Annotated in this window: 100 protein-coding genes and 1 tRNA gene (1 of these 101 cut by a window edge); 31 read left to right on the top strand and 70 right to left on the bottom strand. The window is 72.7% G+C overall.

Features of this window, described 5'->3' with window-relative positions; all coding sequences use genetic code 11:
* Positions 1-78: 78 nt before the first annotated feature.
* A complete protein-coding gene (gene polA, locus PUR56_RS36290) occupies positions 79-2,763 on the bottom strand; it encodes a DNA polymerase I (protein ID WP_329952164.1) in 2,685 nt (894 codons plus the stop codon).
* Between the two features lie 269 nt (positions 2,764-3,032).
* On the opposite strand from polA, the gene PUR56_RS36285 reads away from it, so the two are divergent.
* The 6 genes from PUR56_RS36285 (at position 3,033) to PUR56_RS36260 (ending at position 9,892) form a co-directional block, all read left to right on the top strand.
* Positions 3,033-3,506: a PaaI family thioesterase gene (locus PUR56_RS36285; RefSeq protein WP_329879199.1), complete on the top strand. Its 474-nt coding sequence runs from the start codon at positions 3,033-3,035 to the stop codon at positions 3,504-3,506.
* A gap of 589 nt (positions 3,507-4,095) precedes the next feature.
* Complete coding sequence (locus PUR56_RS36280) at positions 4,096-5,328, top strand: branched-chain amino acid ABC transporter substrate-binding protein (RefSeq protein ID WP_329879200.1); 1,233 nt, start codon at positions 4,096-4,098, stop codon at positions 5,326-5,328.
* Positions 5,329-5,465: 137 nt separating this feature from the next.
* Positions 5,466-6,395 carry a branched-chain amino acid ABC transporter permease gene (locus PUR56_RS36275; protein ID WP_329879201.1) on the top strand — a complete coding sequence of 310 codons (930 nt, stop codon included), beginning with the start codon at positions 5,466-5,468 and terminating at the stop codon, positions 6,393-6,395.
* A 5-nt stretch (positions 6,396-6,400) separates the two neighbouring features.
* The gene (locus PUR56_RS36270; protein WP_329952080.1) at positions 6,401-8,329 is read left to right on the top strand and encodes a branched-chain amino acid ABC transporter permease; all 1,929 of its coding nucleotides are present in this window, start codon (positions 6,401-6,403) and stop codon (positions 8,327-8,329) included.
* A 7-nt stretch (positions 8,330-8,336) separates the two neighbouring features.
* Entirely contained in the window at positions 8,337-9,179 is an 843-nt protein-coding gene (locus PUR56_RS36265; RefSeq protein ID WP_329952079.1) for an ABC transporter ATP-binding protein, read from the top strand.
* Positions 9,176-9,892 carry an ABC transporter ATP-binding protein gene (locus PUR56_RS36260; RefSeq protein WP_329879203.1) on the top strand — a complete coding sequence of 239 codons (717 nt, stop codon included), beginning with the start codon at positions 9,176-9,178 and terminating at the stop codon, positions 9,890-9,892. Before PUR56_RS36265 ends, PUR56_RS36260 begins: the two co-directional genes overlap by 4 nt.
* A 70-nt stretch (positions 9,893-9,962) precedes the next feature.
* On the opposite strand, the gene PUR56_RS36255 is transcribed toward PUR56_RS36260, so the two are convergent.
* Positions 9,963-10,619: an ANTAR domain-containing response regulator gene (locus tag PUR56_RS36255; protein WP_329879204.1), complete on the bottom strand. Its 657-nt coding sequence runs from the start codon at positions 10,617-10,619 to the stop codon at positions 9,963-9,965.
* A gap of 92 nt (positions 10,620-10,711) precedes the next feature.
* Between PUR56_RS36255 and PUR56_RS36250 the strand changes: the two genes are divergently transcribed.
* Positions 10,712-10,794: transfer RNA gene (locus tag PUR56_RS36250), tRNA-Leu, on the top strand.
* A 104-nt stretch (positions 10,795-10,898) separates the two neighbouring features.
* Positions 10,899-11,687, top strand: a complete 789-nt coding sequence (locus tag PUR56_RS36245) for a helix-turn-helix domain-containing protein (protein WP_329952078.1) — start codon at positions 10,899-10,901, stop codon at positions 11,685-11,687.
* A 41-nt stretch (positions 11,688-11,728) separates the two neighbouring features.
* Here PUR56_RS36245 and pyk read toward each other — a convergent pair whose 3' ends face one another.
* Entirely contained in the window at positions 11,729-13,159 is a 1,431-nt protein-coding gene (gene pyk, locus PUR56_RS36240; protein WP_329879206.1) for a pyruvate kinase, read from the bottom strand.
* 287 nt (positions 13,160-13,446) lie between these two features.
* On the opposite strand from pyk, the gene PUR56_RS36235 reads away from it, so the two are divergent.
* From PUR56_RS36235 to PUR56_RS36225, 3 genes are read left to right on the top strand one after another with little or no spacing between them, the layout of a single operon-like run.
* Complete coding sequence (locus PUR56_RS36235) at positions 13,447-14,535, top strand: hypothetical protein (protein ID WP_329952077.1); 1,089 nt, start codon at positions 13,447-13,449, stop codon at positions 14,533-14,535.
* Positions 14,536-14,544: 9 nt separating this feature from the next.
* Positions 14,545-16,206 carry a VWA domain-containing protein gene (locus tag PUR56_RS36230; RefSeq protein ID WP_329952076.1) on the top strand — a complete coding sequence of 554 codons (1,662 nt, stop codon included), beginning with the start codon at positions 14,545-14,547 and terminating at the stop codon, positions 16,204-16,206.
* Complete coding sequence (locus tag PUR56_RS36225) at positions 16,193-16,915, top strand: hypothetical protein (protein WP_329952075.1); 723 nt, start codon at positions 16,193-16,195, stop codon at positions 16,913-16,915. Before PUR56_RS36230 ends, PUR56_RS36225 begins: the two co-directional genes overlap by 14 nt.
* Positions 16,916-17,012: 97 nt before the next feature.
* Here the strand turns inward: PUR56_RS36225 and PUR56_RS36220 are convergent, their stop codons facing one another.
* The gene (locus PUR56_RS36220) at positions 17,013-20,597 is read right to left on the bottom strand and encodes a helix-turn-helix transcriptional regulator (RefSeq protein WP_329952074.1); all 3,585 of its coding nucleotides are present in this window, start codon (positions 20,595-20,597) and stop codon (positions 17,013-17,015) included.
* 735 nt (positions 20,598-21,332) lie between these two features.
* Here PUR56_RS36220 and PUR56_RS36215 point away from each other — a divergent pair.
* The 3 genes from PUR56_RS36215 to PUR56_RS36205 all read left to right on the top strand — a co-directional run bounded on the left by PUR56_RS36215 (position 21,333) and on the right by PUR56_RS36205 (position 24,626).
* Positions 21,333-21,977, top strand: a complete 645-nt coding sequence (locus PUR56_RS36215; RefSeq protein WP_329879211.1) for a helix-turn-helix transcriptional regulator — start codon at positions 21,333-21,335, stop codon at positions 21,975-21,977.
* Between the two features lie 246 nt (positions 21,978-22,223).
* Positions 22,224-24,050 (top strand): bifunctional metallophosphatase/5'-nucleotidase, encoded by a 1,827-nt coding sequence (locus PUR56_RS36210; protein ID WP_329952073.1) that lies wholly within the window; start codon positions 22,224-22,226, stop codon positions 24,048-24,050.
* A 147-nt stretch (positions 24,051-24,197) separates the two neighbouring features.
* On the top strand, positions 24,198-24,626 hold the full coding sequence (locus PUR56_RS36205) for a hypothetical protein (protein WP_329882073.1): 429 nt from the start codon (positions 24,198-24,200) through the stop codon (positions 24,624-24,626).
* A gap of 7 nt (positions 24,627-24,633) precedes the next feature.
* Here PUR56_RS36205 and PUR56_RS36200 read toward each other — a convergent pair whose 3' ends face one another.
* On the bottom strand, positions 24,634-25,656 hold the full coding sequence (locus PUR56_RS36200) for a BtrH N-terminal domain-containing protein (RefSeq protein ID WP_329952072.1): 1,023 nt from the start codon (positions 25,654-25,656) through the stop codon (positions 24,634-24,636).
* The gene (locus tag PUR56_RS36195; protein WP_329952071.1) at positions 25,653-26,555 is read right to left on the bottom strand and encodes a MerR family transcriptional regulator; all 903 of its coding nucleotides are present in this window, start codon (positions 26,553-26,555) and stop codon (positions 25,653-25,655) included. Before PUR56_RS36195 ends, PUR56_RS36200 begins: the two co-directional genes overlap by 4 nt.
* Positions 26,556-26,766: 211 nt before the next feature.
* Between PUR56_RS36195 and PUR56_RS36190 the strand changes: the two genes are divergently transcribed.
* A complete protein-coding gene (locus PUR56_RS36190) occupies positions 26,767-27,693 on the top strand; it encodes an NADP-dependent oxidoreductase (protein ID WP_329952070.1) in 927 nt (308 codons plus the stop codon).
* Positions 27,694-27,742: 49 nt separating this feature from the next.
* Positions 27,743-28,678, top strand: a complete 936-nt coding sequence (locus tag PUR56_RS36185; RefSeq protein WP_329952069.1) for an AraC family transcriptional regulator — start codon at positions 27,743-27,745, stop codon at positions 28,676-28,678.
* A 128-nt stretch (positions 28,679-28,806) separates the two neighbouring features.
* Here PUR56_RS36185 and PUR56_RS36180 read toward each other — a convergent pair whose 3' ends face one another.
* From PUR56_RS36180 to PUR56_RS36155, 6 genes are all read right to left on the bottom strand, one after another.
* Positions 28,807-29,898 (bottom strand): NAD(P)/FAD-dependent oxidoreductase, encoded by a 1,092-nt coding sequence (locus PUR56_RS36180; RefSeq protein WP_329952068.1) that lies wholly within the window; start codon positions 29,896-29,898, stop codon positions 28,807-28,809.
* 96 nt (positions 29,899-29,994) lie between these two features.
* Positions 29,995-30,483 carry a MarR family winged helix-turn-helix transcriptional regulator gene (locus PUR56_RS36175; RefSeq protein WP_380361001.1) on the bottom strand — a complete coding sequence of 163 codons (489 nt, stop codon included), beginning with the start codon at positions 30,481-30,483 and terminating at the stop codon, positions 29,995-29,997.
* Positions 30,484-30,924: 441 nt separating this feature from the next.
* Positions 30,925-31,779 (bottom strand): SAM-dependent methyltransferase, encoded by an 855-nt coding sequence (locus PUR56_RS36170; RefSeq protein WP_329952067.1) that lies wholly within the window; start codon positions 31,777-31,779, stop codon positions 30,925-30,927.
* Between the two features lie 148 nt (positions 31,780-31,927).
* Positions 31,928-33,385 carry an aldehyde dehydrogenase family protein gene (locus PUR56_RS36165; RefSeq protein WP_329882081.1) on the bottom strand — a complete coding sequence of 486 codons (1,458 nt, stop codon included), beginning with the start codon at positions 33,383-33,385 and terminating at the stop codon, positions 31,928-31,930.
* 81 nt (positions 33,386-33,466) lie between these two features.
* Positions 33,467-34,333 (bottom strand): helix-turn-helix domain-containing protein, encoded by an 867-nt coding sequence (locus PUR56_RS36160; protein WP_329882082.1) that lies wholly within the window; start codon positions 34,331-34,333, stop codon positions 33,467-33,469.
* Positions 34,334-34,581: 248 nt separating this feature from the next.
* Positions 34,582-35,847 (bottom strand): MFS transporter, encoded by a 1,266-nt coding sequence (locus PUR56_RS36155; RefSeq protein ID WP_329952066.1) that lies wholly within the window; start codon positions 35,845-35,847, stop codon positions 34,582-34,584.
* 94 nt (positions 35,848-35,941) lie between these two features.
* On the opposite strand from PUR56_RS36155, the gene PUR56_RS36150 reads away from it, so the two are divergent.
* On the top strand, positions 35,942-36,919 hold the full coding sequence (locus tag PUR56_RS36150) for a winged helix-turn-helix domain-containing protein (RefSeq protein ID WP_329952065.1): 978 nt from the start codon (positions 35,942-35,944) through the stop codon (positions 36,917-36,919).
* Positions 36,920-37,107: 188 nt separating this feature from the next.
* Here PUR56_RS36150 and PUR56_RS36145 read toward each other — a convergent pair whose 3' ends face one another.
* The 17 genes from PUR56_RS36145 to hisI all read right to left on the bottom strand — a co-directional run bounded on the left by PUR56_RS36145 (position 37,108) and on the right by hisI (position 55,099).
* Positions 37,108-38,568 (bottom strand): glutamate synthase subunit beta, encoded by a 1,461-nt coding sequence (locus PUR56_RS36145; protein ID WP_329952064.1) that lies wholly within the window; start codon positions 38,566-38,568, stop codon positions 37,108-37,110.
* Positions 38,561-43,147 (bottom strand): glutamate synthase large subunit, encoded by a 4,587-nt coding sequence (gene gltB / locus PUR56_RS36140; protein WP_329952162.1) that lies wholly within the window; start codon positions 43,145-43,147, stop codon positions 38,561-38,563. The genes PUR56_RS36145 and gltB overlap by 8 nt, the downstream gene beginning before the upstream one ends.
* Before the next feature lie 487 nt (positions 43,148-43,634).
* Positions 43,635-44,327 (bottom strand): VIT1/CCC1 transporter family protein, encoded by a 693-nt coding sequence (locus PUR56_RS36135; RefSeq protein ID WP_329952161.1) that lies wholly within the window; start codon positions 44,325-44,327, stop codon positions 43,635-43,637.
* 209 nt (positions 44,328-44,536) lie between these two features.
* The gene (gene lgt, locus PUR56_RS36130; protein WP_329952063.1) at positions 44,537-45,592 is read right to left on the bottom strand and encodes a prolipoprotein diacylglyceryl transferase; all 1,056 of its coding nucleotides are present in this window, start codon (positions 45,590-45,592) and stop codon (positions 44,537-44,539) included.
* 124 nt (positions 45,593-45,716) lie between these two features.
* Positions 45,717-46,556, bottom strand: a complete 840-nt coding sequence (locus PUR56_RS36125) for a DsbA family protein (protein ID WP_329882087.1) — start codon at positions 46,554-46,556, stop codon at positions 45,717-45,719.
* Positions 46,557-46,620: 64 nt separating this feature from the next.
* Positions 46,621-47,112, bottom strand: coding sequence for a MauE/DoxX family redox-associated membrane protein (locus PUR56_RS36120; protein ID WP_329882088.1), 492 nt, complete (start codon positions 47,110-47,112; stop codon positions 46,621-46,623).
* Positions 47,113-47,206: 94 nt separating this feature from the next.
* Positions 47,207-47,476: a hypothetical protein gene (locus tag PUR56_RS36115; RefSeq protein ID WP_329882089.1), complete on the bottom strand. Its 270-nt coding sequence runs from the start codon at positions 47,474-47,476 to the stop codon at positions 47,207-47,209.
* Between the two features lie 197 nt (positions 47,477-47,673).
* On the bottom strand, positions 47,674-48,483 hold the full coding sequence (gene trpA, locus PUR56_RS36110) for a tryptophan synthase subunit alpha (RefSeq protein WP_329882090.1): 810 nt from the start codon (positions 48,481-48,483) through the stop codon (positions 47,674-47,676).
* Positions 48,484-48,485: 2 nt separating this feature from the next.
* Positions 48,486-49,745 (bottom strand): tryptophan synthase subunit beta, encoded by a 1,260-nt coding sequence (trpB, locus tag PUR56_RS36105; RefSeq protein ID WP_329952062.1) that lies wholly within the window; start codon positions 49,743-49,745, stop codon positions 48,486-48,488.
* A 61-nt stretch (positions 49,746-49,806) separates the two neighbouring features.
* Positions 49,807-49,956 carry a tryptophan biosynthesis modulator TrpM gene (gene trpM / locus PUR56_RS36100; RefSeq protein ID WP_167352964.1) on the bottom strand — a complete coding sequence of 50 codons (150 nt, stop codon included), beginning with the start codon at positions 49,954-49,956 and terminating at the stop codon, positions 49,807-49,809.
* A 10-nt stretch (positions 49,957-49,966) separates the two neighbouring features.
* Positions 49,967-50,773 (bottom strand): indole-3-glycerol phosphate synthase TrpC, encoded by an 807-nt coding sequence (gene trpC, locus PUR56_RS36095; RefSeq protein WP_329882092.1) that lies wholly within the window; start codon positions 50,771-50,773, stop codon positions 49,967-49,969.
* 232 nt (positions 50,774-51,005) lie between these two features.
* Positions 51,006-51,455 (bottom strand): DUF2752 domain-containing protein, encoded by a 450-nt coding sequence (locus tag PUR56_RS36090; protein WP_329882093.1) that lies wholly within the window; start codon positions 51,453-51,455, stop codon positions 51,006-51,008.
* An 85-nt stretch (positions 51,456-51,540) separates the two neighbouring features.
* On the bottom strand, positions 51,541-51,783 hold the full coding sequence (locus tag PUR56_RS36085) for an HGxxPAAW family protein (protein WP_329882094.1): 243 nt from the start codon (positions 51,781-51,783) through the stop codon (positions 51,541-51,543).
* 145 nt (positions 51,784-51,928) lie between these two features.
* Entirely contained in the window at positions 51,929-52,555 is a 627-nt protein-coding gene (locus tag PUR56_RS36080; protein WP_329882096.1) for a TIGR02234 family membrane protein, read from the bottom strand.
* 32 nt (positions 52,556-52,587) lie between these two features.
* Positions 52,588-53,151: a Uma2 family endonuclease gene (locus tag PUR56_RS36075; protein ID WP_329882097.1), complete on the bottom strand. Its 564-nt coding sequence runs from the start codon at positions 53,149-53,151 to the stop codon at positions 52,588-52,590.
* 19 nt (positions 53,152-53,170) lie between these two features.
* A complete protein-coding gene (locus PUR56_RS36070; protein ID WP_329882098.1) occupies positions 53,171-54,691 on the bottom strand; it encodes an anthranilate synthase component I in 1,521 nt (506 codons plus the stop codon).
* Positions 54,692-54,727: 36 nt separating this feature from the next.
* Positions 54,728-55,099 (bottom strand): phosphoribosyl-AMP cyclohydrolase, encoded by a 372-nt coding sequence (gene hisI / locus PUR56_RS36065; protein WP_329952061.1) that lies wholly within the window; start codon positions 55,097-55,099, stop codon positions 54,728-54,730.
* A 223-nt stretch (positions 55,100-55,322) separates the two neighbouring features.
* Here hisI and PUR56_RS36060 point away from each other — a divergent pair, with 223 nt between their 5' ends.
* The 6 genes from PUR56_RS36060 to PUR56_RS36035 all read left to right on the top strand — a co-directional run bounded on the left by PUR56_RS36060 (position 55,323) and on the right by PUR56_RS36035 (position 60,838).
* The gene (locus PUR56_RS36060) at positions 55,323-56,006 is read left to right on the top strand and encodes a hypothetical protein (protein ID WP_329952060.1); all 684 of its coding nucleotides are present in this window, start codon (positions 55,323-55,325) and stop codon (positions 56,004-56,006) included.
* A 49-nt stretch (positions 56,007-56,055) separates the two neighbouring features.
* Positions 56,056-56,694 carry a TIGR03085 family metal-binding protein gene (locus PUR56_RS36055; protein ID WP_329952059.1) on the top strand — a complete coding sequence of 213 codons (639 nt, stop codon included), beginning with the start codon at positions 56,056-56,058 and terminating at the stop codon, positions 56,692-56,694.
* Between the two features lie 153 nt (positions 56,695-56,847).
* Positions 56,848-57,633, top strand: a complete 786-nt coding sequence (locus PUR56_RS36050; protein ID WP_329952058.1) for a VOC family protein — start codon at positions 56,848-56,850, stop codon at positions 57,631-57,633.
* 215 nt (positions 57,634-57,848) lie between these two features.
* Entirely contained in the window at positions 57,849-58,700 is an 852-nt protein-coding gene (locus PUR56_RS36045) for a Crp/Fnr family transcriptional regulator (protein WP_329952057.1), read from the top strand.
* 162 nt (positions 58,701-58,862) lie between these two features.
* Positions 58,863-60,023, top strand: coding sequence for a hypothetical protein (locus PUR56_RS36040; RefSeq protein ID WP_329952056.1), 1,161 nt, complete (start codon positions 58,863-58,865; stop codon positions 60,021-60,023).
* Positions 60,020-60,838 carry a hypothetical protein gene (locus PUR56_RS36035; RefSeq protein WP_329952055.1) on the top strand — a complete coding sequence of 273 codons (819 nt, stop codon included), beginning with the start codon at positions 60,020-60,022 and terminating at the stop codon, positions 60,836-60,838. Before PUR56_RS36040 ends, PUR56_RS36035 begins: the two co-directional genes overlap by 4 nt.
* Before the next feature lie 51 nt (positions 60,839-60,889).
* On the opposite strand, the gene hisF is transcribed toward PUR56_RS36035, so the two are convergent.
* Genes hisF through hisD form a run of 8 tightly spaced genes read right to left on the bottom strand, consistent with a single transcriptional unit; the run spans position 60,890 to position 66,665 of the window.
* Positions 60,890-61,660 (bottom strand): imidazole glycerol phosphate synthase subunit HisF, encoded by a 771-nt coding sequence (gene hisF / locus PUR56_RS36030; RefSeq protein ID WP_329882106.1) that lies wholly within the window; start codon positions 61,658-61,660, stop codon positions 60,890-60,892.
* Positions 61,657-62,097: a Rid family hydrolase gene (locus PUR56_RS36025; protein WP_329882107.1), complete on the bottom strand. Its 441-nt coding sequence runs from the start codon at positions 62,095-62,097 to the stop codon at positions 61,657-61,659. Before PUR56_RS36025 ends, hisF begins: the two co-directional genes overlap by 4 nt.
* Entirely contained in the window at positions 62,094-62,819 is a 726-nt protein-coding gene (priA, locus tag PUR56_RS36020) for a bifunctional 1-(5-phosphoribosyl)-5-((5-phosphoribosylamino)methylideneamino)imidazole-4-carboxamide isomerase/phosphoribosylanthranilate isomerase PriA (RefSeq protein WP_329952054.1), read from the bottom strand. Before priA ends, PUR56_RS36025 begins: the two co-directional genes overlap by 4 nt.
* Before the next feature lie 22 nt (positions 62,820-62,841).
* Entirely contained in the window at positions 62,842-63,477 is a 636-nt protein-coding gene (gene hisH / locus PUR56_RS36015; RefSeq protein ID WP_329882109.1) for an imidazole glycerol phosphate synthase subunit HisH, read from the bottom strand.
* Between the two features lie 34 nt (positions 63,478-63,511).
* Positions 63,512-63,664, bottom strand: a complete 153-nt coding sequence (locus PUR56_RS36010) for a hypothetical protein (protein ID WP_329882110.1) — start codon at positions 63,662-63,664, stop codon at positions 63,512-63,514.
* Entirely contained in the window at positions 63,661-64,254 is a 594-nt protein-coding gene (gene hisB / locus PUR56_RS36005; protein ID WP_329882111.1) for an imidazoleglycerol-phosphate dehydratase HisB, read from the bottom strand. Before hisB ends, PUR56_RS36010 begins: the two co-directional genes overlap by 4 nt.
* A 6-nt stretch (positions 64,255-64,260) precedes the next feature.
* On the bottom strand, positions 64,261-65,361 hold the full coding sequence (locus tag PUR56_RS36000) for a histidinol-phosphate transaminase (protein ID WP_329952053.1): 1,101 nt from the start codon (positions 65,359-65,361) through the stop codon (positions 64,261-64,263).
* The gene (gene hisD / locus PUR56_RS35995; protein ID WP_329882113.1) at positions 65,358-66,665 is read right to left on the bottom strand and encodes a histidinol dehydrogenase; all 1,308 of its coding nucleotides are present in this window, start codon (positions 66,663-66,665) and stop codon (positions 65,358-65,360) included. Before hisD ends, PUR56_RS36000 begins: the two co-directional genes overlap by 4 nt.
* Before the next feature lie 93 nt (positions 66,666-66,758).
* Between hisD and PUR56_RS35990 the strand changes: the two genes are divergently transcribed.
* From PUR56_RS35990 to ybaK, 3 genes are all read left to right on the top strand, one after another.
* A complete protein-coding gene (locus PUR56_RS35990) occupies positions 66,759-68,339 on the top strand; it encodes an oxidoreductase (RefSeq protein WP_329882114.1) in 1,581 nt (526 codons plus the stop codon).
* Between the two features lie 107 nt (positions 68,340-68,446).
* The gene (locus PUR56_RS35985; RefSeq protein WP_329882115.1) at positions 68,447-69,175 is read left to right on the top strand and encodes an LON peptidase substrate-binding domain-containing protein; all 729 of its coding nucleotides are present in this window, start codon (positions 68,447-68,449) and stop codon (positions 69,173-69,175) included.
* 66 nt (positions 69,176-69,241) lie between these two features.
* A complete protein-coding gene (gene ybaK / locus PUR56_RS35980; RefSeq protein WP_329882116.1) occupies positions 69,242-69,736 on the top strand; it encodes a Cys-tRNA(Pro) deacylase in 495 nt (164 codons plus the stop codon).
* Between the two features lie 42 nt (positions 69,737-69,778).
* On the opposite strand, the gene PUR56_RS35975 is transcribed toward ybaK, so the two are convergent.
* The 6 genes from PUR56_RS35975 to PUR56_RS35950 form a co-directional block, all read right to left on the bottom strand.
* On the bottom strand, positions 69,779-70,621 hold the full coding sequence (locus PUR56_RS35975) for a proline-rich domain-containing protein (protein WP_329952052.1): 843 nt from the start codon (positions 70,619-70,621) through the stop codon (positions 69,779-69,781).
* 76 nt (positions 70,622-70,697) lie between these two features.
* A complete protein-coding gene (locus PUR56_RS35970; protein ID WP_329882119.1) occupies positions 70,698-71,510 on the bottom strand; it encodes an ABC transporter permease in 813 nt (270 codons plus the stop codon).
* Positions 71,507-72,505, bottom strand: coding sequence for an ABC transporter ATP-binding protein (locus PUR56_RS35965; protein WP_329882120.1), 999 nt, complete (start codon positions 72,503-72,505; stop codon positions 71,507-71,509). The genes PUR56_RS35970 and PUR56_RS35965 overlap by 4 nt, the downstream gene beginning before the upstream one ends.
* A gap of 86 nt (positions 72,506-72,591) precedes the next feature.
* Entirely contained in the window at positions 72,592-73,863 is a 1,272-nt protein-coding gene (locus PUR56_RS35960) for an NYN domain-containing protein (RefSeq protein ID WP_329882121.1), read from the bottom strand.
* Positions 73,864-74,119: 256 nt separating this feature from the next.
* Complete coding sequence (locus PUR56_RS35955; RefSeq protein ID WP_329952051.1) at positions 74,120-75,148, bottom strand: aspartate-semialdehyde dehydrogenase; 1,029 nt, start codon at positions 75,146-75,148, stop codon at positions 74,120-74,122.
* Positions 75,149-75,260: 112 nt separating this feature from the next.
* Positions 75,261-76,163: a dihydrodipicolinate synthase family protein gene (locus PUR56_RS35950; protein WP_329952050.1), complete on the bottom strand. Its 903-nt coding sequence runs from the start codon at positions 76,161-76,163 to the stop codon at positions 75,261-75,263.
* A gap of 72 nt (positions 76,164-76,235) precedes the next feature.
* On the opposite strand from PUR56_RS35950, the gene PUR56_RS35945 reads away from it, so the two are divergent.
* Positions 76,236-77,123 (top strand): LysR family transcriptional regulator, encoded by an 888-nt coding sequence (locus PUR56_RS35945; RefSeq protein ID WP_329882125.1) that lies wholly within the window; start codon positions 76,236-76,238, stop codon positions 77,121-77,123.
* A gap of 122 nt (positions 77,124-77,245) precedes the next feature.
* On the opposite strand, the gene dnaE is transcribed toward PUR56_RS35945, so the two are convergent.
* Positions 77,246-80,779: a DNA polymerase III subunit alpha gene (gene dnaE, locus PUR56_RS35940; RefSeq protein WP_329952049.1), complete on the bottom strand. Its 3,534-nt coding sequence runs from the start codon at positions 80,777-80,779 to the stop codon at positions 77,246-77,248.
* Between the two features lie 189 nt (positions 80,780-80,968).
* Here dnaE and PUR56_RS35935 point away from each other — a divergent pair, with 189 nt between their 5' ends.
* On the top strand, positions 80,969-82,297 hold the full coding sequence (locus PUR56_RS35935) for a DUF2252 domain-containing protein (protein WP_329952048.1): 1,329 nt from the start codon (positions 80,969-80,971) through the stop codon (positions 82,295-82,297).
* Here PUR56_RS35935 and PUR56_RS35930 read toward each other — a convergent pair whose 3' ends face one another.
* The gene (locus PUR56_RS35930; RefSeq protein WP_329952047.1) at positions 82,298-83,515 is read right to left on the bottom strand and encodes a hypothetical protein; all 1,218 of its coding nucleotides are present in this window, start codon (positions 83,513-83,515) and stop codon (positions 82,298-82,300) included. It abuts the gene before it with no gap.
* Positions 83,516-83,750: 235 nt separating this feature from the next.
* On the opposite strand from PUR56_RS35930, the gene PUR56_RS35925 reads away from it, so the two are divergent.
* Positions 83,751-83,978 (top strand): DUF397 domain-containing protein, encoded by a 228-nt coding sequence (locus PUR56_RS35925; RefSeq protein ID WP_329952046.1) that lies wholly within the window; start codon positions 83,751-83,753, stop codon positions 83,976-83,978.
* Positions 83,979-84,552: 574 nt separating this feature from the next.
* On the opposite strand, the gene PUR56_RS35920 is transcribed toward PUR56_RS35925, so the two are convergent.
* From PUR56_RS35920 to PUR56_RS35900, 5 genes are all read right to left on the bottom strand, one after another.
* Positions 84,553-84,795: a DUF397 domain-containing protein gene (locus tag PUR56_RS35920; protein WP_329952045.1), complete on the bottom strand. Its 243-nt coding sequence runs from the start codon at positions 84,793-84,795 to the stop codon at positions 84,553-84,555.
* A 104-nt stretch (positions 84,796-84,899) separates the two neighbouring features.
* On the bottom strand, positions 84,900-85,418 hold the full coding sequence (locus PUR56_RS35915; RefSeq protein WP_329952044.1) for a DUF5753 domain-containing protein: 519 nt from the start codon (positions 85,416-85,418) through the stop codon (positions 84,900-84,902).
* Between the two features lie 268 nt (positions 85,419-85,686).
* A complete protein-coding gene (locus PUR56_RS35910) occupies positions 85,687-86,199 on the bottom strand; it encodes a DUF6879 family protein (protein WP_329952043.1) in 513 nt (170 codons plus the stop codon).
* On the bottom strand, positions 86,183-86,392 hold the full coding sequence (locus PUR56_RS35905; RefSeq protein ID WP_329952042.1) for a hypothetical protein: 210 nt from the start codon (positions 86,390-86,392) through the stop codon (positions 86,183-86,185). The genes PUR56_RS35910 and PUR56_RS35905 overlap by 17 nt, the downstream gene beginning before the upstream one ends.
* A gap of 322 nt (positions 86,393-86,714) precedes the next feature.
* Positions 86,715-87,305: a dienelactone hydrolase family protein gene (locus PUR56_RS35900; protein WP_329952041.1), complete on the bottom strand. Its 591-nt coding sequence runs from the start codon at positions 87,303-87,305 to the stop codon at positions 86,715-86,717.
* A 194-nt stretch (positions 87,306-87,499) separates the two neighbouring features.
* On the opposite strand from PUR56_RS35900, the gene PUR56_RS35895 reads away from it, so the two are divergent.
* Positions 87,500-89,134, top strand: coding sequence for an alkaline phosphatase D family protein (locus tag PUR56_RS35895; protein WP_329952160.1), 1,635 nt, complete (start codon positions 87,500-87,502; stop codon positions 89,132-89,134).
* Between the two features lie 99 nt (positions 89,135-89,233).
* On the opposite strand, the gene PUR56_RS35890 is transcribed toward PUR56_RS35895, so the two are convergent.
* The 6 genes from PUR56_RS35890 to PUR56_RS35865 all read right to left on the bottom strand — a co-directional run bounded on the left by PUR56_RS35890 (position 89,234) and on the right by PUR56_RS35865 (position 96,119).
* Positions 89,234-90,148: an ABC transporter permease gene (locus tag PUR56_RS35890; protein ID WP_443034613.1), complete on the bottom strand. Its 915-nt coding sequence runs from the start codon at positions 90,146-90,148 to the stop codon at positions 89,234-89,236.
* A gap of 5 nt (positions 90,149-90,153) precedes the next feature.
* A complete protein-coding gene (locus tag PUR56_RS35885; protein WP_329952040.1) occupies positions 90,154-93,018 on the bottom strand; it encodes an alpha/beta fold hydrolase in 2,865 nt (954 codons plus the stop codon).
* A 164-nt stretch (positions 93,019-93,182) separates the two neighbouring features.
* On the bottom strand, positions 93,183-93,653 hold the full coding sequence (locus PUR56_RS35880) for a GNAT family N-acetyltransferase (protein ID WP_329882133.1): 471 nt from the start codon (positions 93,651-93,653) through the stop codon (positions 93,183-93,185).
* A 10-nt stretch (positions 93,654-93,663) separates the two neighbouring features.
* Complete coding sequence (locus tag PUR56_RS35875) at positions 93,664-94,602, bottom strand: RluA family pseudouridine synthase (RefSeq protein ID WP_329882134.1); 939 nt, start codon at positions 94,600-94,602, stop codon at positions 93,664-93,666.
* Positions 94,603-94,656: 54 nt separating this feature from the next.
* Positions 94,657-95,418 carry a signal peptidase II gene (gene lspA, locus PUR56_RS35870; protein WP_329952039.1) on the bottom strand — a complete coding sequence of 254 codons (762 nt, stop codon included), beginning with the start codon at positions 95,416-95,418 and terminating at the stop codon, positions 94,657-94,659.
* 185 nt (positions 95,419-95,603) lie between these two features.
* The gene (locus PUR56_RS35865) at positions 95,604-96,119 is read right to left on the bottom strand and encodes a TraR/DksA family transcriptional regulator (RefSeq protein WP_329952038.1); all 516 of its coding nucleotides are present in this window, start codon (positions 96,117-96,119) and stop codon (positions 95,604-95,606) included.
* A 715-nt stretch (positions 96,120-96,834) separates the two neighbouring features.
* Between PUR56_RS35865 and ileS the strand changes: the two genes are divergently transcribed.
* Positions 96,835-99,981: an isoleucine--tRNA ligase gene (gene ileS, locus PUR56_RS35860; RefSeq protein WP_329952037.1), complete on the top strand. Its 3,147-nt coding sequence runs from the start codon at positions 96,835-96,837 to the stop codon at positions 99,979-99,981.
* Positions 99,982-100,183: 202 nt separating this feature from the next.
* Here ileS and PUR56_RS35855 read toward each other — a convergent pair whose 3' ends face one another.
* From PUR56_RS35855 to PUR56_RS35790, 14 genes are all read right to left on the bottom strand, one after another.
* Entirely contained in the window at positions 100,184-101,554 is a 1,371-nt protein-coding gene (locus PUR56_RS35855; protein WP_329882138.1) for a DivIVA domain-containing protein, read from the bottom strand.
* Positions 101,555-101,613: 59 nt separating this feature from the next.
* The gene (locus tag PUR56_RS35850) at positions 101,614-101,895 is read right to left on the bottom strand and encodes a YggT family protein (RefSeq protein WP_030301231.1); all 282 of its coding nucleotides are present in this window, start codon (positions 101,893-101,895) and stop codon (positions 101,614-101,616) included.
* Between the two features lie 93 nt (positions 101,896-101,988).
* A complete protein-coding gene (locus tag PUR56_RS35845) occupies positions 101,989-102,591 on the bottom strand; it encodes a cell division protein SepF (protein ID WP_327676357.1) in 603 nt (200 codons plus the stop codon).
* A gap of 227 nt (positions 102,592-102,818) precedes the next feature.
* Positions 102,819-103,625: a YggS family pyridoxal phosphate-dependent enzyme gene (locus tag PUR56_RS35840; protein WP_329952036.1), complete on the bottom strand. Its 807-nt coding sequence runs from the start codon at positions 103,623-103,625 to the stop codon at positions 102,819-102,821.
* Positions 103,625-104,356 carry a peptidoglycan editing factor PgeF gene (pgeF, locus tag PUR56_RS35835; protein ID WP_329882141.1) on the bottom strand — a complete coding sequence of 244 codons (732 nt, stop codon included), beginning with the start codon at positions 104,354-104,356 and terminating at the stop codon, positions 103,625-103,627. The genes PUR56_RS35840 and pgeF overlap by 1 nt, the downstream gene beginning before the upstream one ends.
* Complete coding sequence (gene ftsZ / locus PUR56_RS35830) at positions 104,353-105,579, bottom strand: cell division protein FtsZ (protein WP_329882142.1); 1,227 nt, start codon at positions 105,577-105,579, stop codon at positions 104,353-104,355. Before ftsZ ends, pgeF begins: the two co-directional genes overlap by 4 nt.
* Before the next feature lie 407 nt (positions 105,580-105,986).
* A complete protein-coding gene (locus PUR56_RS35825; RefSeq protein WP_329882143.1) occupies positions 105,987-106,790 on the bottom strand; it encodes a cell division protein FtsQ/DivIB in 804 nt (267 codons plus the stop codon).
* On the bottom strand, positions 106,783-107,889 hold the full coding sequence (murG, locus tag PUR56_RS35820) for an undecaprenyldiphospho-muramoylpentapeptide beta-N-acetylglucosaminyltransferase (protein WP_329952035.1): 1,107 nt from the start codon (positions 107,887-107,889) through the stop codon (positions 106,783-106,785). Before murG ends, PUR56_RS35825 begins: the two co-directional genes overlap by 8 nt.
* A gap of 6 nt (positions 107,890-107,895) precedes the next feature.
* On the bottom strand, positions 107,896-109,203 hold the full coding sequence (gene ftsW, locus PUR56_RS35815; RefSeq protein WP_380520418.1) for a putative lipid II flippase FtsW: 1,308 nt from the start codon (positions 109,201-109,203) through the stop codon (positions 107,896-107,898).
* Between the two features lie 180 nt (positions 109,204-109,383).
* Complete coding sequence (gene murD, locus PUR56_RS35810; protein ID WP_329952034.1) at positions 109,384-110,817, bottom strand: UDP-N-acetylmuramoyl-L-alanine--D-glutamate ligase; 1,434 nt, start codon at positions 110,815-110,817, stop codon at positions 109,384-109,386.
* Positions 110,814-111,875 carry a phospho-N-acetylmuramoyl-pentapeptide-transferase gene (gene mraY, locus PUR56_RS35805; RefSeq protein WP_329882146.1) on the bottom strand — a complete coding sequence of 354 codons (1,062 nt, stop codon included), beginning with the start codon at positions 111,873-111,875 and terminating at the stop codon, positions 110,814-110,816. The genes murD and mraY overlap by 4 nt, the downstream gene beginning before the upstream one ends.
* The gene (locus tag PUR56_RS35800) at positions 111,875-113,275 is read right to left on the bottom strand and encodes a UDP-N-acetylmuramoyl-tripeptide--D-alanyl-D-alanine ligase (RefSeq protein ID WP_329952033.1); all 1,401 of its coding nucleotides are present in this window, start codon (positions 113,273-113,275) and stop codon (positions 111,875-111,877) included. Before PUR56_RS35800 ends, mraY begins: the two co-directional genes overlap by 1 nt.
* Positions 113,272-114,939: a UDP-N-acetylmuramoyl-L-alanyl-D-glutamate--2,6-diaminopimelate ligase gene (locus PUR56_RS35795; protein WP_329952032.1), complete on the bottom strand. Its 1,668-nt coding sequence runs from the start codon at positions 114,937-114,939 to the stop codon at positions 113,272-113,274. The genes PUR56_RS35800 and PUR56_RS35795 overlap by 4 nt, the downstream gene beginning before the upstream one ends.
* A 6-nt stretch (positions 114,940-114,945) precedes the next feature.
* Positions 114,946-115,343, bottom strand: the end of a protein-coding gene (locus PUR56_RS35790) for a peptidoglycan D,D-transpeptidase FtsI family protein (RefSeq protein WP_329952031.1). Its footprint extends 1,897 nt past the window's final position; the window shows 398 of its 2,295 coding nt (coding positions 1,898-2,295); the start codon falls outside the window, past its right edge; its stop codon occupies positions 114,946-114,948.

Below are 115,343 nucleotides of genomic sequence, written 5' to 3'. Positions count from 1 at the left end.
AGGGCGGCGGCGCGGGCCGCAGAAGGCCCCCGGGCGGCGGTCCGTCGGCCGCCGCCCGGGAGGGGCTCCCGTCGGGCGTCAGTGCGCGGCGGCCTCCCAGTCGGCACCGACGCCGACCGAGACGTCGAGCGGCGCGCGGAGCGGGTAGGCGCCCGCCATCTGCTCGCGGACGATCGCCTCGACCTGCTCGCGCTCGCCGGGGGCGAGCTCCAGCACGATTTCGTCGTGCACCTGGAGCAGCATCCGGGAGTCGAGGGCGGCGGCGGTCAGCGCCTCGTCGACCCGCAGCATGGCGATCTTGACGATGTCGGCGGCCGAGCCCTGGATCGGGGCGTTGAGGGCCATCCGCTCGGCCATCTCGCGGCGCTGGCGGTTGTCGCTGTTGAGGTCCGGCAGGTAGCGGCGACGGCCGAGCAGGGTCTCGGTGTAGCCGGTGGCGCGGGCCTCGTCGACGACCCGGCGCAGGTAGTCCCGCACGCCGCCGAAGCGCTCGAAGTAGGTGTCCATCAGGCCCTGCGCCTCGGCGGGCTTGATGCCGAGCTGCTGGGAGAGCCCGTACGCGGAGAGGCCGTAGGCGAGGCCGTAGGACATCGCCTTGATCTTGCGGCGCATCTCGGCGTCGACGGCGGTGCCCGGCACCTCGAAGACCTGGGAGGCGACGGTGGTGTGGAGGTCCTCGCCGGTCGCGAAGGCCTCGATCAGGGCGTCGTCCTCCGAGAGGTGGGCCATGATCCGCAGTTCGATCTGCGAGTAGTCGGCGGTGAGCAGCGCCTCGTAGCCCTCGCCGACGACGAAGGCGCGGCGGATCATCCGGCCCTCCTCGGTGCGGACCGGGATGTTCTGCAGGTTCGGGTCCTGCGAGGACAGCCGGCCGGTGGCGGCGACCATCTGGTTGAAGGTGGTGTGGATGCGGCCGGCCGGGGAGACCGTCTTGAGCAGGCCCTCGACGGTGGTGCGCAGCTTGGCCTGGTCGCGGTGGCGCAGCAGGATGACCGGCAGCTCGTTGTCGGTCTGGGTGGCGAGCCAGGTGAGCGCGTCGGCGTCGGTGGTGTAGCCGGTCTTGATCTTCTTGGTCTTGGGGAGGGCGAGCTCGCCGAAGAGGATCTCCTGGAGCTGCTTGGGCGAGCCGAGGTTGAACTCGCGGCCGGCGGCGGCGTGGGCCTCCTCGACGACGCGCTGGATCTCGGCGGCGAACTGCGACTCCAGGCCGGTGAGCCAGGGGCGGTCGGCGGCGATGCCGGTGCGCTCCATCCGGGCCAGCAGGGCGGCGATCGGCAGCTCCATGTCGCGCAGCAGCCCGGTGGCGCCGACCTCGGTGAGGCGGGTGTCGAAGAGCGCGGCGAGGTCGAGCACGGCGCGGGCCTGGAGCATCAGCGCCTGGGCGCCAGCGGTCGGGTCCTCCTCGGGGGCGTCGAAGGCGAGCTGGCCGGACTCCGCGGCGGGGGCCGGGGCGAGCGAGCGGGCCAGGTACTCCTCGGCGAGCACGTCGAGGGTGAAGGTGCGGCGGCCGGGCTTCTCCAGGTAGGCGGCGAGGGCGGTGTCGGCGTGGACCCCCTCGATCCGCCAGCCGCGCTCGGCGAAGGCCCGCATGACCTGCTTGGCGATGTGCAGCGCCTTGGGGGCGGCCGGGTCGGCCAGCCAGGCGGCGAAGGCGCGCTCGTCCTCCTCGGCGAGCAGCGCCGGGTCGAACCAGGCGGCCGTCTCGCCGACGGCGAGCGCGATCTCGGTGACCTCGCCGCTGCCGAGCGCCCACTGGTAGACGGCGGCGAGCGCGACCGGCGTCTTGCCCGCGGCGTGCTCCCCGAGCCAGGCGGCGAGCGTGCCGGGGTCGGTGAGGAGTTCGCCGTCGACCTCGACGCCGGGGGCGAGTTCGGTCTCGGCCTCCGCCTCGGCGCCGGACGGGTCGATGCCGAGGACGCGGTCGCGGAAGTTGGCGTTGCGGAACTCCAGCGACTCCATCAGGGTCGTGACGGCCGCCTTGTCGAACGGCGTGCGCTCCAGGTCGGTGACGCCGAGGGGGAGTTCGACGTCGCGGACCAGCTCGGTGAGGACCCGGTTGCGCTTGACCGAGTCGAGGTGCTCGCGCAGCTTCTCGCCGATCTTGCCCTTCACCTCGTCGGCACGGGAGACCAGTTCGTCGAAGGAGCCGAACTGGTTGACCCACTTGGCGGCGGTCTTCTCGCCGACGCCGGGGATGCCGGGCAGGTTGTCGGACGGGTCGCCGCGCAGGGCGGCGAGGTCCGGGTACTGGCGGGGGGTGACGCCGTACTTCTCGGCGACCTTCTCCGGGGTGTAGCGGGTGAGTTCGGAGACGCCCTTGGTCGGGTAGAGGACGGTGACGTGCTCGGTGACCAGCTGGAGGGAGTCGCGGTCGCCGGTGACGATGTCGACGTCGAAGCCGGCCGCCTCGGCGGCGGTGGCCAGGGTGGCGATGATGTCGTCGGCCTCGAAGCCCTCGACGGTCATCCGCGGGACGTGCATCGCGTCGAGCAGTTCGCCGATCAGGCCGATCTGGCTGCGGAACTCGTCCGGGGTCTTGGCCCGGTTGGCCTTGTAGTCGGGGAACGCCTCCGAGCGGAAGGTCTGGCGGGAGAGGTCGAAGGCCACCGCGAGGTGGGTCGGCCGCTCGTCACGGACGGTGTTGGCGAGCATCGAGGCGAAGCCGTACACCGCGTTGGTCGGCTGGCCGGTGGAGGTGTTGAAGTTCTCCACGGGCAGTGCGTAGAACGCCCGGTAGGCCATGGAGTGCCCGTCGAGCAGCATCAGGCGGGGCCGCGACCCGGCTCCGCCACCCGCCGCGCCCTTGTCCGTACTCTGCGTAGCCACGTCAACGTCCGTTCCTGCCGATTCCACTACCGGCCACCGATCCTATGGCCCGGCACCGACAAAAGGGGCACGCCCGAGGGGGGCGGCCCCTCCCGCCGCGCCCGCCACGCACGCCGCCTCCGCCACCGCCACTACCGCCGAGTAGGACGGTCGTACGATCACAGGCAGCACGACGACGCGACCCCCCGAGCGGCAGGAGCTCCCCCATGACCGACGCGGCCCCCGAAGCCACCGACGCGGCCCCCGTCCTCCACATCCCGCAGGAGGTGCTGGACCACTTCGCGAAGCTCGGCGTGGACCCGGCGACCTTCTCCGGCGGGAGCCTCGGCGAGAAGCTGGGCCTCCGGATCGTCGAGGCCTCGGGCGACCGGGTCGTCGGCACCATGCCGGTCGAGGGCAACCAGCAGCCCTACGGCCTGCTGCACGGCGGGGCCTCGGCGGCGCTCGCCGAGACCCTGGGCTCGGTCGGCGCGATGCTGCACGCCGGCCCCGGCCGGTACGCGGTGGGCGTGGACCTGAACGCCACCCACCACCGCTCCGCCACCTCCGGGCTGGTCACCGGGGTGGCGACGGCGGTCTTCAAGGGCCGCACCGCCGCCACCTACGAGATCGCGATCACCGACGACACCGGCAAGCGGATCACCAGCTGCCGCCTGACCTGCATGCTCCGCGATCTCTGACCCGAGTTCGCCCTGCCGACCCCTCCGACGAGGGGCCGGCAGGGCCGACTGATCATCAAATCCCTTGCCCGCCCCCTTGTTTGACCTTCGACAGCCCTGGGAAGTCGTTGGTCCAGACAAGGGGGCGGTGACGTGTTCACGAACTTTCAAAGATGTAACACTGCGTAACAGGTAGGAAATCCTACTATTTGGCGGACTCCGGGGGGCGGATCCACTCGAAATCACCTCGCCACCCCGCACACCGTCCGTTATTCGGACGTGCACGCCCGACCCCAACACCGCGAACACTCATGTCCGATTATCGGAGAGTCCAGGAGTCACCTGCACTTCTGCGCCTTACATGAGGGAAGTTGGGAGCGGAGCCCCCGGGACGGCCGGGCCGGTCGAGCCGAAACGACCACATGCTGAGACGGCTTCTCCGTGTGCTCATAACAAGAGAATCACAGCCTGGCCGCACCACTGCCCGAGCCGCCCAAGGGCATCTAGAGTCACGGCCAGTCACCGCGCCACCGGATTGGGCCAGGCCCACCGCGCATCCAGGCTCCCGCCACACAGGCGCGGCGCCCTCCTGAACCGAAGGGGACCCCCCGTGCGTCATCGTTCAGCAGTTGTCGTGAGCATTGCCGTGATCGGCGCCCTGAGCCTCACCGCGTGCGGCTCCCGCGACGACAAGAAGTCCGGCGACAGCGGCAGCGCCGGGGGCGGCACCACCGTCACCATCGGCATCGACGCCCCGCTCACCGGCGACCTCTCCGCCCTCGGCCTCGGCATCCGCAACTCCGTCGAGCTCGCGGTCAAGCAGGCCAACGAGAAGAACGAGGTCCCCGGCGTCAAGTTCCAGATCAAGGCCCTGGACGACACCGGCAAGCCCGCCCCCGGCCAGCAGAACGCCACCCAGCTGGTCGCCGACAAGGACGTCCTCGGCGTCGTCGGCCCGCTCAACTCCAGCGTCGCCCAGTCGATGCAGCAGATCTTCAACGACGCCAACCTCGTCCAGATCTCCCCCGCCAACACCGGCGTCGCCCTCAGCCAGGGCGAGAAGTGGGCGAGCGGCGTCAAGGCACGCCCCTTCAAGTCCTACTTCCGCACCGCCACCACCGACGCCGTCCAGGGGCCCTTCGCCGCCGACTACCTGGCCAAGGACGCCAAGAAGACCAAGGTCTTCCTCATCGACGACCAGAAGACCTACGGCGCCGGCCTCGCCGCCACCTTCAAGGCCCAGTTCATCAAGAACGGCGGCACCATCGTCAACGAGGAGCACGTCAACCCCGACGACCGCGACTTCGCCGCCGTCGTCACCAAGGTCAAGTCCTCCGGCGCCGAAGCCGTCTACTACGGCGGCGAGTACCCCGCCGCAGGCCCGCTCTCCCTCCAGCTCAAGGACGCCGGCGTCAACATCCCGCTCATGGGCGGCGACGGCATCCAGAGCGGCGACTTCATCAAGCTCAACCCCAAGAGCCAGAGCGACCTCGCCACCGCCGTCGGCCTGCCCGTCGAGTCGCTCCCCACCGCCGCCAAGTTCATCGCGGACTACAAGAGCGCCGGCTACAAGGACGCCTACGAGACCTACGGCGGCTACTCCTACGACAGCGCCTGGGCCATCATCCAGGGCGTCAAGGCCGTCGCCGCCGCCAACAACGGCAAGCTCCCCGACGGCGCCCGGGCCAAGGTCGTCGAAGCCGTCCAGAAGGTCTCCTTCGAAGGCGTCACCGGCAAGGTGTCCTTCGACGAGTACGGCGACACCACCAACAAGCAGCTCACCGTCTACACCGTCAAGGACGGCAAGTGGGCCGTGGAGAAGACCGGCACCTTCAGCGGCTGAGCACCTCACGCTGACCTGACGTCAGCACCAGCACAGCACGTCGGAGTTACCCCGCGCGGGGGCGCCACCAGTGCCCCCGCGCGCACCCACATCCACCACCCACGCGGACACCCCACACGCACAACGGAGGCCCAGCGGTGCACGACCTACCGCAGCAGCTGGCCAACGGCCTGATCCTCGGCGCCCTCTACGGACTCGTCGCGATCGGCTACACGATGGTCTACGGCATCGTCCAGCTCATCAACTTCGCCCACGGCGAGATCGTCATGGTCGGCGGCTTCGGCGCCCTGACCGCCTACCTCGCCCTCCCCGGCGGCACCACCCTGTGGCTGGCCCTACCGCTGATGCTGATCGCCGGCATCCTGGTCTCCACCCTCACCGCCGTCGCCGCCGAGCGCTTCGCCTACCGGCCGCTGCGCACCGCGCCCAGGCTCGCCCCGCTCATCACGGCGATCGGCCTCTCCATCCTGCTCCAGCAGCTGGTCTTCTCGTTCTACCCCGACGCCAAGAAGGCCCGCGTCTTCCCGAAGATCCCCGGCGACCCCTTCGAGATCGGCTCCGTCGCGATCCAGCGCAGTGACCTCTTCCTGCTCATCGCCGCGCCGCTCTGCATGCTCGCCCTCGGCTGGTTCGTGACCCGGACCCGCTCCGGCCGCGCCATGCAGGCCACCAGCCAGGACCCCGACACCGCCAAGCTCATGGGCATCGACACCGACCGGATCATCGTCCTCGCCTTCGCCATCGGCGCCGCCTTCGCCGCCGTCGCCGCCGTCGCCTACGGCCTGCGCAGCGGCCAGGTCGACTTCCGGATGGGCTTCATCCTCGGCCTCAAGGCCTTCACCGCCGCCGTCCTCGGCGGCATCGGCAACATCTACGGCGCCATGCTCGGCGGCGTCGCCCTCGGCCTCGCCGAAGCCCTCGCCACCGGCTACATCCAGCACCTGCCCGGCATGGACCTCTTCGGAGGCGGCGCCTGGAAGGACGTCTGGGCCTTCGTACTCCTCATCGTCGTCCTGCTCGTCCGGCCCCAGGGTCTGCTCGGCGAGCGCGTCGCGGACAGGGCGTGAGCACCATGACCACCAGCACCGAGACCACGCCGGTCATCAGCCTCCCCGGCCGCACCGCAGCCCTCCTCACCGGCATCGGCGCCACCGCCACCGTCGCGTCCGCCCTGATGTCCTGGACCTGGACCTCCGACTTCCCCGGCGACCTCACCTACTACGGCTCCCCCGCCGGCCTCCAGTGGCTCGCCCTCATCGGCGGCCTGCTGACCCTCGTCCTGCTGCTCGCCACCCACGGCACCCCCGGCCTGCGCTGGGCCGCCCCCACCGGCAGCCACAACGCCGTCCTGCTCGCAGCCACCGGCGCGCTCGCCGTCAGCTGGTTCTCGGTCATCGCGATCGCCACCGACCTCGGCGGCCTCGCCAACCTCGAACCCGGCGCCTGGACCGCCGCCCTCGGCTCGCTGCTCGCCCTCGCCGGCACCCTCGGCCTGCCCCTCGACCGGCGCACCCGGGTCCCGCTGCGCGTCCTCGACCGGCGGCTCTTCCTGCTCCTCCCCGTCGCCCCGGTCCTCTGGTTCGCCACCCACGCCGTCCCCGAGGACAAGCCCGTCGCGCCGGTCCTCACCGCCCTGGCCGGCGCCGTCGTCATCGCCACCGGCGCCGCCCTCCTCGTCCAGGTCGGGCACCTCGCCAACTCCTGGCTGCGGATCGGCACCGTCCAGCGCCCCCTCCCCAAGGCCCGCACCCTCCCCTCCTGGGTCGAGGTCGCGCTGATCGTCGTCGCCTTCGCGGTCGGCCTCTTCGCCATCACCTTCGGCATCGACACCGAGTACGGCGAACTCTTCACCGCCTACCTGCTGCTCGCGGCCTCCGTCGCCGCCGCACTCGGCAAGGCCGGTCTGCTGATCCGCGTACGCGCCCTCACCGTCAAGTACCGGACCGTCACCACCGGCGCCGCGTTCGCCGCCGCCGCCAGCTTCCCGTTCACCCAGACCAGCGACCAGTACACCTCGGTCGCCACCAACATCCTGATCTTCGCCACCGTCGCCCTCGGCCTCAACATCGTCGTCGGCCTCGCCGGCCTGCTCGACCTCGGGTACGTCGCCTTCCTCGGCGTCGGCGCCTACGCCGCCGCCCTGGTCTCCGGCTCCCCCGCCTCGCCGATCCAGGTCCAGTTCCCCTTCTGGGCCGCGATGCTCACCGGCGCCGTCGTGTCGATGATCTTCGGCGTCATCATCGGCGCCCCCACCCTGCGACTGCGCGGCGACTACCTCGCCATCGTGACGCTCGGCTTCGGCGAGATCTTCCGCATCACCATGCTCAACCTGAACGGCACCACCGGCCCCAAGGTCACCAACGGCTCCAACGGCATCCCGCGGATCCCCGACCTGGAGATCTTCGGCTGGAACCTCGGCAAGCCCACCACCGTCTTCGGCGTCGAACTCGGCCGGTTCTCCAACTACTACCTGCTGATGCTCGTCGTCACCGCCGTGGTCGTCCTCGTCTTCGCCCGCGTCGGCAACTCCCGCATCGGCCGCGCCTGGGTCGCCATCCGCGAGGACGAGACCGCCGCCGAGGCCATGGGCATCAACGGCTTCCGCCTCAAGCTCCTCGCCTTCGCCCTCGGCGCCTGCCTCGCCGGCCTCGCCGGCACCGTCCAGGCCCACGTCAGCTACACCGTCACCCCCGACCAGTACACCTTCGCCGAGGCCCTGCCGCCCAACTCCGCCTTCCTGCTCGCCGCCGTCATCCTCGGCGGCATGGGCACCATCAGCGGACCCCTCGCCGGCGCCACCCTCCTCTTCCTGATCCCCAAGAAGCTCGAATTCCTCGCGGACTACCAGCTGCTCGCCTTCGGTATCGCCCTCATCGTCCTGATGCGCGTCCGCCCCGAAGGCCTCATCCCCAACCGGCGCAGCCAGCTGGAGTTCCACGAGGCCGCCATCCCGGCGCAGCCCACCGGCGACAGCGTCGCCCTCACCAAGGCAGGGGCGTGACCCCCAGATGACCACCACCGACGCCCTCGCACCGGCCGGCCCCGCACCCTCGCCGGCCCAGCCCCTGCTCGAAGTCACCGGCGTCACCATGCGCTTCGGCGGCCTCACCGCCGTCAACGACGTCTCCCTCACCGTCGGCCGCGGCGAGATCATCGGCCTCATCGGCCCCAACGGCGCCGGCAAGACCACCTTCTTCAACTGCCTCACCGGCCTCTACGTGCCCACCGAGGGCCGCGTCGCCTACCAGGGCACCGTCCTGCCGCCCAAGCCCCACCTCGTCACCCAGGCCGGCATCGCCCGCACGTTCCAGAACATCCGGCTCTTCGCCAACATGACCGTCCTGGAGAACGTCCAGGTCGGCCGGCACAGCCGCATGCACCAGGGCCTCTTCTCCGCCATCCTCCGCGGCCCCGGCTACCGGCGCTCCGAAGCCGAGAGCCGCGACAAGGCCATGGAGCTCCTGGCCTTCACCGGCCTCGCCGAGAAGGCCGACCACCTGGCCCGCAACCTCCCCTACGGCGAGCAGCGGAAGCTGGAGATCGCCCGCGCCCTGGCCTCCGACCCCGGTCTCCTGCTCCTCGACGAGCCCACCGCCGGCATGAACCCCCAGGAGACCCGCGCCGCCGAGGAACTCGTCTTCGCCATCCGTGACCGGGGCGTCTCCGTCCTCGTCATCGAGCACGACATGCGGTTCATCTTCAACCTCTGCGACCGCACCGCCGTGCTCGTCCAGGGCCAGAAGATCGTCGAGGGCAACCGCGAAACCGTCCAGAACGACGAACGCGTCATCACCGCCTACCTCGGCGCCCCGCTCGAAGGCACCGCCCCCGTTACGGAGACCGACCAGTGACCCCACTCCTCCAGGTCAACGACCTCCGCGTCGCCTACGGCAAGATCGAGGCCGTCAAAGGCATCAGCTTCACCGTCAACCAGGGCGAGGTCACCACCCTGATCGGCACCAACGGCGCCGGCAAGACCACCACCCTGCGCACCCTCTCCGGCCTCCTCAAGCCGCTCTCCGGCACCATCACCTTCGACGGGCAGGCGCTCGACACCGTCCCCGCCCACAAGATCGTCGCCCTCGGTCTCGCCCACTCCCCCGAAGGCCGGCACATCTTCCCCCGGATGACCATCGAGGAGAACCTCCTCCTCGGCGCCTTCCTCCGCAGCGACACCGACGGCATCACGGCGGACGTCGAGCGCGCCTACGGCCTGTTCCCGATCCTCGGCGAACGCCGCAAGCAGGCCGCCGGCACCCTCTCCGGCGGCGAACAGCAGATGCTCGCCATGGGCCGCGCCCTGATGTCCCGGCCCAAGCTGCTCATGCTCGACGAGCCCTCCATGGGCCTCTCTCCGCTGATGATGCAGAAGATCATGGCCACCATCGTCGAGCTCAAGGCCGACGGCACCACGATCCTGCTCGTCGAACAGAACGCCCAGGCCGCGCTCTCCCTCTCCGACCGCGGCTACGTCATGGAGACCGGCCGCATCGTCCTCCAGGGCACCGGCGCGGACCTCCTGCACGACGAGTCCGTCCGCAAGGCCTACCTCGGCGAGGACTGACCCCGCACCGGCGTACGACGGAGGGCCCGGCAGCGCTGCCGGGCCCTCCGTCGTGCCGTCCACCGACCGCCTACTCGGGCTTCGGCTCCTCGGCCTTCTTCTTGTCCTGGGCCTCGCCCTCTTCGATCACGGCCTCCGCGACCGCGGCCATCGTCATCCGACGGTCCATCGAGGTCTTCTGGATCCACCGGAACGCGGCCGGCTCGTTCAGCCCGAACTTCGTCTGCAGCACGCTCTTCGCCCGGTCCACCAGCTTCCGGGTCTCCAGCCGCTGGGTGAGGTCGGCGATCTCCTCCTCCAGCGTCCGCATCTCCGTGTACCGGGACACGGCCATCTCGATCGCGGGCACCAGGTCGCTCTTCGAGAACGGCTTCACGATGTACGCCATCGCGCCCGCGTCACGGGCCCGGTCCACCAGCTCGCGCTGCGAGAACGCCGTCAGCATCAGCACCGGCGCCAGGTGCGCCTCGTGGATCTGCTCGGCGGCGGACAGCCCGTCCAGCACCGGCATCTTCACGTCGAGGATCGCCAGATCCGGCTTCAGCTCCTGGACCAGCCGGACCGCCGTCTCGCCGTCCCCGGCCTCGCCGACGACGGTGTACCCCTCCTCTTCCAGCATCTCTTTGAGGTCGAGGCGGATCAACGCCTCGTCCTCGGCGATCACAATGCGGGTGATCTGGGGCGAATCGGTCTCAAGCGGCTCTGCCTGCTCGTCGGCGGTGCTCACGGGGCTCCTCGTTCCGGCGGGGTACTGCATGCACGAGGGTACCTAGCTGCGCCGGACAACGCGCGCAGGGTATCCTTCACGGGCGCGAACTTGCCGGGTTGGTGGAAGGGCAGACACGATCGCCTCAAAAGCGATTGCCTGAAAGGGCGTGTGGGTTCGAATCCCACACTCGGCACCGAGATTTACCTTAAATTCCCAGGCCGCGGGAAGTTCATCACATCGAGTGGCGTCCAGCGAAAGGCCACTCCGCACCACCTGCCGCGGCCGATGCTGTCGCCCATGACGAACATCTCCGTACGCGAACAGGCCGTTCACCTCCTGCGCCGTGGTGCCGCCAACACCGAGGTCGGCCGCCGTCTGGGCGTCCCGCCCGGCACGGTTTCCTGGTGGAAGCACGAGGACCTCGCCAGGCACGGAACACTCCCCGGCCGCAAGCACTCCACCTGCCCGCACTGCCACGGCAGCGAGCTCAACCGGCCCGCGTACTCCTACCTTCTCGGCCTCTACCTCGGCGACGGCCACATCCTGCTGCCCAACGAGTACCGCCGCACCATGAGCCTCCAGATCACGTGCGACGACAAGTGGCCGGGAATCATGGACTCGGTCGAACACGCCATGCGCCAGGTGCTGACGAACAACACACCCTGCCGCGTCCGGAAAGCCGGTTGCCACGACGTCAAGATCTACTCCAACCACCTGACCTGCTACTTCCCCCAACACGGCCCGGGGAAGAAGCACGACCGCCTCATAGCACTCGAACCCTGGCAGCAGGAGATCGTCGACGCCCACCCCTGGGAGTTCCTCCGCGGCCTGATCCACTCCGACGGCTGCCGCATCACCAACTGGGCCACCAGGACGGTCAAGGGCGTCGTCCGCCGCCACGAGTACCCGCGCTACTTCTTCACCAACACCTCGACGGACATCATCCGCCTCTTCACGGAAACGCTCGACGCCGTCGAGGTCCGGTGGAGGGCCTCGATCCCCCGCCCGACCGGCCAGGTCAACGTCTCCGTCGCCCGCAAGGAGTCCGTCGCCCTGATGGACGCGCACATCGGGCCGAAGCACTGACTCCGGTGCGGCTCCGCCGGGGCGGAGCCGCACCGGACCGGTCAGTTGTCGAGCGTGCCCACGTGGTGGACGCGGACGAGGTTGGTGGAGCCGGCGAGACCGGGCGGGGAGCCGGCGGTGATGACGACGATGTCGCCCTTCTGACAGCGCCCGAGGGAGAGCAGCGCCGCGTCGACCTGCTCGACCATCTCGTCGGTGGTGGGGGCGAACGGGCCGAGGAAGGTCTCCAGGCCCCAGGTGAGGGCCAGTTGGCTGCGGACGGCGGGTTCGTAGGTGAAGGCGAGGACGGGGATGGGCGAGCGGTAGCGGGCCAGGCGGCGGGCGGTGTCGCCGGACTGGGTGAAGGCGACCAGGTACTTGGCGTGCAGGAAGTCGCCGATCTCGGCGGCCGCCCGGGCGACCGCGCCGCCCTGGGTGCGGGGCTTGCTGCCGGCGGTGAGCGGGGGGAGTCCGGCGGCGAGGACGTCCTCCTCCGCGGCCTGGATGATGCGGCCCATGGTGCGGACCGTCTCGACCGGGTACTTGCCGACCGAGGTCTCGCCGGAGAGCATCACCGCGTCGGTGCCGTCGAGGACGGCGTTGGCGACGTCGGAGGCCTCGGCGCGGGTGGGCCGGGAGGTGTTGATCATCGAGTCGAGCATCTGGGTGGCGACGATGACCGGCTTGGCGTTGCGCTTGGCGAGCTTGACGGCGCGCTTCTGGACCATCGGGACCTGTTCGAGGGGCATCTCCACGCCCAGGTCGCCGCGGGCGACCATGATCCCGTCGAAGCGGTCGACGATCGAGTCGAGGTTCTGCACCGCCTGCGGCTTCTCGATCTTGGCGATGACCGGGACGTACCGGCCCTCCTCCGCCATCACCCGGTGGACGTCCTCGACGTCCCGGCCGCTGCGGACGAAGGAGAGCGCGATGAGGTCGGCGCCGGTCCGCAGGGCCCAGCGCAGGTCGTCGATGTCCTTCTCGCTGAGCGCGGGCACGGACACGGCGACGCCGGGGAGGTTGAGGCCCTTGTGGTCGGAGACCAGGCCGCCCTCGATGACGAGGCAGCGGACCCGGGGCCCGTCGACCTCGACGACCTCCAGGGTGACGCGCCCGTCGTCGACGAGGATCCGCTCACCGCGGGCGACGTCCCCGGCGAGGCCGGGGTAGGTGGTGCCGCAACCGTTCTGGTCTCCCTCGACGCCGTTGTCGGTGGAGATGGTGAACTCGTCGCCGCGTTCGAGAAGTACGGGGCCTTCGGTGAAGGTGCCCAGGCGGATCTTCGGGCCTTGAAGGTCGGCGAGCACGCCGACGCTCCGGCCGGTCTCGTCCGCCGCCTTGCGGACCCGGCGGTAGCGCTCCTCGTGCTCGATGTGGGAGCCGTGGCTCAGGTTGAAGCGGGCGATGTCCATCCCGGCGTCGACCAGGGACTTGATCTGGTCGTACGAGTCGGTGGCGGGCCCGAGGGTACAGACGATTTTTGCTCGGCGCATACAGCTGAGAGTAGGCATTACCGGCGCGTAACGTCGACGCGGGTCCGGACCTCGGGATGACCGTTGCCGTAAGGAGAGTTGAACATATCTGACACGATGTCGGACCGGTGTGCGAGAGGTCCCCGGCCGCGGCGGCAGGTCGACCGCCGATGCGATTCCGTGAAGGGGTGTTCACCCCCGGTTCACCGTGACTTCGGCCGTCGCTCGCGGTCCGGCGGGACGCTCGTCACCCGGGTAGGGATTGCCCGGGTGCCCGTGAGGGATCCGACGAGGGGGAAGCGTCCGGCATGAAGCGTGCGTTCGGGGTGCTTGCAGCACTGCTGCTGCTCGGCGGGGTGGCGTTCGCGCTCCTGAAAGAGCCACGGGGCGACGACAAGGAGCCCGAGACCGTCACGGTCAACGGGCTCATCGGCTCGGAGAAGCGCGAGTTCTTCGAGGACGGCGACGTCAAGGCGGAACTGGCCCGGCAGGGCCTCGCGGTGAAGGTGGTGAGCGCCGGCTCCTGGCAGATGGGCGACAACCTGGACAACATGGACTTCGCCTTCCCCGCCAGCCAGCCACCGGCCGACGCGATCCGCGCCAACAAGAAGATCACCGAGACGGCGATCCGCCCGTTCTACTCGCCCCTGGTGATCATGGCGCACGCCCAGACGGCCCGGGTGCTGGCCGACAACGGGCTGGCGAGCCAGGACCAGGCCTCGGGGGTCTGGACGTTCACGATGGACGAGTACCTCAACGCCGTCCGGACGGGCCGGAAGTGGGACCAGCTCAAGGGTGACAAGCCCGGCGACCTGGCCGGGGACGTCTACCTCACCACCACCGACCCCACCACGTCCTCCTCGGGTGCGATGTACGTCGCGCTGCTCTCCTTCCTGGAGAACGGCCACCAGCCGGTCGCGGACGCCGCGGGGGTGGAGAGGACCAAGGGCCTCCTGCACACCGCGATCACCAAGCAGGGCGCCCTGAAGAAGTCCACCGACGAGCCGTTCGCGGACTTCCTCTCGAACGGCGGCGGCGCCCTGGTGCTCGCGTACGAGTCCCAGGCGGCCGAGCTGGTCGTCAAGCAGAAGGCGCCCGAGGACCTGGTGGTGCTCTACCCGGACACCACCGTCTACTCCGACCACACCGTCGTCGGACTCACCGGGAACGGCCGGAAGCTGGCCGGCCAGCTGAACGGCAACGAGAAGCTCCGGCAGCTGGCGGCCAAGTACGGCTTCCGCCCGCAGGGGGACACCAACGCGTTCGGGCAGCAGCTCAAGAGCGCGAGCGGTTCGTTCAAGCTCGCCCCCAACCTGGGTGCGGCGAAGGTGAAGCAGGCTCCGATTCCGGTGCCCGACATCCTGCAGAAACTGATCGACGGCGCGACGAAGGGCTGACCGGGGGACATGACGAGCAGGACGGCGATGATGCGGAAGAGCGGTGCGCGGGGCCTGGCGGTCGGGCTGGCCGTGCTGGTGGCGACGGTGACGGCGTGCACGTCCTCGCCCAAGGCCGATCCACCGCCCAAGCAGAGCGACGCCCCGGCGCCGACCGCGCAGGCGGGAGTGCTGCGGGTGCTCGCGGGCAGCGAGCTGCAGGACATGGCGCCGGTGCTGGAGGAGGCGCAGAAGGCGACCGGGGTGACCGTGCAGTTCGCCTGGACGGGGTCGCTGGACGGGGCGGACGCGGTCTCCTCGGGCAAGACGGACGGCAAGTACGACGCGATCTGGTTCCCGTCGAACCAGTACCTGCACCTGGACGACGGGAGCAGGTCGAAGCTGCTGTCCGAGACACCGGTGATGACCTCGCCGGTGGCGTTCGGCGTCCGTTCCTCGGTACTCGCCGACCTCGCCTGGGGCGACGGTTCGAAGGTGACGTGGGGGAACCTGGCGGAGGCCGCGGCCTCCGGCAAGCTGCGCTACGGGATGGCGGACCCGTCCCGGTCGAACTCGGGCTTCTCGGCGCTGGTGGCGGTGGCCTCGGCCTTCTCGGGGGCGAGCGCGGCACTGACCGGGGCGGACGTGCAGAAGGCGACGCCGTCGCTGAAGCAGTTCTTCACCGGGCAGAAGCTGACGTCCGGTTCGTCCGGCTGGCTGACGCAGGCGTACTCCCGGGCCGAGCAGGGCTCGGTGGGGGCGCTGGTGAACTACGAGTCGGTGCTGCTGTCGCTGAACAAGACGCTGCCCGCCGACCAGCAGCTCACCGTGGTCCGCCCGACGGACGGCGTGGTGACGGCCAACTATCCTCTGACGCTGCTGAGTTCCTCGTCGGAGCGGGAGCGGGAGGCGTTCGGGCGACTGACCGCGTACCTGCTCAAGGACGACGTGCAGAAGCGGATCTCGGAGCTGACGCTGCGCCGCCCGATCGGGGCGGGGGTCGGGCCGGCCGCCGGCCTGCCGACGGACCGGCGGCACGAGCTGCCGTTCCCGGGGACGCGCGCGGTGGCGGACGGGTTGCTGTCCTCGTACCAGAACGAGCTGCGGCGCCCGTCGCGGACGGTGTACGTGCTGGACACCTCCGGGTCGATGGCGGGGCCGCGGCTGGCGTCGTTGAAGTCGGCGATGGGCCGGCTGACGGGGGCGGACGACACCCGGGGGGTGCGGCGGTTCCGGGACCGGGAGGAGGTCACGCTGATCTCCTTCGCGTCGAAGGTGAAGTCGACGAAGACGCACGCGGTGCCGTCGGGGGCCGCGGCGCAGCAGGAGCTGGCGTCGATCAACGCGGACGTGCAGGCGTTGTCGTCGGACGGCGGGACGGCGGTGTACTCGTCGTTGCAGGAGGCGTACCGGGTGATCCAGCGGCAGCAGGCCGCGGCGGGGGACGACCGGTTCACGTCGATCGTGCTGATGTCGGACGGGGAGAGCAACGAGGGGGCGACCGACAAGGACTTCAGGTCGTTCCACGGGGGGTTGCCGGCGGCGCAGAAGTCGGTGCCGGTGTTCCCGATCCTGTTCGGTGACGCGGCGAAGGGGCAGTTGCAGGGGATCGCGGACCTGACGGGCGGCAAGCTGTTCGACGGGACGGGCTCGCTGGACGGGGCGTTCGAGGAGATCCGTGGCTACCAGTAACGGTGGCGGCGAGGGCGGCGGGCGGGTCCTGCGGTACCTGGGGTCCGTCCGCAACATCGCGGCCTGCGTGGCCGGTGCGGGCGGGCTGGGGCTGCACTTCGCGGGGTACGGCGGGGACTGGTGGCCGGGGATCGTGGTCGGGCTGTACGGCGCGGTGGCGTTGTTGGTGCCGGGTGGCGGGCCGAAGGAGCCGGCGGGGTCGCGGGGGGCGGTGCCGGCGGGGGGTTCGGCGGGGTCCGGGGCGTCGGAGGAGACGTCGTCGTCGTTGCCGGTGCCGCAGGTGTCGGTGTCGTCGATGTCGCTGCCGTCGGTGGTCTCGTCCCCGCCGGCCGTCCCGGTCGCGCCGGTGTCACCGCCGTCGTCGCCGGTGCCGCCGCGGGTGCCGCCGGTCGTGCGGCAGTCGCCGTCGTCGCCGGTCGTGCCGGTCTCGGCCCAGCCTCCGCCGTACTGGCCGGAGCTGGACGCGCTGGCGGCGTTCGTCCGGTCGGCGCCGCTGCCCGCGTCGGCGCGGGTGCCGGTGTTGCTGGAGCGGTTGCGCAGTGCGGGTCCGGGGCCGACGACGGAGCCGATCGTGGTGCGTCGGCTGCCGCTGGCGGTGGACGGCTATCTGCGGGCGCGGACCTGGCAGCCGTGGACGCCGAACGGGGCCGATCCGGCGGCCGAACTGGCCCGCGTGGTGGACGAGATGGCGGCGATGGTCCCGGCGTAGCGGCGCCGCGCCGGGCGCACGGGCACGGCTCGGCGCGGCCCGGCGCGGCCCGGGGGACGTACGGGAGGAGGGGTGGGCGGGGAGGGGACTCCTCCGCTCACCCCTCCAGCACGCCTGCCAGTTCCAGGCGCCGCCGCACCCCGAGTTTCCGGAAGCTGTTGGTCAGGTGGGTCTCGACCGTCCGGACGGCGAGGTGCAGCATGGCCGCGATCTCGGCGTTGGAGTGCCCGGCCGCGGCGAGCCGGCAGATGCGCAGTTCGCTGTCGGTGAGGGCCTCGGCGCCGGCCTGTTCGCCGCGGCCGGTCCGGGCGCCGGAGGCGCGGAGCGATTCCAGTGCGGCGGCGCGCTGCCGGACGGCGCCGAGGCGTTCGGCCCGGCCGGCGGCCTCGCGCAGGGCGCGGCGGGCGGCGCCGCGGCGCCCGCCCTCGGCGAGGAGGCGGCCGTAGGTGATCAGGGCGGGGATGAGTTCGGTGTCCAGTTCGGCGCCGCGCAGCAGGTGGACGGCCTCGGCGGCGAGGTCGAGGCCGTGGCGTCCGCCGGTGGCGGCGGCGAGGGTGCGCAGGGCGCGGCCGACGGTGCGCGGGGTGCCCCAGACGCGGGCCAGGCGCAGTTCCTCCTCGGCGAGGGCGACGGCGGGGCCCGGTTCGCCGAGTTGGAGGTGGCATTCGGCGGCGGCGGAGCGCCAGGGGGTGACGATGGGGCTGCGGACCTGGCGTTCGCCCTGGCGGCGTCCGCATTCGAGGAGGTCGGCGAGGGCTTCGGCGGGTTCGCCGGAGGCGAGCCGGAGCAGGCCGCGGGCGTAGAGGTACTCGTTCCATTCCCAGGAGTCCTGGGCGCGGTCGGCGGCGACGGCGCGGGCGAGTCCGTGGGCCTGCCAGAGCCGGCCGGTCTCGACGAGGGCGAGGACGGCCTGGGCGACGAGGTGGGCGTTCTGCTGGCCGAGGAGTTCGGCGTAGCGGCCGGGTGCGGTGTCGTCGCCGCCCCGCGTGGTCGTCGCGGCCCGGGTGGCGCGCGGGGCCGTGCCCGGCTCCGCGCCCGGCTCCGCGCCCGTTCCGGTGGCCGTCTCCGTGCCTGCGACTGCCGTGCCCGTGCCCGTGCCTGCGGGCGCCGCGTCGGGGCCCGTCCCGGTGTCCGCCTCCGGGGTCCCGCCGGGGACCGTGCCGCCGCCCTGTTCGGCGCAGGCGCCGCTCCACCAGGAGCGGTCGCCCGTGTCGGCGCCGCCCCAGGTGTGCAGCCGGGGCAGTCCGGGCGGGCCCCACGGGGTGGACCGGAGGACCGACTGGGCGGTCGGGCGGGCGGCGGGCGGTACGGGGGGACCGGACGACGCGCGGGACCCGGGGGCCGTGAGCGCGTAGTCGTCGAGCAGCGCCTGGTACTCGCCCCGCATGATCCTGGTCTCGGCCCTGACGGAGAGCAGGCACTGGTAGCCGGGGTCGAGCGGGCCGCCGCGGTAGGCGGCGAGGCCGCGGGTGACGAATTCGTCGGTCTGGTCGAGCTGGTCGCTCCACTGGGCGAGCGTGGCGAGTGAGACGAGCAGGTAGGAGCGGCAGAGCGGGTCGACGGGGGAGCCGTCGAGTTCGCGGACCCGTTCGGTGACCTCGGCGGCGGAGAGCAGGCCGCTGGTGGCGTCGAACTCGGTGAGCAGCGCGTAGGCGGGCGGCGCGAGCCGGTGCGGGGTGCGGGCGGCGAAGCGCTGGACGCCTTCGACGACCTGGAGCCAGCTGCGGCCGTCGTGGGCGGCGATCTGTGCGGTGGCGGCCTGGACGGCGTGGACGAGGTCCTCCCGGTCGGCGAAGCGGTCGGCGAGGTCCTCCATGAGTTCGAGTGCGGCGGCGGTGTCGCCGCGGGTGGCGAGGACGGCGCCGAGGGTGCCGGCGGCGCGGAAGACGCCTTCGTCGGACTGCTGGAGGTGGACGGCCTCGGCGAGGTGGCGCAGGCCGACGGTGCGTTCGGCCGGTCCGAGGGTGACTTCGAGGCCGCCGAGCTCGGTGAGCAGCAGGCCGCGCTGACGGTCGCTGAGGGGTTCGGCGAGGACGCGGCGCAGCAGGGTGGCGGCGTCGGCGGGGCGGTCGGCGTCGGCGGCCTTGCGGGCGGCGCGGCGGAGGGTCTCGGTGGCCCAGTGGGGGGTGGGGGCGGAGGTGAGCAGGAGGTGGCCGGCTATCCGTTCGTCGGGGGCGCCGCTGCAGTGGAGGTGTTCGGCGGCGGCGCGGTGGACCTCGGCCCGGTGGCCGGGGCCGTGGCCGGCGAGGACGGCGTCGGCGAGCAGGGGGTGGGCGAACCGGGGCCAGCGGCCGGGGGCGGGTGCGGCGAGGTGTCCGTGGGCGGTGAGGTCGGCGAGCCAGCCGGTGAGGCGGCCGGGGTCGGCGTCGGTGAGGTCGGCGAGCAGGGGGACGAGGTCGGCGTGGGCGGTGCCGGGGGCGGTGGTGGCCGCGGCGGGGTGTTCGCGCATCCGGGCGAGGACGCGGGCGGCGGTGACGGCCTGGTCGCCGCCGCCGTGCAGCCAGGTGTCGACGGCTTCGGCGAAGGCGCCGCCGGGCAGGGCGGCGCATGTGTCGGGGAGGGCGCCGTCGTCGTCGGGGAGGGTCGCCGGGTCGTCGGGGAGGGCGACCGCGGCGGCGGTGCGGGGGTGGGCCCCTTCGGCGGCGGACGCGCCGGCGCCGGGACCCGGGCCGGGGCCGGGGCCGAGGTCGAGCCCGAGGTCCCGGCCGAGGCCGAGGTCGAGACCCAGGTCGAGCCCGAGGTCCGGTCCGAGGTCCGGTCCGGCACCGACGGCGTACAGGGCGGCCGTGCCCGCGTACGGCCGCGCGCCGGCGGTGAACGGCCCCGCACCGGCGGCGTAGGGCCCCGGGACGGGCTCCAGCTCGCGGTGTGCCGGTCCCAGCGCGCGCCGCCCGTACCCCGGCTCGTGGCGGCTGGGTCCCGGCTCGTACCGCCCCGGCCCGAGGTCGGAGAGGAGGGCGGTGAGCAGCAGCGGGTTGCCGCCGGTGGCGCGGGCGCAGTCGGCGGCGAGGGTGGGGGGTGTGCCGGGGCCGAGGTGTTCCTCGGCGAGGCGGACGGCGGTGGGGGTGCTGAGCGGGCCGAGGCGGAGGGTGGCGGCGAGCTCGGCGGGCAGGTCGCGGCCGAACCGGTCGGGCGGGGTGGCGAGGGTGTTCTGGCGGCGTTCGGTGACGAGCAGCAGGACGGGCAGCCGGTCGATCCGGCGGGCGACCTGGCGCAGCCAGCGGCGGGAGGGTTCGTCGGCGAGGTGGATGTCGTCGACGGCGAGCAGGACGGGGTGGTGGTTGGCGTGCAGGCGGAGCAGGGACCAGAGGGTGGCCTCGGCGGTGTCCGGATCGGTGGCGGTGCCGGTGCCGTAGGGGTTCGGCGGGTTGCCGTACGGGAAGTGGCCGTAGGGGACGTGGCCGTACGGGCCGACCGGGGCGGGGCCGGTGTCGAAGAGCTGGCGGGCGGCGGCGTAGGGGGTGGCCCGCTCGTCGGCCGAGCAGCGGGAGCGGAGCACGGTGGTGCCGGCCGCGCCGGCCTGGCGGGCGGCCTCGGCGAGGAGGGCGCTGCGGCCGGTGCCGGCGGCGCCGGTGATCATCAGGACGCTGCCGGTGCCGGCGCGGGCGGCCTCGGTGTGGTCGGTGATCCGCCGCAGGTGCGGTTCGCGTTCCGCGAGGCGGGTGGACGTGGCGGTCCTCATCCGTGCTCCCCTTCTCCCCTCTGCCCTCTCCGGGCACCCGTCGCTGTCCGAACGGGCAGTGTCTGCCGTTGTATCGGGTAAACAGCTTGACCTCCTATTCACGCGTTCGCCCCATGGTCCGGTTCGCGCCTCGGCAAAATGTCGTGCGCGTGTTGCGTACGACCGCTCCGCGGGGCGTCGAGGGGCCCGGGCGGAGGAGGGGCGGGGCGGGGAACCGGCACCTGGTCGGGTCCGTCGCGGTGGCTGTGACCGGGGTCCCGGGGGCGGCGGTGGCCGTGGGCCCGGTCGCGGCCGCGGGGGTGACCCGGGGCCCGGTTCCGGATGGGACCGTGGTCCCGGCCCGTGGCCAGATCTCGTGGTGGACCACGATGGCCGGGAGCGGTCCCCGACGGGAAGCATGGAGCCTGGGTCCGGGGCACGGGCAGCGCTCCCGGATCGCCGTTGAACGGTTCACCACCCCCGGGGCACGCGGCGCCCGTACGGTTCGGCGTCCGCCGCCGGGGTGGCCGGGCCTGTTTTCCCAGGAGGGGGCCAGATTTGACTGTCCTGCACACCGAGTACGACCGCCGGGTTCCGGCGGGGCGGGCGTCGGCGCCGGTCGCGCGCACCGTTCCACCGCAACGGCCGGTGGCGTCCCGTTCCGTCGCCGCGAACCCTCTTGTGACTCCCGGTGCCGCTCCGGCCGTCCACCCCCAGGTGACCGCGCCGGCTCCGGCCCGTCCTTCGGGTGGCACCGTGGGTGCCACGGCCCGTTCGGCGACCGTTCCGGTGGCCGTCCAGGCTGCCGATCCGCTGTCCCGGGCGGGCGCGGAGGCGCAGCTGCGCCGGTTCCCGGGGGTGGCGGTGGTGGATCCGACCGGCACGTCCGCGCCGGGCACGGTCACCGTGCTGGTCACCGAGTCCGCCGACGCCGCTGCCACGGCCGCCCTGCGCCGGCTGGTGCGCGGTGCCGGGCAGCGGGTGGTGCTGGTGGTCGAGCGGATGCGTGAGACCGAGCTGTTGGAGGCCGTGGAGTGCGGGGTGGCCGCGATCCTGTGGCGCCGGGAGGCCACGCCGGAGCGGCTCGGCCGTGCGGTGCTGGCCGCCGCCCGGGGCGACGGCGATCTGCCGGCCGATCTCCAGGGCCGGCTGATCGCCCAGGTGGGCCGGTTGCAACGGTCCGTCCAGGGGATGCCGGGCCATGCGCCGGCGGGCCTGTCGGAGCGCGAGTCGGACGTGCTGCGGCTGGTTGCGGAGGGGTGGGACACCGGGGAGATCGCGGCCCGGCTGTCGTACTCCGAGCGGACCGTCAAGAACGTGCTGCACGGTCTGACCACGCGTCTGCAGCTGCGCAACCGGGCGCACGCGGTGGCCCACGCGGTCCGCGAGGGCTACATCTAGGCACGCGCGGCGGTCGCCGTTCGTGACGCGGGCGGGCGGGTACAGCACCCGCCCGCCCGCGTCACGAACGAGTCGCCAAGATCTCACCTGCCGGACAGCTCGGGGGGCTACCCATCGCCGGGGGCGCACGGCACACTTCTACGCGCGTACCTCTACGCGCGTCACAGAGCCTGTGGGCCGCTACCGTCGGCCGTCGTCGGCCCTTGTTGACGATCCGTTTCGCAGTCCCCACCGGGAGAGTCGTCCATGCCCCTGAACCGCCGTGACTTCGTCGCCCGGTCCGCCGCCACCGCCGCGGGCGCCGCGCTGGCCGGCAGCGCCACCCTGGCCGCCGCCTCCCCGGCCGCGGCCGCCGGTCCGGAGGACGCCCGCGCCAAGGGCCGGAACAAGCGGCAGGCCTTCACCGTCATGGGCACCACCGACCTGCACGGCCGGGTGCTCAACTGGGACTACTTCACCGACGCGGTCTACGCGGACAAGGCGCACAACGAGGTCGGCCTCGCCAAGATCTCCACGCTGGCCAAGCAGGTCCGCGAGGAGAAGGGCTGGGACCGCACCCTGCTGATCGACGCCGGCGACACCATCCAGGGCACCCAGCTGACCTACTACTACGCCCGGGTCGAGCCGATCGCCACCGAGGCCGACACCGCGCCCGAGCACCCGATGGCGCTCGCCATGAACACCATGGAGTACACCGCCGCCGCGCTCGGCAACCACGAGTTCAACTACGGCATCGACACCCTGCGCGCCTTCGAGGAGCAGCTCGACTTCCCGCTGCTCGGCGCCAACGCGCTGAACGCCCGCAACGACAAGCCGGCCTTCCCGCCGTACGTGATCCGCAAGCTGAAGCTGGGCAACGGCCCGGCCCTCAAGGTCGGTATCCTCGGCCTCACCAACCCGGGCATCGCGATCTGGGACAAGGCGAACGTCGCCGGAAAGATGACCTTCCCGGGCATCGTCGAGACCGCCAAGGTCTGGGTGCCCCGGCTGAAGGCGGCCGGTGCGGACGTCGTCGTCGTCGCCTGCCACTCCGGCATCGACGAGGCCACCTCGTACGGCGACCAGCTGCCGTGGGCGGAGAACGCCTCCGGCGCGCTCGCCGAGCAGGTGCCCGGCATCGACGCGATCCTGGTCGGCCACGCCCACAAGGAGATCCCGCAGCGGCTGATCGCCAACAAGGAGACCGGCAAGGCCGTCGTGCTCTCCGAGCCGCTCTGCTGGGGCCAGCGGCTGACCTGCTTCGACTTCGAGGTCGAGCTGGACAAGGGCGCCTGGAAGGTCGTCTCGCTCTCGGCCCGGGTGCTGAACTCCAACACCGTCCCGGAGGACCCGGAGATCGTCGACCTGATGACCGACCAGCACAGGAAGGTCGTCGAGTACGTCAACCAGGTCATCGGCACCGCCGCGATCGAGCTCTCGATCGCCGAGGCCCCGTTCCGGGACACGCCGATCATCGACCTCATCGGCCGGGTCCAGGCCGACGTGGTCCGTGCCGCACTGGCCGGCGGCCAGTACGCCGAGCTGCCGGTCCTCGCCCAGGCTGCGCCGTTCAACCGCACCGCCGTCATCCCGGCCGGCCAGGTCAAGCTGCGCGACGCCGCCGGCCTGTACATCTACGAGAACACCCTGGAGGCCCGCGTCCTGACGGGGGCTCAGATCAAGGACTACCTGGAGTACTCGGCGAAGTACTACGCCCAGGTCGCCCCCGGCGCGCCGATCGACCGGGCCGCCCTGACCAACGCGCAGAACACCCCGGACTACAACTACGACGCGGTGTACGGCGTCTCGTACGACATCGACATCGCCCAGCCGGTCGGCTCCCGGATCGTCGGCCTCAGCTTCGAGGGCAAACCGATCGACCCGCAGGCGCAGTTCGTCCTCGCGGTCAACAACTACCGCGCCAACGGCGGCGGCAACTTCCCGCACGTCGCGGCCGCCCAGAAGCTGTGGGCCAACTCCGACGAGATCCGCAACGCGATGATCGGGTGGGTGAAGGAGAAGGGCGTCATCGACCCGGCGGACTTCCACACCGCGTCGTGGCGCCTGGTCCGCGCCGGCCAGCCGGTCTTCTAGGCCGGACTCCTGCGGACCCTTTCGCGGACCCTCCCACGGGAGGACCGGCGAACCGCCGCGTCCGCCGTACGCATCGAAGGAACAGCCCCCGGGGCCCTCGCCCCGGGGCCTGTTCCCGTCCGTGCCGCCCGCCGTTAGCCTGTCGGCATGCGCATCATCGCCAGCTGGCCGCTGGACGGCGAGCCCCCGGCCACCGTGCCGGCCGAGTTCCGCGAGCCCTGCACCCTGGTGGGGCGGGACCTGCTGCGCACGCTCGCCGACCGCGAGCTGCCACCGGGCGTCCGCTGGGAGCTCGCGGAGGAGCACTACTCCGGCTTCCTGCTGGGGCTGGGCGCACAGCACCCGCTGTTCACCCACGACACGGACCCCTACCTCCCGCCCGGCCCGCTCACCGCGTACGTGGCGGAGCAGGTCCAGGACCACCTGGCCGGTTACGAGTTCGTCCAGTGGCCGCCCTGCCCGGGGCACACCCACCTGCTGGAACCGGCCGCCGGCGGACCGGACGGGACGGCCTGGTGGCACTGCCGGACATCCCGGGCCGCCGTCACCCGGGTCGGCGAACTGCCCCCCGGCTAGCGGGCGTTCACTCGCCCAGCCGGCTCAACTCCCCCAGCCGGGTCAACTCCCCCATCGCCGAACGTTCCAGGGCCGCCAGCTCCCGCAGCAGCGCGCCCGCCTCGACCAGCTGCGCCGCCTCACCGGAGGTGCCGGCGGCGGCCACCAGCCGGGCCACCTCCGTCCAACCCCGCGCCGCCTCCGCGTACTTCGCGTGGGCGAGCCGGAGGCGCGGGTCGTCCAGGAGTTCCACGCACTCGCCGAGGAAGTCCCGGTAGAGGTTGCGGAACAGCGCGCCACCGGTACCGGCCAGCTCCATCATCCGGGCGGCCTGCGGCAGTCGGATCTCCGGCCGGTCGGCGCGCGCCTGCCAGCCCGGCACCAGCGCCGCCGCCTTGTCGACACCCCGGTGGCCGAGGTTGGCGATCGGTGGGTGGAGGAACGCGTCGGCGCAGGCGGTGAGCGCGGGCACCATCGCCTCCCGCACCAGCCTCTCCCGCGCCAACGGCCCCTGGAACGCGGCCGGTTCGCCCCGCAGGGCGAGCGTGAACGAGCGGTTCCGCGCCGTCATCGGCCCGCGCTCGGCGCGCGCCGCGGCCAGCGAGGCGAGGCTGGTGGTGACAGCGCCGCCCTGCTGCTCGGTGTCGACCAGCTGCGCGTCCCGGCCGTCATGGCCGTACATCGCGACGACGTGCCCGCCGAAGTGGACCTTCGAGGTGAAGTACTCCAGGTGGTAGCTGTCCACCTGGAGCCCGACCGGCCGGCCGGCGTCGAGTTCGGCGGCCACGTTCTCCCAGGCCCGGCGCGCGGATCCGGTCTCCTTGACCACGAGCTCCAGCCCGAGGCGCCCGGCCAGGTTCCGGGTCAGTTCGAACGGCCTGACCCGGCCGCCGAGGAACGGGAAGTCCAGGCCCTTGCCGTCCCAGTAGACGAACGACAGCCCGGCCCCGAGCCCGAACAGCATCGGTTCGGACAGGTCCAGGCCCTCGTGGCGCAGCAGCACCCCCAGGGCGGTCGTCTCGCAGTGCTTCGCCCCGCGCGGCTCCGTCATGTCGCGTCCTCCTCGACCCGTACGACCAACCTGGTCATCCATTCCTCGTCCGGCGCCTCACCGGGGCCGACCAGGTACGCCTCCCGGACCGGGGGCACCGGGCGCAGCCCGCGCTCGTGCACGGCGGAGAGCAGCGCGTGGTAGGCGAGCGGCAGTCGGGAGTACGGGCCGTGGTGCACGGTCTCGACGACCGGCCCGCCGGGCAGCACCTCGTACGCGAGGCCCCGCTCCACCCGTCCCCCCTCCGGTGACCCCTCCGGCGCCCCGGCCTGCGTCCCGACCGGCGTCCCGACGCCTTCCGTCGCCGGTAGCGCCGCCTCCACTTCCGCCCCGACGGCGATCCGCATCCCGTCCCCCAGGTCCAGCGGGAACAGGCCCCAGAGCGGGGGGCTCCACCGCGGGTCACCCGGTCCGCCCGGACCGGCGAGACCGGCCAGCAGCAGCCCGACGCACGCGCCGACCCGTTCCCCCAGCTCCGCGGGCCCGGCGGTCGCCCGGACCACCGCGAGCCGCCGGTCCGGCTCCCGGCCGCGGACGACCTCGTAGCCGGGCAGACCGCCGCCGTCGGCGAGACGTTCCAGCAGGTCCAGCCGGGCCCGGTCGCGGGTGATCCGTTCGGCGACGCGGTCGCGTTCGGCGCGCAGCAGGCGCGCGCGGTCGGGAGGCTCGGCGCAGAGGGTGGCGGCGATCACCGCCAGCGGGAGGTCGAGTTCGCGCAGCAGCACGATGGTGAGGGCGTCACGGGCCTGCCCGGGCGCGTAGTAGCGGTAGCCGGTGGCGGCGTCGACCCGGGCGGGGGCCAGCAGGCCGGTCTCGTCGTAGTGGCGGAGCTGTTTGACGCTCAGACGGCAGAGCCGGGCGAAGCGCCCGATGGTGAGGAGTTCGTCGTGGTCTGGCACCCCGCCATCGTGGACCCTCCCTCCGGGGGAGAGTCCACTTCGGCGGGGCCGCCCGAGCGGACGGCCTGGGCCGTCCGGACGGGCCCAGGCGGCCGGCCGGCGAGACGCCGGGACATCTTCCGGAGACAGCAGGATATTCATGCGCGCTCACGGCCTTCCTACTGTTGGAGACGTCACCAGCGGATCACCCCGGCAGAGAAGGAACAGTCCCATGCGCGCAGTCATCCAGAAGTCCGTCGGCGGCCCGGAGGTCCTGGAGGTCGTCGAGATCGACCGTCCCTCCCCGCTCGGCGCCGAGGTCCTCGTCCGGGTCCACGCCAGCGGCGTCAACCCGGTGGACGCGGCGGTCCGTTCGGGCAACTACCCGCTGCTCGGCGAGCCGCCGTTCGGGGTCGGCTGGGACATCTCGGGCGTGGTCGAGGCGGTCGGCCCGGGCGCCCGTTTCAAGCCGGGCGACGAGGTGTTCGGGCTGCCGTTCTTCCCGCGGGCCGCCACCGGCTACGCCGAGTACGTGGCGGTCCCGTCCCGCCAGGTGGCCCGCAAGCCCGCCTCGCTGGACCACGTGCAGGCGGCGGCCCTGCCGCTGGCGGGGCTGACCGCCTGGCAGGGTCTGGTGGACGCGGCGCGGCTCTCCGAGGGCGAGCGGGTGCTGATCCACCGTGCGGCGGGCGGCGTCGGCCACCTCGCCGTCCAGATCGCCAAGGCCCGGGGCGCCCACGTGATCGCGCTGGCGAGCGAGCCGAAGCACGCGTTCGTGCGCGGACTCGGCGCCGACGAGGTGATCGACTACCGGGCCGACGGCTACCTGGAGGCGGTCGGCGAGGTCGACGTGGTCTTCGACTCCTCCTCGCAGGGCACCGCCTCACTGCGGGTGCTGCGGCCGGGCGGCGTGCTCGTCTCGATCATGGAGCACTGGAACACCGCGCTCGCCGCCGAGGTGGAGGCCGCCGGGCGCCGGTTCGCGGGCATCTCGGTGGAGCCGGACTACGCCTCGCTGGAGGCGATCGCCAAGCTGGTCGACGAGGGCCGGATCCGGCCGCACATCGCCGACACCTTCCCGCTGGAGGAGGCGGGCAAGGCCCACGAGCTGATCGCCTCGGGGCGGACCCAGGGCAAGATCGTCCTCACCGTCGCCTGAGCCCGGGCTTCTAGGCTGCGGACATGCGTCACCTGACCGGGGAGAACACGTGGACATCCTGACCGAGGCGTTGAGCTCGATGCGGACGGGGCAGCCCACCTCCGTCCGCACCGAGGGGCGGGCGCCCTGGGGGCTGCGTCTTCCCCCGGTCGCGGGCGCCGGGTTCCACGTGGTGCTGTACGGAACGTGCTGGCTGGTCCCGCTGGACGACGCCCCCGGGCTGGCGCCGGTCGCGCTCAGCCCGGGGGACGTGGTCTTCCTGCGGGACGGTCGCGGCCACATCCTCGCCGACCACCCGGACACCCCGGCCGTCCCGGAACGGCCGGACCAGTTCCGGCCGAGCCTGCCGATCGGCACGGTCTCCATCGGCGGCGACGGGCCGCGCACCAGCCTGCTGTGCGGCAACTACCACCTGGACCAGGGGCGCCCACACCCCTTGGTGCGCCAGCTGCCGGAGATCATCCACCTGCCGACCCGGCACGGCCGGCACCCCGAACTCAGCGCGGCCGTGCAGCTGTTGGGCGCCGAGCTGGAGAACCCCAGGATCGGCTCGACCGGCATCGTCCCGGCCCTGATCGACTCGTTGCTCCTCTACATCCTGCGGGCGTGGTTCGAGGACCGGCCTGCGGCGACGGCCGCCGGCTGGGCGGCGGCCCTCGGCGACGCGGCCGTCGCCCCGGCGCTCACCGCCATCCACGAGGCGCCGTCCACCGCGTGGACGGTGGAGTCCCTGGCGGGCCGCGTGGGCCTCTCCCGGGCGGCCTTCGCCCGCCGCTTCACCAACCTCGTCGGCGAGCCGCCCATGGCCTACCTCACCCGGTGGCGGATGACCACGGCCGCCCGGCTGCTGCGCGAGTCCGAGGCCCCGCTCACCACCGTCGCCGCCCAGACCGGCTACGGCTCGGAGTACGCCTTCGCCAAGGCGTTCAAGCGCGAGTACGGGCAGGCCCCCGGCGGCTACCGCCGCGAGGCCCGCACGGCGTAGGGCCTGCCCGCCGCCGCCCCCGCCGGGCGCGCCGGAGCGGGGGCGGCGGAGCGGGGGAGGCGGCCTCCCGCCCTGGCGCCGCAGTCCCCCCGCGCGCCCGGACGGTGCGGCTCGGCGGACGGTGCGGCTCAGACCCTGCCGAACAGCTCGATGTACTGCGCGGTGAACAGGTCGCCGCCCTTGTACTGGGCGACCGTGGCCGCCGGGGCGAAGAACGGCCCGTCGGGTCCGGGCAGCTGGCCGACTCCGCCCCGCGGGCCGAGCGGCACCAGCATCGCCGCGTGGGACAGCGGCTGGTAGACCGCCTCGGCCGGCTCGCCCTTCAGCTGGGCGAGGATGTTCCGCGCCACCACCTCGGCGTGCCGGCCCGCGTTGCCCGCCATCTTGGGCTCGGCGACGTCGGTGAGGTCGCCGACCGCGTACACGTGCGGGTGGCCTTCGACGGCGAGGGTCTCGCCGACCCGGACCTGGCCCAGCTCGGTGCGCTCCAGCAGCAGGCCGTCGGCGAGGTAGTCGCTGTTGACCCGCACGCCGTACGCGCGGAACCAGATGTCGGCGGTGATCTCCGCGCCGTCCGTGGTGGCGACGGTGAACTCCCCGGCCCGGCCCGGTTCGGTGGCGGGCTGCCCGGCGAGGCCGGTGCCCAGGCGGAGCCGCACGCCCAGCTCGTCCAGCTGCCGGTGCAGGTCCTCGCGCACCTCGGGCAGGAAGGCCGGGAGCAACCGGTCGGCCGGGTCGAGGACGGTGACGTCCTTCGTCGGCCAGACCTCCTTGATCTCGCCGGCGAGCTCCAGCCCGACCGGTCCGGCGCCGACGATCAGGACCCGGGCGGCGGCGGCCAGTTCCTTGTGGGTCCCGCGGAGGTGCTCCAGCGCCTCGCCGGCGGAGTCGGCGGTGGGCTTGGCCGGGTAGGCGTAGGTCGAGCCGGTGGCGAGCACCAGGTAGTCGGCCTCGACGCGTCGGCCGGAGGCCAGGGTGACGCCGCCGGGGTCCACCGAGGCGGCGCGGTCGCGGATCACCTCGCCCCGGGCGAGCAGCGTGTCGTACGGGAAGAAGATGTTGCCCGCCCAGTCGGGCCGGACGAGCGCCCGCAGCGACCCGACGGCGTTGACGAAGGCGTCGCGCGGGTCGATCAGGACGACGTCGGCCTCGGCGTCGAGCGCCTTGGCCACCGCGGTTCCCCCGTACCCTCCGCCGACCACTACAACGGTACGACTCATGTCCCTTGCCCCCAAGCAGAAAAGAGTTGCAGTTCGCTCCACGAACATATTAGTTCGTTTCGCGAACTGCAACCCCTTCCGGCGAAAAGCCGGGCCTCAGCACGTGTGGCCGGCGCACCCCCCGACGCCTACGCCCGACTCCCCGAAGACCGCGGGCACCTTGTTGTCCAGCACCACCCGGCCGAGCAGGTCGGTGAGCACCTCCCGCTCGCCGGGGGCCAGACCGTCCGGCAGCGCCTCGATCCGGCGGCAGGTCTCGGTGTGGAACTCCTCGGCCAGCGCGGCACCCTCGGGCGTCAGCGCGACCCGCACCGCGCGCGCGTCCTCCGCGCAGCTCTCCCGTCGCACCAGACCGTTGCGCTCGGTGCGGTCGACCAGGCCGGTGAGGCTCGACTTGGCCAGCCGCAGGACCGACCCGAGCTCACCCATCACGAACGACCGCGCCATCAGCACGCAGAGCAGCTGACCCTGCTGCGGCGTGATCCCGTGGTCCCGCGCGGACTCCGTGTACACCGTGTCCACCAGGAACGCCGTCCGCACCAGCGCCCCCACGATCCCGATCCGGTCGTCATCACTCTTGTCCACCCGCCCAGACTAGCAGTCGGGCACCTTACAATTCGCGGTACGAACTATCCGTGACGCAGCCTGCCGCGGTGCGAGAATGACCGCACGGCCGGAGTCCACGCCGCCGAACGGCACGCCCGGTTGCCGGCCTGCGCGCAGAGCCTCACCCCTCCGTCGGGGTGGAGGATCGAGGTCTCCGGCGACGAGATCATCATGACGGCCGGCCGTCCGTGATCCACCAGCGGAACCTGCTGCTCGTCCGCCGCCGGTCCGACGCCTGCCGCCCCGCCGATCCGACGCCCCGCGAGAACACCGACCTCGCCTCGCCCCGCACCGGCAAGCTCCGCAGTCCCGACCTCACCTACGTCCCGATCGCCACCGTCGAGCCGGGCGGCAAGCAGGTGCCCGCCGAACCGCTCCGCCACCCGTCGGCCCGACGGCCGCGAGGCCCGGCCCGCCGCCCTACCGCTTCTCGCCGACGCCCGCCCAGATGCCCACCTGGGAGTCGGTGGACTGCTCGGGCCCGTCGGGGCGCCAGAGCGGCGCGGTGACCAGGCCGGGCTCGGCCAGGTCCAGGCCGTCGAAGAAGCGCAGCACCTGCGCGCGGCTGCGCATGGTCAGCTGTGCGGTGGCGCTGCGGTAGACGGCCGGACCGCGGGAGGCGTCGACGTCGGGGGTGAAGTCGAGAGTGCCGTGCGAGAGGACGAGGCGGCTGCCGGCCGGCAGCGCGTCCACGAGGGTGCGCACGATGCCGTACGGGTCGCGCTCCTCGTCGACGAAGTGCAGCACCGCGACGAGCAGCAGGCCGACCGGCTCGCCGGAGTCGAGCGCCCTGCGCACCTCGGGGGTCGCCAGGATCGCCGCGGGGTCACGCAGGTCGGCCTGGACCACGGAGGTGCTCCCGGCGGCGGTTCCGCTCAGCAGGGCGCGCCCGTGGACCAGCACGATCGGATCGTTGTCCAGGTAGACCACCCGCGCGTCGGGGTTCACCGCCTGGGCGATCTCGTGCGTGTTGCCTGCGCTCGGGATCCCGGTGCCGACGTCGACGAACTGCCGGATGCCCTCGGTGGCGAGCTGTCGCACGGCGCGGCCGAGGAAGGCCCGGTTGGCGACGGCGCTGATCCGCACCAGCGGGCTGATCGCGAGGACCTTCTCCGCGGCCGCGCGGTCGGCGGGGAAGTTGTCCTTGCCCCCGAGGTAGTAGTCGTACATCCGGGCGGGGTGCGGGATCTCCGGACGGAGGTCGGTGGGCGGGCGGGCCTCGTCGCCCTCACCGCCGACGAGCCAGTCCCGGCCGATCTCCTGATAGTCGGTCATCCCCGATACCCCCTGGGTCCGTTCCGGTCATATGCCGGGCAGCATAGGGCATCTGCCGTACACCTACGGAAACAAGGTGGAACCCGGCCGTCCGCCCGCCACGGCGGGGGGACGGCCGGACCCGTACGGCCGCACCGGCCGCGGCGCCTCAGAACGGGAAGCGGCTGCGTCCGTGCTGGATCGAGATCCACTTCACCGTGGTGAACGCGTCGACCGTGGACTCGCCGTTCAGCCGGCCGACGCCCGAGTTCTTCTCCCCGCCGAAGGGCACGATCGCCTCGTCCGCGATCGTGCCGTCGTTGACGTGGATCATGCCGGTCTCGATCCGCTGCGCCACCCGCACGCCGCGCTCGACGTCGGCGGTGTGCACCGCGCCGCTGAGCCCGAACGGGGTGTCGTTGGCGATCCGCACCGCCTCGTCCTCGCCGTCGAACGGCACCACCAGCACCACCGGCCCGAACAGTTCGCGGCGCAGGATCGGCGCGTCGGCCGGCAGGTCGCCGAGGACGACCGGGTCCATCAGGCTGCCGTTGGTCTCGCCGCGCAGCAGCGCCGTGGCGCCGGCGGCGAGCGCCTGGTCGACCTCGGCCCCGATGGCGGCGGCCTGGACGGGGTTGATCAGCGGGCCGATCTGGGTGGCCGGGTCCTTGGGGTCGCCGACCTTCAGGCCGGCGACCTTGGCGACGAACCTGGCGGTGAACTCCTCCGCCACGCTGCGGTCGACGAGGATCCGGTTGGCGGCCATGCAGACCTGGCCCTGGTGGGCGAAGCGGCTGAACACGGCGGCGGCGACCGCGTAGTCGAGGTCGGCGTCGTCCAGCACGATCAGCGCGCTGTTGCCGCCCAGCTCCAGCACGGTCCGCTTGAAGTGCGAGGCGGCGACGGTGGCGACGTGCCGGCCGACCTTGTCGGAGCCGGTGAAGGAGATCACCTTCGGCACCGGGTGCTCGATGAACGCGTCGCCGATCTCGGCGATGTCCGTGACCACGACGTTGAACAGGCCGGCCGGCAGGCCCGCCTCCTCGAAGATCTTGGCGAGCAGGGTGCCGCCGACCACCGGGGTCTCCTGGTGCGGCTTGAGCACCACGCCGTTGCCGAGCGCCAGCGCGGGCGCCACGGCCTTGATCGAGAGGAACAGCGGGAAGTTGAACGGGCTGATCACGCCGACCACGCCGACCGGCAGGCGGTAGAGCCGGTTCTCCTTGCCGTCGACCGGCGAGGGCAGCAGCCGGCCCTCGGCGCGCAGCGCCAGCTGCATCGCCTCGCGCAGCATGTCCTTGGTGAGGGCGAGTTCGAACCCGGCCTTGAGCGCGGTGCCGCCGAGCTCGACCATGATGGCCTCGGTGATCTCCTGCTCGCGCTCCTCGACGATCCGCAGCGCGCGCTCGAAGACCAGCCGGCGGGCGTACGGGTTGGTGGCCGCCCACTCCTTCTGCGCCCGTTCGGCGGCCCGGTACGCCTGGTCGACCTCGTCGACGGTGGCGACCGTGACGGTGGCGATCTTGTCACCGGTGAACGGGTCGACGTCGACGATGTCCCAGGAGCCGCTGCCATTGCGCCACTCGCCGTCGATGTACTGCAGCGCCAACTCGGAAAGGTACGACATCTAAGTCCCTCTCGTGCCGATTCGTGAACGCCCGCGAGCAGTTCGCGATCAGATCTGATCGAGGCTCATCGTACTGAGCGTCTACAGCTCTTGGCGTACGGAGCGAAGAAGTTCCCGTGTCCGGTCGAGGGAGAGACTGTCGGCCAGCAGGCCGTCCATCGCACCGGCGTACTCGGCCACCTCGGCCGGCTTGTCCAGGTAGAGCGCGGTGGTGAACTGCTCCAGGTAGACGATGTCGGGGAGGTCCTGGTCGTCGAAGGTCAGCACGGAGAACGCGCCGCCCTCCGCCCGCAGGCCGCCGAACCCCAGCGGCATCACCTGGAGCACCACGTTGGGCAGTTCGGTCAGCTCCAGCAGCCGGTCGACCTGGGCCCGCATCAGCTCCGGCCCGCCCCAGGGGCGGCGCAGCACGGCCTCGTCCAGCACCGCGAGCAGCCGGGGCGACTGCTCGGCGGTCAGCACCGCCTGCCGCTTGAGCCGCACCTCCACCCGGCGCTCGATCTCCTCCGCCTCGGTGACGTGCCCACCGTGGGTGATCACCGCCCGCGCGTAGTCGGCGGTCTGCAGCAGCCCGTGCACGAACTGGACCTCGTAGCTGCGGATCAGGGTGGCCGCCTCCTCCAGCCCCAGGTAGTTCTGGAACCAGCCCGGCAGGACGTCCCCGTACCCCTGCCACCAGGAGGTGGCGTTGGCGGCGCGGACCAGCCCCAGTACCGAGGCCCGTTCCTGCTCCGCCTCGACGCCGTACAGCGTCAGCAGGTCGGCGACGTCGCGCTCCTTGAAGCCGACCCGGCCGAGCTCCATCCGGCTGATCTTCGACTCGGAGGCCCGGATCGAGTACCCGGCCTCCTCGCGGCTGACTCCCCTCGCCTCCCGGAGCCGGCGCAGCTGTGACCCCAGCAGCAGACGCCGCACCGTGGCACCGCCGCCCGCCTGAGTCGCACTCATCGCCTCAACCTCCGCACCTCGCGCAGCCCCCCGGCCGTCGGCCGCAGTCTTCCATCAGGGACCGACAAACAACAGTCCTCGGTACGCCCCCGCGAACAGCCCGCCCGACGCGGTCCCCGGTGACCCGGCCGCCGTCGGCTTCGTGCCCGGGGCCGACCTGCCGCCCGGACACGCGCGGTAGTTGTCCCGTAGCTGCTCGGATTGCACTCTAGCCGTCGGACGGCCCTCTGGACATCCCCGGATCCCGGTCACCGCAAGCGTTCCAGCCGCATCAGGGCGGGAACGGCGGCCAGGCTCAGGACGAGCAGGAAGATCCAGGGCAGCGCGGTGCCGTGGCCGAGGAGGAGGGTGAGGAGTCCGGGGGCGACGGCCTGGCCGAGGTTCCAGGAGAGCTGGTAGACGGCGAGGTAGCGGCCGCGGCGGGCCGGGTCGGCGAGCGAGACGGAGAGTTCCTCGGCGTAGGGGGTGGAGACGGTCTCGGCGAGGTTGTAGACGGCCATCGCCAGGTAGAGGCCGGCCAGGACGGCCCAGCCGGGGGCGGCGGCCACGGCGGCGAAGAGTCCGAAGGCGACGGCGTTGAGCAGCGCGCCGGCCGCCACCACCCGGGTCGGCCGGAACCGTTCCAGCCGGCGGGCGACGGCGCTCTGGGTGAGCACCACCTGGACGCCGTTGAGGACGAGCAGCGAGCCGGCCACCCAGGCCTCCCGGTGCAGGCCCTCGACCAGGTAGACGGCGAGCAGCATGCTGATGATCATCGAGCCGAAGACGAAGGTGAGGTTGACGGCCACCAGCAGCAGGTACCGCCGGTCCCGGAGCACCGCCCGGTAGCCGCCGCGCTCGCGGGCGGCGGGCGCCACGCCCCGGGCCGCCCCCGCGGCCCCGTCCGGGCCCCTCCCCGGGGCCGCATCGGCCGCCGGGCGCCAGGAGGCCAGCATGACCGAGGCCAGGGCGAAGCTGACCGCGTTGAGCACCACCAGCGCCCGCAGCCCGCCCGTGCCGCCCCCGGCCACCAGGACGGCGCCCAGGGCCCCGCCGAGCCCCATCCCGGTGTTGCGCAGGGTCTGGACGAGCGCGAACCAGCGGGTCCGCTCGCCGTCGGCCGAGGCGAGCACCACCAGCCCGCTGCTGGACGTCCAGTAGCCGACGTGCCCGATCTGGGCCAGCAGGCAGACCAGCACGATCTGCCACAGCTGCCCGGCGACCAGGTAGCCCGCGAAGGCGACGGCGGAGAGCGCGTTGCCGCAGACGGCCGTGGTCCGGGCGCCGTAACGGTCGATCAGCGGGCCGACGACGATCGCGGTGGGCAGCGCCAGCAACCGGGCGGCGGAGACGGCGGCGCCGATCGCCGCCACGGTGAGGGAGGTGGTGCGGGCGAAGTAGACGAGGGTGAAGGCGAGGATCAGACCGGTGCCGAGGCTGTCCACGAGGTGGGCGGCGATCAGCCGGTGGCGGCCGGTGGTGACGGGGAGTCCGAGGCGGTCCCGGAGTGCGACAGGCACAACGGTGGTGGTCATGGGCCGAGCCTTTCGGCGATGATCGACCGCGCCCAGAGATTCGACCCTGTTCGAATCCTCACCGCTCGCTCCCCGCTCCCCGCCGGAGGACCTCGTGCTCACCCTGGACTTCTCCGCCCAGGACGTCGCCGCCACCCGGTTCGCGTGCTCGCGCCTCCTGGAGGTGGTGACCAGCGTCCAGGTCCTCAAGGACCCGGGTGCCAAGGCCGTCCACCTGCCGTGGGTGCGCCGCACCCGCGAGCGGCTGGCCGCGGCCGGCGTCCGCTACGACCTGCTCTCCCAGCTCGTCCCGATGCCGGCCTGGCACCTGCCCGGCTTCCTCATCCCGATGCCGTCCGCCACCGCGCCCGACCTGGAGACCGAGCTGGCCCTCCTGGCCTCCACCACGCCCGCCGCCGTCCGCACCGGCCTCGCCCCGCTGGCCGAACCGCTGCCCCCGCTGGTCGCCGCGCTGCGGGCCGACCCCGGGGCCGGCATCGCCCGGCTGGTGGCCGAGGTCCGGGCGTACTGGGCGGTGGCCGTCGCGCCGTACTGGCCCCGCATCGAGCGACTGGCGGAGGGCGAGATCCTGTACCGGGCGCGGCGGATGGCGGCGGCGGGGCCGGCGGCGCTGTTCGAGGGGCTGCACCACAAGGTGAGCTGGCGGGACGGCCGGCTGACGCTGGCCCAGCGGCGCTACGACATCGAGGAGCGGCTGGACGCGGGCCGGGGGCTGGTGCTGGTGCCGTGCGCGTTCATCTGGCCCGGCATGGTCTGGCAGAGCGGGAACGCCGGCCAGCCCGGCCTGGTCTACCCGCCCCGGGGCGTGGCCACGCTCTGGGAGACCACCGGCCCCGCCGTCCCCGAGGGGCTGGCCCGGGTCATCGGCCGCACCCGCGCCCGGCTGCTCGCCGAACTCGCCGCGCCCGCCTCCACCACCGAGCTGGCCGCCCGGACCGGCCTCTCCCCCGCCAACGTCTCCCACCACCTCACGGCCCTGCGCGGGGCCGGCCTCACCGCCCGGCACCGCACCGGCCGCACGGTGCTGTACGCCCGCACCGAGGCGTCCGAACTCCTGCTGGACGGCCGGTAGCCGGTGCGACCACGGCGACGGCCGAACCGCCGTGCGGGGGGCACCGCCGCGCGGGAACGCACAGCGGCGCCTGCCCTCTGACTGGTCGGGGAGAGGGCAGGCGCCAGGGACCGCGGTGGCCCGGCGACTCTGGCGGGATGCGGCTCGGTGCAACCCGGCGATGCGGCGCCGGGCGGTTCAGGGGTGCGTCAGACCACCAGCGGGCGGTCGGTCGGCCGGATCGGGGCGGGCAGCGGGGTCTTGCCGCCCAGGTACGCGTCCACGGCCGCGGCGGCCGAACGGCCCTCCGCGATGGCCCAGACGATCAGGGACTGGCCACGCCCGGCGTCGCCGCAGACGTACACGCCATCGACGTTGGTGGCGAAACGACCGTCACGGGCAACATTACCCCGTGCGTCGAGGTCCACGCCCAGCTGCTCGACCAGGCCGTTCTTCACGTCGGTGCCGGTGAAGCCCATGGCCAGGGTGACCAGCTGCGCCGGGAGGGCCCGCGCGCTGCCGGGAACCTGCTCGAACTTCCCGTTCCTGAACTCCACCTCGACGAGGTGCAGCTCCTGCACGTTGCCGTCCTCGTCGCCGCTGAAGTGGGTGGTGGAGACGGAGTAGATCCGCTCGCCGCCCTCCTCGTGCGCGGAGGTGACCTTGTAGGTCATCGGCATGGTCGGCCAGGGCTGGTTGCCGGGGCGGTCCTCGCCGGGCCGCGGCATGATCTCCAGCTGGGTGACGGAGGCCGCGCCCTGCCGGTGGGCGGTGCCGACGCAGTCGGCGCCGGTGTCGCCGCCGCCGATGACGACGACGTGCTTGCCCTTGGCGCTGATCGGGGCCTCGACGAAGTCGCCCTCCTGCACCTTGTTGGCCAGCGGCAGGTACTCCATGGCCTGGTGGACGCCCTTGAGCTCGCGCCCGGGCACCGGCAGGTCACGGGCGGTGGTCGCACCGGCGGCGACGACGACGGCGTCGAAGCGCTCGCGCAGCTGCTGCCCGGTGATGTCCTCGCCCACGTGCACGCCGGTGCGGAACCGGGTGCCCTCCGCCCGCATCTGCTCGACGCGGCGGTTGATGTGGCGCTTCTCCATCTTGAACTCGGGGATGCCGTAGCGCAGCAGGCCGCCGATCCGGTCGGCCCGCTCGTACACCACGACGGTGTGCCCGGCCCGGGTGAGCTGCTGGGCGGCGGCCAGGCCGGCCGGCCCGGAGCCGACCACGGCGACCGTCTTGCCGGAGAGCCGCTCCGGGATCTGGGCGGTGACGCCGCCCCGGTCCCAGGCCTTGTCGATGATGGTGACCTCGACGTTCTTGATGGTCACCGCGTCCTGGTTGATGCCGAGGACGCACGCCGACTCGCACGGCGCCGGGCAGAGGCGACCGGTGAACTCCGGGAAGTTGTTGGTCGCGTGCAGACGCTCGATGGCACCGGACCACTCGTCCCGGTAGGCGAGGTCGTTCCACTCGGGGATGAGGTTCCCGAGCGGGCAGCCGTTGTGGCAGAACGGGATGCCGCAGTCCATGCAGCGGCCGGCCTGCTTGGTGATGATCGGCAGGAGGCTGCGTTCGACGTAGACCTCGTTCCAGTCCCGCAGACGGACGTCCACGGGACGGCGCTCGGCCAGCTGCTTGGGCGTGGTCAGGAAGCCCTTGGGGTCAGCCATGTGCCGCCTCCATCATCTTGCGAGTGGTCTCGGCCTCGGAGAGGCCATCGCGCTCAGCGGCGTCCTTGGCGGCGAGCACTGCCTTGTAGTCGGTCGGCATGATCGTGGAGAAGCGGGAGACACCGCTGCCCCAGTCCGCCAGGAGCTCGGCGGCGACGGTGGAGCCGGTCTCCTCGTAGTGCTGCTGCACGGTCTCGCGCAGCCAGTCCCGGTCGGCGGCGGTGGGGGCCTCGATGCCCACCATGCCGTCGTTGACGTTGGCCGGCCGCAGGTCGAGCACGTAGGCGATGCCGCCGGACATGCCGGCCGCCAGGTTGCGCCCGGTCTCACCGAGGACGACGACCCGCCCGCCGGTCATGTACTCCAGGCCGTGGTCGCCCACGCCCTCGACGACCAGGGTGGCGCCCGAGTTGCGGACGGCGAACCGCTCACCGGCCTTGCCGCGCAGGTGGATCCGGCCGCTGGTGGCGCCGTAGCCGATGGTGTTGCCGGCGATGACGTGGTTCTGCGCGTCGTTGCCGATGGCGGCGGCGTCGCGGGCAGGGCGGACCACGATCACACCGCCCGACAGGCCCTTGCCGACGTAGTCGTTGGCGTCGCCCTCCAGCCGGAGCGTGATGCCGCGGGGCACGAAGGCGCCGAAGGACTGGCCGGCCGAGCCGGTGAAGGTGACGTCGATGGTCCCCTCCGGCAGGCCCTCACCGCGGTACCGCTTGGTCACGTGGTGGCCGAGCATGGTGCCGACGGTCCGGTTGACGTTGCGGATCGGCAGCTGGATGCGGACGGCGTCGCCGTTCTCCAGGGCGTCCTGCGCCAGGTCGATCAGCTGGTTGTCGAGCGCCTTGTCGAGCGCGTGGTCCTGCGTGGTGGTGCGGTGGAGCGAGGCGCCCTCGGGCAGCGCGGGGACGTGGAAGAGCGGGGCCAGGTCGAGCCCGGCGGCCTTCCAGTGGTCGACCGCGGCCTGCGCGTTGATGTGCTCGGCGTGGCCGACGGCCTCCTCGATCGTGCGGAAGCCCAGCTCGGCCAGGATCTCCCGGACCTCCTCGGCGATGAACTCGAAGAAGTTGACCACGAACTCGGGCTTGCCGGAGAACCGCTCGCGGAGCACCGGGTTCTGGGTGGCGACGCCGACCGGGCAGGTGTCCAGGTGGCAGACGCGCATCATGATGCAGCCGGAGACGACCAGCGGGGCGGTCGCGAACCCGAACTCCTCCGCGCCGAGCAGCGCGGCGATGACGACGTCGCGGCCGGTCTTCAGCTGGCCGTCGGTCTGGACGACGATGCGGTCGCGCAGACCGTTGAGCAGCAGGGTCTGCTGGGTCTCGGCGAGGCCGAGCTCCCAGGGACCACCGGCGTGCTTCAGCGAGGTGAGCGGCGAGGCGCCGGTGCCGCCGTCGTGGCCGGAGACCAGGACCACGTCCGCGTGCGCCTTGGAGACGCCGGCCGCGACCGTGCCGACGCCGACCTCGGAGACCAGCTTCACGTGGATGCGGGCCGCCGGGTTGGCGTTCTTGAGGTCGTGGATCAGCTGCGCCAGGTCCTCGATCGAGTAGATGTCGTGGTGCGGCGGCGGCGAGATCAGACCGACACCCGGAGTGGAGTGCCGGGTCTTGGCGACCCACGGGTAGACCTTGTGGCCGGGCAGCTGGCCGCCCTCGCCGGGCTTGGCGCCCTGGGCCATCTTGATCTGGATGTCGTCCGCGTTGACCAGGTACTCGGAGGTGACGCCGAACCGGCCGGAGGCGACCTGCTTGATCGCCGAACGGCGCTCCGGGTCGTACAGGCGGTCCGGGTCCTCGCCGCCCTCACCGGTGTTGGACTTGGCGCCGAGGCGGTTCATCGCGATCGCCAGGGTCTCGTGCGCCTCCAGGGAGATCGAGCCGTACGACATGGCGCCGGTGGAGAACCGCTTGACGATCTCGGAGACCGGCTCGACCTCGTCGACGGAGATCGGGGTGCGGCCGAGGCCGTCCAGCCGGAACAGGCCGCGCAGCGTCATCAGCCGCTCGGACTGCTCGTTCACCCGGTCCGTGTACTGCTTGAAGATGTCGTACCGGCGGTTGCGGGTGGAGTGCTGGAGCCGGAACACGGTGTCCGGGTCGAACAGGTGCGGCTCGCCCTCGCGGCGCCACTGGTACTCGCCGCCGATGTCCAGCGCGCGGTGCGCGGCGGGGATGCCGGAGGCCGGGTACGCCTTGGCGTGCCGGGCGGCGGTCTCGCGGGCGATCTCGTCCAGGCCGATGCCGCCGAGCTTGGTGGTGGTGCCGGCGAAGTAGCCGTTCACCAGCTCCTGGGAGAGGCCGATCGCCTCGAAGACCTGGGCGCCGCGGTAGGAGGCGACGGTGGAGATGCCCATCTTGGACATCACCTTCAGCACGCCCTTGCCGAGCGCCTTGATCAGGTTCTTGATCGCCTTCTCGGGCTCGACGCCCTCGATGAAGACGCCCTGGGCGACGAGGTCCTCGACCGACTCCATGGCCAGGTACGGGTTGACCGCGCCGGCGCCGTAGCCGATCAGCAGGGCGACGTGGTGCACCTCGCGGACGTCACCGGCCTCGACCAGCAGCGACACCTGGGTGCGCTGCTTGGTGCGGATCAGGTGGTGGTGGATGGCCGAGGTGAGCAGCAGCGAGGGGATCGGGGCGTGCTCGGCGTCCGAGTGCCGGTCGGAGAGCACGATGATCCGGGCGCCGTCGGCGATCGCGGCGTCGGCCTCGGCGGCGATCGCGGCGAGCCGGGCGGCCAGGCCCTCGCCGGCGCTGGAGACCTTGTACAGGCCGGACAGCGTGACGGCCTTGAGGCCGGGCTGGTCGCCGTCGGCGTTGATGTGGACCAGCTTGGCCAGCTCGTCGTTGTCGATCACCGGGAAGGTGATGCCGACGGAGCGGCAGGCGGCGGCCTCGGCGGCCAGCAGGTTGCCCTCGGGGCCGAGGTTGGAGAGCAGGGAGGTGACCAGCTCCTCGCGGATGGCGTCCAGCGGCGGGTTGGTGACCTGCGCGAAGAGCTGCACGAAGTAGTCGAACAGCAGGCGGGGCTTCTCGCTCAGCGCGGCGATCGGCGAGTCGGTGCCCATCGAGCCGAGCGCCTCGCCGCCGGTCCTGGCCATCGGCGCGAGGATGACGCGCAGCTCCTCCTCGGTGTAGCCGAAGGTCTGCTGGCGGCGGGTGACCGAGGCGTGGGTGTGCGCGATGTGCTCGCGCTCGGGGAGCTTGGCGAGCTGGATCTGGCCGGCCTCGACCCACTCCGCGTAGGGGTGCTCGGAGGCCAGCGCCGACTTGATCTCCTCGTCGTCGACGATGCGGTGCTCGGCGGTGTCGACGAGGAACATCTTGCCGGGCTGCAGCCGGCCCTTCCGGACGACCTTCTCCTGGTCGATGTCGAGCACGCCGACCTCGGAGGAGAGGACGACCAGGCCGTCCTCGGTGATCCAGTACCGGGCCGGGCGCAGACCGTTGCGGTCCAGCACGGCGCCGATCTGGGTGCCGTCGGTGAAGGTGACGCAGGCCGGGCCGTCCCAGGGCTCCATCAGGTTGGAGTGGTACCGGTAGAACGCACGGCGGGCCGGCTCCATGGTGGCGTGGTTCTCCCACGCCTCCGGGATCATCATCAGCACCGAGTGCGGCAGCGACCGGCCGCCGAGGTGGAGCAGCTCCAGGACCTCGTCGAAGGAGGCCGAGTCGGAGTGGTCCGGGGTGCAGATCGGGAAGATCCGCCCGAGGTCGCCGGGGATCAGGTCGGTGGCGAGCTGGGACTCCCGGGCGGTCATCCAGTTCCGGTTGCCCTTGACCGTGTTGATCTCGCCGTTGTGCGCGACGAAGCGGTACGGGTGGGCGAGCGGCCAGCTCGGGAAGGTGTTGGTGGAGAAGCGCGAGTGCACCAGACCGAGCGCGGAGGCGTAGAGCCGGTCCGACAGGTCGGGGAAGAAGGGCTCCAGCTGGCCGGTGGTCAGCATGCCCTTGTAGACGACGGTGCGGGCGGAGAGCGACGGGAAGTAGACACCGGCCTCACGCTCGGAGCGCTTGCGGACGACGAAGGCGATCCGGTCGAGGACGATGCCCTCGACGCCGTCCTTGCTCAGGAAGATCTGCCGGAAGCGCGGCATCACGCTGCGGGCGGTGGCGCCCAGCAGGTCCGGGGTGACCGGGACGTCGCGCCAGCCGAGGACGGTCAGGCCCTCCTCGGCGGCGATGGTCTCGATCTGCGCGACGGCGGCCGCGTCGGCGGCGTCCTCGTCGGGCAGGAAGGCGATGCCGACCGCGTAGGCGCCGGCCGCCGGGAGCTCGAAGGAGGTCCTGGCGCGCAGGAAGGCGTCCGGGACCTGGGTGAGGATGCCCGCACCGTCGCCGGAGTCCGGCTCGGCGCCGGTCGCACCGCGGTGCTCCAGGTTGCGCAGGACGGTCAGCGCCTGCTCGACGACGGTGTGGTCGGCGATGCCGGTCAGCGTGGCGACGAAACCGACGCCACAGGCGTCGTGCTCGTTTCGCGGGTCGTACAGGCCCTGAGCAGCAGGTCGCGCATCCGGAACGAGCGCGTACGGCGGGCGCGCGGCGCCGACCTGGGGCTCGTTGGCGGAGTGCATGGATGCAGACAGCATCGGCTCTCCCGTCGTCGTCTTTCGAAGCTGGTGCAGTAGGGACGACGTTGGCCCTGATGCGATTTCATGCAAGTTACATGATGCCCAAGAACCCGGGAAGCGGAATATCGCGTCCACATCGCGGACTGATCCGCAGGTCAAGGGTGCAATGAGAGGACGTGCAGCAGCGCACGTACCGACGATTGTGCCCGGCGTTCGGCGGCCCGAAACAGGGGCGAAACCCGCACGCCACAGAGGCCGATCATGGCCGCCTGCGAATCCATCCCCAGAGTCGACCGCAGGATGCGAATCATCGGACCCCGAGCCCGAATGGTGAGACTAGGCAAGGTCGCATCCGGACTTCATGTGCGGAACGTCACGCAGTCGGCCGCATAATCATGCACACTTCCGTACCATGCTACGGCGCCGCCCGCACACCCGCCCAGCCCTCGGGCCGGCCCGCCGGGCCGGCCGAGCGGCCCCGGCGGGCCCGTCAGCCGACCTGCCCGCCGATCAGCCACCCGAGCAGGTACGTCACCCCGGCCGCCGCCCCGCCCAGCACCAGCTGCCGCAGCCCGCTGAACCACCAGCTGCGCGCCGTCACCCGGGCCACCACCGCCCCGCAGGCGAACAGCCCGGCCGCCGACAGCAGCAGGGCCGGCAGCAGCGAGGTCGCACCGAGCAGGTAGGGCAGCAGCGGCAGCAGCGCACCGGCCGCGAAGCAGACGAACGAGGACCCGGCCGCCACCCACGGCGAGGGCAGGTCGTTGGGGTCGACGCCCAGCTCCTCCCGGGCGTGTGTCTCCAGCGTCCGGTCCGGGTCGGCCGAGAGCTGCCGGGCCACCTCGCGGGCCAGCGCCGGATCGACCCCGCGCTCGACGTACAGCTGCGCCAGCTCGGCCAGCTCGCCGTGCGGGTTGCGGCGCAGCTCCCGCCGCTCAGCCTCGATCTCGGCCTGGACCAGCTCGCGCTGGGAGGCGACCGAGGTGTACTCCCCCGCCGCCATCGAGCAGGCACCGGCCGCCAGGCCCGCCAGACCGGTGAGCACCACGGTGCCGCCGGAGACGGCGCCGCCGACGATGCCGGTCATCAGGGCGACGTTGGAGACCAGCCCGTCCATCGCGCCGAACACGGCCGGTCGCAGCCAGCCGCCGTTCACGTCGCGGTGGTGCCCGGCGGCGGGGATCCGGGGGTGGTGCCCGGCCTCGGGGTCGAGGGTGGTCGCGCTCACGGTACTCCGGCCTCCATACGGTCGAATGATCGTCAGTTCGGCTGACGAATCGACCGTAGCCCTCCTGAGCTGGGCATTTCCAGCAAAGCAAGGCTGTCCGAACAAAGCTCCGGCCGCCCTCGCACAGGGTGCGGAGGGCGGCCGGAGTCGATGAACGTCGCAGGTCAGGCGGGGTTCCTGGCGCCCTTCTCCAACCTGTCGAGCTTCTCGGCGAGCGTGTCGGCCGATCCCGCGCCGGGCCTGTCCTCCGACTTGGCGTCGGACGTCGAGCCGGACGTCGAGCCGGGCTTCGAGCCGGTCCTCCCGTCCGACGGCTCGCCGGACGCGCCCTCCGACTCCTCGTCCACGGCCGGGTCCGGGTCCGTCACGGCCGCCGCGGACGCCGAGTCGGGCGCCGTCGGGTCGATGCTCGCGGGGTCCTCGCGGCCGGGCCGCTTCTTCCCCACGATCACGAAGTAGGCGACGGCCCCCACGAAGACCACGACCGCGACCCAGCCGTTGAGCCGCAGGCCGAGCACGTGGTGCGCGTCGTCGATCCGCAGGTACTCGGTCCAGAACCGGCCCACCGTGTACCCGGCCACGTACAGCGCGAAGGCCCGGCCGTGGCCCAGGGTGAACCGGCGGTCCGCCCAGATCACCAGCGCCGCGACACCGACGCACCAGAGCGACTCGTAGAGGAAGGTCGGGTGGTAGATCCCGGTGACCGTCTCGCCGCCGGGCAGCGTCTTCTGGATCTCCAGGCCCCACGGCAGCGTGGTCTCCCGGCCGTACAGCTCCTGGTTGAACCAGTTGCCCCAGCGGCCGAGCGCCTGGGCCAGCGCGATGCCCGGTGCGATCGCGTCGGCGTAGGCGGGCAGCGGAACGCCCCGGCGGCGGGCGCCGATCCAGGCACCGACCGCGCCGAGCGCGATCGCGCCCCAGATCCCGAGGCCGCCCTCCCAGATCTTGAGGGCGTTCCAGGGGTTCTTCCCCTCGCCGAAGTACAGCTGGTGATCGGTGATCACGTGGTAGAGCCGGCCGCCGACCAGGCCGAACGGCACAGCCCAGACGGCGATGTCGCCGACCGTGTGCTTGCCACCGCCGCGGGCGACCCAGCGCCTGCTGCCGAGCCAGACGGCCACGACGACACCGAGGATGATGCAGAAGGCGTACGCGCGCAGCGGGACCGGTCCGATGTACAGGACGCCCCGCGACGGGCTGGGAATGTAGGCGATATCCATGGCAGCTCCGACGCTACAGGGTCCACGGCCTCCGCCGGGCACCCCCAGGGTCACAGATCGGCGCACAGCGCACCGCCGCCCCCTCCGGACGGGGAGGAGACGGCGGTATCCGCACGGGTACGGGTCAGCCGGCGGTCGGGGTGGCGGCCGGGCCGGAGGGGGCGGCCGACGCGCTCGCGGTACCCGGCTGCTTGCCCTGGTTGGCCGCGTCCACCCACTTGGTGAGGTTGGCCGGGGTGATCTCCTCGTTGTTGTACTTGGGGTAGATCGGCTGCCCGTTGAGCAGCACCGTCGGCGTGGACTTGTAGCTGGACTTGTCGAAGTCCTGCTGCACCGCCGACACCCATCCGCTGTACTTGTTGTCGTTGACGCACGCCTCGAACTCCGGAGTGTTCAGCCCCGGCACCTGCTTGGCCAGCTCGATCAGGGTCGAGGTCTTGCCGAAGGCGTCGTCGGTCTCCTGCGGCTGGTTGCGGTAGAGGACGTCGTGGTAGGCGCGGAACTTCCCGGCGTCCTGGGCGCAGCCCAGCGCGTTGGCCCCGTACTTGGAGCCCTTGCCGCCCACCGCCCGGTCGATGAACGAGACGATGTGGTAGTTCCCGACGATCTTGCCCTCGTCCTGCAGCCGGTCGATGGTCTCGGCGAACTCCTTCTCGAAGATCGCGCAGGCCGGGCAGCGCGGGTCCTCGTAGACGGTGAGCGTGGCCGGGGCGTCGGCCGCGCCGACCGGGATGACCAGGTTCTTGTCACCGATGGTGCCGGCGGGGGCGGCGGCGGGGGTCTCGGGCTTGGACCGTTCGTTCTGCACCACCACGCCGGTGACCACCGCGGCGGCGATCACGGCCAGTGCCACCCCGCCGATGATCAGCTTCTTCTTGCGCCGGCCGCGGGCCTCGTCCTCGGCCCGTTCCGCCAGCATCCGCTCGCGGGCGGTGCGCTTGCCTTCTCGGTTCTTCTCGCTCATCAGCCTTGGACATTCCAGGTTCGGGGGTGGGGATGCGGTGCGACGGGGCGGCCCGACGTGCTGTTCAGCTCGCCAGCCAGCCGTCCACCGAGAACTTGGTGCGGGGCCGCCAGATCAGCCACCCGGCCAGCAGCAGGAACCCGGTGTCGCGCAGGATCTCCTGCAGGTACTCGGTCTGCGAGGCGTCCACCGCCCCGCCGCCGCCGAAGCAGCCGCAGTCGATCGAGATGCCGCGCGCCCACGCGGAGGCGATCCCGCCGATGAAGGCGAGCAGCAGCACCGCGGAGACCACGGCGACCAGCCGCACGCCGAGGCCGATCACCAGGAGCAGCGCGAGCGCCAGCTCCAGGAAGGGCAGCGCGTGGCCGACCGGTTTGACCAGGCCCTCCGGCAGGATCTCGTACGCCCGCACCGCCTGCGCGGCCTCGGCCGGGTCGGCGATCTTGGCCAGCCCGGCCCAGCCCCACACCACGGCGAGGCCCAGTCGGGCGGCCGTGCCGATCCACTCCGTCACCGGCCCGGCCATCCGGACAACCCCCTCGGGAAACACCGTCACGTCCTGATGAACCGTAACCAGTGACGCCGGGTTCCTCCATATTCAGGAGTTAAGCCGAAAGAGTGACGTTTATGACGCCCTGTCCGATTGCGCCCTAGCGCGTGTTCGGATCGCAGCCCGGTGGCCGGCCGAGGTCGTAGCGGCCCGCGTCGAGGTCCCGTCGCCCCTCCCGGACCGAGCGGCCGGCCCGTACCACCGCGTCCACCCGGGCCGCCTCCGCACAGACGTGGGCGTCCCGCTCGGCGCGCTCCACACCCCGTTTGGCCAGCGCCGGACCGACCACGCCCTGGGCGCCGAGGGCGGCCCCCAGCACCAGGGCGGCCGCGGCCGCCCGCAGCAGCACGGCTCGCTGGAGACCTGGCACCGGCCGACCCCTTCCGCTCGCTCCGCACCACCGGGGCACGTCGTTCGTGCACTCGTCCCTCCACTCAACGCCGGTCAACCCCCGTTGATGCGTGCACCCGCCGCTGTTCACCCGTTCGGGTCGTCCCCGCCGGGACCGGGAACGCCGACGGCCCGCCGCCCCCGGAATGCGGGGCGGCGGGCCGTCGGTCCTGCGGGTCAGCGCCGGCGGACGCCCTCCGCCAGCTCACCGGCGAGGGCGCGCACGGCGGCCAGGCCGGCCCGCTCGTCCCCGTCCGCGTCCAGGATCCGCTGCACGAACGCCGATCCGACGATCACACCGTCCGCGAACCCGGCCACCTGCGCGGCCTGCTCACGGGTCGACACCCCGAGGCCGACGCAGACCGGCAGCTCGGTGGTGGCCCTGGTCCGGGCGACCAGGTCCTCGGCCAGGTCGCCGACCTGGGCCCGGCTGCCGGTCACGCCCATCACCGCGGCCGCGTACACGAAGCCGCTGCCGGCCGCCGTGACCTCGGCCAGCCGCTTGTCCCTGCTGCTCGGCGCGACCACGAACACGGTGTCCAGACCGTGCTCGTCCGCCGCCTTGCGCCACTCCTCGGACTCCTCCACCGGGAGGTCCGGCAGGATGCAGCCCACCCCGCCGGCCGCGGCCAGGTCGGCGGCGAACCGCGCGGTCCCGTACCGCTCCACCGGGTTCCAGTAGGTCATGACCAGCACCGCCGCCCCGGGGTGCGCGGCCGCGACCTCCTGCACCGTCCGCAGCACGTCCTTGATCCGGACGCCGCCGCGCAGCGCGATGTCGTCGGCCGTCTGGATGGTCGGACCGTCCAGGACCGGGTCGGAGTGCGGCAGGCCGATCTCGACGACGTCGCAGCCGCCCTCGATCAGCGCGTTGACCGCGCGCACCCCGCCGTCCACGCTCGGGAAACCGGCCGGCAGGTAGCCGATCAGCGCCGCGCGGTTCTCCGCCTTGGCCGCGGCCAGGATGCCACTGAGCTTCGAAGCCATGATCACTTACCCCCGTGGGCGGAGCCGGCGCCCGGCTCGTCGTACAGGCCGAAGTACTCGGCCGCGGTGTGCATGTCCTTGTCGCCGCGCCCGGAGAGCGAGACCAGGATCGTGGCCTCGGGCCCGAGCTCGCGGCCCAGCTCCAGGGCGCCGGCCAACGCGTGCGCGCTCTCGATGGCCGGGATGATGCCCTCGGTGCGGGACAGCAGCCGCAGCGCCTGCATGGCGGCGTCGTCGGTGACCGGCCGGTACTCGGCCCGGCCGGTGTCCTTCAGCCAGGCGTGCTCCGGGCCGACGCCCGGGTAGTCGAGGCCGGCCGAGATCGAGTGCGACTCGATGGTCTGGCCGTCCTCGTCCTGGAGGACGTAGGTGCGGGAGCCGTGCAGCACGCCCGGGTCGCCCTTGGTGAGGGTGGCGGCGTGCTTCGGGGTCTCGGCGCCCTCGCCGGCCGCCTCGCAGCCGATCAGGCGCACGCCCGCGTCCGGGATGAACTCGTGGAAGATGCCCATCGCGTTGGAGCCGCCGCCGACGCAGGCGACGACGGCGTCGGGCAGCCGTCCGGTCCGGTCCAGGACCTGCTGCCGCGCCTCGATGCCGATCACCCGGTGGAAGTCCCGGACCATCATCGGGAAGGGGTGCGGCCCGGCGACGGTACCGAACAGGTAGTGGGTGGAGTCGACGTTGGCGACCCAGTCGCGGAACGCCTCGTTGATGGCGTCCTTGAGGGTGCGGCTGCCGGAGGTGACGGACACCACCTCGGCACCGAGCATCCGCATCCGGGCGACGTTGAGCGCCTGGCGCCGGGTGTCCACCTCGCCCATGTAGATGGTGCAGTCGAAGCCGAACAGCGCGCAGGCGGTGGCGGTGGCCACGCCGTGCTGCCCGGCGCCGGTCTCGGCGATGATCCGGGTCTTGCCCATCCGGCGGGTGAGCAGCGCCTGGCCCAGCACGTTGTTGATCTTGTGCGAGCCGGTGTGGTTGAGGTCCTCGCGCTTCAGCAGGACGCGCGCGCCCCCCGCCTCGGCGGAGAAGCGGTGGACGTCGGTCAGCGGGCTCGGCCGGCCGGTGTAGTCCTTGAGCAGCGCGTCGAGCTCGGCGGTGAAGGCCGGATCGGCCTTCGCCTTCTCGTACTCCTCGGCGACCTGCTCCACGGCGGCGACGAGGGCCTCCGGGATGAAGCGGCCCCCGTACGCGCCGAAGTAGCCGCGTGCGTCCGGCACCTCGGCGCCGGGCAGGTAGTCCTTGGCGGACTTGTCGGACATGGTGAAGTCCTTCGGGAACTCGGGAAGATGACGATGGCGAGAGGGACGTCGGAACGGCTGGTCAGCCGTGCGTCCCGCGCCATCGCCGTCCCGGCACCTGCCCGGGCTCGCAGCCGATGACGTACCGCACCCGCCTGCCCAGCACCCGGCGTGCGGGCGCGCGGCAGCCGCGCGGGCGGCAGCCGGGGGCGAGACGGGTGGCGATCTTCATGGCGGCGGGATCAGTCCTTGTGGCGGATCGCGGGGTGGGCACCGGCCGCGACCAGGTCGGCCACGGCGGCGCGCGGGTCCTTGCCCGTCACCAGGGACTCGCCGACCAGCACCGCGTCGGCGCCCAGGTTGGCGTAGGAGATCACGTCCAGCGGGCCGCGCACGCCGGACTCGGCGATCTTGACGACGTTGTCCGGGATGGCGTGGACGACGTTGCCGAAGGTGTTCCGGTCCACTTCGAGGGTCTTCAGGTTGCGGGCGTTGACGCCGATGATCCGTGCGCCGGCGTCCACCGCGCGCGCGATCTCCTCCTCGTCGTGCACCTCGACCAGCGGGGTGAGGCCGATCGACTCGGCACGCTCGATCAGCGACACCAGGGCCGGCTGGTCGAGGGCCGCGACGATCAGCAGCGCGAGGTCGGCGCCGTGCGCGCGGGCCTCCCACAGCTGGTAGGCGGTGACGATGAAGTCCTTGCGGAGCAGCGGGGTGTCCACCGCGGCGCGGACGGCGTCCAGGTCGGCCAGCGACCCGCCGAAGCGGCGCTGCTCGGTCAGCACGCTGATCGCGGCGGCGCCGCCGGCCGCGTAGTCGGCGGCCAGGGCGGCCGGGTCCGCGATCGCGGCCAGGGCGCCCTTGGACGGGCTGGAGCGCTTGACCTCGCAGATCACCCGTACGCCGTCGCCCTTGAGCGCGGCCACGCCGTCCTTGGCGTCCGGGGCCTTGGCGGCGAGCTCCTTGAGCTCGTCCAGCGACACTCGGGCCTGCCGCTCGGCGAGGTCCTCACGGACCCCTTCGATGATCGAGTCGAGCACACTCACGCCAAGCGCCCCCATCATGTCTGCTAGTTCTGCTAGCGAGGAGCCGGACGGCCAGTGGGCCTCCGGCCCTTCGATGGTATCGGCAAGGGGGGGCGCCCAGCGCATCCGCCCAGCGCGCGTCTCGCGGAGCGGACGCCCCCGGGCCCCCTCCGAACTGCGGTTTCACGGCTCCTCCACCCCCGCTCTCCGTGCCCCGGACGGGCCGGACCGGCTCGGGACCGGCGCGGGGTCCTCAGACCAGCGGCGGGGCCAGCCCTGCGCCGATCGGCAGGTTGCGCACCACCGTGAAGACCAGCACCAGCAGCCCCACCAGCACCCAGCGCCGCGCCCCGAGCGCGAGCCGGGGCACCGGCACACCGCGCGCCGCCGACCAGATCCACCGCAGCCAGAGCACCGCCAGCACGGCGAAGAGCAGCACCGCCACCGCGTTGTCGTGCAGCGCACCGCTCAGGTCCCCGTGGGCCAGCGCGTGGACGCAGCGCAACCCGCCGCAGCCGGGACACCACCAGCCGGTGGCCGCGAGGAACGGACAGTCCGGGTAGTGCCCGGGGGCGTTCGGGTCGACCGCGGCGACGTACCCGGTGGGGACGGCCACCGCGACCAGGGCGGTCAGCGGCGGCACCAGCCGGCGCGGCCCGGACGACCGGGCGGTGGCGGCGGAAGCGGTGGGAGCGGCGTTCACGCCCACGATTGTGCCCGCCCGGGCCTCCCGCCAGAAACGAAACGGCGGGCGTGGCGCCCGCCGTTCACGCAGTACCGGGAGTTCCTCAGGCAGCGACCAGCGCGGCCTGCTCCTCGGAGGTGTACACGTTGGTGCTGGGCTGCTGGCCCATGCCCGCCATCGCCATGGCCTTGCCCACCACGGCACCGAGCAGGACGACCGCCAGGCCGGCCCAGACCAGCAGCACCGACGGCAGGATCATGGCGACGCCCGCGATGCCGAAACCGATGAAGGAGATGGTCACGCCGGTCCAGGCGGCGAGGGTGTGACCGTGTGCTGCTGCTGCCATCTGATGGTGCTCCTAGGCTCTCGGGTCCCGGCCGGGCCTGCGGGCCCCTGGCGGGTTGACGGTTCCATTGTGCCGGGCCACACACGGGTGCCCCAAAGGGGGTGGAGGGTCTATCGCGTCACAGCGCGCGCCGTGCGCCGGCCGGTCAGCCGGCGGTCGGGTCCTCGCCCCGGTCCAGCGCCTTCCACAGGTCGGCCGGACTCTCCGCGGCCGCGGTCCTCCGCGACACCGGCGCCCTCCCGGTCGGGGCCTCGTAACGGCTGCCCATGGCCGGCCAGCCGCGCCCGAACCGAAGGGTGAGCAGCCCGGCCAGTGCCAGCAGCAGCCCGCCGGCCAGCGCCACCCACGGCCATCCGGTGTGCCCGACCCCGGTCGCGGCGGAGCCGGTCAGGGCGAGCTTGCGGGCCGCCTCGCCGTCCAGCGCCGCGGTGTCCCCGGCGCCCGCCACGGCGGCCGCCGCCGCGCCGAGCCCGGCCAGCAGGGTCAGGGCGCCCACCGCGAGCCGCCCGGCGCCGCGCACAGCGAACACCGCGACCGCAGCCGCCAGCGCCACCAGCGCCAGCCCGGCGGGCAGTTCGGAGATCCTCCCGCCGGTGACGGAGACCTCCAGGGTGCCGGCCAGGCCCTCGGCCCAGACGCGGCCGGCGGCGGTCAGCACCAGGACCGCGCCCAGCGCGGTCAGCAGCAGCATCAGGCCGAGCGTCCGCCGCCCGGCGCCGCCCTTCGCGGGGACGGGCTCGGTCTCGGTACGGGACTGGGTAGGAACGCTCACCCGTCCACTATCCCTGACACCACGCGCCGGACCTACGCCGGGTCGACCGGGAAGTCGTCGGTCGACAGCACCAGGGTCCGGTCCGCCGACGGCAGGAACACGTCGTTGCCGAAGGGCACCCGCTCCGCCTCCCGGTAGCCCCCGGTGCGCTGCGGGGCACTGTGCACCGTGCAGACCGCCTCGGCCTGGTCCACCACGACGTACAGCGGGATCCCGCACCCGCCGTAGGTGCGCACCTTCGTCACGTGGTCGTGGTCCCGGCCGGACGGCGGCACGACCTCGATCACCGCTTCGAGGTCGTGCCACGCGAACCGGCCGCGGCCGTTGCGCTCGGCGCCGGGGGCGACGACCGTCAGGTCGGGGGCGTAGCCGGAGCGGGCCGAGGGGAAGTCGACCATGGCGTCCGCGAGAACGGTGCCGCGGCCCGCGAGCTGCTGCTCCAGCTGCGCGGCCGCGCTGCGCACGACGGCCCGGTGGCTCTCCCCCCGGGGCGTCATGATGATCTTCCCGTCCGTGATCTCCACCCGGTACCCGCGCGGGAGGTTCACGCCCTCCAGCACGTCCCAGGCCGATCCGGCACCCTGGTCCTGCGACATCCCGGCTCCTTACGGCGGCTCACACCGCCGGCGTGCGCAGCGTATTCGCCGTGGCCACCGCGCGCAGGACGGCGGCCGCCTTGTTGCGGCATTCGGTGTCCTCGCCGTGCGGGTCGGAGTCGGCCACCACGCCGGCGCCGGCCTGGACGTACGCGGTGCCGTCGCGCAGGACCGCCGTCCGGATCGCGATCGCGGTGTCGGAGTCCCCGGCGAAGTCCAGGTAGCCGACGCAGCCGCCGTACAGGCCGCGGCGGGTGGGCTCCAGCTCCTCGATGATCCGCATCGCGCGCGGCTTGGGCGCCCCGGAGAGGGTGCCGGCCGGGAAGCAGGCGGTGAGCACGTCGAAGGCGGTCCGGCCCTCGGCGACCCGGCCGGTCACGGTGGAGACGATGTGCATGACGTGGCTGTACCGCTCGATGTGCATGAAGTCGACGACCTCGACGCTGCCCGGCTCGCAGACCCGCCCGAGGTCGTTGCGGCCGAGGTCGACCAGCATCAGGTGCTCGGCCCGCTCCTTGGGGTCGGCGAGCAGCTCGGCGGCCAGGTCGCTGTCCTCCTGCGGGGTGGCGCCGCGGTGCCGGGTGCCGGCGATCGGGTGCAGCATCGCCTCGCCGTCGGTGACCTTGACCAGTGCCTCCGGGCTGGAGCCGACCACGTCGAAGCCGCCCTCGGCGCCGCCGTCCGGCCCGGGGAACCGGAACAGGTACATGTACGGGCTGGGGTTGGTGGTGCGCAGGACGCGGTAGACGTCGAGCGCGGAGGCCGGGCAGGGCGCCTCGAACCGCTGCGAGGGCACCACCTGGAAGGCCTCGCCGGCCCGGATCCGCTCCTTGATCTCCTCCACCGCGGCCCGGTAGGGCTCCCCGCCGAACGGCGAGCGCACCTCGCCGGGGCCGGTCGGGGTGAAGGTGGCGAGGCCGGGGTCGACCGGCTTCAGCAGGTCGGTCTCCATGGCGTCCAGCCGGGCGACCGCGTCCGCGTACGCCTCGTCGACGCCGCTGGCCAGGTCGTTGTGGTTGACGGCGTTGGCGATCAGCAGCACCGTGCCGTCGGCGTGGTCGAGCACGGCGAGGTCGGTGGCGAGCAGCATGGTCAGCTCGGGGAGCTTCAGGTCGTCCGGGTTGAGGTCCGGGAGCTTCTCCAGCCGGCGGACCACGTCGTAGCCGAGGTAGCCGACCAGGCCGCCGGTGAGCGGCGGGAGGCCGTCGTCGGCGCTGCGCGGGGTGTGCAGGGTCTCCAGCGCGGCGCGCAGCACCTCCAGCGGGTCGCCGGTGGTGGGGATGCCGACCGGCGGGGCGCCGTGCCAGCGGGCGCCGCCGTCCGGGCCGACGGTCAGCGCGGCCTCGCTGCGGACGCCCACGAAGGAGTAGCGGGACCAGCTGCGGCCCTGCTCCGCGGACTCCAGCAGGAAAGTGCCGGGGCGCTCGGCGGCCAGGCTGCGGTAGAGACCGATCGGGGTGAGGCCGTCCGCGAGGAGCCTGCGGGTGACCGGGATGACCCGGGTGTCGACGGCGAGTTTGCGGAAGGCTTCGAGGTCCATGGCGGGCGGCACCTTACGGAAGTGGGGTGGGGGTGGTCAGCCGAGGGGGAGCACGTCGGCGTCGAAGCAGGTGCGGTCGCCGGTGTGGCAGGCCGCGCCGGTCTGGTCCACCTTGACCAGCAGGGTGTCGCCGTCGCAGTCCAGCGCGACCGACTTCACCTGCTGGACGTGGCCGGAGGTGTCGCCCTTCACCCAGTACTCGCGGCGGCTGCGGCTCCAGTAGGTGCAGCGGCCGGTGGTGAGGGTGCGGTGCAGCGCCTCGTCGTCCATCCAGCCGAGCATCAGCACCTCGCCGGTGTCGTACTGCTGCGCGACAGCCGGGAGCAGGCCGTCCTCGGTGCGCTTGAGGCGCGCGGCGATCTCGGGGGCGAGGGCGGTGGAGCCGGGGGCGGCGGGTGTGATGGACATGGGGCCATTGTGTCAGTCCGGTCCGCTCGCGACGCCCGCCGTCCGGATCCCGGCCGCCGCCGCGGGCCGGGCCCGGACGGTCCGCCCGGAGGCCGGGGAACGCCCTGCCGACCGGGCCGGCCCGGGCCCGGTCCGCGGGACGCCGCCCGAGGTCCGGGCCCGGATCGGACGAGTTGTGCCAACCGGCTGCCGACCGGCACCGCTCTGGGCCATCCTCGTGCCCATGACCACCGAGCCGCCCGCCGCCGAGCCCCCGGGCACCGACCGTCCGAGTACCGACCGTTCGAGCCGCGACCGGCCGGGTGCCGGCGCGCCGGGGGCCGGCCGTCCCGGCACCGGGCCCGCCGCCGGGCCGTCGCGGGGGCTGCTGCTCGCCGTCGTGGCGGTGCTGGCCGTCCTGCTCGCGGTGGTGGCCACCGTGCTGCTCTGGCCGGAGGAGAAGCCGGCCGCCCAGCCGCCCCCGCCCTCCCCCGCCACGACCTCCCCGAGGCCCACGCCCACCCCCACCCCGACCCCCACGCCGACCCCGACCCCGACGCCCACCAAGGTGGTCCCGTACACGTTCTTCACGGTCGGCACCTGTTTCGACCACCCGCAGCTCAGCAGGACCATCACCAAGCCGGAGGCACGGCCCTGCGAGGGCCGGCACGACGGCGAGGCGATCGCCGACCTGCTGCTCCCGGAGGGTCTGAGCGGCGACTACCAGATCGCCAACGCGATGCGGGACGGCTGCAAGGAGGCGCAGGCCGCCGCCGAGGCCCGCCAGGGCGGCGGCGGCCCGTACTACAGCTACCCCGTGGGTCCGACCAAGACCTTCTACCAGCAGGGCTGGCGGGACTACACCTGCACCCTGACGGCGAGCAACCGCCTCGACTCCACCAAGCTCACCGGCAACCTCCGCCCGTGAGTGCCCGGGTCCCTCACCCGGGGCACGTCATCTGACTAGGCTGGGCGGCATGTCGAACCACGCCCTCGCCGAGCGTCACCGCCTCGCCGAACTGCTGGCCGCCGCCGGGCCGGACGCGCCCACCCTCTGTGCCGGGTGGTCCACCCGGGACCTCGCCGCCCACCTGGTGCTCCGGGAGCGCCGGCCGGACGCGGCGGCGGGCATCCGGGGCGGCCCGCTGGCCGGCCGGACCCGACGGGTGCAGGACGCGTACGCCGACCGCCCGTACGAGGAGCTGATCCGGCTGTTCCGCTCCGGCCCGCCGGTGTTCTCGCTGTTCTCGCTGCCCGGAGCGGACGAGGCGGCCAACACCGTCGAGTACTTCGTGCACGCCGAGGACGTCGCGCGGGCCGGTGCCGACCCCGTGCGCCGGCCGGTGCCGCCCGGCCGGACGGAGGCACTCTGGCGCCGGCTGCCGCTGATCGCCCGGCTGGAGGCCGGCCGCCGCTCCCCCGTACGGCTGGAGCTGCACCGCCCGGACGGCGCGGGCCCGACCGTCGGCCCGTCCGGTTCGTCGACCGTGCGGATCACCGGCGAGCCGGGCGAGCTGCTGCTCTTCGCCTTCGGCCGGGGTGCCCGCGCCGAGCTGGCCGTGGACGGCCCGCCGGACGCCGTCGAGGCCCTCCGCCACGTCCTGCCGCTCCCGTAGGACCTGCCGGCCGAACCGGTGTCGCCGCAGGCCGGGCCCGCCCCGGCTGCGGATGTCAGTGGCGGGGTGCAGACTCGCAGAGGGCCGGGGAGGGGCGCCTCCACGGCCGTCTGAGGGCTGCCCGGCCCCGTCCCGTCGAAGGAGCGCGACACCATGCTCACCACCGACTTCCCCACCGGTTCCCCCTGTTGGATCGACCTCGGCAGTCCGGACCCGGCCGCCGCCGCCGCGTTCTACGGCTCGGTGTTCGGCTGGACCTTCCGGTCGGCCGGCCCGGAGGCCGGCGGCTACGGCTTCCTCCAGTCGGACGGCCGGACGGTCGCGGCCATCGGCCCGCTCACCGAGGAGGGCGCGCAGTCCGCCTGGACGACGTACCTGCGCACGCCGGACGCGGACGCCGCCACCAAGGCCGTCGAGCAGGCCGGCGGCTCCCTCCGCGTCCCGCCCTTCGACGTGATGGACGCCGGGCGGATGGCCCAGCTGACCGACCCGCAGGGCGCCCGGTTCGCGCTCTGGCAGCCCGGCGCGGTCACCGGCCTGGACGTCGTCTCCGAGGACGGCGCGCTGATCTGGGCCGAGCTGCACACCACCGACGTGGACGCCGGGTTCGCCTTCTACGAGCGGGTGTTCGGCTGGCGCCACGCCGACCTCCCCTCCCCCGGCGGTACGTACCGGGTGGTCTCCACCGCCGACGGCGACCAGCAGGACGCCACCTTCGGCGGCATCGCCCCGGTGATGGGCGAGGACCAGGCGACCGCCTGGACCCCGTACTTCGGTTCGTCGGACGTGCCGGCGGTGGTCGCCCGGGCCACCGCGGCCGGCGGCACGGTGCTGATGGGCCCGGAGCACGTCCCGGACGTCGGCGTGCTGGCCTGGCTGGCCGACCCGTTCGGTGCCCCGTTCGCGCTGATCAAGGGCGAGCCGCCGCAGGAGTCCTGACCGGTCCGGCCGGCCCGCCCGACCCTGCGGAGGCGGCCCCCTCGTCCGCCATGTCCGGTACAGGACAAGGAAGTTGACGAACCAAGGGCGCCTCTGCGGGGGCCGCGCGCGACCTTCCCGTACCCCGGCCGCTGCGCTAGCCTCACCAGGGCATCCCCACGGCCGATCCCCCGGCGGGATCGCCGCCCATCCACCGTGCAGCGGAGGACCACGGGTTGAGACCGGCGCAGCCGACGGCACCGAACCACCACCCGGACCACCACCACGCGAACCCCCACCGCCAGGACCCCCGGCAGCCGGACCCGACCGCCCGGCCGGGCCCGCCGGCCGTACGGCCACCGGCGGCACGCCCGCCGGCCCGGGGCTGGCCCGAGGGCACCCTCCTCGCCGAACTGCGCCGCGACGGGTCACCGGCCGCGCTCGCCGCCGAGCAGGACATCCTCCGGCTGGGCACCCGGCGCGTGCACGGCCACGACGAGACCCTCATCCTCTACCAGGACCACGGCCGCTTCGTCCTGCTCCTGCTGGACGGCTTCGCCAAGGCCACCGTCGAGGACACCGCCGGCACGCCCGTCCTGCTCGACGTCCGCGCGTACGGGGACATCGTCGGCGAGGCCGCCGCCCTCGACGACCGCCCCCGGTCCGCCACGGTGAGCGCCGCCGGTCCGGTCACCGTCCGCCGGATCTCCCAACCCGACTGGCTGCACTGGCTCGGCACCCACCCGGTCGCCGGCATCGCGCTGAGCCGCTGCCTGGTGAACCGCAGTCGCACCGCCACCCGCCGCCTGGTCGGCCTCGCCTCCGAGCAGGTCGTCAACCGGCTCGCCCACGACCTCGCCGACCTCGCCCGGCGGTACGGCAGCGCCGGCCCGCGCGGGATCACCGTCCGCCCCCGGCTGACCCAGGTCGAGCTGGGCGCCCTGATCGGCGCCGGAGAGCGGCGGGTCCACCACGCCCTGCACGAGCTGGCCGACCGCGGCCTGCTCCGGCTCGGCCGCCGCAGCACCGTCGTCCTGTCGCTGCCCGGGCTGCTCGCCGTCGCCGCCGAGGGCGAACCGGGCCGCTGACCCGCAGAGGATCGCCGCCCGGCCGAGATCCGGTCACGGAACCCTTGCGAAGCCCCCGAACCCGTCCTGCGACGGGTTCGGGCCGCCGCCGGCGCGCTCTACTACGCCCCGGGCCCGCCCGCGGGGCCCGTGGTGCGGACCGCTCGTACGGAAAGGGCGCTCATGTCTTCGATCCCGGTGACCGTGGTGGGTCCACGATCCTCCGGCAAGACCGTGTACCTGGCCAGTCTCTTCGCCAGGCTCTCCCAGCAGGACCCCGGACTCGGCTTCTCGGTGACCCTGCCGCTCGGCCAGTCCCAGCAGCTCAACGCCGTCTACGAGCAGGTCGTCGGCCCGGGCGACTGGCCGATCCCCTCCACCCCGGCGGACTTCCCGGTCTGGGACTTCACCTGCACCGTCAGCACTCCGGCGCGGCGGCGGCTCACCCCGTTCGCCGTCTCCTACGTCGACTACAGCGGCGAGCTCCTCACCCAGGGGGACCTGTACCCGGAGTCGCTGGAGAAGCTCGACCGGCTGATGACCGCCTCGCCCTTCCTGCTGATCCTGCTGGACGGCGAGAGGGTTCTGCGCTTCCTGGCCGGCGACAACCGGCTGATCAGCGAGTACCGGCCCGTCTTCAGCCACCTCGGTGCCAACCAGGACGCGGTGGTCCACTTCGTCCTGACCAAGTGGGACCTGCTGGAGGCGGCCGGCCACACCCTGGAGCAGGTGGCCGACCGGCTCTGCGCGACGCGGGAGTTCCGGCTCTTCGTCGACGGCCGACGCGCGTTGCAGGGCGACGGCGGCGTGATCCGGCTCATCCCCGTCAGCTCGGTGGGCCGCGGCTTCGCCCGCCTCGACGAGAACGGCCACGTGGTCAAGACGCCCGGCGCCCGGCCCGACCCGCTCGACGTCGAGGTGCCGTTCATGGCCGTCGTGGTGGACCTCTTCACGACCGAGCTGAGGAAGTACACCCGGGCCCGGGAGAACCCCGCCGTCCGTGCGCCGGGGAACTCCGAGGGCCTGCTGCGGATCTTCCGGCGGGTCAGCGCCGGCATGCCGCTGGTCCGGGCGTTCCTCGCCACCCGTGCCACCAGGAACCCGCTGCTGAAGACCGCCGGCGAGGTCGTCGTCGACGCCCTCGCCGAGTACGTCGACGAGCAGGCGCGGCGCCACGGCCGCCGGATCGAGGAGAGTGCCGCCCAGCTGCGCCGGGCGGTCGAGCAGGCCGCCACCGACCAGCAGGCACTGGTCCGCATCGCCAAGGCGTTCCAGGCCCGGCTGGAGGAGTTCGAGGACGAGCACCCCGGCTCCCGGCTCGACCTCTGGACGGCCCGGGCATGAGCGCCGCCGCCGGCACCCGCCGGCAGACGGTCTGGCCGTTCGCCATCGTCTGCGCCCCGACCACCGGCTACGGGCTCGCCGCCGCGCCGGACTTCCTGGTCGAACGCCGCCGGGCGTCCGTCCTCAGCAGCACCGCGGGCGGCAGCCTGAACGGCTCCGCCTCCCTGGTGCAGCTGATCGGCGCCGACGGCGGAAGCTTCTGGCTGCTCTACCGGATGGTCCCGCTGAGCGCCCGGGAGGTGGACCAGGAGGGCGAGGTCGCCCGCAGCGGCAGCCGGATCGCACCCCTGGTCGAGGGGGTGGTCACCCTGGAACGGCCCACCGGCCGGCCCACCGCCGCGTACTTCGACGCGGTGCACGAGCTGGTCCGGGGCTCGGTCCGGAGCTACTTCCTCGCCGACAACCCGCGCCGCCCCGTGGATCCGCTCCCGGGCACGACCGACCTCCCCGGCCCGGCCGAGGGCGGCGAGGAGCTGCCGCTGACCGAACTGGAACCGCGCCGGACGAAGGAGCTCCTGCACGTCGTCGACGTGCCTCTCCCACCCGGGGGGCGGAGCGGGGCCACCGGGCCCGCGCCCGCTCCCGATCCCGCCGGGTCTGCTGCACGGGACCGCGCGGGTCCTGACCTCGGCGGGGCGGGGGCTGATCCTGCTCGGCGGGATCCTGGAGTCGCTCGCGGCCCCGGACCGGTAGCGCCCGCCGGGACGCCGGGGGCTCCGGGCGTCCCGGGCGGATTCGGCCGTCCCGCCCTCGCCGTCATCGGAGCACTGAGCCTGCTGGTGCTCGTCCTGCTGGTGCTGCTCGCCCTGAAGTGACTCCGGGGCGGGCACCCCGGAGTCCCGGGGCGCCGGGTGCCCGGCCCGCCCTCAGCGGACCGGCTGCCCGGCCTCCCGCAGCGCGTTCTTGACCTCGCCGATCCGCAGGTCGCCGAAGTGGAAGACGCTGGCGGCCAGCACCGCGTCCGCACCGGCCTCCACCGCCGGGGCGAAGTCGGCGAGCTTCCCGGCGCCGCCGGAGGCGATCACCGGCACCGAGACGGTCTTGCGGACGGCCCGGATCAGCTCCAGGTCGTACCCGTCCTTGGTGCCGTCCGCGTCCATCGAGTTGAGCAGGATCTCGCCCGCGCCCAGCTCGGCGGCGCGCCCGGCCCACTCGACGGCGTCCAGGCCGGTGCCCTGGCGCCCGCCGTGCGTGGTGACCTCGAAGCCCGACTCCGTCTCGGTACCGGGCGGGCAGCGCCGGGCGTCGACCGAGAGGACCAGCACCTGACGGCCGAACCGCCGGGCGATCTCCCGGACCAGCTCCGGCCGGGCGATGGCCGCGGTGTTGACGCCGACCTTGTCGGCGCCGGCCCGGAGCAGCTTGTCGACGTCCTCGACGGCGCGGACGCCGCCGCCGACGGTGAGCGGGATGAAGACCTGCTCGGCGGTGCGGCGCACCACGTCGTAGGTGGTCTCGCGGTCGCCGGAGGAGGCGGTGATGTCGAGGAAGGTCAGCTCGTCCGCACCCTCGGCGTCGTAGAGCTTGGCCATCTCGACCGGGTCGCCGGCGTCCCGCAGGTTCTGGAAGTTGACGCCCTTGACCACGCGGCCGGCGTCGACGTCCAGGCAAGGGATGACACGTACTGCGAGGGTCACTGCTGTCTGCCTTCCAGAGTCTTGGCGAGCCCGGCACGATAGGCGTCGATCTCGACCTCGACCATCATCCGGGAGTCGACCAGGCCCTCGACCACCACCATGGTGGCGGCCGGACGGACCGTGTCGAAGAGGAACTTGTGGGCGCGGCCGGCCTCGGAGCAGTCCCGGGCGTGGGTCACGTACATCCGGGTGCGGACCACGTCCGCGAGGGTGAGGCCGAACCGTTCGAGGGCCTCGCGCGCCGTCCCGAAGGCGGCGAGCGTCTGCCCGTACGGGTCGCCCTCGTGGTGGACGACGCCGTCGACGTCGAGGGCGGTGGCGCCGGACACGAAGAGGAAGTCCCCGGCCGCGACGGCTCGGGAGAAGCCGAACTCCTCCTCCTGGGGGAAGGAGCCCGGTACTCGGTCGAGCCGCCGCGCGGCCGGGGGTTCGCTCATCGGGACACTGCCTCCAGGGCCTCTTCGAGGGTGAACTTCTGCTCGTAGAGTGCCTTGCCGACGATCGCGCCCTCGACTCCCTCGCCGACCAGCGTCGCGATCGCCCGGAGGTCGTCCAGCGAGGAGACACCGCCGGAGGCGACCACGGGGCGGTCGGTGGCGGCGCAGACGTCGCGCAGCAGCTGCAGGTTGGGGCCGGTCAGGGTGCCGTCGCGGTTGACGTCGGTGACCACGTACCGGGCGCAGCCCTCGGAGTCGAGGCGGGCCAGCACGTCGAAGAGCTGTCCGCCGTCGCGGGTCCAGCCGCGGCCGCGCAGGGTGGTGCCGACCACGTCCAAGCCGACGGCGATCTTGTCGCCGTGCTCGGCGATGACCTTGGCGACCCACTCCGGGCTCTCCAGGGCGGCGGTGCCGAGGTTCACCCGGGTGCAGCCGGTGGCGAGCGCGGCGGCCAGCGACTCGTCGTCGCGGATGCCGCCGGACAGCTCGACCTTGATGTCGAGGGCGGCGGTGACCTCGCGGAGCAGCTCGCGGTTGGAGCCGGTGCCGAAGGCGGCGTCGAGGTCGACCAGGTGAAGCCACTCGGCGCCGGCGCTCTGCCAGGCGAGGGCGGCGGCGAGCGGCTCGCCGAAGGAGGTCTCGGTGCCGGAGGCGCCCTTGACCAGGCGGACGGCCTGGCCGTCCCGGACGTCGACGGCGGGGAGCAGTTCGAGGCGGCTCATAGTGTTGGCAACTCTCAGATCGTCAGAGGGTGCTGACCCAGTTGGTCAGCAGGGCGGCGCCGGCGTCGCCGGACTTCTCCGGGTGGAACTGGGTGGCCCAGAGCGGACCGTTCTCGACGGCCGCCACGAACGGCTCGCCGTGGGTGGCCCAGGTCACCAGCGGGGGGTTGATCCGCGCGCTGTGGACCTCCAGCTCCCAGCTGCGCACCGCGTAGGAGTGCACGAAGTAGAAGCGGGTGTCGGCGTCGAGGCCGGCGAACATCCGGCCGTCCGCGGGGGCGTCGACGGTGTTCCAGCCCATGTGCGGGACGACCGGCGCCTCCAGCGGTTCCACGGTGCCCGGCCACTCGTCGCAGCCGGCGGTCTCGACGCCGTGCTCGACCCCCCGCTCGAAGAGGATCTGCATGCCGACGCAGATGCCCATGACGGGGCGGCCCCCGGCGAGCCGGCGGCCGATGATCCAGTCACCGCGGACGGCCCTCAGCCCGCGCATGCAGGCCTCGAAGGCGCCCACGCCGGGGACGAGCAGGCCGTCCGCGTCCATCGCGGTCCGGAAGTCGGACGTGACGGTGACGTTCGCCCCGGTGCGCTCCAGGGCGCGCTGGGCCGAGCGGAGGTTGCCGGAGCCGTAGTCGAGCACGACGACGTTCTTGCCCATGTTCAGGTGTCCAGTCTTTCGGTCGCTCGACGGATTACAGGCGCATCAGGCCGGAGACGAGACACATCACCGAGCCGAGCGCGAGCACCACGATGACGCCCTTCGGGATCTTCTGCTTCCAGAACGAGATCACGCCGCCGGCCAGGAAGAGGCCGACGAAGAGAAGGACGATCGCAGACTTGCTCACAGCGCACCCTTGGTCGACGGGAGGATGCCGGCCGCGCGCGGGTCGCGCTCGGCGGCGTAGCGCAGCGCCCGGGCCAACGCCTTGAACTGGCACTCCACGATGTGGTGCGCGTTGCGCCCGTACGGCACGTGGACGTGCAGGGCGATCTGCGCCTGGGCCACGAAGGACTCCAGGATGTGCCGGGTCATGGTGGTGTCGTAGGTGCCGATCATCGGCGCCATCGTCTCCGGCTCGGTGTGCACCAGGTAGGGGCGGCCGGAGAGGTCGACGGTGACCTGCGCGAGCGACTCGTCCAGCGGCACGGTGCAGTTGCCGAACCGGTAGATGCCGACCTTGTCGCCGAGCGCCTGCTTGAAGGCGCCGCCGAGGGCGAGGGCGGTGTCCTCGATGGTGTGGTGGGTGTCGATGTGCAGGTCGCCCTCGGTCTTCACGGTGAGGTCGAAGAGTCCGTGCCGGCCGAGCTGGTCCAGCATGTGGTCGTAGAAGCCGACGCCCGTGGAGATGTCGGTCTTCCCGGTGCCGTCGAGGTCTATCTCGACCAGGACCGAGGTCTCCTTGGTGGTGCGTTCGACGCGTCCGATGCGGGTCATGCGGGGTTACAGCTCCTTGATCACTTTGGCGACGGCGTCCAGGAAGGCGTCGTTCTCGGCGGGGGTGCCGGCGGTGACGCGCAGCCACCCCGGGACGCCGTTGTCACGGACCAGGACGCCGCGGTCGAGGATGGCCTGCCAGACGGCGTGGGTGTCGGCGAAGCGGCCGAACTGGACGAAGTTGGCGTCCGAGTCGGTCACCTCCAGCCCGAGCCCGCGCAGGGCGTCGACCAGCCGGTCGCGCTCGGCCTTGAGCCGGCCGACGTAGCCGAGCAGGGTGTCGGTGTGTTCCAGGCAGGCCAGCGCGGTGGCCTGGGTGACGGCCGACAGGTGGTAGGGCAGGCGGACCAGCTGGACCGCGTCCACCACCGCCGGGTCGGCGGCCAGGTAGCCCAGGCGCAGCCCTGCGGCGCCGAAGGCCTTGGACATGGTGCGGGTGACCACCAGGTTGGGGCGGCCCTCGATCAGCTCCAGCAGCGAGTCCCGGTGCGAGAACTCGACGTACGCCTCGTCGACCACCACCAGGCTGGGCCGGGCGGCCTGCGCGGCCTCGTACAGCCGCAGCACGACGTCGGCCTCGACGGCGGTGCCGGTCGGGTTGTTCGGCGAGCAGACGAACACGACGTTCGGCCGGTGCTCGGCGATGGCGGCGACGGCCGCGTCGAGGTCGATGGTGAAGTCCTCGTTGCGCGGCCCGGAGATCCAGCCGGTGCCGGTGCCCCGGGAGATCAGGGCGTGCATCGAGTAGGAGGGCTCGAAGCCGAGCGCGGTGCGGCCGGGGCCGCCGAAGGTCTGCAGCAGCTGCTGGAGCACCTCGTTGGAGCCGTTCGCGGCCCACACGTTCGCCCGGGCGACCGGGAAGCCGGTGGTGCGGGTCAGGTAGGCCGCCAGGCCCTCGCGCAGCTCGACCGCGTCCCGGTCCGGGTAGCGGTTGAGGCCGCGGGCGGCCTCGGCGACCCGTTCGGCGATCCGGGCCACCAGCTCCTCGGGGAGCCGGTACGGGTTCTCGTTGGTGTTCAGCTGGACGGGCACGTCGAGCTGGGGCGCGCCGTACGGGGACTGCCCGCGCAGCTCGTCGCGGATGGGAAGGGAGTCGATGGTGCTCACGCGCCCGGCACACTCCAGTCGAATCGGGCCTTGATCGCGTCGCCGTGACCGGGCAGGTCCTCGGCGTCCGCCAGGGTGACGACGTGCGCGGCGATGCCGGCCAGTGCCTCGCGGTCGTACTCGACGACCTGCACGCCGCGCAGGAAGGTCTGCACGGACAGGCCCGAGGAGTGGCAGGCGCAGCCGCCGGTGGGCAGCACGTGGTTGGAGCCGGCGGCGTAGTCGCCGAGCGAGACCGGCGTGTACCGGCCGATGAAGATCGCGCCCGCGTTGCGGACCCGGGCGGCGACCGCGTGGGCGTCCCGGGTCTGGATCTCCAGGTGCTCGGCCGCGTAGGCGTCGACCACCGCGAGGCCCTGGTCGAGGTCGTCGACCAGGATGACGCCGGACTGCCGGCCGCCCAGGGCCTCGGCGACCCGCTCGCTGTGCCGGGTCCGGGTGACCTGCACCTTCAGCTCGGCCTCCACCGCCTCGGCCAGCTCGGGCGAGTCGGTGACCAGCACCGAACCCGAGGTCGGGCCGTGCTCGGCCTGGCTGATCAGGTCGGCGGCGACCTCGCGCGGGTCGGCGCTGTCGTCGGCGAGGACGGCGATCTCGGTCGGGCCGGCCTCCGAGTCGATGCCGATCCGGCCGGCGAAGTAGCGCTTCGCGGCGGCGACGTAGATGTTCCCGGGGCCGGTGACCATGTTCACCGGCTCGCACTCCTCGGTGCCGAGCGCGAACATGGCGACCGCCTGGGCGCCGCCGACCGCGTACACCTCGGTGACGCCGAGCAGCGCGCAGGCCGCCAGGATGGTCGGGTGCACGCGGCCGCCGAAGGCCTTCTGCGGCGGCGAGGTGACCGCGATGCCGCGGACACCGGCCTCCTGGGCCGGCACCACGTTCATCACAACGGAGGACGGGTAGACCGCCAGGCCGCCCGGTACGTACAGCCCGACCCGGTCCACCGGCACCCAGCGCTGGGTGACCGTGCCGCCGGGCACCACCTGGGTGGTGTGCCCCTCGCGGCGCTGGTCGGCGTGCACCGTGCGGGCCCGGCGGATCGACTCCTCCAGTGCGGCGCGCACCTTCGGGTCGAGCGTCTCCAGGGCCTCGGCGAGCTGCTCGGCGGGGACCCGGGTGGTCTCCAGCCGCACCCCGTCGAAGCGCTCGGTGATCTCGATCAGCGCCTGTACGCCCCGATGGTGCACGTCCTCGGCGATCGGCCGCACCGTCTCCAGGGCGGCCGCCACGTCGAACTCGGCACGGGGCAGCAGGTCACGCGGGTCGTCGAGCGAGCCGCGGAGGTCGATTCGAGAGATCACGCCACCCAGTGTAAGGAGTGGCCGGAACGGGCGGCCCCGCATTTCAGTCCGTGATACGAAGAGCGAGACGACCGGGGGAAGCAGGGGGGAACCATGACCGAACGGGCACCCGACGGCTGGACGGTGACCGAGCAGGGGCTCTGGCACGCGTTCCGGCACGGCCGGATCCACGACCTGCGGGTCGGCGTGGCCGAGCAGGACGACCCGTTCGGCGACGCCGACTGGGGGCCCGGGCGCACCGTCCGCGCCGAGGTGCTCTCCCGGCTGTTGCTGGACGGGCCCACCGCCGTCTCCGGCCGGGTCGCCTCGCTCAAGCTGACCGGCGCCCTGATCGCCGGCCCGCTGCGACTGGCCGGCGGCACCATCAGCCACTACGTCGAACTGCACGAGTGCCGGTTCGAGCAGAAGGTCCTGATGTCCGAGGCCGAGGCGGGCACGGTGCGCTTCGTCGGCTGCCTGATCCCGCGCCTGGAGGCCTCCCGGCTCGCCACCTCCGGCGACCTGCACCTGGCCCGCTGCCGCCTCCCGCAGGGGGTCCGGCTCACCGACGCCCGGATCGGCACCGACCTGCTGCTCAACCAGGCCGTGCTCGGCGGCGACCGGTTCGGCCGGGCGCTGTCCGCCGACGGCCTCGCCGTCAGCCAGGACTTCGAGGCCGAGCGGCTGGAGGCCGTCGGCGAGATCAGCCTGCGCACCGCCCGGATCGGCGGCCGGTTCTCGCTGCGCGGCGCCCGGCTGCAGGCCGTCCCGGAGAACCCCAACGCGCTCAACGCCCCGCGAATAACCGTCGGCCACACGCTGTACCTGAGCAGCTCGGCGGACCGGGGCTGGACCGACTCGCAGTCCTACTACGGCTCCGGCTACGGCCAGGTCATCCCGCCCAGCGCCTCCAGCACCCCGTTCCGCGCGTACGGCCGGGTCCGGCTCTCCGACGGCCGGTTCGAGAACGCCTGCCTGATCTCCGGCGCCGAGTTCCACCTCGGGGAGGGGGACGAGCTCGCGCTGCGCCGGATCCAGACCCCCGAGCTGCGGTTCACCTGCCGCACCCCGCCCACCGGGCCGGTCTCGCTCTCCCGCGCACGGATCGGCAACCTGGTCGACTCCCCCGAGGCCTGGCCGCACGGCCGCCACCTGGGCCTCACCGGCTTCACCTACGAGTGCCTGCGCCCGGCCGTGCCGTTCACCGTCCGGCAGCGGATCGCCTGGCTGGAGGGCTCCTCGGTCGACTTCCAGCCCGAGTCGTACGAGCAGCTGGCCGCCGCCCTGCGCCGGGACGGCGCCGACGACGACGCCCGCGAGGTGCTCTACGCCAAGCAGCGCCGCCGCCGGCAGACCCTGCCGCTGCCGTCCAGGATCTGGGGCCGGATCCAGGACGCCACCGTCGGCTACGGCTTCCGCCCCAACCGGGCCGCGCTCTGGCTGCTGCTCGCCTGGGCGCTCGGCAGCCTCTACTTCGCCACCCACGAGCTGCAGCCGCTCAAGGCCGACGAGCGGCCGCACTGGAACCCGGTGCTCTACGCGCTCGGCCAGCTGCTGCCCGTGGTCGACCTCGGCCAGCAGGGCTGGAACCCCGGCGGGACCTCCCAGTGGGTGGCCGCCGGCCTGGTCATCGTCGGGTGGGTGCTCGCCACCACCGTCGCCGCCGGCGCCAGCCGGATGCTCCAGCGCGGCTAGAACCGGCCCCGGCAACGGGCCCCCGGGACGGGTGGGGGCACCCGGCCGGGGCCCCGTGCCGGTAACCCCCGGGCGCCCGCCCGCCCCGGGGAACTACGCTGTCCGCCGTGACAGAACGGCTGCCCCTCTTCCCGCTGAACACCGTGCTCTACCCGGGCCTGGTGCTGCCCCTGAACGTCTTCGAGGAGCGCTACCGCCGTCTCGTCGCCGACCTGCTCGCCCTGCCCGAGGACCAGCCCCGGCGGTTCGGCGTGCTGGCCATCAAGGACGGCCGCGAGGTCGCCCCGGTCCGCCCCGACGACGGCCCGGCCGGCCCGCTGAACGGCCTCGGCACCGTCACCGGCGACCCGCTGGAGGCGCTCCACCACATCGGCTGCGTCGCCGACCTCACCTCCGTCCAGCCCCAGCCGGACGGCCGGTACGAGCTGCTGGTCACCGGCACCACCCGGTTCCGGCTCCGCTCGGCCGACACCGGCGGCCCGTACCTGACCGGCGAGGCCGAGCCGATCGAGGAGCGCACCGGGGAGGGCTCCGGCGCCCTCGCCTCCGAGGTCGAACGCGCCTTCCGGACGTACCAGAAGCGCCTGGCCGGCGCCCGCGAGGCCAGCACCGTCGGCCGCCAGGAGCTGCCCGACGACCCCCAGGTGCTCTCCTACCTGGTCGCCGCCGCGACCGTCCTGGAGACCCCGCTCAAGCAGAAGCTGCTCGCCTCCCCCGACAACGCCCAGCGGCTGCGCCTCGAACTCGACCTGCTCCGCCGCGAGACGGCCGTGCTCGGCTGGCTCCCCTCGCTGCCCGCCGCCGACCTCACCCGCCAGTCCTTCAGCCCCAACTGACCGGCCCGGGGCGGCCCGGCCCGGGCGGCCCCGGGACCGGGCAGCCCGTCCACCGGAGGCCCGCACATGGCCAAGAAGCCGAAGAAGGGCGGCCAGGGCACCCCTGCCACCGTCGCCCTAGAGACCGCCGCCGTGCCGTTCACCGTCCACGCCTACGCGCACGACCCGGCCGCCGCCTCCTACGGCGGCGAGGCCGCCGAGGCCCTCGGCGTCCCGGCCGACCGGGTCTTCAAGACCCTGGTCGCCGACGTCGACGGCGTCCTCACCGTGGGCGTCGTCCCGGTCGCCGGCAGGCTCGACCTCAAGGCCCTGGCCGCCGCCGTCGGCGGCAAGCGCGCCGTGATGGCCGACCCGGCGGCGGCCGAACGCAGCAGCGGCTACGTCCTGGGCGGCATCTCCCCCCTGGGTCAGCGCCGTCCGCTGCGCACCGTCGTCGACGCCGGCGCGCTCGCCCATCCCACCGTCTACGTCTCGGCCGGCCGCCGGGGCCTGGAGGTCGAGCTGGCCCCGGCCGACCTGATCACCCTCACCGCGGCGCGCACCGCCCCGATCACCCGCTGAGGCCCTCAGGGCCCCGGGAGCGCACAGGGGCGCCCGGGGGAGTCAGCCCCGCCGCCCGTCCTCCGGCGGCAGCGGGCGGGCGTCCTCCGGCGGCACCGGCCGGGCGTCCACCGGCGGCACCGGCCCCGGATGCTCCGGGTGTCCCGGGTGTCCCGGGAACGCCTGCCCCGCGCCCTCCGGGGGCACCGGCGCGCCGTACGGCCCCGCCCAGTACGGCGGCGGGTCCTCCTCGCGCTTCCCGAACGCCGCCGACAGCGCGAGCAGCACCACCATCGCCGCCATCGGCCAAGCCAGCACCGCCCCGTACGCACCGAGGTCGATGTCCGCCCGGAAGTGCCCGCCGTTCCCGACCCGCCGGGCCTCCGCGATCAGGTCGCGGCTCGGCCCGAGCCACCGTCCCAGCCCCCAGGCGCCGACCGAGGCGAGCAGCCCGCCGACGGCGAGCCCGAGGGCGACGGCGATCCCGCCGCCGCGCTTGCGGGTGACCAGGAACGCCCCGAGCGCCGTCAGCACGCCCATGCCCAGCCCGATCAGCACGAAGACGCTGTCCGCGCCGGCCCGCTGCTCCCCCTCCGGGTCGCCGTAGAGGATCTTGTTGCCGTCCACCACCAGTGGCACCTTGGGCGCCAGCCAGGCCCACAGCCCGGCCATCGCCACGCCCAGCACCAGACAGGCCAGGACCGTGATCGCACCGATCCGCAGCTCGGGCGCCAGCCGCTGCAGGGAGGGCTCGTTCGACCGCTTCGCGGAGACCAGGTCCAGCACCGGGTAGGAACCCGGCGCCGGGGCCCGCGGCGGCGCGTACGGATCGGGAACGGCGTCCGCGACGGCGTCGGCGTCGGCGTCGGCTCGCGCGGGATCCGGAGGTGTGTTCGGTACGGTCACGGTGCCATCGTTTCACGACCGCCGCCGCGGCGACCGCGCCACCCGCGCACCCCGGCCCGGCGGGCGCGGGCCGCGCCTACCGCCGGGTCGCCCGCCGGTAGGCCCACGTGGCGGCCGCCAGCGACACCACGCCCACCCCGGCGCAGACCGCCAGGTCGCCGAGCACCGCCGCCCAGTCCGGGTCCGGTTCGAAGGTCCGTGCGAACGCCTCGACCCCGTACGTGGAGGGGAGCAGGTCGCGCATCCAGAGCACCGGCTGCGGCAGGTGGTCGACCGGCAGGACGCCGAGCAGCAGCGCGGCCGACATGCCGAGCTGCCCGAGCATGGTGGCCAGCTCCTGCCGGGGCGCGAGCAGCCCGCAGATCGCTCCGAGCCCGGAGAGCGCCGCACCGGCCAGCGGCACCACCGCGAGCAGCACCCACAGCTGTCCGAGCGGCAGCCCGAACATGACGGCGCCCGCGCCCGCCGTGACCAGCGTCCCGGGCAGCGTGAACGAGGCGTACGCGGCGGCCGCCCCGAGCACCACCGAGGCGGCCGGCACCGGCAGCGTCGCGTAGTGGTCGAGGCCGCCGGTGGCCCGCAGCCGGCCGAAGTACTGGGCGAGCAGGTTGAGCGCGACGAACGCGACCACCAGCACGCTGGAGCCGGCCACCACGTACCGGGCGGCCGAGGTCTGCCCGGCGTCGACCACGCCCCGCATCATCACCAGGATGCCGAGCGACTGGAAGGTGGCCACGAACAGCAGCGGGATCCGCGCCACCCGGGCCCGCGCCAGCTGCGCCCGGTAGACCGCGGCGAGGGCGGGCAGCAGCCGGGCCGCCGGCGCGAGCGGGGCGGGCCCGCCGCCCGTGGCCGGTGCGGTCCGTGGCGGAGCCGAGAGCAGCGTCACTTGGCCAGTCCTCCGTGGCGGCCGCCCAGCTTGAGGTACGCGTCCTCAAGGCTCGGGGTGGCCAGAGTGAAGTCGTCCAGGGCCGCGAAGGCCGGGCCGGTGGTGACGGCGGCGACCAGTTCGCGGGCCTGCTCGGGGGTGGTGCGGACGGTCCAGCGGCGGCCGGTGCGCTCGGCCCGTTCCGCGAGCGCGGCCACGGCGGGGACGCCGAGCGGCGCCTCGTCCCGCCAGACCAGGTCGAGCCGGACGTCGCCGTCGACCAGCGCCTTGAGGCCGCCCGGAGTGTCACAGGCGATGATCCGGCCGTCGTCGACCACGGCGACCCGGTCCAGCACGGTCTCCGCCTCGATGACGTTGTGGGTGACCAGCAGCACGGTCGCGGCCCGCTCGGCCCGGCGCCGCTCCACGGCGGCCCAGACGGCCCGGCGGGCGATCGGGTCCATGCCGGTGGTGGGCTCGTCGAGGACGAGCAGCGGCCGGTCGCCGACCAGGGCGGCGGCGAAGCAGGCGAGCCGGCGCTGGCCGCCGGAGAGCTTGGCGAGCGGCCGGTGGGCGAGCGGCTCCAGCGCCAGCTCGGTGATCACCTCGTCGGCCGCCGCCCGGGCCTGCGCCCGGCCGAGGCCGCGCAGCCGGCCGGTGGTCTCGGCGGCGAGGGCGACGGTCAGCTCATCCAGCGCGGTCGACTCCTGCCCGAGGTAGCCCAGCAGTCTGGCGGCCCGCTCGGGGTGCTTGACCACGTCGTGGCCGAGCAGCTCGATCGAACCGGAGTCGGGCCGCAGCAGCCCGGTCAGCTGGCGGACCAGGGTGGACTTGCCGGCGCCGTTGGGTCCGAGCAGCCCGAAGATCTCCCCCTGCCGAACGGTCAGGGTGATGCCGTCGTTGGCCCGGATCTCGGTGGCGGCGGCGCCGCGCCCGGCGCGGTACGTCCTCACGAGGTCGCGCACGGCGCAGCACGGCGAGGTCTTCTGGGGTGCCCGCCCGGCCGTCTCGCTCACGACCGACGACTCTACGCGGTGCAACCGGCGAACCGGACAAGGGGGCCCGTTCCGCCACCCCTTCGCAGGTCAGTCGTCCCGGCAGGTCAGTCGTCGACGACCAGCTCCCCACCGGGGACGCGGGCGGCGAGCTCCTTCCAGAAGCCGGCCCGGATCGCGTACCGGTCGTGCTCGTCGATCTGGTCGTCCTTGTGGGCGAGCAGGCCGAACCGGGCGGCGTAGCGGAGCAGCTCGCCGTCGACCCGGTGCGGGATGCGCGGGTAGTCGGGCCAGAGCACGGTGAGCCGTTCGACGTCACCGAGCCGCCCGGTCCATCGGCGGGCGAAGACCTGGCCGACCTCGTGGGCGTCGCCGCCGATCGTGGTGATGTCCTCCTCGCGGTCGGCCCAGCGCTGTTCGGCGGTGGTGAGCTGGGCGAGGGTGGGCAGGCCGTCGCCGGCGGTGACGGCCGGTTCGGGGACGGGCCGGTCGACCCAGCCGCGGTCGGAGGACCAGCGCAGCACCGGACCGGCCTGCTGGTGGTGGGCCGCGGGGGCCGGCCGGTCGACGCTGCGCCCGGCGAGGTCCTTGGGGGTGGGGACGACCTTGAGCGCGGTGGCCGACTGCGGTCGACCGTTGGCCACCGGGACGGTGACGGCGGCGGGGGCGGGGGCGGGAGCGCCTGCGGCCGGGCGGACGGCGGCCGACGCGGCGGCGGGCAACGTGCCGGGCAGCGTGCCGGGAAGGGCGGCGGGGGGCGCGGTGGGCGGGGCGGCGAGGATCTTGACGATCTCGTGGCGGGGGCCGGGAGCGGGGAAGACGGCGGAGGTCTCGCGGAGGCTGAACGAGCCCTCGATCCACTCGCGGTCCAGGACCCGCCGTTCGTCGGCCTCGCCGACCAGGTCCTCGGACTGGTTGAAGTCGCCGTCGGCGGCCTGGAGCGCCCAGAGGTGGACGACGACGCCGTGTTCCTTGGCGGACATCATGCCGGGCAGCAGGTCCCCGTCCCCGGTGATCAGGACGACGTCGGCGCAGGCCCGGTTGCGGGCGAGTTCGGACAGCTCGGCGTGCATCGCCGCGTCGACGCCCTTCTGCACCCAGCGGCCCTCGGCCCGGGTGAGCGCGCCGAGCCGGACGGTGACCCGGGGCAGGACCCGGAGGCGGCGGTGCTCCGGCATCGGGCGCCGCTCGGGGGCGGCGTCGAACCAGTAGATGCGCAGCAGCGGCAGGCCGGTCTCGGCCTCGGCCCGCTCGCGCAGGGCGGCGATCAGCGCGGTGTGGTCGACGGAGATCTTGGACCGCGACGGGTCTCCGGCGAGCAGGCTGGCGGCGGCGCCCAGCAGGTATCCGGCGTCCACCAGGACGACACAGCGGTCCATCGCGCACCTCGTTCCGCTCGCCCTCGGGGTCCGGCTCCGCCGGGGGCGGCGGTTCCGTGGTGGGCGCGGTCCGCCCGGCTCCCGGGCGGGGAGGGGGTGAGGGGGTGCCCGCAACCGCCCGATCGTTGGGTCACCTTTTCCCCCTGGTTCGCCGGCCGAACCTCGGCGGTCCGTCGCGGTCCCGCAACAGGTCGAAGGGCCCCGCCGGCTCGGCGGGACCCTTCGTGCCGGTGGTGCCGGGTGCCCGGCCCCCGGGTCAGCCCTTGAGTTCGGCGGCGACCAGCTCGGCCAGCTGGACGGCGTTGAGCGCGGCGCCCTTGCGCAGGTTGTCGTTGGAGACGAACAGCGAGAGGCCGTTCTCGACCGTCTCGTCGGCACGGATGCGGCCGACGAAGCTCGGGTCGCGGCCGGCGGCCTGGAGCGGCGTGGGGATCTCGCTCAGCTCGACGCCGGGGGCGCCGGCGAGCAGCTCGGCGGCCCGCTCGGGGCTGATCGGACGCTCGAAGCGGGCGTTGATCTGCAGCGAGTGGCCGGAGAAGACCGGGACGCGCACGCAGGTGCCGGCGACCTTCAGGCCGGGGATGCCGAGGATCTTGCGGCTCTCGTGGCGGAGCTTCTGCTCCTCGTCGGTCTCGTTGGAGCCGTCGTCGACGATCGCGCCGGCCAGCGGCAGCACGTTGAAGGCGATCGGGCGCTTGTAGACCTGCGGCTCGGGGAACTCGACCGCGGAGCCGTCGTGGGCGAGCGCGGAGGCGCCGTCAACCACCTTGGCGGCCTGGTCCTGCAGCTCGGCCACGCCGGCCACGCCGCTGCCGGAGACCGCCTGGTAGGTGGAGACGACCAGGGCGGCGAGTCCTGCCTCGTCGTGCAGCGGGCGCAGCACGGGCATGGCGGCCATGGTGGTGCAGTTCGGGTTGGCGATGATGCCCTTGGGCCGGTCGGCGATGGCCTGCGGGTTGACCTCGGAGACGACCAGCGGGACGTCGGGGTCGCGGCGCCAGGCGGAGGAGTTGTCGATGACGACGGCGCCCGCGGCGGCGGCCTTGGGGGCGAGCTCCTTGGAGGTGGAGCCGCCGGCGGAGAAGATCACGATGTCCAGGCCGGTGTAGTCGGCCGTGGCCGCGTCCTCGACCGTGACCTCGGTGTCCTGCCACGGCAGGGTGCGTCCGGCCGAACGGGCCGAGGCGAACAGCCGCAGCTGCTCCACCGGGAAGTTCCGCTCCGCCAGGATCTCGCGGACCACGCCGCCGACCTGACCGGTGGCCCCGACAATGCCGATCTTCATTTCCGACTACTCCTCTTGATCGTGCTGTTCACAGCCGCAACACTCCGCCCATCATGCCTTGTCACGGGCGGAATCCGGCCTGGTATTCCACGGTGTGAGAGGCCCGGACCCCTCAGTGGTCCAGACCAGTGGCCAGCTCCAGGGCCCGCGCTACCTCGGCCGGCCCGGCCGGCAGCAGCGGCAGCCGGACGTCCGGGGTCGGGATCCGCCCCTGCGCGTGCAGCACGCCCTTCACCACCGACGGGTTCGGCGCCGCGAAGGCGGCGAGCGCCAGCCCGGTCAGCCGGTGGCCCAGCGCACGGGCGCGTGCCGCGTCCCCGGCCTCCCACGCCTCCACCAGTTCGACGAAGCGCGCGGTGGCCAGGTGGGCGGCGGCGGGGATGCCGCCGGTGGCGCCCAGGGCCAGCAGCGGCGAGAGGAAGGCGTCCTCCCCCGACAGCACCGCGAACCCCTCCGGCGCGGCGGCGAGCAGTTCCACCGCGGCCTGGTCCACCCCGCCGGTGGCGTACTTCACGCCCACCACGCCCGGCAGGGCCGCGAGCTCCAGCAGCGCGCCGGCCGACAGGTCCTGCCCGGTCCGGTACGGGATGTGGTAGACGACCAGCGGTACCGAACTCGCCTCGGCCAGCGCCCGGAAGTGCGCGACCGTCCCGGCCTCGCCGGGCCGCACGAAGGACGGCACGGTGACCAGCGCGGCGGTCACGCCCGGCACCCGCCCGGCGAGCCCCGCCAGCTCCGCCGCGGCCGCCCGGGTGTCCGGCCCGCCGGCGCCGACCAGCAGCCGGGCGCCCCGGTCGGCGCAGACCGCCGCGCAGACCTCGACGACCGCGCGCCGCTCGGCGTCGTCCAGGGTGGCCGGCTCCCCCGTGGTGCCGAGGGCCACCAGCCCGGCCGCGCCGGCGTCCAGCAGCGAGCCGGCCAGCTTCTCCAGCGCGTCGAGGGCGACCGAGCCGTCGGCCGCGAAGGGGGTGATCAGCGGGACGTGGATGCCGTGGAGAGCCGTGGTGTGTTCCATGACGACGATCCTGCGGCCGGCCGATCGCACAGGTCCAGTTCACATTTCCGAGGCTTCTCGTAAGCTGAGCCGATGCTCGACGTCCGACGCCTGCGCCTGCTGCGCGAACTGGCCCACCTCGGCACCATCGCCGCCGTCGCCGAGGCGCTCTCGTTCAGCCCCTCGGCGGTGTCCCAGCAACTGTCCGTCCTGGAGAAGGAGGCCGGCGTCCCGCTCCTCGAACGCACCGGCCGCCGGGTCGCCCTCACCCCGGCGGGTCTGAACCTGGTCCGGCACGCCGAGGCGGTGTTGGAGCGGCTGGAACAGGCCGACGCCGAACTCGCCCACGCCCGTGAGGGGTTGGCTGGCCCGCTCCGAATCGGCACCTACCCGTCGGCGGCCCGTGCGATCATCCCCGCCCTGCTCGCCGAACTGGCCGGCTGGCACCCGGGGCTGGAGCCGATGGTCACCGAGGTCGACCCGGCCGCCGTGGCGGCGGCGCTGCGCGCCGGGGAGCTGGACGTCGCCCTGGTGCACGAGTACGACCTGGTCCCGGCCGATCCGGAGCCGGGGCTGGCGGTGACCCGGCCGGTCTTCACCGAGCCGATGTACCTCGCGGCCCGGGGTCCGGGCAGCGTGGCCGACCAGCGCACCGAGCCCTGGATCCTCGCCCCGGCCGGCACCCTCTGCCACACGATGGCCGTCCGGGCCTGCGAGAGCGCCGGGTTCGCGCCCCGGATCCGCCACCAGATCGACGACTTCGCCACCGTGCTCGCCCTGGTCGCGGCGGGCCAGGGCGTGGCCCTGGTGCCCCACCTCGGCACCGCGGAGCCGCCGCCCGGCGTCACCCTCACCCGGCTGCCGATGTACCGCCGCACCCGGACGGCCTTCCGGGCCGGCGCCGGGGCCCACCCCGCGATCTCCGCGTTCGTCTCGGCCCTGTACACCGCCGTCCCGCCGGGGCTGCGCGGCTCGGCCTGAACGCGCCGGGGCGCCCACCCCCGGAAGGGTGGACGCCCCGCTCGGCCCACGGCCGCACCGGGCCGGCCGCGGCACGGCCGGTCGGTCAAGGGCCGGTCAGCCGGTCAGGAGGCCAGGGCCGGTCAGCCGGCCAGGCAGCTCGGCCCGAGCAGCTGCTTCAGGTCCCCGAACAGCGCCGGATCCGACTTCACCCGGTGCCGGTCCAGCCGCAGCACGGTCGTCCTGTCCCGCGCCTCCAGCCGCACCCGCACCTCGGTCGTCCCCCGGTGGCTGCTCAGCACCTCGCCGAGCCTGGCCACCAGCGGCGGCGTCACCTTCACGCTCGGGATGTTGATGATGATCGGCGCGTCGGCGTGCGCGTTGGACAGGTCCGGAACCGACAGCTCCATCCCCATCAGCCGCGGCACGTCCTCCCGCTTGTCCAGCTTGCCGCGGACGAACACCACCGCGTCCTCGACCAGTTGCGAGGAGACCAGCTGGTAGCTGGCCGGGAAGAACATGCAGTCGATCGAGCCCGCCAGGTCCTCGACCGTCGCGATCGCCCAGGCGTTGCCCTGCTTGGTCATCTTCCGCTGGAGGCCCGAGATGATGCCGCCGATGGTGACGATGGTGCCGTCCGGCCGTTCGGCGAGGTCGGCGACCGCGCAGTCCGCCTTGTCGGAGAGCACGTGCTCGATGCCGTGCAGGGGGTGCGAGGAGACGTACAGGCCGAGCATCTCCCGCTCCTGGGTCAGCAGGAACGACTTCTCCCACTCGTCCTCGGAGAAGACGACGTCCAGCCCGAAGCTCGGCTCGTCGGCGTCCGCGTCGCCGCCGAAGAGGTCGAACTGCCCCTCGGCCTCCTTGCGCTTGACCCCGACCACGTTGTCGATCATCGGCTCGAACTGCGCGGTCAGGCCCTTGCGGGTGTGCCCGAGCGAGTCGAACGAACCCGCCTTGATCAGCGATTCCACGGTCCGCTTGTTGCAGACCACCGACTCCACCTTGTCCAGGAAGTCGGGGAAGGAGACGAACTTCCCCTTCGCCTTCCTGGTCCGGATCATCGACTCGACGACCGGCCCTCCGACGTTGCGGATGGCGGTGAGGCCGAAGCGGACCAGGGTGTCCCCGTGCGGGGTGAAGTCGGAGTCCGACTCGTTGACGTCCGGCGGGAGCACCTGGATGCCCATCTTGCGGCACTCGTTGAGGTAGACCGCCGACTTGTCCTTGTCGTCCTTGACCGAGGTCAGCAGGCCGGACATGTACTCGGCCGGGTAGTTGGCCTTGAGGTACGCCGTCCAGTACGAGACCAGCCCGTACCCGGCCGTGTGCGCCTTGTTGAACGCGTAGCCGGAGAAGGGGACCAGGACGTCCCAGACCGCCTGGATCGCCGCGTCCGAGTAGCCGTGCTCGCGGCAGCCCCGCTGGAAGGGGACGAACTCCGCCTCCAGGATCTCCTTCTTCTTCTTGCCCATGGCGCGGCGCAGCAGGTCGGCCTGGCCGAGCGAGTAGCCGGCCAGGATCTGCGCGGCCTTCTGCACCTGCTCCTGGTAGACGATCAGGCCGTACGTCGGCTTGAGGATCTCCTCCAGGGGCTTCTCCAGCTCCGGGTGGATCGGGGTGATCTCCTGCTGGCCGTTCTTGCGCAGCGCGTAGTTGGTGTGCGAGTTGACGCCCATCGGGCCGGGCCGGTACAGCGCCAGCACCGCGGAGATGTCCTCGAAGTTGTCGGGCTTCATCAGGCGCAGCAGCGAGCGCATGGGGCCGCCGTCGAGCTGGAAGACGCCGAGCGTGTCGCCGCGCGCCAGCAGCTCGTAGGTCGGTTTGTCGTCCAGGGGCAGATCAAGCAGGTTGATCTTGATGCCCTTGTTCTTCTCGATCGCCTTGACGGCGTCGTCCATGATCGTCAGGTTGCGCAGGCCGAGGAAGTCCATCTTGAGAAGGCCGAGGCCCTCACAGGTGGGGTAGTCGAACTGCGTGATGGTGACGCCGTCGGTGTGCCGGGTCCAGACCGGGATGTGGTCGGTCAGCGGCTCGGCGGACATGATGACGCCGGCGGCGTGCACGCCGGGCTGGCGGATCAGGCCCTCGATGCCGCGCGCGGTGTCGATGACCTTGCGCACGTCCGGGTCGGTCTCGTACAGCCCGCGGATCTCACCGGCCTCGCCGTAGCGCGGGTGGCTGGTGTCCGTGATGCCGGACAGCGGGATGCCCTTGCCCATGACGTCCGGCGGCATCGCCTTGGTGATCCGGTCACCCATCGCGTACGGGTAGCCCAGGACCCGCGAGGAGTCCTTGATGGCGGCCTTCGCCTTGATGGTGCCGTACGTGACGATCATGGCGACCTTGTCGGACCCCCACTTGTCCGTCACGTACCGGATCACGTCACCGCGCCGGCGCTCGTCGAAGTCGATGTCGACGTCGGGCATGGAGATGCGCTCGGGGTTGAGGAAGCGCTCGAAGATCAGACCGTGCGGGATGGGGTCGAGGTCGGTGATGCCCATCGCGTACGCGACCAGCGAGCCGGCCGCCGAACCACGGCCCGGGCCCACCGCGATGCCCTGTTCCTTGGCCCACATGATGAAGTCGGCGACCACGAGGAAGTACGCCGGGAACCCCATCTGGATGATGGTGTCCATCTCGTACTCGGCGAGCTTCTTGTGCTCCTCGTCGTAACCCTCGGGGAAGCGCCAGTCCATGCCCTTCCACACCTGGGACTTGAAGAAGTCCGCCTCGGACTCGAAGCCCTCCGGGATGGGGAAGCGCGGCATCAGGTTCTTGAACTCGAACATGCCCGCGGTGTCGACCCGGGAGGCGACCAGCAGCTGGCTGTTCCGGCAGCCCTCCTGCCAGGCGTCCGAGGAGTCCAGCCCGTACATCTCGGCGGCCGACTTGATGTAGTAGCCGGTGCCGTCGAAGCGGAAGCGGTCCGGGTCGGAGAGGTTCTTGCCGGTCTGCACGCAGAGCAGCAGGTCGTGGGCGCCGGCGTCGCTCTCGGTGGTGTAGTGCGAGTCGTTGGTGACCACCGGCGGGATGTTCAGCTTCTTGCTGATCTCCAGCAGCCCGTCCCGGACCCGCTTCTCGATGTCCAGGCCGTGGTCCATCAGCTCAAGGAAGTAGTTCTCCTTGCCGAAGATGTCCTGGTAGTCGGCGGCGGACTTGACCGCCTCGTCGAAGTGGCCCAGCCGCAGCCGGGTCTGCACCTCGCCGGACGGGCAGCCCGTGGTGGCCATCAGGCCGGCCGCGTGCTCGGCGATGATCTCCTTGTCCATCCGGGGCCACTTCACGAGCCAGCCCTCGGCGTACGAGCGCGAGGTCAGCTTGAAGAGGTTGTGCAGGCCCTCCCTGTTCCGGGCCCAGATGGTCTTGTGGGTGTAGGCGCCGGACGCCGAGACGTCGTCCTTCTTCTGGTGCGGCTGGCCCCACAGGATGCGCTTGGTGTTGGACCGGGACTCCGGGGCGACGTACGCCTCGATCCCGATCACCGGGGTGATGCCCGCGGCGGTGGCCTGCTTGTGGAACTCGGCCGCGCCGTACATGTTGCCGTGGTCGGTCATCGCGACATGGGTCTGCCCCAGCCGCTCGACCTCCTTGAACAACTGCTTCAGCCGGGCGGCACCGTCCAGCATCGAGTACTCGGTGTGGACGTGCAGATGCGCGTACGGCTGGTCGCTCAAGGCGGGGCCTCCGGAGGCTCGTGCTGTCTGGCTGGCCGGTGAACGCGCAGGTCACGGGCAGTGCGCCTGGAAACAGTTGCGGCCCGAGCCACTCCCGGGGCCCGGACCAGCACTCACGCGTTCACGCTCCTACTCTAGCCTCCGGACGCACCCGCCTCCGGCCACGCGCCGCGCCCCGAAGGATCGCCCATGCCTCACCAGCAGCCCACCGCCACCGACCGTGCCGAAACGGTACTCAGCGTCTTCGAAACAGCCTTCGGCGACCTGCTCGCCCAGGATCCGGCGGCGTTCCGGGTCAAGTTCCGGAAGATGGCGGCGTCCGCCTTCGCGTTCTACCGGGGCACCGCCGGCCTCTACTACGCGGACCTCACCACCGAGCCGTTCGCGTCCTTCGGCGCGCCGTTCCTCGACGAGCGCACCAGCCGGGTCTGGATCCACGGCGACCTCCACGCGGAGAACTTCGGCACCTACCTGAACGCCGAGGGCCGCCTGGTCTTCAACGTCAACGACTTCGACGAGGCCTACGTCGGCGCCTTCACCTGGGACGTCCAGCGGCTCGCCGCCTCCCTCGCGCTGATCGGCTACGCCAAGGCGCTCTCGGACGCGACGATCACCGAGCTGGTCACCGCCTTCGCCACCGCCTACCGGGCCCGGATCTCCGCCCACGTCACGACCGGCGACGCCGACCCGTACACCCTGGACACCACCACCGGCCCGGTCCTCGACACCCTCCGGCAGGCCCGGGTGCGGACCCGGGTCTCGCTCCTCGACGGCGACACCGTCGTCGAGGGCTACGACCGCCGCTTCCGCCTCGGCGGCGGCGCGATCGAACTCGACGAGCCCACCAGGACCGAGGTGCTGGCCGCGTTCGAGGACTACCTGACCACCCTGCCGCCGGCCTCCCGCACCCGCCCGGCCGCGCTGCGGGTCAAGGACGTCGTCGGCCGCCGGGGGATCGGCATCGGCTCGGCCGGCCTGCCGTCGTACAACCTCCTGCTCGAAGGGCACACCGACGCCCTGGAGAACGACGTGATCATCTACATGAAGCAGGGGCAGACCCCGGCCGCCTCGCGCCACGTCACCGATCCCACCATCGCCGACTACTTCGAGCACGAGGGCCACCGCACGGTCATCTCCCAGCGCGCCCTCCAGTCCCACAGCGACCCGTGGCTCGGGTACACGACGCTGCGCGGCCGCGGCCAGCTGGTCGCCGAGGTCTCCCCGTACGCGACGGACCTCGACTGGACCGACCTCAACGAACTGCCCGACCTGCTCGCCGTGACCAGGTACCTGGGCCGGGCCACCGCCACCATGCACGCGGCGGCCGACGAGTCCTCCAGCGGCCACACCCTGGTGCCGTTCTCCACCGAGCACGCGATCGACGAAGCCCTCGCCCGGGACGAGGCCGGCTTCACCGCGATGCTCGTCGACTTCGCCCACGCCTACGGCGCCCGGGCCCGCGCCGACCACCAGCTCTTCGTGGACCTCTACCGCAACGGCCGCATCCCCGGCCTCTGATCACCCGCCGGTCAGGGCCGCCAGCCGCTCCCCGGCGGCGGCCCTGACCTCGGGCTCCTCCAGCGCGTCGTCCCGCAGGTACGCGAGCCGCTCCCTGACGTCCGCCCGGTCCGGCGCGTGCCGCGCCCCGAGCAGCCGGGCCCCGGCCTCACAGTCCCAGAGACACTCCAGGTACACCTTGTCCAGGCCCGTCCGATCGATCTCCGCCAGCGCCTCCAGGTAGCGCACGCGCTCGTACGAGTGCGGCGTCCACAACCAGAACCGCCGGAGCAGCGACACCGCGTCCCGGGCCGCCGTCCCGAACCGCCGCAGCCCGTCGGCCGTCCTCATCGGCCCGCACCACCGCCGCTCCACCCAGTCCCGTTCCAGGTCGGCGACCAGCACCGGAACGTCCTCGGCCGTCCCGTGCCCGGCCAGCACCGCGTGACCCAGCAACCGCAGCCATCCGGGCTCCGTGACGGCGGCCCACTCCCGGGCGGCGGGCACCGCCAGGGGCCCGAGCTTCTCGACCACCCCGATCAGCGGCCACAGGACGTACGTCCCGTCCGCCGTCCCCAGCGACGGCACCAGGGGGATCACCCCGGGCTCCGGACCCCGGTCGTCGATCACGTCGAGCGCGGCGGTCCTGCGCTCCTCCGACTCCCCGGGATCCGCCAGCAGCTCCAACAGCCCGGCGTTGTCGACGTCCGCCAACGGCTTCCGCTCCCGGGGCCCGTGCACCGGCCCGGGCCCGGCCAGCTCCCACCGGTACCACGGCTCCCCCCAGCGGTCCTCCGGGTCCCGCTCCGCCCGCTCCCGCCCGGTCTCCGCCAGGTCGTCCCACCACTCCACCGGCCACCGGTGCGCCATCTCCTCCAGCGCCGCGACCCAGTGCTCCCCCTCCTCCACGTACTCCCGCAGCGACTCCCGGGCCTCCCCCGACCCGTCCAGCGCGAGCAGCGCCAACACCCGCGCGGCTCGCCCGCTCGCTTCCTCCCCCGCGCCGAGCCCCTCCGCCACCGGCCCCAGCGGCAGCTCCAAGTCCCTCACCAGCCGGGCCAGATAGAGCCCCCGCTGGTCGACCGAGTCCCACCGCCAGTCCCACCGGACGCAGCCGTAGACGATCTCGGCAGCGGCCGCAGGATCCTCGACGGCCATCCGCGCCCCCAGCCCCCGCCCCCGCTGCACCAGCCCCGCCAGCGTCGCCGCCGGCGCATACCGCCCCTCACTCATCACCATCCCCCCATCCTCCCCTCCACGGCACATCCCCCACGGCGCAGACCACCTTGCCGTCCGGCATCGGCTCCCACCACCAGCCCCCGCACCGCAACGAGGCCCCGCCCGCACTCCCCGGGCTCGCGGGGAGCACACGTGCCGAAGAACTACACCGAAGTTTCGACCATCTACGGGCTCGGGCTCTCGGCCCACCCGAGACCTACGCTCGGCTGACCAGCATGCTCAAGGAGAGTCACACGTGATCAACAAGCCCGATCCCGCCGAGACCGATTTCTCCGATGTCGCCTGGGAGAAGTCCCCGTTCAGCGGCGGCAGTGACAACTGCGTCGAGTTCGGCGTGATCGGCCAGTTCGTCGCCGTCCGCGACTCCAAGAACCCCACACAGACCCCGCTGGTCTACACCCGCTCCGAGATCCGCGCCATGGTCGACGGCGCCAAGGCCGGCGCCTTCGACCACCTGCGCTGAACTTCCTCCGGTTCCGACACGATACGGCCGCCTTCGTCGCACACGACGAAGGCGGCCGGGCCCTACCCTTGCGTTCCTGGACTCACAACTGAGGTGGCACGCCTGGTCGGGCACGGAAGCCCTGGCCAGATCCTGTTGGGACACACGATCACGTACTGTCCCGACCACCGGCTGTCCGACACCCAACAGGACCACACCGCGTCGGATCCAACAGCCAGCTGCTCACTTGCAGCCTGACGGCGTTCCGCCAGCGGCAACCAGTGGTCACCCTCCGGCAAGTGCTCCCGGTATCGAGCCGCCAGCCACGCGACTGCATCACCCACAGTCGCCCAGGTACCCCGCACTTGACTGACTGGCCGCTGCAACCACCAGCCCGTCATCATCGGTGGAAGCTCCGAGTACCGGAATCCTCCGCCCTCCACCGGCCTACGCTCCGACTCCTTCGCCAACAGTCGGCCATCACCAGCCCACTCATAGCCGTGATAATGCAACTGCGCCCCTCCTCAAAGACACTGCTGCCCTGGCCGCCCGCAGCACTTCGGGCGGCCAGGGCTGGCATCGGACCGAGCAGCACTCAGAGCGACAGGCCGAACCTCAGAGGATCGATCCCCGCGGCGCTCAACTCCTCGACAGTGAAGAGCAACGGCTGCCCGTCCGGACGCTTGCTGTCGCTGAGGGCGAACACGCCCGGGGCGTCCGGCACGACGCCGAGAGTCACGCAGGTCTCGGTGTCGTCGCCCCCTCCCTGGTTGCCGCCGCACGCACGGTAGAACTCGACCCGCGACAGGTCGAGTTCGTAGAGGTTGCGCCCACTCATCGTCTACACCTTCCTGGTGAATTCGAGCGAGAATTCCCCGCGCCACCAAGATAGGTCCAACCAGCGGCCCGATCCACGGCTATTCACGTGACCGCATAATTTCTCTAGGCGCCACGGCGAAAATCATCCGACCATCGCTCGAGCTGCGCCCGAGCATCTCCACCGAAAAGTGCGTAGCTCTCCATCGTCGAGAAAGCCTCCACATGCATGACCACATCCCTCGGGTCTCGAATCACCAGAACTCCACTGGCGGTTTCGATCGTGACGAGGGATTTGTCATAAATGGTGAAAGTGTCCATTGGAGCAACGGGCATGCGGCCCCGCAAAGGGATGACGCCGATCCGGACATTTGGCAGCCTCGAAACGGACGCAAGCCGATCCAGCTGCACAGCCATAGCCGGAGCCGAGATCAGCGGCCACCTTACCGCCATCTCCGACAACAGGAAAGTGAACCGCTTTCGGGCGTCATAGAGGACCTCCTGGCGGCTCAACTTCCGCGCGATCAGCCGGCTCTGGTCCCCGCCGAGGTGGGCCAGACTGGCCCTGATGTACTCGGGAGTCGACAGCAGGCCGGTGATCATCGAGAGCAGGAAGTACCTGAACTCGACGGTGCCGGCCTCCATGCCGGCCAGTTCCTGCTGCTTGTACTGGAGGCCTCGACGCCGGAGGGATCGGAGGTCCTGCCTCTCGGTGTGAGCCAGGCGGACAAGCTCCGCCACCCTGGCGAGCACGTCCGGCGGGGCATCCAGAGCGCGGAGGATCTGCTCGACATCTACCGGATTCGCCGGAGTCTTCCCAGCCGGGCCCCTGAGAGCCCGGCTCGCTGTCGCAGCTCTTTCAATGTCGCAGCCAGTTCCTGCTTCGAGCGGCCCAGCTGCTCCGGGTGGAGCGTCACGACCCGACGTACTCCAGGAACGGCACGGATTCCGCAACAGCAATGCGCTGATACTCGATGAAGGGCGCAGGATCACCATCGAAGAGTTCGCGGCTGATCTGCGTCCCGTCCGCCCGGTAATTCATCAGGACGACTTTTGACCTGTCGAACATCCAGAAGTCCCGAGCACCCACCAAGGGATTCTCCCGGTCGGTCACATCGAGGATTCGAATACCCTCGCCGGCAGTGACGTGATGCCGGTAGTAGTGATCGAACTCGAAACGAAGGTAGTCCGAGAGTGGGCGAGTGACAACATGGACCCTCCCGACCTTCTTCCCCTCGGCCGACCACTGCCGGACTTCACTCATCCAGCCGGACTCATAGTCATCGGGGGAATTCTCTCCGTCCAGGAAGCGCGCCAGCTTCTCCGCCTCCTGTGGCACGGCGTAGGCGGGCAGCGTTTCGAGCCTCCACGCCTCCAACCGCATGGAGTCGAAGCACTGCTCCCAGGCATCACCAGCCAAGAGCACGGAACGCCTCCCTCAACACGCTCTCGGGAATCTCGACCAGCCCCTCGCCCGCGGGCGGGGCAAAGGCCTCGGACAGCTCGCCCTGAACCACGAACGACCCCGCCTCCGTCCGGTAGACGTTGGGACAGTCCTTCTCCCCGCACTCGCCACTGCCGCTACCTGTGAGCCGAGTGAGCACTGCACGTCCGGACACGTCAAGCCTCCTTGGGCCGAGCATGGTTGACCAGCTGACAGCCAAGCTAGCGACGCCGGGCGCAGACCGTCCACGCATAACCGCGACTATGCACGTCATCGACTAATGATCACGACCCGAGCTCCTCGGCGGCTCAGCACAGCCTCCCCGGCTTCCGCCCACTTCGAGGTCCGAACCGCAGTCGGCGCATTCGCCCCCGCCCCTGGTTCCCCTCACCGCCCCACCACACGGCCGCCTTCGTCGTGCACGACGAAGGCGGCCGGATCCCCTGCGCGGGAAGTCGGCCGGGCCGACTTCCCGCGCAGGCAGGACAGCGGCGACCTCAGGCGGCCTGTTCGTCCAGCTCGGCGAGGAAGTCCAGGGCCACGGCCCACGCCCGCTCCGCCGCTTCGGCGTCGTAGTCGGCCAGGTCGGGGTCGGTGAAGACGTGCCCCGCGCCCCGGTAGCGGTGGATCTCCACGTCGGCGCCGGCCTTGCGCATGCCCAGGTACCAGGCGTTCAGCCAGTCCTCGGGCTCGAACGGGTCGGGCTCGGCGATGTGCAGCTGGACCGGGATCGAGGTGGCCGCGTCCTCGCGGATGTCGGACGTGCCGTGCAGGAGCAGCAGGCCGAGGGCCTTCTCGTCGGCGAGCGCGAGGTTCTGGGCGAGCGAGCCGCCGAGCGAGAAGCCCGCGTAGACGAGCGGCGCCCCGGAGCCCAGCAGCGGGGCGGCGGCTCCGACGGCCAGCCGCAGCAGCTCGTCGCTGCCGACCTCCTCCTTGTACGCCATGCCCTCCTCGACGTCGTCGAAGGTCCGTCCCTCGAAGAGGTCGGGGGTGTGCACGGTGTGCCCGGCGGCGCGCAGCCGGTCGGCGGCGGCGTGGACGGCGGGGCGCAGGCCGTACACGGAGTGGAGGAGCAGGATCTGTGCCACGGGCGGGACTTCCTTGCGACAGGGGGCCGGAACAGCCTCCCATCATCGCGCATGGCCGCCGGGTGGCCGAGCGCACCCGCCACGATGGCGGGACGCCACACCTCGGTGAAGCAGCGACGAACAGTCAGTTCAACGTATGGAACAGCGCATTACCGACCGGTAGCCTGTCCGCCGTGACTGACCTTGTCGATGACATGACCGCCGCCCGCCCGCACCGCCGCCAGGTGCTCAAGGCCACCGCCCTCGCGGCCGGCGCCGCCGCCCTGCCGCTCGCCCTCGGCACCTCGGCCCACGCCGCGACCGCCCCGCAGTTCCTGCACGGCGTCGCCTCCGGCGACCCGCTCCCCGACGGCATCCTGCTCTGGACCCGCGTCACCCCGGCCCCGGAGGCCGTTCCCGGCTCCGGCCTCGGTGCCGACACCGACGTGCGCTGGGAGCTCGCCACCGACAAGGGCTTCACCCGGCTCGCGGCGAGCGGCACGGTGACCACCACCGCCGCCACCGACCACACCGTCAAGGCGGACGTCCGCGGCCTCACCCCGGGCACCCTCTACTGGTACCGCTTCACCGCCGGCGGGACGGTCTCCCCCCTCGGCCGCACCCACACCACCCCGGCCGCCGACTCCGCCCTCGACCGGCTCCGCTTCGGCGTCGCGTCCTGCGCCAACTGGGAGGCCGGCTACTTCTCGGCGTACCGTCACCTGGCGGCCCGCGGCGACCTCGACGCCTTCCTCTTCCTCGGCGACTACATCTACGAGTACAAGACCGGCGAGTTCTGCGCCCGCGGCTCGGTGGTCCGCCCGCACGCCCCTGCCCACGAGATCCTCACCCTCGCCGACTACCGCACCCGGCACGGCCGCTACAAGACCGACGAGGACCTCCAGGCACTGCACGCCCAGGTCCCGACGATCGCGATCTGGGACGACCACGAGTTCGCCAACGACGCCTGGTCCGGCGGCGCCGAGAACCACACCCCGGGCGCCGAGGGCGACTGGGCGGCCCGGGTGGCCGGCGCCAAGCAGGCCTACTTCGAGTGGATGCCGGTCCGTCCGTCCGTCGCGGGCACCACCTACCGCCGTCTGCGCTACGGCAAGCTCGCCGACCTGCACCTGCTGGACCAGCGCTCGTTCCGCTCCCAGCAGGTCAAGGTCGGCAACGGCGACGTCGACTCGGCCGAGCGCACCATCACCGGCCGCGCGCAGATGGACTGGCTGAAGTCCGGCCTCTCCGCCTCCGACACCACCTGGCGGCTGATCGGCAACGAGGTGATGATCTCCCCGGTCGCCCTCTTCGCCCTCCCCGACTACATCCTTCGCCCGCTGGCCAAGCTGCTCGGCCTGCCCGGCGAGGGTCTGGCGATCAACACCGACCAGTGGGACGGCTACACCCACGACCGCCGCGAGCTGCTCGGCCACCTCAGGGCGAACGGCATCACCAACACCGTCTTCCTGACCGGCGACATCCACTCGGCCTGGGCGTCGGACGTCCCGAACGAGGCCGCCACGTACCCGCTGTCCGGCAGCGCCGCGACCGAGTTCGTGGTCACCTCGGTGACCTCGGACAACATCGACGACATCCTGAAGGTCGCGCCGCAGACCCTCTCGCTGGCCGCCATCGCCGCGCTCCAGGCCTCCAACCGGCACATCAAGTGGGTCGACCTGGACTCGCACGGCTACGGCGTGCTGGACATCACCCCGAGCCGGACGCAGATGGACTACTACGTCGTCTCCGACCGGACCCGCAAGGACGCCACCACCAAGTGGACGCGCTCCTACCGCACCAGGTCCGGCACCCAGCAGGTCGAGCGCGTCTACTCGCCCGTCAAGTAGCCGCCGGCACGACGGCCCCGCCCGCCGGTCAGCGGCGGGCGGGGCCCCGGCCGAGGGCCCCGCCCGAGGAGCGCGGCCCGAGGAGCGCGGCCGGGGCGGTCAGGACACCACGTCCTTGCGGGCGAAGCCGCGGAACGCCAGCGCCAGCAGCACCACCGCGTAGGACAGCGACAGCGACACGCCCTGCACCATGCCGCCCCACTCCAGCTGCGGCTGCAGGGCGTCCGCCCACGCGTACTGCCAGTGCGCGGGCAGCCACGCCCGCAGGTCACCGAGCGCGGTGATGGCGTCCAGCACCCCGGTGATGATCGAGGCGAACACCGCCCCGCCCACGGCCCCCAGGGGCGCGTCGGTGGCGGTGGAGAGCCAGAACGCCAGCGCGGCGATCACGACCTCGCTCAGGAAGACGAACACCACCGCGACCGCCAGCCGGGGCAGTGCCTCCCCTGCCGTCAGGCTCGCGCCGGCCGGCAGCTTCAGGTCGCCCCACCCGTACGCGGCGGTGCCGACGCCCAGTCCGACCAGCGGCAGCAGCAGCACCGCGACCGCCGAGAACAGCAGCCCGACCGCGAACTTGCGGGCCAGCAGCCGGGCCCGGGGCACCGGCGCGGCCAGCAGGTACCGCAGCGAGGACCAGCTCGCCTCGGAGGCCACCGTGTCGCCGCAGAACAGCGCGACCGGGATCACCAGCATGAAGCCGGTGCCCATGAAGAGCATGGTGGCCGCGAAGTTCGGCCCGGACGAGGTGGCCAGTTCGATGAACGTGGTCCGGTCGGCCCGGTTCGGGGTGCCGGCCACCTGGAACGCCGCCAGCACGATGAGCGGCATCGCGGCCAGCACGCCACCGATCACCATCGTCCGCCGGCGCCGGAGCTGACGGACCACCTCGACGCGCAGCGGCAGCGTCCGACCGGCCCGGTACCCGGGGGCGTGGTCCGGCGACACCCCGCCCGACGAGCCACCGGACGAGCCACCGGACGAGCCACCGGACGACGACACCCCAGAAGACACCACGGCGCTCACGCCGTACCTCCGATCAGCGACAGGAACGCATCCTCCAGCCGGCGCTGCGGCCCGGCCGACGCGACCGGCACCCCGAGCCGCACCAGCTCGGCCAGCAGCTGACTGGCAGCCATGCCGTCCAGCCGGACGAGCAGCCCGCCCTCGGCCGCCTCCGCCGACGCGACGCCGGCCAGGACCGCCACCTTGTCGGCCGCCGCCGCCAGCTCCTCGGCCCCGAACGAGGCGTCGGTCCCGACCAGCAGTTGCTCGCCACCGCCGACGATCTCCGCGACGGCGCCGGTGGTGATCAGCCGGCCGCGGTCCATGACCACCAGGTCGGTGCAGCTCTGTTCGACCTCCGCCAGCAGATGGCTGGAGACGATGACGGTCCGCCCGGCGGCGGCGTACCGGATCATCACCTCGCGCATCTCGCGGATCTGCGGCGGGTCGAGCCCGTTGGTCGGCTCGTCGAGGATCAGCAGGTCGGGCAGGCCCAGCATCGCCTGGGCGATGGCGAGTCGCTGCCGCATGCCCTGCGAGTAGGTGCGCACCGCCCGGTCCAGCGCCTCGCCGAGTCCGGCGATGGCCAGGGCCTCGTCCAGGTGCGCGTCGGCCTCGGGCCGGCCGGTGGCCTGCCAGTAGAGCCGCAGGTTGGCCCGCCCGGTGAGGTGCGGGAGGAAGCCCGCGCCCTCGACGAAGGCACCGACCCGGGACAGCACCGGCGCACCCGGCCGCACCAGGTGGCCGAAGATCCTGATCTCGCCGACGTCGGGCCGGATCAGGCCCATCAGCATCCGCAGGGTGGTGGTCTTGCCCGCGCCGTTGGGGCCCAGCAGGCCGAGCACCTGGCCCTGCTCCACCCGGAAGCCCAGGTCCTTGACCGCGTACCGGTCGGCGGCGCCCTTGTACCGCTTGCTGAGTCCGGTGATCTGCAGCGGCACCCCGCCCAGCACCGGGTCGTACGCCGCGCCCCGCTCCGCCCGCGCCCGGCGCCGGAGCCGGGGCAGCAGCAGCACGGCCGCCGCCACCGCGACGGCGACCAGCGGCAGCACCCAGGTCCGCGACGGCAGCGGCGCGGCCTCGGTGACCAGCCCGTCCACGGTCGGCAGGGTCAGCGGTCCGGTGACGGCGGCCCGGTAGGTGGCCGGTTCGGCGGGTGACGCGTACGCGAGGTCGGTCGAGGCGAGCACCAGCCTGAGCCGGTGCCCGGAGTCGAAGGTGTGGTCGACGGTGGGCAGCCCCACCGTGACGGTCCGCCCGTCGGGCCCGTCCGCGCCGGTCACCCGGAGCGGGGCGGACAGCTGCTGCGGCAGGGTCTGCTTGCCGTCCGGGGCGACGTCGTACAGCTTCGCGAAGAGCACCGCGTCCGGGCGGTCCGCCCGGACCCTGATCGGGACGGTGGGCCGGCCGGTCAGGTGCACCGAGGCGTCCAGCGGCTCCGACTCGAAGGCGGCGAACTGCCCGGGGAAGTCCAGGGAGACCGAGGCACCGAGTGCGGCGGCCTGGCTGAGCGCGCCGATACCCGGCAGCGCGGAGATGTTGGGCGGGGCGCCGCCCGGCGGGTTGGCGAAGGCCTGCTCACCGTCGGCGGAGGGACCGGTCAGCCGGTACTGCCGCGAGCCGGTGCCGCCGAGCCCGGGGTAGGCCTCGGCCGTCGCCCCGCGCAGGACCGGCTGGAAGCCGGTGGAGTCCACCCCACCGGTCCGGGTCACCCGGAACGCCGCCCCGGTACCGCCGTCACCCTGCGAGGCGTCGCCGTCCTTCGGGGCACCGTCCCCCTTCGGGGCATCGCCGCTCGCAGCGCCGCCGCCCTTCAGGTAGCGGTCGAACCAGGCACCCACCCGGGCGTCCACCCGGTCGCTGGTGTCGGTCGCACCGTCGTGCCCGCCGGCGAACCAGTCCACCGCGACGGGGGCGCCGTTGGCCGCCACCGCACGCGCGATCGCGTCCCCCTGGTCGAGCGGGAACAGCGAGTCCTGCTGTCCCTGGACGACCAGCGTCGGCACCTTCAGCCGGTCCGCGACCGAGGACGGGCTGGACCGGTCCAGCAGCGCGACCGCCTCCGGGTCGGCGTGCCCGGTGGTGGCCACCCGGTCGTACATCCGGCACAGCTCCTCCAGGAACCGTCCGCAGCCGACCTGCCCGGCCCCCTCCGACGCCACCGACGGCCGGGCCGCGCCCCCCGACGGACCGAGGTCGCCCGCCGATCCGGTGGTGAAGAAGATCCCGGCCCACAGCTTCTTGAACACCCCGTCGACCGCGCCGGAGCCCTGCACCCCCTGCGGGAACAGCGCGTCGGCCAGGTTCCACCAGGTGATCTGGCTGGCCACCGCGTCGATCCGGCGGTCGTACGCCGAGCCGAGCAGCGCCACCGCCCCGCCGTAGGAGGCGCCGGTGATGCCGACCCGGGGGTCGCCGGGTCCGTCGAGGCGTACCTCGGGCCGCTGGGCCAGCCAGTCCACCAGGCGCTTGACGTCCTCGACCTCGCGGTCCGGCGCGTTCAGCCCGATCTTCCCGCCGGAGCGTCCGAAGCCGCGTGCCGACCAGGTGAGCACCGCGTACCCCTGCCGGGCCAGCTGCTCGGCCCGGTCCCGCTCGCCCTCCTTGGAACCGCCGAAGCCGTGGCCGAGCAGGACGGCCGGGCGCGGGCTTTCCCCGGTCGTGAAGAAGGAGGTGTCCAGCTGGACCACCTGCTGGCTGCCGGGTGTCTCGGGCATCGCGAGGAAACGATCCTCCTGCCGGACCGCCTGTTCCCCACCGGCGGCCACGGCCGCCGTACCCACGCCGGCCACCACCACCAGGGCCACCGCACCCGCCAGCAGTCTCCGTCCGGCCGCCGTACCGCGACCGCGCCACCGGCGCCACGCCCCACCGAGCTCCATGGTCCGTGATCGTAGCCGCCGCTCGGGTAGGCGGCTGATAAGAGCGCCCCGGCCCGGCCCCCGCGCAGGCCCGACAGGCCCGACAGGCCCGCCAGATCGAAAACCGGGCGGGCCCGCCGAAGCGGACCCGCCCGAAGCCTCACGAACCCACCCGGAGGGCAGCCCTACAACACCCGGGTCATCGTCCGGTGCGGGATCCCGGCGTCGTCGTAGACCCCGCCCTCGGCCACGTACCCGAGCCGCTCGTAGAACCCCAGCGCCTGCACCTGTGCGTGCAGCTCCACCTCACGCGCCCCGCGCCGGCGTCCGGCCGCCTCCACGGCGCGCACCAGCTCCGCTCCGAGCCCGGTGCCCCGGGCGGCTCCGACCACCGCGAGCCGGCCGAGCAGTACCCGCCCCTCGGTCCCCCCGGTCAGCCCGAGCGCCTGCTCGCCGAAGATCAGCCGGGCCGTCCCCCACGGCTCCCCCGCCGGCCCGACGGCCAGCAGGTGCTCCGAGGTGGCGTCCAGCTCGTCGTACTCCAGCTCCTCCGGCACGCCCTGCTCCTCGACGAACACCGTCCGCCGGACGCCCCGGACCAACGCGAGGTCGTCCTCCCCCTCGGCGATCCGGATCCGTGCCGCGAAAGCGCTCATGCCGGCCGCCTCAGCTCTCGGACGAGATGATGTCGAGCGACTTCCGCAGGTCGGCCGGGTACTCGCTGGAGAACTCCACCCACTCGCCGTCCGCCGGGTGCTCGAAGCCGAGCGAGACGGCGTGCAGCCACTGACGGGTGAGGCCGAGCCGCTTGGCGAGCGTGGGGTCGGCGCCGTAGGTGAGGTCGCCGACGCAGGGGTGGCGCAGTGCGGACATGTGGACGCGGATCTGGTGGGTGCGCCCGGTCTCCAGCTTGATGTCCAGCAGCGAGGCGGCCCGGTAGGCCTCGATCAGGTCGTAGTGCGTGACGGACGGCTTGCCCTCGCGGGTGACCGCCCACTTCCAGTCGGAACTGGGGTGGCGCCCGATCGGGGCGTCGACGGTGCCGCTGAGCGGGTCCGGGTGGCCCTGGACCAGCGTGTGGTACTTCTTCTCGGTGATCCGGTCGTGGAACTGCCGCTTGAGGTCGGTGTAGGCGCGCTCCGACTTGGCGACGACCATCAGCCCGGAGGTGCCGACGTCGAGCCGGTGCACGACGCCCTGGCGCTCGGCGGCGCCCGAGGTGGAGATCCGGTAGCCGGCCGCGGCGAGGCCGCCGATCACGGTGGGGCCGGTCCAGCCCGGGCTGGGGTGCGCGGCGACCCCGACCGGCTTGTCGACGAGCACGATGTCCTCGTCGTCGTGGACGATGCGCATGCCCTCGACGTGCTCGGCGACGATCTGCACGGGTGCGGCGGGGGCGGGGATCTCGACCTCCAGCCAGGAACCGGCGGTGACGCGGTCCGACTTGCCGGCGACGGCGCCGTCGAGCGTCACCTTGCCGTCGGCGGCCAACTCGGCGGCCTTGGTCCGGGAGAAGCCGAACATCCGGGCGAGGGCGGCGTCGAGACGCTCGCCTTCGAGGCCGTCGGGTACGGGGAGGCTGCGGATCTGCGCTGCGGTACTCACCCGTACGAGTATGCCGGACGCGGGGGCCACCCCTTACGCGGCCGGTCCGCCGCCCTACTCGGCCGGGTCCTCCGCGCGCTCGCCCTTGGACCCCTTCTCCGCCGGCTGGTGGACGGTGCCGTCGGGGTTGCTGCCCCGGAAGGAGAGCAGGACGACCAGGATGCCGCCGCAGACGATCGCCGAGTCGGCGAGGTTGAAGACGGCGAAGTGCTGGACGGAGATGAAGTCCACGACGTGCCCGCGGAACACGCCGGGCGAGCGGAACAGCCGGTCGGTGAGGTTGCCGAGGGCGCCGCCGAGCAGCAGCCCCAGGGCGATCGCCCACGGCAGGCTGTACAGCCGCCGGGCGATCCGCCAGATCACCACGATGACGGCCGAGGCGATCATGGTGAAGACGACGGTGAGCGCCTGCCCCATGCCGAAGGCGGCGCCGGAGTTGCGGATCACCTGGAAGGTCACCACGTCGCCGATCACCTTGATCGCCGCGTGGTTCTCCAGCCGGGCCACCACCAGCAGCTTGCTGCCGAAGTCGATCAGGAAGGCCAGGAGCGCGACCACCAGCAGCACGCCGATCCGGCGGCGCCCCTTCGACGCCTCGTGCCCCGGCTCCGCCCCGTCGACGACGGCACCGACCGCGGTGGCCCCGACCGCCGCGGTACCGACCGCAGTCGCCCCGGCCGCGGTGGCCCCGAGACCGGTGGCCCCGAGACCGGCGGCACCGACCGCGGTGGCACCGGCGGGTGCGACCCCGACGGCCGTGGCACCGGGGGCTTCGGCGGGGACGGCGGAGGTACGCGTCTCACCGGACTCGGTCACGGTCTCCGCCACGGCTTCGGCGGGCGTCGGGACGGACTCGTCCCGCGTCTGGGGGGAACCTTGCGTACTGATGATCCGCTCCGCTGCCGTGACGTGGGTGGGCCGGGGAACGCCCGACCTCCGACAGATCAGGCGACGTTACGGGGTCGAGCCTACGGCAAGCCCGACCCCCCGCGTCGCCCCGGTCAGCGGCGTTCCTGCTTGGCCTTGCACTGGACGCAGAGCGTCGCCCGCGGGAAGGCCTGCATCCGCGCCTTGCCGATGGCCTGGCCGCAGGACTCGCAGGTCCCGAAGCCGACGCCCTCCAGCCGGGCGAGCGCGTGCTCGGTCTGGGCGAGGCTGTCACGGGCGTTGTTGGCCAGCGCCACCTCGCTCTCCCGCGAGATGTTCTTGGTGCCGGCGTCCACCTGGTCGTCGCCGGCGCCGTCGTTGGAGTCGCGCATCAGGCCGGTGATGGCCGCCTCGGCCGCGTCGATCTCGTGCTGCAGCCGCTCCAGCTCGCTGATCAGCTCGGCGTGCAGCTCGTGCACCTCGTTCGAGGTCCACGGGTCCTCGCCGGGGCGGACGGGCAGCTCCGCCGGATCGACCGACTCGGCGCCGCCGGTGGCCCGGACGGCCCCGTTCTGGGCCGGCGTGCGGGTGCGGCCGGGGGCCACGAGAGCGGTGTCGGTGGTGTTCTTTCGCCGTGCGGTAGTGGTCACGGTCCCCTCCCCTGGATCGCCTGCCACGGCCTTGCGTGTCCGCTTGGTGGCGGTACCCGCGCCGGTTGCCTTCTCAGCCATGGCTTCGACCCCATCTACGAACGAATCGAGCCGCCGGTTCCCGGCGGCCTCCAGTGCCGGAACGATAATCCCGATCAAAAACGGTCACAACATGACATACCGACGCCTCACAATGATCCCACCCGGGCAGCCGTCACAGGCGCCACGCCCATGCGCCGACCAGAGTTGTGCCCCGTACGCCCCCGCCTAACCACCCCCGGACGCCGCACCGGAGGCCCCGCCCCCACGACGCCCGGGGCGCCCCCGGGGCTCCGGGGGCGCCGCCCCCGGCCCGCCCCCGGCCTGACGCCGAGGCCCTCCGGACGCGCCCCGGACAGGTGACCCGAAACGACTTGCGGCGGGCCGATACACTGAGCCTGCAAGGCGCAGATGGGGACGAGTACCGCAGTACGCAGCCACCAGCGACCCGGGGACGGTGCGAGCCCGGGGGTGTGCACGGCGCGAAGATCACCCCGGAGCCGCCGGAAGAACGGCCCGCGATTCCCGTCGCACCGGCCCGTAGACCCGGCAGCAAGCCCAAACAAGAGGGCCGCACGCACCACCGCGGCCAAGGAGGGTGGTACCGCGGGGCGGCATGCCGTCTCGTCCCTCCGTCGGATCCCGTCCACGCATCCGTCGGAGGTAGACGCCCGCGATGAGTACCTACAACCCCGTCCCCGCCCAGGTCGACCTGCCGGTCCTCGAACACCAGATCCTCTCCTTCTGGCAGGACAACAAGGTCTTCCAGCGCAGCCTGGAGCAGTCCGAGGGCCGCCCCGAGTGGGTCTTCTACGAGGGCCCGCCCACCGCGAACGGCATGCCCGGCGCCCACCACATCGAGGCCCGCGTCTTCAAGGACGTCTTCCCGCGCTACCGGACGATGAAGGGCTACCACGTCGCCCGCAAGGCCGGCTGGGACTGTCACGGCCTCCCGGTCGAGCTGGCCGTCGAGAAGGAGCTGGGCTTCTCCGGCAAGCAGGACATCGAGGCGTACGGCATCGCCGAGTTCAACGCCAAGTGCCGCGAGTCGGTGACCCGCCACACGGACGCGTTCACCGAGCTCACCTCGCGCATGGGCTACTGGGTCGACCTCGACCAGGCGTACCGCACCATGGACCCGTCCTACGTGCAGTCCGTCTGGTGGTCGCTCAAGCAGATCTTCGACAAGGGCCTGCTGGTCCAGGACCACCGGGTCGCCCCCTGGTGCCCGCGCTGCGGCACCGGCCTCTCCGACCACGAGCTGGCGCAGGGCTACGAGACCGTCGTCGACCCCTCGGTCTTCGTCCGCTTCCCGCTGACCGGCGGCCCGCTGGCCGGCCGCGCCGCGCTGCTGGTCTGGACCACCACTCCGTGGACCCTGGTCTCCAACACCGCCGCCGCCGTCCACCCCGACGTCACCTACGTGGTGGCCACCGACGGCACCGAGCAGTTGGTGGTCGCCGAGCCGCTGCTGGCCAAGGCCCTCGGCGAGGGCTGGGAGCCGACCGGGGAGTCCTTCACCGGCGCCGAGATGGAGCGCTGGGCCTACCGCCGCCCCTTCGACCTGGTCGCGATCGAGAACGCGCACTACGTCCTCAACGCCGACTACGTCACCACCGAGGACGGCACCGGCATCGTCCACCAGTCCCCCGCCTTCGGCGCGGACGACCTCGCGACCTGCCGCCGGTACGGCCTGCCGGTGGTCAACCCGGTGCTGGCCGACGGCACCTTCGCCCCCGAGGTCCCGCTGGTCGGCGGCCAGTTCTTCAAGAAGGCCGACGAGGCGCTGGTCGCCGACCTCAAGGAGCGCGGCCTGCTCTTCCGCCACCTGCCGTACGAGCACAGCTACCCGCACTGCTGGCGCTGCCACACCGCGCTGCTCTACTACGCGCAGCCGTCCTGGTACATCCGGACCACGGCCGTCAAGGACGCCCTGGTCCGCGAGAACGAGGCCACCAACTGGTACCCGGAGAACGTGAAGCACGGCCGCTTCGGCGACTGGCTGAACAACAACGTCGACTGGGCGCTCAGCCGCAACCGCTACTGGGGCACCCCGCTGCCGATCTGGCGCTGCGAGGAGGGCCACCTCACCTGCGTCGGCTCGCTGGCCGAGCTCTCCGAGCTGACCGGCACCGACCAGAGCGGCCTCGACCCGCACCGCCCGTACATCGACGAGGTCACCTTCGCCTGCCGTGACTGCGGCGGCACCTCGACCCGGGTGCCCGAGGTGATCGACGCCTGGTACGACTCGGGATCGATGCCCTTCGCCCAGTACGGCTACCCGTACCAGAACAAGGAGCTGTTCGAGCAGCGCTACCCGGCGCAGTTCATCTCCGAGGCGATCGACCAGACCCGCGGCTGGTTCTACACGCTGATGGCCGTCGGCACCCTGGTGTTCGACAGGAACGCGTACGAGAACGTCGTCTGCCTGGGCCACATCCTGGCCGAGGACGGTCGCAAGATGTCCAAGAACCTGGGCAACATCCTGAAGCCGATCCCGCTGATGGACCAGCACGGCGCCGACGCCGTCCGCTGGTTCATGGCCGCCGGCGGCTCCCCCTGGTCGGCCCGCCGGGTCGGCCACGGCACGATCCAGGAAGTGGTCCGCAAGACCCTCCTCACCTACTGGAACACCGTCGCCTTCCAGGCCCTGTACGCCCGGACGTCCGGCTGGGCCCCGTCCGCGGGCGACCCGGCCCCGGCCGACCGCCCGCAGCTGGACCGCTGGGTGCTCTCCGAGCTCAACACCCTGGTCCGGGAGGTCGACGCGTCCTTCCAGGCGTACGACACCCAGCGGGCCGGCAAGCTGCTCTCCGGCTTCGTCGACGACCTCTCCAACTGGTACGTCCGCCGGGGCCGCCGCCGCTTCTGGCAGGGCGACGCGGCCGCGCTCGCCACGCTGCACGAGGCGCTGGAGACGGTGACCCGGCTGATGGCCCCGCTGACCCCGTTCATCACCGAGCGGGTCTGGCAGGACCTGGTCGTCCCGGTGGTCCCGGACGCCCCGGCCTCGGTCCACCTGGCCACCTGGCCGGAGGCGGACGAGTCGCTGATCGACGCCGACCTCTCGCGCCACATGACGCTGGTCCGTCGTCTGGTCGAGCTGGGCCGGGCGACCCGCGCCGAGTCCGGCGTGAAGACCCGTCAGCCGCTCTCCCGCGCGCTGGTCGCCGCCCAGGGCTGGGAGGAGCTGCCCGCCGACCTGCGCGCGCAGATCGCGGAGGAGCTCAACGTCTCCACCCTGGAGTCGCTCGCGGCCGGCTCCGCCGACCGGACCGGTGGCGGCTCGCTGGTCGACACCACCGCCAAGGCCAACTTCCGTGCGCTGGGCAAGCGTTTCGGCAAGGGCGTGCAGGACGTCGCCAAGGCGGTGGCCGCCGCCGACGCTGCCCGGCTCGCCGCCGAGCTGCGGGCCGGGGGCACCACCTCGGTCGAGCTGGACGGTGAGACCGTCACGCTCTCCCCCGACGAGGTGATCATCACCGAGACCCCGCGCGAGGGCTGGGCCGTCGCCAACGAGTCCGGTGCCACCGTGGCCCTCGACCTGGCGATCACCCCCGAGCTGAAGCGCCTCGGCGTCGCCCGTGACGCGATCCGGCAGATCCAGGAGGCCCGCAAGAACTCCGGCCTGGACGTCGCCGACCGGATCGTCCTCCGCTGGCGCGCCACCGACGACGAGACCGCCGAGGCGATCGCCGAACACGGTTCCCTCGTCGCGGAGGAGGTCCTCGCGACCGACTTCGCCGCCGGCGCGGCCGACTGGGAGTCGGACACCTTCTCCGACGAGTCCCTCGGATTCGCCTTCCAGCTGCGCAGGGCCTGACCGAACGACCCGGAGCCGCCGCCGCCCCACCCGGGGGCGGCGGCGGCTCCGTCGTCCCCGTGAGGGTCCGGCGACCGGCCCCGACGATCAACGGCGATCGAACGCGGCGGCCGACCCGCCGCACGGCGGGGCACCGAACGCAGAACGCCCCCGCCGTGACCCGGAGGTCACGGCGGGGGCGCTGCTGACAGTCGGCTACCGCCTAGTTGTCGCCGTCCTCGTCGATCAGGAACCCGCGCATCGGCGCCGGCGCCTGCTGCATCGGCTGCGGCGGCTGCGGACGGACGGCCGCCATCGGCTGGGTCATCCCGGCCGGCTGCATCTGCGGCGCACCCGAGTTGCCACCCGAGGCCTGACCGCCGAAGCCCTGCCCACCGGAGTTACCGCCGAAGGAGCCCTGTCCGCCGAAGGACGGCTGGTTCCCGCCGAACGCCGGCTGGCTGCCGCCGAAGCTCGGCGACGGGCTGCTCATCGCACCGGCACCGGCCGGAGCCATCGACGACGCGGCCGGCGGCAGCGACGCGGTGGCCGGGAGCCGCGGCGGGGCGAGCGAGTCGTCCGCCTGCGACTCCAGCTGGCGCAGCTGGGTCTCCAGGTACGACTTCAGGCGCGTGCGGTACTCGCGCTCGAACGCCCGCAGGTCCTCGACCTTGCGCTCCAGCGTGGCACGGGCGGACTCCAGCGAGCCCATCGCGACGCGGTGCTTCTCCTGCGCGTCCCGCTCCAGGGCGTCGGCCTTGGCACGGGCGTCGCGCTCCAGGCCCTCGGCCCGGCTGCGCGCCTCGCCGACGATCTTGTTGGCCTCGGATCGGGCCTCGGAGATCGCCTGGTCGGCCGTCTGCTGGGCGAGCGCCAGGACGCGGGCGGCACTGTCGCCGCCGGGGCTCTGCTGCTGCATCGGGGCGCCCATCGGGCCACCCATCTGCTGCTGCTGGCCGCCCATCTGCTGCGGGCCGCCCATGGGGCCGCCCATCTGCTGCATCTGCTGCTGGCCCATGCCCTGGCCCATGGGGTTGCCCATGCCCTGCGGGCCGCCGGGGCCACCCATCGGCTGGAGCATCTGACCACCCATCGGCTGGACCAGCTGCTGCTGGCCGCCCATGGTCTGGCCCATCTGCTGCTGCTGCGGACCGCCGGGGCCCATCGGGCCGCCCTGGCCGGACGGAAGCTGCGGGGCGCCGGACGGCAGGCCGAGCGGCTGGTTGCCCATCTGCTGCTGCGGGCCGCCCATCTGCTGCTGCTGCGGGCCGCCGGGGCCGCCCATCTGCTGCTGCTGCGGGCCGCCGGGGCCACCCTGCTGGCCGGGGACCGGCGGGCCGGATATGGCGGCCGGCACCGGGGCGCCGGAGCGCGCGTCCTGCGGCGGCTCCTTGCGCATGTTGGCCTGGTTCTGCGCGGCGGCACGGGTCGCGGCGGCCAGCTTGGCGCGCAGGTCCTCGTTCTCGCGGAGAAGGCGGGTCAGCTCCGCCTCGACCTCGTCGAGGAAGGCATCGACCTCGTCCTCGTCATAGCCTTCGCGCAGGCGGACGGTCGTGAACTGCTTGTTCCGAACGTCCTCGGGGGTCAATGGCATCTCTTCACCTCAACGTGATCGTCGGCACACCGGCATCCTGTCGCATCGCTCACCTACGACTAGGGCCGCACAAGCGAGATCAGGACATACACAATGATCATCAGTACGAAGAAGGACAGGTCGAGCGCCACGCCCCCGAGACGCAACGGCGGAATGAACCGCCGCAGAAGCTTGAGCGGCGGATCCGTGACAGTGTACGTGGCCTCCAGGACCAGGACCATGGCCTTGCCCGGCCGCCACGAACGCGCGAACTGGAAGACCCAGTCCATCACCAGCCGCACGAGCAGGAACACCAGGAAGACGGTCAGTGCGTAATAGAGCACCGCCCACACGATCTCCATCGCGCTTCCCTCTCCCCGGTTCTTCGGCCCTTGAGGCCGCTCGCTGTCGCTAACTCACTGTCGATCAGATCCACACGTAAAGTCGTGGCCGGGTCAGCTCTGGTTGAAGAACCCACCCTCGGCGATCCGAGCCTTGTCCTCCGCCGTGACATCGACGTTAGCAGGAGACAGGAGGAACACCTTCTGCGTCACGCGCTCGATACTGCCGTGCAGACCGAAGACGAGTCCAGCGGCGAAGTCTACGAGTCGCTTCGCATCGGTGTCGTCCATCTCGGTGAGATTCATGATCACAGGGGTCCCGCCGCGGAACTGTTCCCCGATGGTACGGGCCTCGTTGTAGGTCCTCGGGTGCAGCGTGGTGATGCGGTAGGGCTCTCGTTCGTTCACTACCTTGGGCATGATCACCGGGGCGCTCTTCTCCAGGTTGTGGCGGCGTTCGGGTGTGATGGACGACACTGGGGCCATCCTCGGAGTCTCCTGGCGGATCGGGACCGCGGCCGGCACCGGCTGCGGCGCGATCGAGGGGACCGGAGCGGGGGTCGCGGCGGCCGGACGCGGGATGTCCTCGGTCCGCCCGGTCCGGATCGGCTCGGGGTCCGCGTCGTAGTCGTCGTCGGGGTCGTACCCCTGACCGTCGTACGTCTCGTCCTCCACGAGGCCGAGGTAGACCGCCATCTTGCGCATTGCGCCGGCCATGCTCCTGTCTCCTCCGCTTGTGGTGGACCGGCTCCCTCCCGGCGGCCGGGCCGTACGACCCCGCCTGCGGATTCCGCGGTCCGCCCACGACGCTCCGTCAGGCCGACGCCCGGTCAGAAATCGTGGAAGAGGGCCGCGGAGCTGCGATCCACGGTTGGCTAGCGCTCAGATAAGCTGCTAGCTTCTGTCCTATTTTGTCCTGCAGTCTGATCTACTACCCGGTGACGTTACCTGAGGGGTGACCGCACTCCGAGTACCGCCGTTCCGACGCGCACATGTGTCGCTCCGGCGGCAATGGCCTGCTCCAGATCGCCGCTCATTCCTGCGGAGACCATCGTGGCAGCAGGATGGGCCGTCCGTACGGCGGTTGCGATTTCCGCCAGCCGATCGAAGGCCCTGGCAGGGTCCCCGGCCAGCGGTCCGGCGAGCGGGGCGACCGTCATCACACCGCCCAGCCGGAGGCCGGGCGTGTCGGCGATCGCGTCGGCCATCTCCAGGACGTCCGCCGGGGCCACCCCGGCGCGGTGCTCGCCCTCGCCGTGCTCCTTGTCCAGCGCCACCTGCACCAGGCAGCCCAGCTCGGGCCGGTCCGCCTTGATCACTGCCGCGCCGAGCGACTCCACCAGCCTGAGCCGGTCCACCGAGTGCACGTGGTTCGCGTACCGGACCACCGAGCGGACCTTGTTGGTCTGCAGCTGGCCGACGAAGTGCCAGTCGAGCGGAAGGTTTCTGCACTGCTCCGCCTTGGGCGCCGCGTCCTGGTCGCGGTTCTCCGCGACGTCGGTGACGCCCAGCCCGGCCAGCAGGGCGCTGTCCTCGGCCGGGTAGGTCTTGGTGACCACGATCAGCCGGACCTCCCCGCGCGCCCGCCCGGCCGCGGCACAGGCGTCGGAGATCCGCCGCTCGACCACGTCCAGGTTGGTACCCAGTTCTTCGTACCGGGCCCGCTGCCCGTCCGTCAGCCCGGCCGACCAGCTCGCGTCGGGGAAACCGGCGGTACTTCCCGGGAACGGTCCGTAGATGTCGTTCGTCATCAGAGATCAGAGCCCAACCAGACGTAGCTCGCGAGCCGGCCCGTGCGCTGCTCGCGACGATAGGAGTAGTGATCGGCGGATTCGAGGGTGCAGACAGATGATCGCACCAACTCGGTGACTCCCGCAGCGGCCAACTGGGCCGCCACTCCGTTCGGCACGTCCAGCGCCGGTGTTCCCCAGGAGGTCTCGGCGTACGCGGCGGGCACCCGCTCGGCGACCTCGGCGCGCAACGGCGCCGGCACCTCGTAGCAGCGCCCGCAGACCGCGGGGCCGGTGGCGGCGGTGATCCGCCCGGGCTCGGCCCCCAGTTCGACCATGGCCCGGACCACCGCCGGCACCACCCCCGCCGCGAGTCCGGGCCGGCCCGCGTGGGCCGCGCCGATCACACCCGCCGCCGGGTCGGCCAGCAGCACCGGGGTGCAGTCGGCGGTCAGGACCGCCAGCGCCAGCGGCCGGTCGGTGACCACCGCGTCCACCGTGGGAGCCTCCCCCGCCGGCTGGCGCTCCGTCACCACCGCCACGTCCGCGCCGTGCACCTGGTTCATCCAGACCACGTCGGCCGGGTCCAGGCCCAGCGAACGGGCCGCGATCCCCCGGTTCTCCCGGACGGCCGCCGGGTCGTCCCCCACCGCGCCGCCGAGGTTCAGCTCCCCGTACGGCGAAGTGCTCACCCCGCCCCACCGTGAGGTGAAGGCGAAGTGAGCACCATCGCGTGCGACGCGATCGATCACTTAAGGAAATCCGGGACGTCGAGTTCCTCGGCCGGGCTCTCCACGTACGGCTGACGGGCCGGCTGCACCTGCGGCGGAACCGGGGCGGCGGTGGTGACCGGGGCCTCCGCCGAACGGGACGGACCCTCGCCGTCCGGGCGGGACGTCACCGAGCCGATGCCCCCGTACGCGGGCCGGCCGGAGGGGCGCTCGGGGGCGCCGCCCGACGAGGAGGCCGGCGGGTTGGCCGGGGCCGCGCTCGCCTTGACCACCGGGTCGCGGACGATGGCCGGCGGCTGGCCGCCGTCGAAGCCGGCCGCGATGACGGTGACCCGCACCTCGTCGCCGAGCGCGTCGTCGATGACCGCACCGAAGATGATGTTGGCCTCGGGGTGCGCCGCCTCGCTGACCAGCTGGGCGGACTCGTTGATCTCGAACAGGCCGAGGTCGGACCCGCCGGAGATGGAGAGCAGCACGCCGCGGGCCCCGTCGATCGAGGCCTCCAGCAGCGGGGAGGAGATCGCCATCACGGCGGCGGCCTTCGCGCGGTCCTCGCCGCGGGCCGAGCCGATGCCCATGAGCGCCGAACCGGCCTCGGACATGACCGACTTGACGTCGGCGAAGTCGAGGTTGATCAGGCCGGGGGTGGTGATCAGGTCGGTGATGCCCTGGACGCCGGAGAGCAGCACCTGGTCGGCGGAGCGGAACGCGTCCAGCACGCTGACCTGGCGGTCCGAGATGGACAGCAGCCGGTCGTTGGGGATCACGATGAGGGTGTCGACCTCTTCGCGGAGGCTGGCGATGCCGTCCTCGGCCTGGTTGGCGCGGCGACGGCCCTCGAAGGTGAACGGGCGGGTGACCACGCCGATGGTGAGCGCGCCCAGCGAGCGGGCGATGTTGGCGACCACGGGGGCGCCACCGGTGCCGGTGCCACCGCCCTCGCCGGCGGTGACGAAGACCATGTCGGCCCCCTTGAGGACCTCCTCGATCTCCTCGCGGTGGTCCTCGGCGGCCTTCCGGCCGACCTCGGGGTTGGCGCCGGCGCCGAGGCCCCGGGTGAGTTCACGGCCCACATCGAGCTTGACGTCGGCGTCGCTCATGAGGAGGGCCTGCGCATCGGTGTTGATCGCGATGAACTCGACGCCCTTGAGACCGACCTCGATCATCCGGTTGATGGCGTTGACACCACCGCCGCCGATTCCGACGACCTTGATGACTGCGAGGTAGTTCTGCGGTGCTGCCACGTCGAAGGCCTCTCGCCTCGAATTTCCGGGTCGGTCCGACGCCGGTACGGGTCATTCCGACGGATGTCGATGGGTAGGGAGCCTGGTTTCTGACGCAATGTCCGAAATGCCGACCGCCGACCCCAACCCTAAACTTGACCTTTAGGGTTAGTGCTGTGCCTCTGTCACATCACCAGGGAACACAGGCTGGTGACACAGGACACTAGGTGGCTCCGGCCACGTGTTTCAACGAACACGCCGAGCTTCCCTTTTTCTTTTGAGCCTATGTGATCATCAACCGCCGGATGAAACCGGGGTGACCACCAAGGGTCGGGCCGACACGAAACCGCGTCAAGCCCACCCGTCACCCGCCGCCACTCTGTCAGCGACGCGCTCCGCGCGCACCCTTGTGCAGAAAACCTACCGGATCATCCGGACACCGCCGGCGCCTCCGGCGCACTCACGTCGAAGTTCGTACCCTTCTGACCCAGCAGCGCCACCAGGACCCGGGCTTTCCGATCGGTCTGCTCGGGACTTCCCCAGCGAACCGTCGCACCCCCGCTGAGCTGCAACTGGATATCGTCGTACGAATGCACCAGAACGGCCCCGGCCCGCTGCCGGACCTCGGCCGGCAGGCCGGCGGCCACCGCCACCGCGCCCTGCACCAGCTGGGCCCTCCCGATCACCGACTCCACGTCCCTGGCGGGCTGGCTGAGCCGGAGCTCCACCACCGGGACGCCCTCCGGCGCGGCCGGCTCGGTGGCGAAGCTCACGCCACCCGCGTCGACCTGGGTGAACCGGCCGTCCTCGCCCTTCACCGCGGCGACCGCCGACCGCTGGGTGATCTTCACCCGCAGGGTGTGCGGCCAGCCCCGCCAGACCTCGGCCCCGGCCACCCGCGGGATCGCCTCGACCCGCCGCCGGACGTCCGCCAGGTCCACCCGGGCCAGCGGGCCGGAGCCGACCCCGCCGATCGCCGAGCGGACCTGGTCGGCCGTCAGCCGGTCGTCCTGGACGCCCTGCACCGAGATGCTGCGGACGTCCAGGACCGAGGAGAGGAAGACCAACCACGCCAGCACGCCCAGCACCGCGGCCGCGAGCGAACCCAGCACCACCACACCGCGCCGCGAGAGCCGGAGCCGGGGGGTGTACTCCTCGTCCCCGAGATCCTCGTCGTGCGGGTATCCCCGGCCGCCGGCCGGGGGCGGCTCGGCGAGCCGGGCGTCAGCCACGACGGCGGCCGCCCCGGGCTGCCTCGATGGCCTCGTAGACCATGCCGACCAACAGGTCGTCCGCGTCCCGGCGGCCGAACTCGGCGGCGGCCCGGCTCATGTCCCACAGCTTCTGCGGGTCGGTCAGCACCGGCAGCACGTTCTGCAGCACCCAGTCCGGGTTCAGCTCCGCGTCGTCGACCAGCAGCCCGCCGCCGGCCTTCACCATCGGCTGGGCGTTCAGCCGCTGCTCGCCGTTGCCGATCGGCAGCGGGACGAAGGCCGCGGGCAGGCCGACGGCCGCCAGCTCGGCCACCGTCATCGCGCCGGCCCGGCAGAGCATCAGGTCGGCGGCCGCGTACGCGAGGTCCATCCGGTCCAGGTACGGCAGCGCGCGGTACGGCGGCATCCCGGGGATGTCGTCCACCTGCGGCAGCTCGTTCTTCGGGCCGACGGCGTGCAGGATCTGCACGCCGTACTGCTGCAGGCGCGGGGCGATCGCGGCGATCGTCTCGTTGAGCCGGCGTGCGCCCTGCGAGCCGCCGGAGACCAGCAGCGTGGGCAGCCGCTGGTCGAGGCCGAAGTAGTGCCGGGCCTCCGGACGGGACGCGTTGCGGTCCAGCGTGGCGATGGTCCGGCGCAGCGGGATGCCGATGTACCGGGAGTCGCGCAGCTTGCTGTCCGGCGTGGAGACCGCGACGAAGTCGCTGTACCGCGCACCGATCTTGTTGGCCAGGCCCGGCCGGGCGTTGGCCTCGTGCACCACGATCGGCACACCGGCCCGCTTGGCGGCCAGGTACGCGGGCATGGCGACGTAGCCGCCGAAGCCGACCACGGCGTCCGCCTTGACCCGCTCGATGATCTCCTGGGCGGCCCGGACGGTGCCGCGCAGCCGGCCCGGGACGGTGATCAGCTCGGGGGTGGGCTTGCGGGGCAGCGGGACGGCCGGGATCAGCTCCAGCTGGTAGCCGCGCTCGGGTACCAGCCGGGTCTCCAGGCCGCGCTCGGTACCGAGGGCGGTGATCCCGATGGACGGGTCATGCCTGCGGAGGGCGTCCGCGAGGGCCATGGCCGGCTCGATGTGACCGGCGGTCCCCCCGCCGGCGAGTACGACATGCACCGAAATTCACCGCTCCCTGCGTGCCGGCACCGGGGCCGGGCGCGCTGTGGTTCGTCGTCGTGGCAGCACCCGGGCCAGCTGTTTCCTGATCCGGGAGTTCTTGCTCCGGGCGGCCAGGGCCGCCTTCGCTCCCGAGCTGCTGCGTGCCAGGCAGAGCAGCACCCCGATCGCGGACATGGCCGACAGCATGGCGGAACCGCCGTAGGAGAACAGCGGGAGCGGGACGCCCGCGATGGGCAGCAGTCCCAGCGCCGATCCCAGGTTGATCACGGCCTGAGCCATGAGCCAGGTGATGGCGGCTCCCGCGGCGTACCTGACGAAGGGGTCCTTCGTGCCGATGGCCACACGGATACCCGCGTAGCCTAGTGCCGCGAAGAGACCGATCACCGACAGCGTCCCCACCAGTCCCAGTTCCTCGCCCGTCGTGGCGAAGATGAAGTCGGTGTGCGCCTCCGGGAGCTGGCCCCACTTCTCGACCCCGGCGCCGAGGCCGGAACCGAAGAGACCGCCGAGGCCGAACGAGTAGACGCCGTGCAGGGCCTGGAAGCAGGCGCCGGCCGGGTCGAGTTTGGTGACGCCGATGCAGGAGAGCCGCTCGGCGCGGTGCGGCACGGTGACCACCAGCGCGGTGCAGACCACCACGGCCACGCCGAGGGTCGCGACGAACAGCCGCAGCGGCGCGCCGACCATCCAGAGCAGGCCGAAGAGCATGGCCACCAGGATCATCGCGGTGCCCATGTCGCCGCCGAGCATGATCAGCGCGAGCAGCAGCAGGGCGCCGGGGACCAGCGGGACCAGCAGGTGCTTCCACTGGTCGAGCGTGCCGTTCTTCTGCTTCCGGGCCAGCAGGTCGGCGCCCCAGAGCACCAGGGCGAGCTTGGCGAACTCGGACGGCTGGAACTGGAACACGCCGAAATCCAGCCAGTTCCGGTTGCCGTTGACCTCCACGCCGACACCGGGGATCGCGACCAGGACGAGTGCGCCGATCACCCCGAGCATCACCGGGTAGACGATCACCCGCAGCACGGCCACCGGGACCAGGGCGAAGCCGACCAGCAGCGCGAAGCCGAGCAGCACCCCGACCAGCTGCTTGAAGAAGTAGAACTGGGTCGAGCGGTGCTGGCCCAGCGCGAGGATCTGCGAGGCCGAGAAGACCATCATCAGCCCGAGCGCCACCAGCAGCAGCGCCGTACCGGCGATCAGCAGGTAGGGCGTGAGCGGCCGGTCCAGGGCGTACCGCACGCGGGCCCGGAAGGCCTGCAGGCGGGCCACCGGGCCGGCCGACTTGTAGGCGGTGGTGGTGGCGGAGATCACCCGCCAGCGGCCGGCCGCCCCGTTCTCCGGTGCGCCCGAACCACCCGCCCTGCCCTGACCGCCGCCCACCCGTCCCGCTCTCCCTCTGCGCCTCGCCCGCCTCCGGGCCGCTCCGATCCGGCGCGGCCCCTCGGCTCGCGGTGCGGGGCCCGTCCGTGCTCAGGGTGTGTCCGACACGCCCTACGCGTCCGCCAGCCCCCGGACGGCCGCCGCGAAGAGGTCGCCGCGCTCGCCGTAGTTGGTGAACATGTCCATCGAGGCACAGGCCGGGGCCAGCAGCACCGTGTCACCCGTTCGGGCGAGTGAGGCGGCCGCGCGGACCACCTCGGCCATCGCCACCGCGCCAGTCTGGCCCTCGGCCGCCTCGATCACCGGGACATCCGGCGCGTGTCGTGCCAGCGCCTCCCGGATCAGCGCGCGGTCCTCGCCGATCAGCACGGCGGCGCGCAGCCGCTCGGCCGCGCCCTGGACCAGGTCGTCGAAGGCCGCGCCCTTGGCCAGGCCGCCGGCGATCCAGACGATCGGCCGGTAGGCGGAGAGCGAGGCCGCGGCGGCGTGGGTGTTGGTCGCCTTGGAGTCGTCGATGTACGTCACGCCGTCGACGACGCCGACCTCGGCGATCCGGTGGGCGTCCGGCCGGAAGGCGCGCAGGCCCTCCCGGACGGCCTTCGGGTCCACCCCGTAGGACCGGGCCAGGGCCGCGGCGGCGAGCGCGTTGGCGATGTTGTGCGGGGCCGGCGGGTTGACGTCCTCGACGGAGCCCAGCTCGGCCGCGTTCTTGGCCCGGTCCGACACGAAGGCACGGTCCACCAGCAGGCCGTCGACCACGCCGAAGTTCGACAGGCCGGGCGCACCGAGGCCGAAGCCGACCGCCCGGCAGCCCTCCTCGACGTCGGCCTCGCGGACCAGCGCCTCGGTGGCCGGATCGGCCAGGTTGTAGACGCACGCGACGACGTTGCCCTCGTAGATCCGGCCCTTGTCGGCGGCGTACGCCTCCATCGAGCCGTGCCAGTCGAGGTGGTCGGGGGCCAGGTTGAGCACGGCCGCCGAGTACGGGCGCAGCGAGGGCGCCCAGTGCAGCTGGTAGCTGGAGAGCTCGACGGCGAGCACGTCGTACGGCTCCTCGGCGAGCACGGCGTCCAGCACCGAGACCCCGACGTTGCCGACGGCGGCGGTGCGCCGGCCGGCGGCCGTGAGGATCGAGGCGAGCATCTGGACGGTGGTGGTCTTGCCGTTGGTGCCGGTGACGGCCAGCCAGGGAGCGGGCTCGCCGGTCGTGGCCAGCGGGCGGCGCAGGCGCCAGGCCAGTTCGACGTCGCCCCAGACCTCCACGCCGGCCGCGGCGGCGGCCGCGAACAGCGGGCTGCTCGGCGGCCAGCCGGGCGAGGTGACGACCAGCCGGGTGCCGTCGGGCAGGCTGTCGCCGTCGCCGAGGCGGACGGTCACCCCCTGGGCCTCCAGCTCGGCGGCGCGGGCCTTCAGGCCCTCGCCGCTGCCGCCGTCCACCACGGTGACGCGGGCGCCGAGTCCGTGCAGGACGCGGGCCGCGCTGATGCCCGAGACTCCGAGCCCGGCGACGGCGACCGGCAGCCCGGCCCACTCGGGGTTGGTCATCCGGTCACCCATCCCGCGTAGAAGAGGCCGAGGCCGACGGCCACGCAGAGGCCCTGGATGATCCAGAACCGCACCACGACCAGGACTTCGCTCCAGCCCTTGAGTTCGAAGTGGTGCTGCAGCGGGGCCATCTTGAAGACGCGCTTGCCGGTCATCCGGAACGAGCCGACCTGGATGATCACCGAGAGGGTGATGATCACGAAGAGGCCGCCGAGCAGGATCAGCAGGATCTCGGTGCGCGAGCAGATCGCCAGACCGGCCATCGCACCGCCGAGGGCCAGCGAGCCGGTGTCGCCCATGAAGATCTTGGCGGGCGAGGTGTTCCACCAGAGGAAGCCGAAGCAGGAGCCCATCAGGGCGGCCGCGACCACGGCGAGGTCCAGCGGGTCCCGGACGTCGTAGCAGTTGGAGGTGGCCGAGACGGCGTACGCGCAGCTCTGGCCGTACTCCCAGACGCCGATGAAGGTGTAGGCGCCGAAGGCCATCACCGAGGCACCGGTGGCCAGGCCGTCCAGACCGTCCGTCAGGTTCACGCCGTTCGAGGTCGCGGCGATCAGGAAGTACGCGAAGATGACGAACAGCACCGGGCCGACCGACCACTCGAAGTCGCGGACGAACGAGAGGTGCTGGGAGGCCGGGGTGCGGTCGGCGCCGTCGGGGAACTGCAGCGCCAGGACGGCGAAGATCAGGCCGACGAGGGACTGCCCGGCGAGCTTCGCCTTGGCCCGCAGGCCCAGCGAACGGCGCTTGACGACCTTGATGTAGTCGTCGAGGAAACCCACCAGTCCCAGACCGGTCGTCAGGAACAGCACCAGCAGTCCGGAGGCGGTCGGGGATTCGCCCGTTATCGCCTTGGTGGCGAAGTAGGCGATGAGCGTCGCCAGGATGAAGGCGATGCCGCCCATGGTGGGCGTGCCCTTCTTGCTGTGGTGCGCCTTCGGGCCGTCGTCGCGGATGTACTGGCCGTAGCCCTGCCGGGCGAGCAGCTTGATCAGGGCCGGGGTGCCGAGCAGCGACAGGACCAGGCCGATCATGCCGGAGAAGAGGATCTGCTTCATTACTGGGCCGCACCGTCCGCGAGGATCGCCTCGGCCACCTTTTCGAGCCCCACCGAGCGGGACGCCTTCACCAGCACCACATCCCCCGGCCGCAGCTGACTGCGCAGCAGTTCGACCGCCGCGTCCGCGTCGGACACCAGCACCGACTCCTCACCCCACGAACCTTCGTTCCTCGCGCCCAGTTCCATGCAGGCCGCCTCGCGTCCGCCGACCGCCACCAGTTTGGTGACGTCCAGCCGGACCGCGAGCCGCCCGATGGCGTCGTGCTCGGCCAGGCTCTCCTCGCCGAGCTCCCGCATCTCGCCGAGCACCGCCCAGGTACGGCGACGCTCCGGACCTCGTCCCCCCATCGAGACCAGCGCCCGCAGCGCGGCCCGCATCGAGTCGGGGTTCGCGTTGTAGGCGTCGTTGACGACGGTGACACCATCGGCCCGGTCGACGACCTCCATGCGCCAGCGGGACAGCGCACCCGCCTCACTCAGTGCTTCGGCGGTGTCGTCGACGGTCATCCCGAGCTCCGTCGCCACCGCTGCGGCGGCGAGGGCGTTCGAGACGTGGTGCTCACCGTACAGGCGCAGCTGCACGGGTGCGGAACCGGCGGGGGTCGTCAACGTGAAGGATGGCCGTCCGGTGGAGTCCAGACGAACATCCTGTGCGCGGACCCGGGCGTCCGGGGATTCACCGAAGAACACCACCCTGGCCTTGGTGCGCGCGGCCATTGCGCGCACCAACCGGTCGTCGATGTTGAGGATCGCGACGCCGTCGGCCGGGAGCGCCTCGACCAGCTCGCCCTTGGCCTCGGCGATCGCCTCCTGCGAGCCGAACTCGCCGACGTGCGCGGTGCCGACGTTCAGCACCAGGCCGATCCGGGGCGGGGTGATCGAGGTGAGGTACTCGATGTCGCCCTTGTGCCGGGCTCCCATCTCCAGCACCAGGTGCCGGGTGGCGTCCTCGACCCGCAGGGCGGTCATCGGGTGGCCGATCTCGTTGTTGAGCGAGCCGGGCGGGTAGACGGTGTCGCCGAGGCGCCGGAGCAGCTGGGCGATCAGGTCCTTGGTGCTGGTCTTGCCGGCCGAGCCGGTGAGGGCCACGACGGTGGCGCCGGCGCGGCCGACGACCGCGCGGGCCAGCTTGCCGAGCGCGTCCACCACGCTGTCGACCAGGACGGTGGGGCCGCCGACCGGGCGGGAGGCCAGCACCGCGACGGCGCCCGCCGCGACGGCGGTGGCGGCGTAGTCGTGGCCGTCCGCGTGCTCGCCGACGAAGGCCGCGAAGAGGCCGCCGGGGACGACCTTGCGGGAGTCGACCTCGACCGGGCCGGTCACCAGGGCGTCGGGGTCGGCGTCGGCCAGGGTGCCCCCGACTGCTGCGGCCACCTCGGCGAGGGTCAGTGCGATCACTGCTGCTCTACTCCTCCGGTGCCCCGGGCGGCCGTGGTCCGTGCCACGACGTCCTGTCCGATGGCGTCACGCAGCACCTCCCGGTCGTCGAAGGGGCGGATCTCGTCTCGTACGTACTGGCCGAGCTCGTGGCCCTTGCCGGCCACCAGCACGGTGTCACCGGCCCGGGCGCGGGTGATGGCCAACTGGATCGCCTCGGCCCGGTCGGGGGCGACCAGGACGGTGCCGCGCTCGGCCTCGGGCACCGCGGCGGCGCCGGCGAGCATCGTGGCGAGGATCGCCAGCGGGTCCTCGCTGCGCGGGTTGTCGCTGGTCAGCAGGGCGGTGTCGGCGAGCCGGGCGGCGATGCCGCCCATCGGGGCGCGCTTGTGCGGGTCGCGGTCGCCGCCGCAGCCGACGACCACGTGCAGCCGGCCCTTGGTGACCTCGCGCAGGGAGCCGAGGACGGCCTCCAGCGCGTCCGGCTTGTGCGCGTAGTCGACCACCGCGACGTACGGCTGACCGGCGTCGACCCGCTCCAGCCGGCCCGGCACGCCGGGAACGGCCGCGATGCCGGCCACGGCCCGGTCCAGCGGGAGGCCGGCGGTCGCCAGCACGGCGATCGCCGCCAGCGCGTTGGCGACGTTGAACGGGCCGGGCAGCGGGACGGCCGCGTCCGCCTCGGCGCCGTCGGGGCCGAGCACCCGGAACGTCGAGCCGACGGGGCCGAGCTGGACGTCCACCGCGCGCCAGTCCGCCTCGGGCGCGCCGGTGGCGGAGAAGGTGACGACCGGGATCTTCGCCTCGGCGGCCAGCCGGCGGCCGTACGCGTCGTCCAGGTTGGCCACGCCGGCGCGGGACTTGCCGGGCTGGAAGAGCCGGGCCTTCGCCTGGAAGTAGTCCTCCATGTCCGGGTGGAAGTCGAGGTGCTCGGGCGTGAGGTTGTTGAACAGCGCCACGTCGTAGACCACGCCGTCGGTGCGGCCGTAGACCAGCGCGTGGCTGGAGACCTCCATGGTCACCGCGTCCGCGCCGCGCTCGCCCATCACGGCGAGGATCGCGTGCAGGTCGGTGGCCTCGGGGGTGGTCCGCTCGCTCTTGATCCGCTCGGTGCCGACCCGCATCTCGACGGTGCCGATGACCCCGGGGCTGCGCCCGGCGCCGTGCAGACCGCCCTCGACCAGGTAGGAGGTGGTGGTCTTGCCGTTGGTGCCGGTCAGCCCGATCATCAGCAGCCGCTCGGAGGGCCGGTCGTAGACGGCGGCGGCCAGCTCGCCCATCCGGGCCCGCGGGCGGTCGACGACCAGCAGCGGCAGGCCGGTGCCGGCGGCCAGCTCGGCGCCGGCCGGGTCGGTGAGCACCGCCACGGCGCCGGCCGCGGCGGCCTGCCCGGCGAAGGACGCGCCGTGGTGGTTGGCGCCCGGGAACGCCACGTACACGTCGCCGGGACGGACCTCGCGGGCGTTGTGGGTGACGCCGGTGATCTCGGGTCCTTCGACGGGGTCGAGACCCAGCAGTCGGGCGACCTCGGCGAGCGGCCGGGCCCCCGTCCGGGCGGGGCGGGGCGGGCTCACGGTGGTTTGATCGGGTTTCGGCACGGCGGAGAGGCTATCCGCCGAAGGGCTTCCAGGGCCAAACCGGCCCTTTTCCGTGCCGGCGGCCGCACCCGCCCGGTCGTTGCTCATGGTCGATCACGGCTTCCACTCGACGGGCAGGTTGGGCGCCTCGCTACCGCTCGGCGGGACCTTGAGGGTCTTGAGGGTGAACTCCATCACCTGCTTGAACACCGGGCCGCAGAGCTGGCCGCCGAAGTGGCCGTTGACCGGGTCCTGGATCACGCAGGAGACGGTGACCCGCGGCTGGTCGGCCGGGGCGAAGCCGATGAAGGACGCGGTGTAGCCGCGGTACCCGCCGGTCTTGGGGTCCACCCGGTTGGCGGTGCCGGTCTTCCCGGCCACCCGGTAGCCGGGGATGGCGGCCTTGCCGCCGGTCCCCTGCTCGTCGGAGACGACCGACTCCAGCATCTCGGTGAGGGTCTTGGCGGTCTGTTCGCCGACCACCCGGGACTGCGCGCCCTGTGCGGCCGGGG

Source organism: Streptomyces sp. BE303 (assembly GCF_036290945.1).
Taxonomy (GTDB): Bacteria; Actinomycetota; Actinomycetes; order Streptomycetales; family Streptomycetaceae; genus Kitasatospora.
This window is presented reverse-complemented; position numbering and strand designations above follow the sequence as displayed.

What these genes read in the sequence shown, in the direction of transcription:
- polA (WP_329952164.1), bottom strand. Translation starts at nt 2,763, where the DNA reads ATGCTGCTCGACGGGCACTCCATGGCCTACCGGGCGTTCTACGCACTG.
- PUR56_RS36285 (WP_329879199.1), top strand. Translation starts at nt 3,033, where the DNA reads ATGACCGACGCGGCCCCCGAAGCCACCGACGCGGCCCCCGTCCTCCAC.
- PUR56_RS36270 (WP_329952080.1), top strand. Translation starts at nt 6,401, where the DNA reads ATGACCACCAGCACCGAGACCACGCCGGTCATCAGCCTCCCCGGCCGC.
- PUR56_RS36265 (WP_329952079.1), top strand. Translation starts at nt 8,337, where the DNA reads ATGACCACCACCGACGCCCTCGCACCGGCCGGCCCCGCACCCTCGCCG.
- PUR56_RS36245 (WP_329952078.1), top strand. Translation starts at nt 10,899, where the DNA reads ATGACGAACATCTCCGTACGCGAACAGGCCGTTCACCTCCTGCGCCGT.
- pyk (WP_329879206.1), bottom strand. Translation starts at nt 13,159, where the DNA reads ATGCGCCGAGCAAAAATCGTCTGTACCCTCGGGCCCGCCACCGACTCG.
- PUR56_RS36235 (WP_329952077.1), top strand. Translation starts at nt 13,447, where the DNA reads ATGAAGCGTGCGTTCGGGGTGCTTGCAGCACTGCTGCTGCTCGGCGGG.
- PUR56_RS36230 (WP_329952076.1), top strand. Translation starts at nt 14,545, where the DNA reads ATGACGAGCAGGACGGCGATGATGCGGAAGAGCGGTGCGCGGGGCCTG.
- PUR56_RS36220 (WP_329952074.1), bottom strand. Translation starts at nt 20,597, where the DNA reads ATGAGGACCGCCACGTCCACCCGCCTCGCGGAACGCGAACCGCACCTG.
- PUR56_RS36210 (WP_329952073.1), top strand. Translation starts at nt 22,224, where the DNA reads ATGCCCCTGAACCGCCGTGACTTCGTCGCCCGGTCCGCCGCCACCGCC.
- PUR56_RS36205 (WP_329882073.1), top strand. Translation starts at nt 24,198, where the DNA reads ATGCGCATCATCGCCAGCTGGCCGCTGGACGGCGAGCCCCCGGCCACC.
- PUR56_RS36200 (WP_329952072.1), bottom strand. Translation starts at nt 25,656, where the DNA reads ATGACGGAGCCGCGCGGGGCGAAGCACTGCGAGACGACCGCCCTGGGG.
- PUR56_RS36190 (WP_329952070.1), top strand. Translation starts at nt 26,767, where the DNA reads ATGCGCGCAGTCATCCAGAAGTCCGTCGGCGGCCCGGAGGTCCTGGAG.
- PUR56_RS36180 (WP_329952068.1), bottom strand. Translation starts at nt 29,898, where the DNA reads ATGAGTCGTACCGTTGTAGTGGTCGGCGGAGGGTACGGGGGAACCGCG.
- PUR56_RS36170 (WP_329952067.1), bottom strand. Translation starts at nt 31,779, where the DNA reads ATGACCGACTATCAGGAGATCGGCCGGGACTGGCTCGTCGGCGGTGAG.
- PUR56_RS36165 (WP_329882081.1), bottom strand. Translation starts at nt 33,385, where the DNA reads ATGTCGTACCTTTCCGAGTTGGCGCTGCAGTACATCGACGGCGAGTGG.
- PUR56_RS36160 (WP_329882082.1), bottom strand. Translation starts at nt 34,333, where the DNA reads ATGAGTGCGACTCAGGCGGGCGGCGGTGCCACGGTGCGGCGTCTGCTG.
- PUR56_RS36155 (WP_329952066.1), bottom strand. Translation starts at nt 35,847, where the DNA reads ATGACCACCACCGTTGTGCCTGTCGCACTCCGGGACCGCCTCGGACTC.
- PUR56_RS36145 (WP_329952064.1), bottom strand. Translation starts at nt 38,568, where the DNA reads ATGGCTGACCCCAAGGGCTTCCTGACCACGCCCAAGCAGCTGGCCGAG.
- gltB (WP_329952162.1), bottom strand. Translation starts at nt 43,147, where the DNA reads ATGCACTCCGCCAACGAGCCCCAGGTCGGCGCCGCGCGCCCGCCGTAC.
- lgt (WP_329952063.1), bottom strand. Translation starts at nt 45,592, where the DNA reads ATGGATATCGCCTACATTCCCAGCCCGTCGCGGGGCGTCCTGTACATC.
- PUR56_RS36125 (WP_329882087.1), bottom strand. Translation starts at nt 46,556, where the DNA reads ATGAGCGAGAAGAACCGAGAAGGCAAGCGCACCGCCCGCGAGCGGATG.
- trpA (WP_329882090.1), bottom strand. Translation starts at nt 48,483, where the DNA reads ATGGCTTCGAAGCTCAGTGGCATCCTGGCCGCGGCCAAGGCGGAGAAC.
- trpB (WP_329952062.1), bottom strand. Translation starts at nt 49,745, where the DNA reads ATGTCCGACAAGTCCGCCAAGGACTACCTGCCCGGCGCCGAGGTGCCG.
- trpM (WP_167352964.1), bottom strand. Translation starts at nt 49,956, where the DNA reads ATGAAGATCGCCACCCGTCTCGCCCCCGGCTGCCGCCCGCGCGGCTGC.
- PUR56_RS36085 (WP_329882094.1), bottom strand. Translation starts at nt 51,783, where the DNA reads ATGGCAGCAGCAGCACACGGTCACACCCTCGCCGCCTGGACCGGCGTG.
- PUR56_RS36075 (WP_329882097.1), bottom strand. Translation starts at nt 53,151, where the DNA reads ATGTCGCAGGACCAGGGTGCCGGATCGGCCTGGGACGTGCTGGAGGGC.
- PUR56_RS36070 (WP_329882098.1), bottom strand. Translation starts at nt 54,691, where the DNA reads ATGGACCTCGAAGCCTTCCGCAAACTCGCCGTCGACACCCGGGTCATC.
- hisI (WP_329952061.1), bottom strand. Translation starts at nt 55,099, where the DNA reads ATGTCCATCACACCCGCCGCCCCCGGCTCCACCGCCCTCGCCCCCGAG.
- PUR56_RS36060 (WP_329952060.1), top strand. Translation starts at nt 55,323, where the DNA reads ATGACCACCGAGCCGCCCGCCGCCGAGCCCCCGGGCACCGACCGTCCG.
- PUR56_RS36055 (WP_329952059.1), top strand. Translation starts at nt 56,056, where the DNA reads ATGTCGAACCACGCCCTCGCCGAGCGTCACCGCCTCGCCGAACTGCTG.
- PUR56_RS36050 (WP_329952058.1), top strand. Translation starts at nt 56,848, where the DNA reads ATGCTCACCACCGACTTCCCCACCGGTTCCCCCTGTTGGATCGACCTC.
- PUR56_RS36040 (WP_329952056.1), top strand. Translation starts at nt 58,863, where the DNA reads ATGTCTTCGATCCCGGTGACCGTGGTGGGTCCACGATCCTCCGGCAAG.
- PUR56_RS36035 (WP_329952055.1), top strand. Translation starts at nt 60,020, where the DNA reads ATGAGCGCCGCCGCCGGCACCCGCCGGCAGACGGTCTGGCCGTTCGCC.
- PUR56_RS36025 (WP_329882107.1), bottom strand. Translation starts at nt 62,097, where the DNA reads ATGAGCGAACCCCCGGCCGCGCGGCGGCTCGACCGAGTACCGGGCTCC.
- priA (WP_329952054.1), bottom strand. Translation starts at nt 62,819, where the DNA reads ATGAGCCGCCTCGAACTGCTCCCCGCCGTCGACGTCCGGGACGGCCAG.
- hisH (WP_329882109.1), bottom strand. Translation starts at nt 63,477, where the DNA reads ATGGGCAAGAACGTCGTCGTGCTCGACTACGGCTCCGGCAACCTCCGC.
- hisB (WP_329882111.1), bottom strand. Translation starts at nt 64,254, where the DNA reads ATGACCCGCATCGGACGCGTCGAACGCACCACCAAGGAGACCTCGGTC.
- PUR56_RS35990 (WP_329882114.1), top strand. Translation starts at nt 66,759, where the DNA reads ATGACCGAACGGGCACCCGACGGCTGGACGGTGACCGAGCAGGGGCTC.
- ybaK (WP_329882116.1), top strand. Translation starts at nt 69,242, where the DNA reads ATGGCCAAGAAGCCGAAGAAGGGCGGCCAGGGCACCCCTGCCACCGTC.
- PUR56_RS35960 (WP_329882121.1), bottom strand. Translation starts at nt 73,863, where the DNA reads ATGGACCGCTGTGTCGTCCTGGTGGACGCCGGATACCTGCTGGGCGCC.
- PUR56_RS35955 (WP_329952051.1), bottom strand. Translation starts at nt 75,148, where the DNA reads ATGAAGATCGGCATTGTCGGGGCCACCGGTCAGGTCGGCGGCGTGGTC.
- PUR56_RS35950 (WP_329952050.1), bottom strand. Translation starts at nt 76,163, where the DNA reads ATGGAACACACCACGGCTCTCCACGGCATCCACGTCCCGCTGATCACC.
- PUR56_RS35945 (WP_329882125.1), top strand. Translation starts at nt 76,236, where the DNA reads ATGCTCGACGTCCGACGCCTGCGCCTGCTGCGCGAACTGGCCCACCTC.
- PUR56_RS35935 (WP_329952048.1), top strand. Translation starts at nt 80,969, where the DNA reads ATGCCTCACCAGCAGCCCACCGCCACCGACCGTGCCGAAACGGTACTC.
- PUR56_RS35930 (WP_329952047.1), bottom strand. Translation starts at nt 83,515, where the DNA reads ATGGTGATGAGTGAGGGGCGGTATGCGCCGGCGGCGACGCTGGCGGGG.
- PUR56_RS35920 (WP_329952045.1), bottom strand. Translation starts at nt 84,795, where the DNA reads ATGAGTGGGCGCAACCTCTACGAACTCGACCTGTCGCGGGTCGAGTTC.
- PUR56_RS35915 (WP_329952044.1), bottom strand. Translation starts at nt 85,418, where the DNA reads ATGGAGGCCGGCACCGTCGAGTTCAGGTACTTCCTGCTCTCGATGATC.
- PUR56_RS35895 (WP_329952160.1), top strand. Translation starts at nt 87,500, where the DNA reads ATGACCGCCGCCCGCCCGCACCGCCGCCAGGTGCTCAAGGCCACCGCC.
- PUR56_RS35885 (WP_329952040.1), bottom strand. Translation starts at nt 93,018, where the DNA reads ATGGAGCTCGGTGGGGCGTGGCGCCGGTGGCGCGGTCGCGGTACGGCG.
- PUR56_RS35880 (WP_329882133.1), bottom strand. Translation starts at nt 93,653, where the DNA reads ATGAGCGCTTTCGCGGCACGGATCCGGATCGCCGAGGGGGAGGACGAC.
- ileS (WP_329952037.1), top strand. Translation starts at nt 96,835, where the DNA reads ATGAGTACCTACAACCCCGTCCCCGCCCAGGTCGACCTGCCGGTCCTC.
- PUR56_RS35855 (WP_329882138.1), bottom strand. Translation starts at nt 101,554, where the DNA reads ATGCCATTGACCCCCGAGGACGTTCGGAACAAGCAGTTCACGACCGTC.
- PUR56_RS35850 (WP_030301231.1), bottom strand. Translation starts at nt 101,895, where the DNA reads ATGGAGATCGTGTGGGCGGTGCTCTATTACGCACTGACCGTCTTCCTG.
- PUR56_RS35845 (WP_327676357.1), bottom strand. Translation starts at nt 102,591, where the DNA reads ATGGCCGGCGCAATGCGCAAGATGGCGGTCTACCTCGGCCTCGTGGAG.
- PUR56_RS35840 (WP_329952036.1), bottom strand. Translation starts at nt 103,625, where the DNA reads ATGACGAACGACATCTACGGACCGTTCCCGGGAAGTACCGCCGGTTTC.
- murD (WP_329952034.1), bottom strand. Translation starts at nt 110,817, where the DNA reads ATGACCAACCCCGAGTGGGCCGGGCTGCCGGTCGCCGTCGCCGGGCTC.
- mraY (WP_329882146.1), bottom strand. Translation starts at nt 111,875, where the DNA reads ATGAAGCAGATCCTCTTCTCCGGCATGATCGGCCTGGTCCTGTCGCTG.
- PUR56_RS35795 (WP_329952032.1), bottom strand. Translation starts at nt 114,939, where the DNA reads ATGAGCAACGACCGGGCGGGTGCGGCCGCCGGCACGGAAAAGGGCCGG.